The sequence below is a fragment of the Actinophytocola sp. genome (assembly GCF_035762905.1).
Lineage (GTDB): Bacteria > Actinomycetota > Actinomycetes > Mycobacteriales > Pseudonocardiaceae > DASYTH01.
In genome coordinates this window covers 1-113337 of the sequence record NZ_DASUCC010000094.1, presented here as the reverse complement: position 1 = coordinate 113337, position 113337 = coordinate 1, and the positions used below count along the sequence as shown (strand labels likewise).

Annotated in this window: 99 protein-coding genes and 2 pseudogenes (1 of these 101 only partly in view); 53 read left to right on the top strand and 48 right to left on the bottom strand. The window is 71.4% G+C overall.

Translation table 11 applies throughout. The annotated features are described in order from the left end of the window. The 3 genes from VFV67_RS18720 to VFV67_RS18710 all read right to left on the bottom strand — a co-directional run. A protein-coding gene (locus VFV67_RS18720; protein ID WP_326471657.1) for a cellulose binding domain-containing protein crosses the window boundary here: on the bottom strand, positions 1-964 show its beginning. It extends 1103 nt beyond the left edge of the window; 964 of the gene's 2067 nt are visible here — the first part of the coding sequence; it begins with the start codon at positions 962-964; the stop codon falls past the left edge of the window. Positions 965-1055: 91 nt separating this feature from the next. Further along, positions 1056-2342 carry a sigma-70 family RNA polymerase sigma factor gene (locus VFV67_RS18715; protein WP_326471655.1) on the bottom strand — a complete coding sequence of 429 codons (1287 nt, stop codon included), beginning with the start codon at positions 2340-2342 and terminating at the stop codon, positions 1056-1058. A gap of 180 nt (positions 2343-2522) precedes the next feature. Continuing rightward, complete coding sequence (locus tag VFV67_RS18710; RefSeq protein ID WP_326471653.1) at positions 2523-4130, bottom strand: methyl-accepting chemotaxis protein; 1608 nt, start codon at positions 4128-4130, stop codon at positions 2523-2525. Positions 4131-4265: 135 nt separating this feature from the next. On the opposite strand from VFV67_RS18710, the gene VFV67_RS18705 reads away from it, so the two are divergent. The 5 genes from VFV67_RS18705 (at position 4266) to VFV67_RS18685 (ending at position 9590) form a co-directional block, all read left to right on the top strand. Then, positions 4266-5753 (top strand): rhamnogalacturonidase, encoded by a 1488-nt coding sequence (locus VFV67_RS18705; protein ID WP_326471651.1) that lies wholly within the window; start codon positions 4266-4268, stop codon positions 5751-5753. 108 nt (positions 5754-5861) lie between these two features. Continuing rightward, entirely contained in the window at positions 5862-7169 is a 1308-nt protein-coding gene (locus VFV67_RS18700) for an ABC transporter substrate-binding protein (RefSeq protein ID WP_326471650.1), read from the top strand. After that, entirely contained in the window at positions 7169-8140 is a 972-nt protein-coding gene (locus VFV67_RS18695; protein ID WP_326471649.1) for a sugar ABC transporter permease, read from the top strand. The genes VFV67_RS18700 and VFV67_RS18695 overlap by 1 nt, the downstream gene beginning before the upstream one ends. Then, a complete protein-coding gene (locus tag VFV67_RS18690; protein ID WP_326471648.1) occupies positions 8137-8970 on the top strand; it encodes a carbohydrate ABC transporter permease in 834 nt (277 codons plus the stop codon). The genes VFV67_RS18695 and VFV67_RS18690 overlap by 4 nt, the downstream gene beginning before the upstream one ends. After that, on the top strand, positions 8967-9590 hold the full coding sequence (locus VFV67_RS18685) for a hypothetical protein (RefSeq protein WP_326471647.1): 624 nt from the start codon (positions 8967-8969) through the stop codon (positions 9588-9590). Before VFV67_RS18690 ends, VFV67_RS18685 begins: the two co-directional genes overlap by 4 nt. On the opposite strand, the gene VFV67_RS18680 is transcribed toward VFV67_RS18685, so the two are convergent. Then, positions 9502-12021: a rhamnogalacturonan lyase gene (locus VFV67_RS18680; RefSeq protein WP_326471645.1), complete on the bottom strand. Its 2520-nt coding sequence runs from the start codon at positions 12019-12021 to the stop codon at positions 9502-9504. The two genes, VFV67_RS18685 and VFV67_RS18680, sit on opposite strands and share 89 nt — an antisense overlap. Positions 12022-12140: 119 nt before the next feature. Between VFV67_RS18680 and VFV67_RS18675 the strand changes: the two genes are divergently transcribed. The 3 genes from VFV67_RS18675 to VFV67_RS18665 all read left to right on the top strand — a co-directional run bounded on the left by VFV67_RS18675 (position 12141) and on the right by VFV67_RS18665 (position 14445). Further along, on the top strand, positions 12141-12638 hold the full coding sequence (locus tag VFV67_RS18675; protein ID WP_326471643.1) for a mycothiol transferase: 498 nt from the start codon (positions 12141-12143) through the stop codon (positions 12636-12638). Positions 12639-12741: 103 nt separating this feature from the next. Continuing rightward, a complete protein-coding gene (locus VFV67_RS18670; protein WP_326471641.1) occupies positions 12742-13917 on the top strand; it encodes a histidinol-phosphate transaminase in 1176 nt (391 codons plus the stop codon). A gap of 60 nt (positions 13918-13977) precedes the next feature. Continuing rightward, on the top strand, positions 13978-14445 hold the full coding sequence (locus VFV67_RS18665) for a PH domain-containing protein (protein WP_326471639.1): 468 nt from the start codon (positions 13978-13980) through the stop codon (positions 14443-14445). Positions 14446-14452: 7 nt separating this feature from the next. On the opposite strand, the gene VFV67_RS18660 is transcribed toward VFV67_RS18665, so the two are convergent. After that, positions 14453-15607, bottom strand: a complete 1155-nt coding sequence (locus tag VFV67_RS18660) for a hypothetical protein (protein WP_326471637.1) — start codon at positions 15605-15607, stop codon at positions 14453-14455. 132 nt (positions 15608-15739) lie between these two features. On the opposite strand from VFV67_RS18660, the gene VFV67_RS18655 reads away from it, so the two are divergent. From VFV67_RS18655 to VFV67_RS18645, 3 genes are all read left to right on the top strand, one after another. Next, positions 15740-16753: a hypothetical protein gene (locus tag VFV67_RS18655; protein WP_326471636.1), complete on the top strand. Its 1014-nt coding sequence runs from the start codon at positions 15740-15742 to the stop codon at positions 16751-16753. A gap of 101 nt (positions 16754-16854) precedes the next feature. Then, complete coding sequence (locus VFV67_RS18650) at positions 16855-17805, top strand: ATP-binding cassette domain-containing protein (RefSeq protein ID WP_326471634.1); 951 nt, start codon at positions 16855-16857, stop codon at positions 17803-17805. Then, complete coding sequence (locus tag VFV67_RS18645; RefSeq protein ID WP_326471632.1) at positions 17802-18575, top strand: ABC transporter permease; 774 nt, start codon at positions 17802-17804, stop codon at positions 18573-18575. The genes VFV67_RS18650 and VFV67_RS18645 overlap by 4 nt, the downstream gene beginning before the upstream one ends. On the opposite strand, the gene VFV67_RS18640 is transcribed toward VFV67_RS18645, so the two are convergent. Together VFV67_RS18640 and VFV67_RS18635 are read right to left on the bottom strand one after the other, a co-directional pair. Then, positions 18556-21741 carry a BTAD domain-containing putative transcriptional regulator gene (locus VFV67_RS18640; protein ID WP_326471631.1) on the bottom strand — a complete coding sequence of 1062 codons (3186 nt, stop codon included), beginning with the start codon at positions 21739-21741 and terminating at the stop codon, positions 18556-18558. The genes VFV67_RS18645 and VFV67_RS18640 overlap by 20 nt on opposite strands. 25 nt (positions 21742-21766) lie before the next feature. After that, positions 21767-22603, bottom strand: coding sequence for a class I SAM-dependent methyltransferase (locus tag VFV67_RS18635; RefSeq protein WP_326471629.1), 837 nt, complete (start codon positions 22601-22603; stop codon positions 21767-21769). A gap of 93 nt (positions 22604-22696) precedes the next feature. Here VFV67_RS18635 and VFV67_RS18630 point away from each other — a divergent pair, with 93 nt between their 5' ends. Genes VFV67_RS18630 through VFV67_RS18615 form a run of 4 tightly spaced genes read left to right on the top strand, consistent with a single transcriptional unit; the run spans position 22697 to position 25301 of the window. Then, positions 22697-23665, top strand: a complete 969-nt coding sequence (locus tag VFV67_RS18630; RefSeq protein WP_326471627.1) for a WXG100 family type VII secretion target — start codon at positions 22697-22699, stop codon at positions 23663-23665. Next, positions 23658-24305: a hypothetical protein gene (locus VFV67_RS18625; RefSeq protein ID WP_326471626.1), complete on the top strand. Its 648-nt coding sequence runs from the start codon at positions 23658-23660 to the stop codon at positions 24303-24305. The genes VFV67_RS18630 and VFV67_RS18625 overlap by 8 nt, the downstream gene beginning before the upstream one ends. Next, the gene (locus VFV67_RS18620; RefSeq protein ID WP_326471625.1) at positions 24289-24648 is read left to right on the top strand and encodes a hypothetical protein; all 360 of its coding nucleotides are present in this window, start codon (positions 24289-24291) and stop codon (positions 24646-24648) included. The genes VFV67_RS18625 and VFV67_RS18620 overlap by 17 nt, the downstream gene beginning before the upstream one ends. A 50-nt stretch (positions 24649-24698) precedes the next feature. Next, a complete protein-coding gene (locus VFV67_RS18615; protein ID WP_326471623.1) occupies positions 24699-25301 on the top strand; it encodes a TetR/AcrR family transcriptional regulator in 603 nt (200 codons plus the stop codon). Here VFV67_RS18615 and VFV67_RS18610 read toward each other — a convergent pair whose 3' ends face one another. Continuing rightward, positions 25302-26864 (bottom strand): carboxylesterase/lipase family protein, encoded by a 1563-nt coding sequence (locus tag VFV67_RS18610; protein ID WP_326471622.1) that lies wholly within the window; start codon positions 26862-26864, stop codon positions 25302-25304. A 132-nt stretch (positions 26865-26996) separates the two neighbouring features. Between VFV67_RS18610 and VFV67_RS18605 the strand changes: the two genes are divergently transcribed. Beyond that, positions 26997-27821 (top strand): SDR family NAD(P)-dependent oxidoreductase, encoded by an 825-nt coding sequence (locus tag VFV67_RS18605; RefSeq protein ID WP_326471620.1) that lies wholly within the window; start codon positions 26997-26999, stop codon positions 27819-27821. Here VFV67_RS18605 and VFV67_RS18600 read toward each other — a convergent pair. Then, positions 27766-29274, bottom strand: coding sequence for an NAD(P)/FAD-dependent oxidoreductase (locus VFV67_RS18600; protein WP_326471619.1), 1509 nt, complete (start codon positions 29272-29274; stop codon positions 27766-27768). The genes VFV67_RS18605 and VFV67_RS18600 overlap by 56 nt on opposite strands. Before the next feature lie 157 nt (positions 29275-29431). On the opposite strand from VFV67_RS18600, the gene VFV67_RS18595 reads away from it, so the two are divergent. Then, the gene (locus tag VFV67_RS18595; protein ID WP_326471617.1) at positions 29432-29866 is read left to right on the top strand and encodes a DUF4383 domain-containing protein; all 435 of its coding nucleotides are present in this window, start codon (positions 29432-29434) and stop codon (positions 29864-29866) included. Between the two features lie 7 nt (positions 29867-29873). On the opposite strand, the gene VFV67_RS18590 is transcribed toward VFV67_RS18595, so the two are convergent. Next, positions 29874-30692, bottom strand: coding sequence for a DUF6292 family protein (locus VFV67_RS18590; RefSeq protein ID WP_326471615.1), 819 nt, complete (start codon positions 30690-30692; stop codon positions 29874-29876). 190 nt (positions 30693-30882) lie between these two features. Here VFV67_RS18590 and VFV67_RS18585 point away from each other — a divergent pair, with 190 nt between their 5' ends. The 5 genes from VFV67_RS18585 (at position 30883) to gndA (ending at position 36910) form a co-directional block, all read left to right on the top strand. After that, entirely contained in the window at positions 30883-31359 is a 477-nt protein-coding gene (locus VFV67_RS18585) for an NUDIX domain-containing protein (protein WP_326471614.1), read from the top strand. Between the two features lie 177 nt (positions 31360-31536). Next, complete coding sequence (locus tag VFV67_RS18580) at positions 31537-33681, top strand: hypothetical protein (protein WP_326471613.1); 2145 nt, start codon at positions 31537-31539, stop codon at positions 33679-33681. Between the two features lie 137 nt (positions 33682-33818). Continuing rightward, positions 33819-35141: a methyl-accepting chemotaxis protein gene (locus VFV67_RS18575; protein ID WP_326471611.1), complete on the top strand. Its 1323-nt coding sequence runs from the start codon at positions 33819-33821 to the stop codon at positions 35139-35141. 63 nt (positions 35142-35204) lie between these two features. Further along, positions 35205-35399: a hypothetical protein gene (locus VFV67_RS18570; protein ID WP_326471609.1), complete on the top strand. Its 195-nt coding sequence runs from the start codon at positions 35205-35207 to the stop codon at positions 35397-35399. Positions 35400-35473: 74 nt separating this feature from the next. After that, positions 35474-36910 (top strand): NADP-dependent phosphogluconate dehydrogenase, encoded by a 1437-nt coding sequence (gene gndA / locus VFV67_RS18565; RefSeq protein ID WP_326471608.1) that lies wholly within the window; start codon positions 35474-35476, stop codon positions 36908-36910. Between the two features lie 3 nt (positions 36911-36913). Here gndA and VFV67_RS18560 read toward each other — a convergent pair whose 3' ends face one another. Continuing rightward, positions 36914-37669: an SDR family NAD(P)-dependent oxidoreductase gene (locus VFV67_RS18560; protein ID WP_326471606.1), complete on the bottom strand. Its 756-nt coding sequence runs from the start codon at positions 37667-37669 to the stop codon at positions 36914-36916. A 103-nt stretch (positions 37670-37772) separates the two neighbouring features. On the opposite strand from VFV67_RS18560, the gene VFV67_RS18555 reads away from it, so the two are divergent. Continuing rightward, on the top strand, positions 37773-38612 hold the full coding sequence (locus tag VFV67_RS18555; RefSeq protein ID WP_326471605.1) for a helix-turn-helix transcriptional regulator: 840 nt from the start codon (positions 37773-37775) through the stop codon (positions 38610-38612). A gap of 3 nt (positions 38613-38615) precedes the next feature. On the opposite strand, the gene VFV67_RS18550 is transcribed toward VFV67_RS18555, so the two are convergent. Then, positions 38616-41198 (bottom strand): LuxR C-terminal-related transcriptional regulator, encoded by a 2583-nt coding sequence (locus VFV67_RS18550; protein ID WP_326471604.1) that lies wholly within the window; start codon positions 41196-41198, stop codon positions 38616-38618. Continuing rightward, complete coding sequence (locus VFV67_RS18545; protein ID WP_326471602.1) at positions 41189-43663, bottom strand: LuxR C-terminal-related transcriptional regulator; 2475 nt, start codon at positions 43661-43663, stop codon at positions 41189-41191. Before VFV67_RS18545 ends, VFV67_RS18550 begins: the two co-directional genes overlap by 10 nt. Positions 43664-43999: 336 nt before the next feature. Between VFV67_RS18545 and VFV67_RS18540 the strand changes: the two genes are divergently transcribed. From VFV67_RS18540 to VFV67_RS18520, 5 genes are all read left to right on the top strand, one after another. Beyond that, a complete protein-coding gene (locus VFV67_RS18540) occupies positions 44000-44248 on the top strand; it encodes a hypothetical protein (RefSeq protein ID WP_326471600.1) in 249 nt (82 codons plus the stop codon). A 7-nt stretch (positions 44249-44255) separates the two neighbouring features. After that, complete coding sequence (locus VFV67_RS18535; protein ID WP_326471598.1) at positions 44256-44771, top strand: RDD family protein; 516 nt, start codon at positions 44256-44258, stop codon at positions 44769-44771. A gap of 102 nt (positions 44772-44873) precedes the next feature. Further along, positions 44874-45983, top strand: coding sequence for an AI-2E family transporter (locus tag VFV67_RS18530; RefSeq protein WP_326471597.1), 1110 nt, complete (start codon positions 44874-44876; stop codon positions 45981-45983). Continuing rightward, positions 45980-46426, top strand: a complete 447-nt coding sequence (locus VFV67_RS18525) for a potassium channel family protein (protein WP_326471595.1) — start codon at positions 45980-45982, stop codon at positions 46424-46426. The genes VFV67_RS18530 and VFV67_RS18525 overlap by 4 nt, the downstream gene beginning before the upstream one ends. A gap of 56 nt (positions 46427-46482) precedes the next feature. Beyond that, entirely contained in the window at positions 46483-47466 is a 984-nt protein-coding gene (locus tag VFV67_RS18520) for a pectate lyase (protein ID WP_326471594.1), read from the top strand. Positions 47467-47468: 2 nt separating this feature from the next. Here VFV67_RS18520 and VFV67_RS18515 read toward each other — a convergent pair whose 3' ends face one another. From VFV67_RS18515 to VFV67_RS18505, 3 genes are all read right to left on the bottom strand, one after another. Beyond that, positions 47469-48560, bottom strand: a complete 1092-nt coding sequence (locus tag VFV67_RS18515) for an XRE family transcriptional regulator (protein ID WP_326471593.1) — start codon at positions 48558-48560, stop codon at positions 47469-47471. Further along, on the bottom strand, positions 48550-49173 hold the full coding sequence (locus tag VFV67_RS18510; RefSeq protein WP_326471592.1) for a hypothetical protein: 624 nt from the start codon (positions 49171-49173) through the stop codon (positions 48550-48552). Before VFV67_RS18510 ends, VFV67_RS18515 begins: the two co-directional genes overlap by 11 nt. A 104-nt stretch (positions 49174-49277) precedes the next feature. Next, the gene (locus VFV67_RS18505) at positions 49278-50825 is read right to left on the bottom strand and encodes a M4 family metallopeptidase (protein WP_326471591.1); all 1548 of its coding nucleotides are present in this window, start codon (positions 50823-50825) and stop codon (positions 49278-49280) included. 221 nt (positions 50826-51046) lie between these two features. Between VFV67_RS18505 and VFV67_RS18500 the strand changes: the two genes are divergently transcribed. The 3 genes and pseudogenes from VFV67_RS18500 to VFV67_RS18490 form a co-directional block, all read left to right on the top strand. Next, positions 51047-51490, top strand: coding sequence for an SRPBCC family protein (locus VFV67_RS18500; protein WP_326471589.1), 444 nt, complete (start codon positions 51047-51049; stop codon positions 51488-51490). Continuing rightward, positions 51487-52380, top strand: coding sequence for an NAD(P)-dependent oxidoreductase (locus VFV67_RS18495; RefSeq protein WP_326471688.1), 894 nt, complete (start codon positions 51487-51489; stop codon positions 52378-52380). The genes VFV67_RS18500 and VFV67_RS18495 overlap by 4 nt, the downstream gene beginning before the upstream one ends. Continuing rightward, positions 52380-52925, top strand: a pseudogene (locus VFV67_RS18490) (SDR family NAD(P)-dependent oxidoreductase); the annotation flags it as partial. The gene VFV67_RS18495 and the pseudogene VFV67_RS18490, both read left to right, overlap by 1 nt. A 109-nt stretch (positions 52926-53034) precedes the next feature. On the opposite strand, the gene VFV67_RS18485 reads toward VFV67_RS18490, so the two are convergent. Beyond that, a complete protein-coding gene (locus tag VFV67_RS18485; protein ID WP_326471587.1) occupies positions 53035-53805 on the bottom strand; it encodes a hypothetical protein in 771 nt (256 codons plus the stop codon). 119 nt (positions 53806-53924) lie between these two features. On the opposite strand from VFV67_RS18485, the gene VFV67_RS18480 reads away from it, so the two are divergent. Together VFV67_RS18480 and VFV67_RS18475 are read left to right on the top strand one after the other, a co-directional pair. Continuing rightward, positions 53925-56045: a M14 family zinc carboxypeptidase gene (locus VFV67_RS18480; RefSeq protein ID WP_326471585.1), complete on the top strand. Its 2121-nt coding sequence runs from the start codon at positions 53925-53927 to the stop codon at positions 56043-56045. 68 nt (positions 56046-56113) lie between these two features. Further along, the gene (locus tag VFV67_RS18475; RefSeq protein ID WP_326471583.1) at positions 56114-57109 is read left to right on the top strand and encodes a glutathione S-transferase family protein; all 996 of its coding nucleotides are present in this window, start codon (positions 56114-56116) and stop codon (positions 57107-57109) included. A gap of 4 nt (positions 57110-57113) precedes the next feature. Here the strand turns inward: VFV67_RS18475 and VFV67_RS18470 are convergent, their stop codons facing one another. Further along, positions 57114-57416 carry a protealysin inhibitor emfourin gene (locus VFV67_RS18470; RefSeq protein ID WP_326471581.1) on the bottom strand — a complete coding sequence of 101 codons (303 nt, stop codon included), beginning with the start codon at positions 57414-57416 and terminating at the stop codon, positions 57114-57116. Between the two features lie 8 nt (positions 57417-57424). Further along, entirely contained in the window at positions 57425-58483 is a 1059-nt protein-coding gene (locus VFV67_RS18465; protein WP_326471579.1) for a M4 family metallopeptidase, read from the bottom strand. A gap of 142 nt (positions 58484-58625) precedes the next feature. Between VFV67_RS18465 and VFV67_RS18460 the strand changes: the two genes are divergently transcribed. After that, a complete protein-coding gene (locus VFV67_RS18460; RefSeq protein WP_326471577.1) occupies positions 58626-59033 on the top strand; it encodes a hypothetical protein in 408 nt (135 codons plus the stop codon). 69 nt (positions 59034-59102) lie between these two features. Here VFV67_RS18460 and VFV67_RS18455 read toward each other — a convergent pair whose 3' ends face one another. The 3 genes from VFV67_RS18455 to VFV67_RS18445 all read right to left on the bottom strand — a co-directional run bounded on the left by VFV67_RS18455 (position 59103) and on the right by VFV67_RS18445 (position 62990). Beyond that, positions 59103-60716, bottom strand: coding sequence for a peroxidase family protein (locus VFV67_RS18455; protein WP_326471575.1), 1614 nt, complete (start codon positions 60714-60716; stop codon positions 59103-59105). A gap of 393 nt (positions 60717-61109) precedes the next feature. After that, on the bottom strand, positions 61110-62342 hold the full coding sequence (locus VFV67_RS18450; protein ID WP_326471573.1) for an acetyl-CoA hydrolase/transferase family protein: 1233 nt from the start codon (positions 62340-62342) through the stop codon (positions 61110-61112). A gap of 45 nt (positions 62343-62387) precedes the next feature. Continuing rightward, positions 62388-62990, bottom strand: coding sequence for a DoxX family membrane protein (locus VFV67_RS18445; protein WP_414636287.1), 603 nt, complete (start codon positions 62988-62990; stop codon positions 62388-62390). Positions 62991-63260: 270 nt separating this feature from the next. Here VFV67_RS18445 and VFV67_RS18440 point away from each other — a divergent pair, with 270 nt between their 5' ends. The 5 genes from VFV67_RS18440 (at position 63261) to VFV67_RS18420 (ending at position 68658) form a co-directional block, all read left to right on the top strand. After that, complete coding sequence (locus VFV67_RS18440) at positions 63261-63950, top strand: response regulator transcription factor (protein WP_326471569.1); 690 nt, start codon at positions 63261-63263, stop codon at positions 63948-63950. Further along, positions 63947-64999, top strand: a complete 1053-nt coding sequence (locus VFV67_RS18435; protein WP_326471567.1) for a HAMP domain-containing sensor histidine kinase — start codon at positions 63947-63949, stop codon at positions 64997-64999. The genes VFV67_RS18440 and VFV67_RS18435 overlap by 4 nt, the downstream gene beginning before the upstream one ends. 99 nt (positions 65000-65098) lie before the next feature. Further along, positions 65099-66610 carry a DUF4173 domain-containing protein gene (locus tag VFV67_RS18430; protein ID WP_326471565.1) on the top strand — a complete coding sequence of 504 codons (1512 nt, stop codon included), beginning with the start codon at positions 65099-65101 and terminating at the stop codon, positions 66608-66610. Between the two features lie 216 nt (positions 66611-66826). After that, positions 66827-67408 carry an RNA polymerase sigma factor gene (locus tag VFV67_RS18425; protein WP_326471563.1) on the top strand — a complete coding sequence of 194 codons (582 nt, stop codon included), beginning with the start codon at positions 66827-66829 and terminating at the stop codon, positions 67406-67408. Further along, positions 67405-68658, top strand: coding sequence for a hypothetical protein (locus VFV67_RS18420; RefSeq protein ID WP_326471561.1), 1254 nt, complete (start codon positions 67405-67407; stop codon positions 68656-68658). The genes VFV67_RS18425 and VFV67_RS18420 overlap by 4 nt, the downstream gene beginning before the upstream one ends. Here the strand turns inward: VFV67_RS18420 and VFV67_RS18415 are convergent. Continuing rightward, positions 68589-69071, bottom strand: a complete 483-nt coding sequence (locus tag VFV67_RS18415) for a helix-turn-helix transcriptional regulator (protein WP_326471559.1) — start codon at positions 69069-69071, stop codon at positions 68589-68591. The genes VFV67_RS18420 and VFV67_RS18415 overlap by 70 nt on opposite strands. A 165-nt stretch (positions 69072-69236) precedes the next feature. Here VFV67_RS18415 and VFV67_RS18410 point away from each other — a divergent pair, with 165 nt between their 5' ends. Then, positions 69237-72299 carry an SdrD B-like domain-containing protein gene (locus tag VFV67_RS18410; protein WP_326471557.1) on the top strand — a complete coding sequence of 1021 codons (3063 nt, stop codon included), beginning with the start codon at positions 69237-69239 and terminating at the stop codon, positions 72297-72299. On the opposite strand, the gene VFV67_RS18405 is transcribed toward VFV67_RS18410, so the two are convergent. The 5 genes from VFV67_RS18405 to VFV67_RS18385 all read right to left on the bottom strand — a co-directional run bounded on the left by VFV67_RS18405 (position 72256) and on the right by VFV67_RS18385 (position 77081). Next, positions 72256-72618, bottom strand: a complete 363-nt coding sequence (locus tag VFV67_RS18405) for a group 1 truncated hemoglobin (protein ID WP_326471555.1) — start codon at positions 72616-72618, stop codon at positions 72256-72258. The genes VFV67_RS18410 and VFV67_RS18405 overlap by 44 nt on opposite strands. 162 nt (positions 72619-72780) lie before the next feature. After that, positions 72781-73857, bottom strand: a complete 1077-nt coding sequence (locus VFV67_RS18400; protein WP_326471553.1) for a fasciclin domain-containing protein — start codon at positions 73855-73857, stop codon at positions 72781-72783. 32 nt (positions 73858-73889) lie between these two features. Continuing rightward, entirely contained in the window at positions 73890-75431 is a 1542-nt protein-coding gene (locus tag VFV67_RS18395) for a molybdopterin-dependent oxidoreductase (RefSeq protein ID WP_326471552.1), read from the bottom strand. Positions 75432-75471: 40 nt separating this feature from the next. After that, positions 75472-76464, bottom strand: coding sequence for an inorganic phosphate transporter (locus tag VFV67_RS18390; RefSeq protein WP_414636286.1), 993 nt, complete (start codon positions 76462-76464; stop codon positions 75472-75474). Then, entirely contained in the window at positions 76461-77081 is a 621-nt protein-coding gene (locus VFV67_RS18385; RefSeq protein WP_326471548.1) for a DUF47 domain-containing protein, read from the bottom strand. Before VFV67_RS18385 ends, VFV67_RS18390 begins: the two co-directional genes overlap by 4 nt. A gap of 137 nt (positions 77082-77218) precedes the next feature. Between VFV67_RS18385 and VFV67_RS18380 the strand changes: the two genes are divergently transcribed. After that, positions 77219-78874 (top strand): RICIN domain-containing protein, encoded by a 1656-nt coding sequence (locus tag VFV67_RS18380; protein ID WP_326471546.1) that lies wholly within the window; start codon positions 77219-77221, stop codon positions 78872-78874. Positions 78875-78919: 45 nt separating this feature from the next. Here VFV67_RS18380 and VFV67_RS18375 read toward each other — a convergent pair whose 3' ends face one another. Continuing rightward, on the bottom strand, positions 78920-79330 hold the full coding sequence (locus tag VFV67_RS18375) for a VOC family protein (RefSeq protein ID WP_326471544.1): 411 nt from the start codon (positions 79328-79330) through the stop codon (positions 78920-78922). 142 nt (positions 79331-79472) lie between these two features. On the opposite strand from VFV67_RS18375, the gene VFV67_RS18370 reads away from it, so the two are divergent. Beyond that, positions 79473-79961 (top strand): hypothetical protein, encoded by a 489-nt coding sequence (locus VFV67_RS18370; protein WP_326471542.1) that lies wholly within the window; start codon positions 79473-79475, stop codon positions 79959-79961. 507 nt (positions 79962-80468) lie between these two features. Here VFV67_RS18370 and VFV67_RS18365 read toward each other — a convergent pair. Beyond that, the gene (locus VFV67_RS18365; RefSeq protein ID WP_326471540.1) at positions 80469-81350 is read right to left on the bottom strand and encodes a sigma-70 family RNA polymerase sigma factor; all 882 of its coding nucleotides are present in this window, start codon (positions 81348-81350) and stop codon (positions 80469-80471) included. Positions 81351-81424: 74 nt separating this feature from the next. Between VFV67_RS18365 and VFV67_RS18360 the strand changes: the two genes are divergently transcribed. After that, entirely contained in the window at positions 81425-81880 is a 456-nt protein-coding gene (locus VFV67_RS18360; RefSeq protein ID WP_326471538.1) for a carboxymuconolactone decarboxylase family protein, read from the top strand. Positions 81881-81895: 15 nt separating this feature from the next. On the opposite strand, the gene VFV67_RS18355 is transcribed toward VFV67_RS18360, so the two are convergent. The 8 genes and pseudogenes from VFV67_RS18355 to VFV67_RS18325 form a co-directional block, all read right to left on the bottom strand. Then, a complete protein-coding gene (locus VFV67_RS18355; RefSeq protein ID WP_326471536.1) occupies positions 81896-82387 on the bottom strand; it encodes a cupin domain-containing protein in 492 nt (163 codons plus the stop codon). A gap of 7 nt (positions 82388-82394) precedes the next feature. Beyond that, positions 82395-83354, bottom strand: a complete 960-nt coding sequence (locus tag VFV67_RS18350) for a cysteine synthase family protein (protein WP_326471534.1) — start codon at positions 83352-83354, stop codon at positions 82395-82397. Positions 83355-83390: 36 nt separating this feature from the next. Beyond that, on the bottom strand, positions 83391-84035 hold the full coding sequence (gene epsC, locus VFV67_RS18345) for a serine O-acetyltransferase EpsC (protein WP_326471532.1): 645 nt from the start codon (positions 84033-84035) through the stop codon (positions 83391-83393). Continuing rightward, positions 84032-84973 carry a DMT family transporter gene (locus VFV67_RS18340; RefSeq protein ID WP_326471530.1) on the bottom strand — a complete coding sequence of 314 codons (942 nt, stop codon included), beginning with the start codon at positions 84971-84973 and terminating at the stop codon, positions 84032-84034. Before VFV67_RS18340 ends, epsC begins: the two co-directional genes overlap by 4 nt. A gap of 56 nt (positions 84974-85029) precedes the next feature. Continuing rightward, complete coding sequence (locus VFV67_RS36820; RefSeq protein ID WP_414636285.1) at positions 85030-85224, bottom strand: hypothetical protein; 195 nt, start codon at positions 85222-85224, stop codon at positions 85030-85032. Positions 85225-85714: 490 nt separating this feature from the next. Further along, positions 85715-89014, bottom strand: a pseudogene (locus tag VFV67_RS18335) (amino acid adenylation domain-containing protein); the annotation flags it as partial. 238 nt (positions 89015-89252) lie between these two features. Then, on the bottom strand, positions 89253-90773 hold the full coding sequence (gene glpK, locus VFV67_RS18330; RefSeq protein WP_326471526.1) for a glycerol kinase GlpK: 1521 nt from the start codon (positions 90771-90773) through the stop codon (positions 89253-89255). Positions 90774-90784: 11 nt separating this feature from the next. Beyond that, a complete protein-coding gene (locus tag VFV67_RS18325; RefSeq protein WP_326471524.1) occupies positions 90785-91549 on the bottom strand; it encodes an IclR family transcriptional regulator in 765 nt (254 codons plus the stop codon). Positions 91550-91763: 214 nt separating this feature from the next. On the opposite strand from VFV67_RS18325, the gene VFV67_RS18320 reads away from it, so the two are divergent. From VFV67_RS18320 to VFV67_RS18310, 3 genes are read left to right on the top strand one after another with little or no spacing between them, the layout of a single operon-like run. Continuing rightward, positions 91764-92564: an MIP/aquaporin family protein gene (locus VFV67_RS18320; RefSeq protein ID WP_326471522.1), complete on the top strand. Its 801-nt coding sequence runs from the start codon at positions 91764-91766 to the stop codon at positions 92562-92564. A 15-nt stretch (positions 92565-92579) separates the two neighbouring features. Next, positions 92580-94097 carry a glycerol kinase GlpK gene (gene glpK / locus VFV67_RS18315; protein ID WP_326471520.1) on the top strand — a complete coding sequence of 506 codons (1518 nt, stop codon included), beginning with the start codon at positions 92580-92582 and terminating at the stop codon, positions 94095-94097. Positions 94098-94116: 19 nt separating this feature from the next. Then, positions 94117-95769: a glycerol-3-phosphate dehydrogenase/oxidase gene (locus VFV67_RS18310; protein WP_326471518.1), complete on the top strand. Its 1653-nt coding sequence runs from the start codon at positions 94117-94119 to the stop codon at positions 95767-95769. 89 nt (positions 95770-95858) lie between these two features. Here VFV67_RS18310 and VFV67_RS18305 read toward each other — a convergent pair whose 3' ends face one another. Beyond that, positions 95859-96941, bottom strand: a complete 1083-nt coding sequence (locus tag VFV67_RS18305; protein ID WP_326471516.1) for a DUF692 domain-containing protein — start codon at positions 96939-96941, stop codon at positions 95859-95861. Further along, a complete protein-coding gene (locus VFV67_RS18300; RefSeq protein ID WP_326471515.1) occupies positions 96938-97804 on the bottom strand; it encodes a TIGR04222 domain-containing membrane protein in 867 nt (288 codons plus the stop codon). The genes VFV67_RS18305 and VFV67_RS18300 overlap by 4 nt, the downstream gene beginning before the upstream one ends. A 303-nt stretch (positions 97805-98107) precedes the next feature. Between VFV67_RS18300 and VFV67_RS18295 the strand changes: the two genes are divergently transcribed. Then, positions 98108-99757 carry a substrate-binding and VWA domain-containing protein gene (locus tag VFV67_RS18295; RefSeq protein ID WP_326471514.1) on the top strand — a complete coding sequence of 550 codons (1650 nt, stop codon included), beginning with the start codon at positions 98108-98110 and terminating at the stop codon, positions 99755-99757. Here the strand turns inward: VFV67_RS18295 and VFV67_RS18290 are convergent, their stop codons facing one another. After that, positions 99758-100645, bottom strand: a complete 888-nt coding sequence (locus VFV67_RS18290) for a serine hydrolase (RefSeq protein ID WP_326471513.1) — start codon at positions 100643-100645, stop codon at positions 99758-99760. Positions 100646-100860: 215 nt separating this feature from the next. On the opposite strand from VFV67_RS18290, the gene VFV67_RS18285 reads away from it, so the two are divergent. Next, positions 100861-102042: a thioester domain-containing protein gene (locus VFV67_RS18285; RefSeq protein ID WP_414636284.1), complete on the top strand. Its 1182-nt coding sequence runs from the start codon at positions 100861-100863 to the stop codon at positions 102040-102042. A 49-nt stretch (positions 102043-102091) separates the two neighbouring features. On the opposite strand, the gene VFV67_RS18280 is transcribed toward VFV67_RS18285, so the two are convergent. From VFV67_RS18280 to VFV67_RS18270, 3 genes are read right to left on the bottom strand one after another with little or no spacing between them, the layout of a single operon-like run. Then, positions 102092-103231, bottom strand: a complete 1140-nt coding sequence (locus VFV67_RS18280) for a S8 family serine peptidase (protein ID WP_326471509.1) — start codon at positions 103229-103231, stop codon at positions 102092-102094. Then, positions 103228-103806, bottom strand: coding sequence for a sensor histidine kinase (locus VFV67_RS18275; protein WP_326471508.1), 579 nt, complete (start codon positions 103804-103806; stop codon positions 103228-103230). The genes VFV67_RS18280 and VFV67_RS18275 overlap by 4 nt, the downstream gene beginning before the upstream one ends. A 10-nt stretch (positions 103807-103816) precedes the next feature. Then, a complete protein-coding gene (locus tag VFV67_RS18270; protein WP_326471506.1) occupies positions 103817-104416 on the bottom strand; it encodes a response regulator transcription factor in 600 nt (199 codons plus the stop codon). Between the two features lie 206 nt (positions 104417-104622). On the opposite strand from VFV67_RS18270, the gene VFV67_RS18265 reads away from it, so the two are divergent. Continuing rightward, positions 104623-104982: an RNA-binding S4 domain-containing protein gene (locus tag VFV67_RS18265; protein ID WP_326471504.1), complete on the top strand. Its 360-nt coding sequence runs from the start codon at positions 104623-104625 to the stop codon at positions 104980-104982. Positions 104983-104988: 6 nt separating this feature from the next. On the opposite strand, the gene VFV67_RS18260 is transcribed toward VFV67_RS18265, so the two are convergent. Genes VFV67_RS18260 through VFV67_RS18250 form a run of 3 tightly spaced genes read right to left on the bottom strand, consistent with a single transcriptional unit; the run spans position 104989 to position 108748 of the window. Then, positions 104989-105567: a polysaccharide deacetylase family protein gene (locus VFV67_RS18260; RefSeq protein WP_326471502.1), complete on the bottom strand. Its 579-nt coding sequence runs from the start codon at positions 105565-105567 to the stop codon at positions 104989-104991. After that, on the bottom strand, positions 105564-107438 hold the full coding sequence (locus VFV67_RS18255) for a PHB depolymerase family esterase (RefSeq protein ID WP_326471500.1): 1875 nt from the start codon (positions 107436-107438) through the stop codon (positions 105564-105566). Before VFV67_RS18255 ends, VFV67_RS18260 begins: the two co-directional genes overlap by 4 nt. A 14-nt stretch (positions 107439-107452) precedes the next feature. Then, a complete protein-coding gene (locus tag VFV67_RS18250) occupies positions 107453-108748 on the bottom strand; it encodes a PHB depolymerase family esterase (RefSeq protein ID WP_326471499.1) in 1296 nt (431 codons plus the stop codon). A 152-nt stretch (positions 108749-108900) separates the two neighbouring features. Between VFV67_RS18250 and VFV67_RS18245 the strand changes: the two genes are divergently transcribed. Beyond that, a complete protein-coding gene (locus VFV67_RS18245) occupies positions 108901-110196 on the top strand; it encodes an SGNH/GDSL hydrolase family protein (RefSeq protein ID WP_326471498.1) in 1296 nt (431 codons plus the stop codon). A 4-nt stretch (positions 110197-110200) separates the two neighbouring features. Here VFV67_RS18245 and VFV67_RS18240 read toward each other — a convergent pair whose 3' ends face one another. Next, entirely contained in the window at positions 110201-111157 is a 957-nt protein-coding gene (locus tag VFV67_RS18240; protein WP_326471497.1) for a YafY family protein, read from the bottom strand. 62 nt (positions 111158-111219) lie between these two features. Between VFV67_RS18240 and VFV67_RS18235 the strand changes: the two genes are divergently transcribed. The 3 genes from VFV67_RS18235 to VFV67_RS18225 all read left to right on the top strand — a co-directional run. Further along, positions 111220-112344: an epoxide hydrolase gene (locus VFV67_RS18235; protein ID WP_326471496.1), complete on the top strand. Its 1125-nt coding sequence runs from the start codon at positions 111220-111222 to the stop codon at positions 112342-112344. 101 nt (positions 112345-112445) lie between these two features. Next, positions 112446-113033, top strand: coding sequence for an ATP-dependent Clp protease proteolytic subunit (locus tag VFV67_RS18230; protein WP_326471495.1), 588 nt, complete (start codon positions 112446-112448; stop codon positions 113031-113033). A gap of 58 nt (positions 113034-113091) precedes the next feature. Continuing rightward, positions 113092-113337 (top strand): phosphodiester glycosidase family protein (locus VFV67_RS18225; RefSeq protein ID WP_326471493.1); only part of this gene is annotated, 246 nt, incomplete at its 3' end.

Here is a 113337-nt window from a genome sequence, read left to right as displayed (position 1 = left end):
AGACCCCGTTCTCCAGCAGGCCGGCGTAGGACTCGGCGGCGAACAGCGCGCCGGGCTGGGTGTTGCGGCCGACCGAGGTGTTCATCTCGGTCAGCGCGATGCCGAGCCGGCCGGCGTTCGGGCCGGCGAACCGGGCGATCTGCTCGCGCACGAGGTAGATGATGTCGTCGATCTGGTCCGGTTTGGACAGTGTCTCGGGCGCGGTGGCGCCGCCCGGGTACCAGTGCAGGATCACGAAGTCGACGTGCGGCCCGGCGATGGACAGCACGGTCTGGTTCCAGGTGGCCGGGTCACCCTCGGCGACCACGCCGTCCGGCCAGTTGGCCGGGGTGGTCAGCACGGCGCCGATCTTGATGGTCGGGTCGACCGCCTTCATCGCCGTGGCGAACCGCACGACCTCGGTGGCGTAGCCGGTCGGGCTCTTGTCCGGGTGGTTGTCGGCCTCCCACTCGGCGCCGTAATGGCCGTTGCCGTACAGCTCGTTGCCGATCTCCCAGTAGCGCACGCCGTAGCCGCGCTCGATGTTGGCGTGCCGCACCCAGCCGGCGGCCTCCTCGGGGCTTCCGGTGCCGTAGTTGGCGATCACCATGGCCTGTCCGCCTGCCCGGCGCACCCCGCCCATGAACGTGTCGAAGTCGGTGTTCGGGGCCACGAACCCGCCGGGCGCGGTGTGCGTCTCCCAGTGGTAGATGTCGCCGTAGGAGCCGCCCGGGTAGCGCATCATCCGCAGTCCGGCGCTGCCGAGCAGGTCGGCAACCTCCGGCGTGCCGAGCTGGCTGTCCCACACCGCGTGGTTGATGCCCAGCGCGGTGTCCGGCACGGTGGCCAGCCCCGCCCGCGTGTTCACCGTGACCCGTACCGGATCTTCCTGTTGTGCGGCACCGGCATCGGTGGCCACCGCCAGGCCGCAGCCCAGCACAAGTGTTGTGGCGAAAGCGATTCGGCGAAGTCGTGCTGCTGCCATGGCACACCCCGTTGTCACCTGGCCGGCCCCCTTCTGGGAGCGCTCCCAGAATCCGAGCCAACCATCCGGGGGGCCCGCCGTCAACGCCCGGTCAGCCGAAGAACGGCAGCTTGATCAGCGTCAACCCGCCGAGCAGGTCGTTGCCGCCCTTGCGGTTCTTCTTCTCCGCCGTGCGTTCTTTCTTCTCCGCCTTGCGATCCCGCTGCTCCGCCGCGTCGTCCTTCGCGGCCTTGCGGTCCGTCCTGGCCTGCTGCTTGGCCGTCTTGGTCGGCTGCTTGGCGGCCTTGCGCTCCGCCTTCGCGGTCTTCTTCTCCGCCTTGCCGGCACCCCGTTCGTTCAGCCCGCTCGGTTCCGGCTGCGTCAACTGCTCGAGCGACGGTGCCCGCGACGGCGGCGCCGCGGGCGGCCCGGTGCGCACCGGGGTGGGGGTGGTGTGCTGCCAGACCGGTTGCGGGACCGCGGCGCCGGGGCCACGGACTTCGGGCGGCGACGGCGGATGCACGGTGACGCCGGTGGCGACCACCACGGCGGCGCCGGCCACCGCCGCCTTCACCGCGGTCAGCCAGGACGCGGTGGCGGCGCCCAGCTGACCCGACCCGCTCAGGTAGGCGACGGCCATCGGGGTACCGAGCACCACCGGGGCCACCGCGGCGCGCAGCTCCTCGTTGACCTTCACCAGGCCGCCGGCCAGCTTGCGGCAGTCCGGGCACCGGTCCAGATGCCGGGTGATCCGTCGCATGGTGTGCCGTGGGCAGCCGCGCCGGACCCAGATGGACAGCTGCGCGGCGATGCCGCGGCAGCCCGGCCGGGTCACGGTCGGCAGGTGCTGGCGCAGGTACGCCTGGCGCAGACCCTCCCGCGCCCGGTAGGCCAGCGCCGACACGCTGTTCGGCGCGAGTCCGAGCAGCGGTGCGATCTCGGCCGGCGACTCCCCCTCGATCTCGGTGTGCCAGAGCACCGTGCGCCACCGTTCCGGCAGCGTGGCGAACGCGTCGGCGGCCACGCCCGCCTCCACCCGGCTGATCACCGGGTCGCTGGCCGCCCTGGCCTCCGGCACGTCGGCGCACAGCGCCACGTCGACCCCGCGGCGGATGTCGGTGATCAGCGCGTTGCGCATGGTGGCCACCAGGTACGCGCGGAACGACTCGTCCGGGCCCTGTCCGGCGCGCAGCACCCGGAGCACCCGGGTGAACGCCTCGGCGACCAGGTCCTCCCGCTCGGCGGTGGTCGTGACGAGCGCGGCCGCGGTGCGCCGGGCGGCGCCCAGATGTCTCTCGTAGAGCAGGCCGTAAGCGGTGGTGTCACCCGACCGAACCGCGCTGATCAGAGCCGCGTCGCTGGGCGCGCCCGTCGCCGCCTCGTCGACCGCCTCGGCCACCGCCAGACCTCCCGATCGAACGTGCAGATGCACATGTAGGCGTGCTGACGTTCGTTCAACGAGCGACCCGGCGGAAGGTTGTGGCAGATGTCACAAATGCACAAAACTCCTGTGCGATGAGCACAAAACTGGCAAATTCCGGCCGGTTCGCCCCGCTCCGGGCGAACCGACCGGCAATTCCTACAGCTTGAAATTGGCCACCGTGGCGTGCAGCTCGGCACTGACCCTGGCCAGCTCCCGAGCCGCCATCTGGGACTCGTTGGCCCCGTCGGCGGTGGACACCGCGGCCTCGGCGACCCCGGCGATGTTCTGCGCGATGTGCCGGCTGGACTGGGCGGCGCCGGCCACGTTGCGGCTCATGTCGCTGGTCGTCTCGGTCTGCTCCTCCACCGCCGCGGCGATGGTGACCTGGTAGTCGTTCACCCGGGCGACGATCTCGCCGATCCGGTCGATGGCCGCGACCGCCTCGGTGGTGTCCGCCTGGATCGCCGCGACCCGCTGCGCGATGTCCTCGGTGGCCTTGGCGGTCTCCTGGGCCAGGTCCTTGACCTCGCCGGCGACCACGGCGAAGCCCTTGCCGGCGTCGCCGGCCCTGGCCGCCTCGATGGTGGCGTTGAGGGCCAGCAGGTTGGTCTGCTCGGCGATCGAGGTGATGGTCTTGACCACCTCACCGATCTCCTGCGACGAGGCACCCAGCCGGTTGACCACCTCGGTGGTGACCTTGGCCGCGGTGACCGCCTCGCCGGCGACGTGCGCGGCACCGTTGGTGTTCTCGGTGATCCGGTGGATGGAGGCGGCCATCTGGTCGCTGCCGACGGCCACGGTGTCCACCGCGGCGGAGACCTGCTCGGCGCCGGCGGCCACCTGCGCGGCCTGGTGGCTGGTCTGCTCCGCGGTCGCGGCGATCTCGGTCGCGGTCGCCTCCACCTGCGACGAGGCGCTGGACATGGCGTCGGCGTGCCCGTTGAGCGTGCCGATCGTGGTGCGCAGCGAGTCGATCGTGTCGTCGAGCGCGGCACCGAGCCGGCTGATCTGGTCCCGGCCGTTGAGGTCGGTGCGCACGGTCAGGTCGCCGTGGGCCAGGGCGCGCACGGTCCGCAACGTGGCGGCCAGTGGGCGGACCACCGCGCGGGTGGCCCGGATGCCCAGCACGATCGCCATGGCGATGGCCAGCGCGAGCGCCACGGCGATCACCGTGTTGCTGGTGGCGCGAGCGGACGTGGCGTCCGCCTTGGCCTCGTCGACCCGCTTGTTGACCGACTCGTCCAGCGCGTCGGCGATGTCCAGGGCCTTGCCGTAGCCCTCGGCCGCCTCGCCGCCGTTGATGCTGTCCATCGCCGCGACCCGGACCGCCGGGTCCTCGGCGCCCTTCAGCGAGTCCATGATCTTCGTGTCGTAGTCGAAGAACGCGTTCCAGGCCGGGGTCAGCTCGTTCCACTTGGCCCGCTCGTCGTCGGTCATGTACTGCGTGTGCGCGTTCTTGAGCAGGTCGAACAGGGCCGCCTTGCTCTCCAGCTCACCGCCGCGGTTGTAGGCGTCGTCGGCCGCGGCCTTGGCGTTGCCGTAGGCGCCGGCGTCGGCCATGACCAGCGCCTGCCAGCCGGTCACGTCGGCCACCGCGTAGCGCAGCTTCTGCACGTCCTGCTGGACCTGGACCAACTCGGCCAGCCGCTGCTGGGCGTCGTGCTGCTGCGTGGTGCCCCACCAGCCGGCACCGGCGGCGACGGCGATGAGCGCCGTGATCGCGCCGAAGGAACGGCCGAGCCGCCCACCGACTGTGGCTTTCATGATCGGCATGGAAAACTCCATCTCCGGGGATCCTGGGTGTCTCGGGCTTGATCGGCGGTCGGCCGGTACGCCTGAGAAAAAAATGTGAACATGATTCGGATCACCCCGGATTAAACGTTTCAGTAAGGTGGCTCGATGGTCCGCTTCGACGTCACCCGGTACGGCGCCCGCGGCGACGGGGTGACCATCGACTCGCCCGCGATCAACCGGGCCATCGAGGCCGCGGCCGCGGCCGGCGGCGGCACCGTGCGACTGCCGGCCGGAACCTTCGCCAGCTACTCGGTTCGGTTGCGCAGCAACGTGATCCTGCAGCTCGACCGGGGCGCGACGCTATTGGCCGCCGCGCCGCGCGACGGCGCCGGGTTCGACCACCCCGGCCGCGGCGCCGGCAACGCCTACCAGGACTTCGGCCACAGCCACTGGCGGGCCGCGCTGATCTGGGGCGAGGACCTGGACCACATCGGCATCGCCGGGCCGGGCCGGATCGACGGCGCCGCGCTGGTCCGGGAGATGGGCCCGGACTCGCCGCCGGGAACCGGCGACAAGGCCATCGCGCTGCGGCTGTGCCGGGACGTGGACATCCGGGACGTCACCATCGTGCGCGGCGGCCACCTCGCGATCCTGCCCACCGGGGTGGACCGGCTGACCATCCACAACGTCACGATCGACACCGTCCGGGACGGCATCAACGTCGACTGCTGTCGGGATGTGCGGATCTCCGGCTGCACGGTGAACACGCACGGCGACGACGCGATCGTGCTGAAGAGCTCCTACGCCCTGGGCCGGGCCCGGACGACCGAGCGGGTCACGATCACCGGCACCACGGTCAGCGGCTACGACCCGGGCACCCGGCTGGACGGCACCCGACAGCGCGCGCTGCCGGCCGCGCCGGACGGCGACGGGCCGACCGGCCGGATCAAGCTCGGCACCGAGTCCACCGGCGGGTTCCGGGACATCATGGTCTCCGGTGTGGTCTTCGAGCGCTGCCGCGGCCTGGCGCTGGAGACCGTCGACGGCGGCGTGCTCGAGGACGTGACCGTGCAGGGCGTGACCATGCGAGAGGTCAGCAACGCGCCGATCTTCCTGCGGCTCGGCGCCCGGTTGCGCGGCCCGGCGCCGCGCCGGCCCGGGCGGCTGCGCCGGATCACGATCAGCGACGTCACCGTGGACGGGGCCGATCCGCGCTACCCGTCCACGATCGCCGGGCTGCCCGGGCATCCGGTCGAGGACGTGCGGCTCAGCGGGTTACGGGTGCGGATGCGCGGCGGGCTGTCCATGACGCACGCCGCCGGCCAGCCGGCCGAACTGGTCAACCCGTTCTTCTTCGCCGAGCCGGCCCCGCGCCGGCCCTACGCCGTCCCGGAGCGGGCCCGGGCCTACCCCGAGCCGTCCATGTTCGGCGTGCTGCCGGCGTGGGCGTTCTATGTCCGGCACGCCACCGGGTTGCGGTGCGACGACGTGGAGATCCGGTTCAGCGAGCCGGACACCCGGCCGGCGATCGTGCTTGACGACGTCCATTGCGCCCAGTTCCGCCGGCTGCGGCTGAGCACCGCGGGCGCGCCGGCGTTCGCGCTGCGCGGCGTCACCGGGTTCGCGCTCCGTGACCTTGACACCACTCGCTGACCGGCCTAGCTTCCGTCCCCAGGTGGGCTCGAATCGTTTCAATCCGGCGCATGAGGTGGCGGGTCCGCCAGGAAAGCGCTTGCCCATACGAGACGGTGGAGGGACGGCATGCGACGACGCACCCGCTCTGGCGGCGCCACCCGGATCTGGTTAGCGGTACCGGCGGCTCTGCTCGCCGCCACCACGGCGTGCGGCGGCTCGGAAGGAGGAGACACCGGCCAACCCAGCGGCCCGGTCACCATCCGGTTCGACTGGTGGGGCAACCCCGACCGGGCGGCGGTGACCGAGAAGGCGATCGACGAGTTCGAGCGCCGCAACGGCAACATCACGGTGGAGACCTCGTACGCGGAGTTCAACGCCTACTTCCAGAAGCTGGCCACGCAGATCGCCGGCGGCAACGCGCCGGACGTGCTGCAGATGGACTACCGGTACGTGCGCGAGTACGCCGACCGCGGCGTGCTTGCCGACCTCGGTGACGGTCCGGCCAAGGTGGACACCGGCGGGGTCACCCAGCAACTGCTCTCCGGTGGGTCGGTGAACGGCAAGCTGTGGGCCATCCCGCCCACGCAGAACACCCAGATGTTCACCTACGACCCGGCGCAGTGGCAGCAGGCCGGCGCCACCGCGCCGAAGGACGGCTGGACCTGGGGGGATCTGCGCACCGCGGCACAGAAGGTCACCGACGCCACCGGCGGCAGGGTGCGCGGCCTGTCCGACTTCGGCGGCATCGAGGACTGGTTCGAGGTGTGGCTGCGCCAGCAGGGCAAGACCCTCTACACCGACGACGGCAAGCTCGGCTACGGCGCCGAGGACGTGGCCAAGTGGTGGGAGCTCGCCAACGGCCTGCGCCGCTCCGGCGCCTCGACCCCGGCCGAGGTGACCGCCAAGCTGGACGGCTCGCTGGCCAACGACCCGGTGGCACAGAAGGCGGCCTCCAGCGGGTTCGGCTACAGCAGCGGGTTCACCGCGCAGACCTTCGAGCTGTTCGGCCGGGAGATGAAGGTCGGGCCGTTCCCATCGGACGGCGGAAAGCTCGGCCAGTACGCCAAGCCGGCCATGATGTTCAGCATCGCCCAGCGCTCCGAGCACAAGGAGGCGGCGGCCAAGCTGATCAACTTCCTGATCAACGACGTGGAGGCCGGCAAGATCCTGGGCATGTCTCGCGGCCTGCCGGCCAACCAGCAGGTGCGCGACCAGGTCGGCGGCACCCTGCAGGGCCCGCCGACGGTCACCTTCGAGTACGAGAAGGCCGTCGGGCCCAAGCTCGAGCAGGCGCCGCCACCCCCGCCGAAGGGTGCCAGCGAGGTGAAGTCCGCGTTCCAGCGCGTGTACGACGATGTGATCTTCGAACGCGCCTCGATCCAGGACAGCGCCAACAAGCTCATCGAACAGGCGAAGGCGGCGATCTCCTCATAGTGTCCACTGTAGACACTTTGGTGCCGGGGCTGGCCGGTCCGCGCGACCGGCCGGCCCCGGGCCCGTCCCGGGGCCGGCGACCGCACGGGGAGCGGCCCGGGATCGCCTACCTTTTCCTGTCCCCGTGGGTGCTCGGCGCGCTGCTGCTGACCATCGGCCCGATGCTGGCCTCGCTGTACCTTTCGTTCACCGACTACGACCTGTTCACCGCGCCGAACTGGGTGGGTTTCGACAACTACCGCCGGCTGTTCGCCGACGACCCGCGGTTCCTCACCGCGATCTGGGTGACGCTGAAGTACGTGCTGATCTCCACCCCGCTCAAGCTGGTCGCCGCGCTGGCCGTCGCCCTGCTACTCAACCGGGCCAGCCAGGCCTCCGGGCTGTACCGGTCGGCCTTCTACGCCCCGTCGCTGCTCGGCGCCAGCGTGGCGGTCGCCCTGGTCTGGCGGGTGATCTTCGACAACGACGGCGTCGTGGACCGGGCGTTGTCCGTGCTCGGCGTGGAAACCAACGGGTTCGTCTCGTCGCCGCAGTACGCGCTGCTGGTGATCGCCGGGCTGTCGGTGTGGCAGTTCGGCGCGCCGATGGTCATCTTTCTGGCCGGGCTCAAGCAGATTCCGCGCGAGCTGTACGACGCGGCCGCGGTGGACGGTGCCGGCTGGTGGCGCACGTTCTTCTCGGTGACCCTGCCGATGCTCTCCCCGGTGATCTTCTTCAACCTGGTGCTGGAGACCATCCACTCGTTCCAGGCGTTCACCCCGGCGTTCGTGGTCAGCAGCGGCCGCGGCGGGCCGAGCGACTCCACCCTGTTCTACACGCTCTACCTGTACCAGAAGGGGTTCGTGGAGTTCCGGATGGGCTACGCGTCGGCCATGGCCTGGATTCTGGTGCTGGTCATCGCGCTGGTGACCGCGGTGCTGTTCCGCACGGCCCGGTCCTGGGTGTTCTACGCCGGGGAGGGTGGGCGATGACCGCCACCCGCCGGGTGTTCTGGCACCTGACCTGCATCGCACTGTTGGTGGTGCTGCTCTACCCGGTCGCCTGGCTGGTGCTGTCCTCGTTCAAGCCGGCCGAGGAGATCCTGTCCAGCCTGGCCCTGCTGCCCGAGCGGTTCTTCCTCGGCAACTACACCGAGGTGTTCGCCGGCCAGGCCGGGGTGACCGTCTGGCGGTTCCTGGCCAACTCGCTGATCGTGTCCACCGGCGCGGTGCTCGGCACCGTGGTGTCCTGCGCGCTGGCCGCGTACGCGTTCTCCTGGCTGCGGTTCCGGATGCGCACACCGCTGTTCGCGTTCATGATCGCCACGATCATGCTGCCGATCCACGTGCTGCTCATCCCGCAGTACACGATCTTCCATCAGCTGGACCTGATCGACACGTTCTGGCCGCTGATCCTGCCCAAGATGCTGGCCACCGACGCGTTCTTCGTCTTCCTCATGGTGCAGTTCATGCGCGGGCTGCCCACCGAGCTCGGCGACGCGGCCCGGATCGACGGCTGCGGGCCGATCCGCACGTTCGGCCACATCGTGCTGCCGCTGGCCAAACCGGCCCTGGTCACCGCGGCGATCTTCACCTTCATCTGGTCCTGGAACGACTTCTTCAGCCAGCTGATCTACCTCAACACGCCGGAGAACTACACGCTCCCGCTGGCCCTGCGGCTGTTCATCGACCAGACCAGCGAGACCTCCTACGGGGCGATGATGGCCATGTCGGTGCTGTCCCTGCTGCCGATCGCGCTGTTCTTCTTCGCCTTCCAACGCCTGCTGGTGCAGGGCGTGGCGACCACGGGACTGAACGGATGAACCGGTTCGCGCTGTTCGCCGACTGCCTGCTGGTCGGCTGCTGCACGGCGGTGGCCGCGGTGCCCGTGGTGACCGCGTATCCGGCGCTGGTGGCCGGCTGCGCCGTGCTGCGCGAGCGGGTGCTCGACGACCGCTCGGTCGGCCCTCGGCACTACCTCCGGCGGCTGGGCGAGGTGGTCCGAAGTGGACCGGCCGGGCTGGTCCTGCCGCCGCTTGCCGGGCTGCTGCTCGGTCTGGACGCGCTGGCGGTCGCGGCCGGCGTGCCGGGCCGCGGACCGCTGGCCGCCGGGCTGGTCCTGGCCGCGGCCATGGCCGCCGTGCTCGGACTGCGGATCGCCGCGGGCTGGCGGCCCGGCGCGCGGTGGCCGGAACTGCTTCGGGCCGCGGTGTCCCGGCCGGATCCGGCCGGCGCCGTCCTCCTGCTGCTGGCGGCCGGGACGGCGGCCGCGGTCGCGATCGCCGTCCCGGTCACCCTGCTGCTGGTCGCCGGACCGCTCGCGCTGGCCGCGGTCGCGGTGGACCTGCGCTCCGTCACAGCATCGCGCGCAGGCTCCGGGCCTGGTACTCCAGCACCGTCCGGGCCGCCGGGGTCACCCCGCCCCGTCCCAGGTCCCGGATGAACCGGTCCAACCCGGCCGCGGGCCGCCGCTCGGCCGTGCCGAGCGCGGACCGCAGCCGGTGCCCGGCGGACCGGGACACCGCTCGTTCGTCCACATAGGACTCGACCAGCGCGCCCAGCGCGCCGATGGCGCCCGGCGCGAAGAACCGCGGCACCGGAACCCGGGACCAGACGATGTCCGATGCGAGGTAGAAGCTGGTGTAGGAGGGCTGGTTGTAGGTGGTCTGCTGGCGGGCCACCTCGGCGCGGTACTGCGGGTCGTGCATCAGCGTGTACAGCTTGCGGTCGGTCACCTCGGTGCTGAGGTAGATCCGGATCGCGGAGCTGTCCGTGGTGCGCATCAGCAACTCTTCCCGCCAGTCGCCGAAGATGTCGGCCACCAGGCCCGGGTTTCCCTTGGTGCCGTTGTTGCTCCGGGTTCCCTCGGCGAGCAGCACCCGGCCGCGCAACCAGTCGTTGAGCGATGGAGTGACCTCCAGCGCGCCGTCCACGATCTGGGTGGTCATGTCGGCCGCCCACCGGATGCTCTGGTTCGTGCCCGGGGTGAGCGGGCCGAGGCGCCGGCCGTCCGCCGACCACAGGCCGGAATCCGAACTGGTCTGGGGCAGCGACGCCCAGGTCTCCATTCCCGGCACGTCGGGCTCGATGTCACCGACCATGCCGCGGCCGGTGTCCCGGCCGGAGTAGCTGCCGTAGATCACCTCGCCGGTCCTGGCGTCGCGCAGCGCGAAACCGTACGGCGCGAACGTGGCGCCCTCGTGCACCATGAACACCTCGAGGCCGGGCCGGTTCGGGTCGATGTCGGTGACGTGCATGGCGTCGCCGTGCCCGAGCCGGGCCAGCGCGCCGGGATCGGCGCTGGACGGCGGGAGGATGCCGAACGAGCTGTTCAGCAGGCCGCCGTCGTCGTCGATCGTGGCCGCGCCGTAGACGATCTCCTGCTTGCCGTCACCGTCCACATCGGACACGGATAGTGAGTGCGCGCCCTGCGTGGTGATCGTGCGGAACTCCGGGTCGGTCCCGTCCCGGCCGTGCGGGGTGTCGTTGAACGGGTTGGTCATCGGGACGTGGCCGCTGTCGACGAACCACTCCTCGCGCAGCCTGCGGCCGTCCCAGTGGTAGGCCACCAGCGTGGTGCGGGTGTAGTAGCCACGGGCGAACACCGCCGACGGGTGCTTGCCGTCGAGATAGGCGACGGTGGCAAGGAACCGGTCCACCCGGTTGCCCGGCTCGATCCGGGCGAGCGCGTAGTCGCCCCAGAGCAGGCCGTCGTCGTCCCGGCCGGGCTTGTACCGAATCGTCTGCAGCTCCCGGCCGGAGGCGCCGTCGAACACGGTCAGGTACTCGGGCCCGTCGATGATGAACCCGGCGAAGTTGCGCAACTGGTTGCGGGCGCTGCGACTCGGCGCGTACACGTCGATGAAGTGGTCGGCAAGGGCCGCGGCGTCCGCGCGGGACAGCGGGTAGGCGTAGCGCGGCTCGATGCCGAACGCCGCCTCCAACGTGGCCGGCCAGTGCCCGGCCACCACCTCCGGATGCCGGTGCCAACTCTGGAACAGGTCCACGACGTGCTCGTAGTAGCCGGCGGCGCTGCGCCGGTAGTCGTCGGTGTGCGCGAACCCGGCGCGCACGTCCTCCTTGGGCATCGTGATGAACCGTTGCGAGGCAACGGTTCCGTCCGGGTGGTAGCGGATGATCCTGGTGCCGGGCGCGGTCTTGAACATCATCTCCGAGCGGCCGTCGCCGTCGAAGTCGTAGACCAGGAACTGGGTGTAGTGCGCGCCGGCCCGGACGTTGACGCCGAGGTCGATCCGGTACAGCGGGGTGCCGTCCAGCTCGTAGGCGTCGATGAACACCGTGCCGGTGTAGCCGACCTGGGAGACGTCCTTGGAGTTCGACGGGTCCCACTTGACGATGTACTCGTAGGCCCCGTCGCCGTCCACGTCGCCGACGCTCATGTCGTTGGCGGAGTAGGTGAACGCCTCGCCGGCCGGGGTGACGCCGTCCGGCGGCCTGCGCAGCGGCAGGTCGCGGAAGCCGCCCGCCCACGGCGAAACCGTTGCCCCGCGGTCGACCTCGCGGCCGGCGACGGCGGCGGTGACCCGGTAGGTGTCGGCGGTGCCGCCTTCGCGGTCCAGGTAGTTGGTGCTGTCGGTGACCGTGGCGATCCGCTGCCCGTTGCGGTAGACGTTGAAGTCCGCGCCGGCCATGCCGGTGGCCGTGCGCCCGGTGACCTCGTGGCCGAGCAGCCGCCAGCTCAGGAACACCCCCTCCGGGGTGGTGGCGGCCACCAGCCCGCGGTCAAGGCGTTCGAGCTGGACGGCGTCCGGCCGGTGACCGTGGTCCCCCGCGGCGTCGGCCACCGCGGTGATCGGGGCGGAGGCCGTGACCAGCACCGACAATGCGGCGATGAATGTGCGACGCGATCTCATGTCGATCTCCTCGACGGTGGCGCACGCGCAATTCGACAGTTATTCGACTGAAACGTTTAAACGATGCCGGCATCGTAGCGCGACGATCACGCACAGCCAAGGACGCTAACGTTGCGATCATGACGAGTGCGCAGCTGCTGACCGACGCGTTCGAGCGGATCCGGGAAGAGGTGCACCACGCGGTGGACGGCCTCACCCCGGAACAACTCGCCTACCGGATCGACGGCCGGTCGAACTCCATCGCCTGGCTGGTCTGGCACCTCACCCGGGTCCAGGACGACCACATGGCCGATCTGGCCGGCGCCGAACAGGTGTGGCCGGCGTGGGCCGGCCGGTTCGCGCTGCCGCTGGACGAGGCGGACACCGGGTACGGGCACGGCCCCGAGCAGGTCGGCCTGGTCCGGGTCGATTCCGCCGAACTGCTCACCGGGTACCACGACGCGGTGCACGAGACGTCGCTGCGGTTCCTCAGCACGATCACCGACGACGACCTGCCCCGGATCGTGGACCGGGCCTGGGATCCGCCGGTCACCATGGCGGTCCGGCTGATCAGCGTGATCTCCGATGATCTCCAGCATGCGGGCCAGGCGGCCTTCGTCCGCGGGCTGCTGCCGTGACCTGGCCGAGACTTCGCTGAAACCTTTTCGTGAACCCACTCCTCCGTTCGTACGTATCCGCTAATGACACGGAAGATCCGTGCGGCCTGGAGGGAGTGATCGCGTGCGGCACCGGGTGGACGGGCTGTTCCAGCAGACCGCGCACAGCCCGTCCTTCTTCGAGCTGTCCCGGCGCATGGGTGACCACGGCGGGCAGCTTGTCGACTTCTGCATCCCGTGCAACCCGTACTTCCCGACCCCGGACATGTTCGACATGCTGGCCCGCAACCTGGAGGCGGTACTCAAGTTCTACCCGAGCGACGCCGACACCATCGCCGGCCAGCTGGCCCGGGTGCTCGGCATCAACCCGGCCACGATCGCCATGTCCAACGGCTCGACCGAGCTGATCACCTGGATGGATCACCTGTGGGTGCGGGAGAGCATCGCCATCCCGATCCCCACCTTCGGCCGGTGGACCGACCAGCCGATGGAGACCGGCAAGCGGGTGGACATGTTCCCGCTGCAGGAGGAGAACGGCTTCGCCCTTGACATCGACGCCTACCTGCGGTTCATCCACGCCCGCGGCTCGCGCGTCGCCGTGCTGTGCAACCCCAACAACCCCGACGGCGGCTACCTGCCGCGCCGGGAGATCCTGCGGTTCATGGACGAACTGTCCCACCTGGACCTGGTCGTCATCGACGAGTCCTTCATCGACTTCGTCGAGGTGGAACGCAACCCGTCGGTCGGCGCCGAGGCCGCCATCCGCCCCAACGTGGTCGTCCTGAAGAGCCTGGGCAAGAACTTCGGCCTGCACGGCATCCGGTTCGGCTACCTGGTCGCCAACCCCGGCCTGGCCGGCAAGATGCGCCGCACCCTGCCCAAGTGGAACCTCAACTCGCTGGCCGAGACCGTCGTGTTCATGCTCGCCGAACACGGCGAGGCCTACCGGGAAAGCCTGCGCCTGCTGGCCCGCGACCGCTACACCATGGGCATGGAGCTGGCCCTGCTCCCCGAACTCACCGTCTACGCCTCACAGGCCAACTTCCTCCTGGTCAAGCTCGCGCCCGGCCTCAACGGCACGGAGCTGCGCGACCACCTCATCTCCCGGCACCGCGTCTTCATCCGCGAATGCGGCAACAAGCTCGGCATGAGCAACCAGTTCCTGCGCCTCGTGGTCCGCCCCGAACAGGACGTGGCCCGCCTGGTCGAAGGCATCCGCGAGTACACCCACCCGCAGTGGCACCAACAGCAACAACAGGAGGCCTCGATCCGCTCGCTGCCGGTGCGCAACATCTCCTGACCCCGCCCCCCGATTCGGGTGCCGGCCGGCACCATCGAACTGTGCCATGCTGGCCCGGTCATGGCCGCGATGACAGAGGGCGGTGCGCAGCGGTTCCGGAGCCCATGGCGGTGGCTCACCGTTCCGTGTGGAGCCTTCCTGGCCCTGATCGGGGTCGGCATGTTCACCACCCTGGACGGCGATGCGGTCACGATCGCCTTCACCGTGTTCACCGGCCTGATCTGCATCGCCGGCGGCGGGTGGCTCGTGGCGTACCTGCTCCAGCCGGTTGTCGTGCGCCGGGACTGCGTCACCGTCCGATCCGGATTCGGCCGGCGGCGTATTCCGGTTGGCCGGATCCGGTCGGTCCAGTTCGGCGCGGAAACGCACCATCTTTCCGGTCTCACGACTCGGTTCCCGGTCCTGCACCTCGACGATGACGAGACCGTCGCGCTGACGGATCTGGCCTGGTACTCGTTTCGCCGGGACCGGCTGCCCCGCCGGATCGTCCGGTTCGAGAAGGCGGTGCGGCGGCGGATCGCGGAGTGAGGCGGCGTTACTGGATGGTCGACCCGGTGACCGTGGGGTTGGCGGCGCCGAGGAAGAAGATGCCGCGCAGGCCCTTGGTTTCGAAGCCGGCGCTGGGATTGCGGCGCAGGGTCGAGGCCTCGATGGACATGGTGCCGGTGCGGTCGTTGCTGACGAAGAAGATGGCGCCGCCGCCCTCGTTGGCCTTGTTGTTCTCCACGATGGTGCCGGCCAGGCGCACGGTGAACGTGTTGCCGTCGGTGTAGATCGCGCCGCCACTGCCGCCGCCGGGGGTGCCCGGCCGGGCCGGGTTGGCGCCGCGGCCGATCGCGGAGTTGTTGGCCAGCACGCTGTTCAGCACCACCCAGGACACGCCGATGCTGCTCAGCGCGCCGCCGTTGGCGCACACGCCGCCGTCGAAGGTGCTGCCGACGACGTAGACCGGCAGGCCCTTCGACTGGCTGAGCACCCGCAGCCCGGCGCCGCCGAGGTCGGGGCCGGTCGGGTCGCAGCGGTTGCCGACGAACCGGGAGTTGACCACCTTCACCCGGCCACCGCGCACGAACACCGCGCCACCGCCACCGCCCTCGGTCTCCTCGCCGGTGGAGTTGCCGTCGGCGAAGGTCAGGTTCTGCAGCGTCAGCCGCGGATGATCCTGGTCCTGGCAGTGCGACGTGGTGTGCCCCTGGGCCTTGTCGCAGGTGTTCAGGTACAGAATCCGTCGCTTGCCGCCGCCGCTGAGCGTGACCTTCCCGCCGCCGTCCAGCACGATCCGCGGCCCGGCCGCGTTCCGGATCTTCGCGGTCGCCGTCATCGTGATCGTCACCGGATCCGGCCCACAGGCGAACGTGATCACCCCACCGGCCGCCACCGCCGCGACCACCGCCTGCGACGTGCAACTCGGCGCCGTCCCATCCCCCACCGTCCGGTCCGGCCGGCTGGTGTCCTCGGCGCGCGCCTCCTCCGGCACCACCGCCCGGCCCTGGGGATTACCCGCCGGCGCGACCGGTGCCGGAGTGGCGGCCGGCGCGCTGGTCGGAGCCGGGCCGCTGGACGGGGGCGGCGGTGCCGAGGAGACCAGCGGGGCCGGGCTCGGCGGCACCGTCCCGGCGTGCAGCCGCGCGCTGCCGCACCCGGCGAGCAGCAGGACCAGCGCCCCCATCGCGGCTAATCGACCTCGCATGTCGCCAGACCCTAGCTTCCGCCCCGAAAGTGTACGAAGCGACGCCCGGCGGTATCGGCCCTGTTCAGGGCGCGCTCTTTTCTGCCGAGGTCAAATCCGTGACCTTGCTGGTAGATGAGAGGAAACGACGCGATGCGTCTGAAGAGAACGGTTCTGACGTCGATCGGTGTGGCGGCGGTGGCGGTCGCGCTGGGCGCGGCGCCGGCGCAGGCGGACAAGGGTGACAAGCCGGACGGTGCGGTCCGGCTGGCCGGGCAGGACGCGACGGCTGCGGACGCGCGTGCCAGCCGGGCGGCGGCGGTGGCGGTAGCCGACAACGTGGCCCGGGCGTCGACGGACGTGCAGGCCAGAATCGTCGAGTTCGTCCGGACACACGGGACGAAGTACACCTTCGGCGCCTTCACCGACCCGGCCAGCGGCAAGGTCGTCGTGCAGTCCGACGCCCCGGCCGAGGTGCTGGCCGCGCTGACCGGCACGGCGACCGCGGCCGCTCCGGTGGAGGTGCGCAAGGAGGGCGTGACCGAGCAGTTCAGCCGCCGGGACGACGTGCCCTCGTTCTGGGGCGGCGCCGGCATCACCACGGTGCCGGGCAGCCCGCACTGTTCGGCCGGCTACACCGTGCGCAACTCCGCCGGCACCCGGTACATGGTCACCGCCGGCCACTGCTTCAGCAACGGCCAGACCGCGTTCACCGAGATCGGCGGGCGCACCTACGGGGTGGCCAGCGGCAACGGCCTGCCGACCCAGGACATGGTGCTGCTCGGCGGGCAGTCCTACTCGCCGTTCATCTACATCGGCGGCGTGAACAGCTCCTCGGGCGCGCACGTCGCCTCGGCCGCCGACCCGATCGTCGGCTTCAACAACTACTGCCACAGCGGCCGGACCACCGGTGAGCACTGCGGCCACACCGTGACCGACGTCAACGCCCTGGTCTGCACCTCCAGCGGGTGCAAGCAACCGGTCATCGCCTACACCGGCGGCACCCTGCCGCAGGGCGGCGACTCCGGCGCTCCGTTCTACGCCAACAGCGTGAGCGCGCCGGACAAGCACATCCGCGGGCACCACATCGCCGGCGGCGGCGGCGTCTCCTACGCCGAGAAGTACAGCCGGGTCACCGCCCGGTTCGGCGTGACCATCGTGACCTGACAGCCGGCCACCCCGGCTGTCAGCGCGCTGTCAGCGCGCGCTGCACGGAGTATCAGCACCTCCGGCGATGGTCGTGGCATCCGATCCCACGGGAGCCACAGATGACGACCATCCCCCCGTCCCCACCGGCCATCAGCACCACCGGGCTGCGCAAGTCCTACGGCGACAAGGTCGTGCTGGATGGCATCGACCTGACCGTGCCGGCCGGCACGGTCTTCGCCTTGTTGGGCCCGAACGGGGCCGGCAAGACCACCACGGTGCAGATCCTGTCCACGCTGATCGGCGCCGACGGTGGCGACCTGCGGGTCGGCGGCCACGACCCGGCCCGAGATCCCGACGCGGTACGGGCCGCGATCGGGGTCACCGGGCAGTTCTCCGCGGTGGACTACTGGCTCACCGGCCGGGAGAACCTGATCCTGATGGCCGATCTGTACCACCTCGGGAAGACCGAGGGCCGGCGGCGGGCCGACGAGCTGCTCACCCGGATCGATCTCACCGAGGCCGCCGACAAGCTGGCCATGACCTACTCCGGCGGGATGCAGCGCCGGCTCGACCTGGCCATGACCCTGATCGGCGACCCGCGGATCATCTTCCTGGACGAGCCGACTTCCGGACTGGACCCACGCAGCCGGCGCGGCGTGTGGCAGATCATCCGCGAGTTGGTGGCCGGCGGCGTGACGATCTTCCTCACCACCCAGTACCTGGACGAGGCCGACGAGCTGGCCGACCGGATCGCCGTGCTCGACCACGGCCGGCTGGTCGCCGAGGGCACCGCGGACGAGCTCAAGCGACTCATCCCGGGCGGCCACATCCGCCTGCGGTTCACCGACGGCACCCGGCTCGACCGGGCCGCACGCACCCTCGGCGCCGGCACCGAGGCCGACCCGGACGCGCTCACCCTGCGGGTGCCCGGCGACGGCGGCGTGGCCGCGCTGCGCGCGCTGCTCGAGCGGCTGGACCGGGCCGGCATCGAGGTGGACGAGCTGTCCGTGCACACCCCCGACCTGGACGACGTCTTCCTCGCCATGACCGAACAGGAGCAGGTCCGATGACCACGATTTCCCATGCCCTGACCGACTCGGCCACGATGCTGCGCCGCAACCTGCGGCACGCGATGCGTTATCCCGCGCTGAGCCTGAGCGGCGTCGCGGTGCCGGTGATCTTCCTGCTGGTGTTCGTCTACGTGCTCGGCGGCACGCTGGGCGCCGGGATCCCCGGCGGGAGCTACATCGACTACCTGGCGCCCGGCATCATCCTGATGACCGTGACCAGCGCGACCGTGGCCGCGGCGGTGGCCATCAGCGTCGACCTGACCGGGGGGATCATCGCCCGGTTCCGGACGATGGCGATCTTCCGGCCGGCGGTGCTCGCCGGGCACGTGGCCGGCTACGTGATCCAGACCATGCTCAGCGTGGTGATCGTCATCGGGGTCGCGCTGCTGGTCGGGTTCCGGCCCACCGCGACCCCGGTCGAGTGGCTGGCGGTGATCGGCCTGCTCGCGGTGCTCGGCTTCGCGCTGACCTGGCTGTCCACCGCGCTCGGCATGCTGGCCAAGAACCCCGAGACGGCAAGCAACATCGTGCTGCCGCTGACCCTGCTTCCGTTGATCGGCAGCACCTTCGTGCCGACCGCGTCGATGTCCGCGCCGGTGGCCGCGTTCGCCGAGAACCAGCCGTTCACCCCGGTCACCGAGACCATCCGGGGGCTGCTGATGGGCACCCAGATCGGCACCAGCGGGATCCTGGCGCTGGGCTGGTGCGTGCTGTTCACCGTGGTCGGCTACCTGTGGTCGAAGCGGCTGTTCAACCGTCGCCAGCGCTGAGCACCGGCTCGGCCAGCGCCGGTGCGGTGGCCGGGGTGGCCGCCCGGCCGTCCCGGACCGCCGCGGCGAGCTCGGACTCGCCGAGCGCGGCCCGGACGGCGGCGTCCAGCCGGAGGGCATCCGGCATGGACCGGTCCGGCCCGCCGCGGATCGCCTCGCTGGCCGCCAGCAGCCGGGCGGCCGTGGCCGGCTCGCCCTGGCGCAGGGCCTGATCGGCCACGCCGACCAGGATCAGCGCCAAGGTCGGGGCGTGCGCCGAGTCCTTCGCCAGGTCGAACGCCTCGGCCCGGTACCCGCGGGCCGCGGCCAGGTCGCCCTCCAGCGCCGCGAGGTACCCGAGCGAGTCGCGGAGGTAGGCGAGAAACACCGGATGGGCCTGGATTCGCTGCAGCGCCTCCCCGGCCCGGCCCAGCTCGGCCCGGGCGGTGTGCAGGTCGCCGGTGTGGCGGGCCGCTTCGGCCTTGGCCAGCGCCAGCACCGCGTGCGCGTCCGGCCAGCCGACCAGCGCCGCCACCCGGCCCGCCTCGGCCAGCGCCGCCGCGCCGCCCGCCGGGTCGCCGAGCAGCCAGCGCAGCTGCGCCTGCCGGGCCAGCATGAGCATCACGTCCTCGCTGAGCCCGATCTCGTTGAGCACCACGATGGCCTCGTCGTAATGACCGAGCGCGGTCGCCAGGTCGCCGGCCTGGGCGGCCAGGTCGGCAAGCACGGTCAGCGCGAACGAGATGCCCCACCGCTCGCCGACGGCGCGAAACGCCACCAGCGCCGCCTCGGCATCGGTCCGCGCCTCGGCCGGGCGGCCCAGGTTGACCAGCATGCGGGCCCGGTTGACCAGGGCCTGGGCGGCCACCCACGGATCCTCGTCGGCGATCAGCGAATCCATCATGTGCACCAGGTCCGTCGACCCCGACCGGACGGCCGTCACCAGATCCCGCATCGGCCTGACGAACCGCAGCAGCGGGTGCCGGGCGTTCGGTCCGGTCAGCCGATCGATCTGGTCGATCAGGCCCTCGGCCGCGCGCTCGTCGCCGAGCCCGGTGGTGATGAACAGCACCATCAGCGCGCTGGCCAGGGCCAGCGTCTCGGAGTTCACCTTGCCGGGCACGGCCAGTGCCGCCCGGACCAGTTCGGCTCCCTCGGCCTTGTGCCCGGCCAGCCACCAGTACCAGCCGGCGGCCGCCGCCAGCCGCACGGCGGTCGGGGCGTCGCCCGCGGCGAGCGCGGCCCGCAGCGCGGCGGTGATGTTGTCGTGCTCGGCGACCAGCCGGTCCAGCCAGACCAGCTGCTCGGCCCGGCGCAGGTGCGGGTCGGCGGTCTCGGCCAGTTCGGCGAAGTAGTCGGCGTGCGCCCGGCGGACCCGGTCCCGCTCGCCGGCCTCGTCCAGCCGCTCGACGCCGTACGCCTTGATCGTCTCCAGCATCCGGTACCTCGGGGTGTCGTCCCCGGTCACCACCAGCAGCGACTTCTCGGTCAGCGCGGTGAGCAGGTCGAGCACGTCCTCGGCGCGCACCGGCCCGCCGGCGCAGACCCGCTCGGCGGCGGCCACGGTCGCCCCGCCGGAGAACACCGCGAGCCGGCGCAGCACGGCGCGCTCGTCCTCGGCGAGCAGGTCCCAACTCCAGTCGACCACCGCGCGCAGCGTCCGGTGCCGGGGCAGCGCGGTCCGCGGGCCGAGCGTGAGCAGCCGGAACCGGTCGTCCAGCCGGGCGGCCAGCTGGCCGGGGGTCATCGTGCGCAGCCGGGCCGCGGCCAGCTCGACGGCCAGCGGCACCCCGTCCAGCGCCCGGCAGATCCGCACCACGTCGGCCACGGTCTGCTCGGTCAGCGCGAAGTCCGGCCGGACCGCGGCCGCCCGGTCGGTGAGCAGCCGGACCGCGGCGGCGGAACCGGCGGTGTCCACCCCGGCGTCCGGGGCGGGCAGGGCGAGCGGCCGAACCGGCCACAGCGCCTCGCCGGTGATGCCGAGCGGCTCCCGGCTGGTGGCCAGGATGCGCAGTCGTGGACAGGCGCCGAGCAGCCGGTCGGTCAGTGCCGCGACCCCACCGATCAGGTGCTCGCAGTTGTCCAGCACCAGCACGGTGTCCCGGCCGCGCAGCGCGGCGGTCAGCCGGTCCGCCGGCTCGCCGGTCGCCAGCAGGCCGAGGGATGCCTGGTCGCGCAGGCCCAGCGCGGACAGCACGGCCTGCGGCAGGTCGGCGGCGTCGGTCAACGGCGCCAGCTCGACCAGCCAGACCCCGTCCGGCGCGGTGGCCAGCAGGGTGCGGGCGGCCTCGGTGGCCAGCCGGGTCTTGCCCGAGCCGCCCGGCCCGGTCAGCGTGGTGAGCCGGTACTCGCCGACCAGCTTGGCCACCCCGGCCAGGTCCTCGTCCCGGCCGACGAAGCTGGTCAGCCCGGCGCGCAGGTTGGTCCGCGCCGGTTCGTCCACATCGGACACCCGGGTGGGACCGTGCTCGCCGCGCAGCACCGCGGTGTGCAGGGCGGACAGCTCCGGGCCGGGATCGGCGCCCAGTTGCTCGGCCAGCGCCGCCCTGGCCCGCTCGTAGACGGTCAGCGCCTCGGCCGGCCGCCCGGCCGCGGTCAGTGCCCGCATCAGCGCGCCGACCAGCCGCTCGCGCAGCGGGTGCTCGGCCACCAGCGCGGTCAGCTCGGTGACCAGACCGGCGCCGCGGCCCAACCGCAGCTCGGCGGCCACCCGGTCCTCCACCGCGGCCAGCCACAGCTCGGCGAGCCGGGCGGCCGGCGCCTGGAAGAAGTCCACCTCGGCCACGTCCAGCAGCGCCGGACCGCGCCACGCCGCCAGCGCCTCGCGCAGGATCCGGACCGCCGCTTCGGGATCCGGCGCGGCCCGGCCGGCCGCGACCAGCCGCTCGAACCGGACGACGTCCACCGCGTCCGGGTCGATCACCAGCCGGTAGCCGGCCGGGTGCGACTCGATCACCGCCTGCGGCACCGCCCGGCGCAGCCGGTACACCAGCGCCTGCAACGCGTTGGCCGCGCCCACCGGTGGCGCCGCGCCCCAGATCCCGTCCACCAGCCGCCCGGTGGGCACCACCCGACCGGGGTCGAGCGCGAGCACGATCAGCAGCGTGCGCAGCCGCGCGCCGGCCACCTCGACCGGGCCGCCGGCATCGTCGGAGACCTCGAGCGGGCCGAGCATCGCAATCCGCACGCCGTCGATTCTGCCGGTCGCCGCCTCAGCCACCGAGCCGCCAGATCAGCAGGTAGGGCATGCCGAGGAAGGCCTGCCGGGAGGCCTCCGGGAAGACGCCGTAACCGGGGGTCGCGGCCAGCACGCTCTCGTCCACCGGCGGCTCGAGGCAGTCCCGCACCGACAGGCCGACGGCGCGGATCGCGGTCAGGTAGGCACCGACCTGGTGCACCAGGCTGCGCACGTACGGCACGCCGCCGGCCAGATCCGGGCCGGGGAAGGCGGCGATCGCTCCGGTCATGGTGGCCATCGGGTGCACGTCGGAGATCACCACGGTGCCACCGGGCCGCAGCACCCGGGCGAACTCGCGCAGCACCGGCCCCAGGTCCGGCACGTGGGTCAGCGCCAGCGCGCAGGTGATCAGATCGACGCTGGCGTCCTGGACCGGCAGCCGCTCCAGTTGGCCGCGCCGGAAGTCCACCCCGGGCACCTTCTGCCTGGCCAGCGCGAGCATCGCCGGGGTGGCGTCCACGCCGACCACCTGATGGCCGAGCTCGACCAGCTTCGCGGCGTGCCGGCCGGTGCCGCAGGCGGCGTCCAGCGCCCGGCCGGCCGGCAGTTCCGCCAGCATCGCGTGCACGATCGGCTGCTCGCGGGCGATCGCCGGGTTGGGACCGTCGTAGCGCCGCGCCCAGCGGCTGTAGCCCTCCGGCACGTCGTACTCGGTCAGCGGGATCTCCACCGAGCCGGGTAGCTCGTCGAGGATCCGCCGGATCTCCTCGACCCGGGGCCGGACCGCGGCCGGCTCGGTCAGACAGTGCCGGATCATCGCCAGCCCCTCGATCGCGAGCAGGTACTCCCCCAGTCGCAGCGTCTGATCCATGACCGCGATCATGCAGCAAGACCGCGGTCGCGTTATGCGCATACCCGGGAAACCACCGGAAGCGCACGCACCGCGCTCCTAGCATCAACGGCGATGAAGCTTGCCGACATCCGGGCCGCACAGCCGGAACGCCTTGCGGCCGCGGCCGAGCACCTCGGCCGGATCCGGGACGGGATCGCCGACGCAGGCGACCGGCTCGACACCGGCGTGGCCGCCCCGCTGACCGGTGCCTGGCAGGGCGCCGCCGGCACCGCTGCGCTCGGGCACATCGCCGACGTGCGCAAGGAGCTGGCCGCCGACCTGGATCCGGTCGCCGAGGCCGGCAAGGCGGTGCTGCAGTTCGGCGACGCGCTCACCGAGGCCAAGCGGCTGGTGGCCGACGCCGACAGCGTGGCCGCCGGCGCGGCGCTGCGGATCGGCGAGGACGGGTCGATCCACTTCCCCGACTTCTGGGCCCAGCTGACCGCGGCCGACCAGGAGACCGTGCAGTCCGCCGCGCGCACCGCGGCCGACCTGCTCACCAAGGCGCTCAGCGTGGCCGACGGGGCCGACGCGGTGTGCGCCGGGGTGCTCGCGGCGGGCGCGATCCCGCAGCAGGCGGCCAAACCCCCGCCGCAGGGCGCCGGGAAGGTGCCCGGCGAGGACGGCGGCGGCGGGCTGTGGGGCAGCGTCACCGGCGCGGTCGGAGACTTCCTCACCTTCGAGGGCACCGACTTCGACAACAGCATGATGGGCGACGTGTGGGGCGGCTGGACCGACAGCGACCGGTCGATCATGGAGCGGATCTGGCTGGACGACGACGGTGCCATGGACCCGTTCGACCTGGAGCCCTGGGAGGAGGAGGCGTTCGGCGAGACGCCGCTCGAGGCCAGCCCGACCGAGCTGTTCGGCGAGGACGCCGTGCAGGCCGCGCACGAGGACGGCATCGCCGCCGGGGTCGACGAGTGGTGGGACGACAGCTGGGAGGACATCGGCAACGTGCCCGACCGGATCTCCGACGGTGTCGGCGACTTCGTGGACGACCCGCTCGGCACGGTGGGCGGGTGGATGTCCGGTGACTGAGCTGGACGCGGCCCGGGGCCGGCTCCGGCTGACCACGGCGGAGTTGGCCGACCCCGGCGCGGTGGCGGTGTCCCCGCGGTGGGCACGGGAACTGCTGGACGTGGTGGCCAGGCCGGGCCTGCGGATGACGGTGCGGATCGTGCGACCCGGCCCGCCGCTGTGGCACGGCGTCTGGGCCACCCGCCGGGACGCCGTGCTCGGCTCCCCGGTCGGGGCCGGACGCTACGAGCTGAGCCCGCTGGAGCCGGTGCTGATCCCGTTTGCCGTGGCCACGATCGTCGGCCTGCGCCGCCGGCCGGTCGATCCCGCCCGGACCGCGACGAGGATCCCGACCTCGCGGTACCTGGCGCTGGGCGACGAGCCGCCCGGCGGGGAGTACGCCGGGCTGGCGGCGGTCCTGCGCGGCCGCCGGACCGCGTGGCGGGCGAGTTCGACCTGGCGGGATTCCGGCGGCGAACCGCACGCCGCCCGGGTACACGTGATCGACGGCGGGGACGCCGGGCTGTGGCTGGTCGCGCCGAAGGACCAGGACGGGCCGGACCCGGTGCTGGTGGTCGAGCCGACCGACGTCCGGCAGGTGTGGTCGGCGCTGACCGGGCTGCTGGGCAGGAGGGTGCGGCCGGATGCCGAACGGGTATGAGGTGGACGTGGCCACCGTGCGGGCCGCGGCCGAGCAGGCGGCCGAGGTCGCCGGCCTGGTCCGGCCGCTGGCCGGGCAGCTCGGCAAGGCCGTCGGCGAGGTCGCCGCCGGCGCGCCCGGGTCGCGGTCGGCGGCGATGGCCGAGGCGGCCGGCCAGCGGTGGCCGAAGGCGCTGGACGCCACGGCCGACCGGATCGTCGAGCTGGGTAACGGACTCGCCGAGTCCGCGAAGTCCTATCTGGCGGTCGATCAGGCGGCGGCACGACTGCTCGAGGCGGCCGGTCTGTCCGCCGCTGCGGCGGGTGGTCCGGGCGGCCGCATCGGTTCGGTTCTGGACGGATGATCCCCTGAGGGGACAGCAGAACAGCGTTCGGTTCGGGCACACTATGCCTCGTGACGGTGACCAGGAAGACCCGGGCCAAGGGGGCGCGTGAGCTGCTGCTGGCCGCCGCCCGGGACGTGTTCGTCACCGCGGGGTACGCGGAGGCCAACGTGGCCGACATCGTCGACGGCGCCGGGTCGAGCGTCGGCGCGCTGTACCACCATTTCGGCGGCAAGTCCGATTTGTACATCGCGCTCTACGACGACTACCAGTCCCGTCAGGCGCACCGCGCGGCCCGGGCGTTCCGCACGGCGCTCGCGGCCGGTGAGGACGACTCGCTGACTCTGTTCCTCGCCGCCATGCGGGCCTACCTGAACGGCTGCTGGGAGGAGCGGGAACTGGCCCGGCTGTTCCTGTCCGGCGGCGGCCCGCCCGGGTTCGAGCTGCTCACCCGGCGCCGGTTCCGGCACTGGATCAGCACCAACTCGGCCATGCTCTCCGAGCACGCCCGCCCGCTGTCCGACACCCTGGTGCTGGTGCTGACCACCCTGGCCACCGAGGCCGGCCGGGAGGTCGCGGTGCAACCCTCCCGGGCCGGCGCCGCCCGCTTCATCGACGAGATCCTGGAGATCGCCGCCCGGCTCTACCCGCCGGACGCCGCCGAGACCCCGTGATCACTGCGTCGCGGCCGCCCAGAACGCGCACTTGTGCGCGGTGGCGAAACCGGTCGCGGTCCGCGGGTGCGGCGGTACCAGCGACTGCACCCGCTCACCGGACGCGGTGAACCGCGGCCAGAACGGGGTGCGGTGCGTGTTCGGGGTGCCCAGCCGGGCGAACCCGGCCCAGTAGCCGCGCATCGCCTCGGACAGCCGGTGCTGCGCCGGGGTGAACGGGACCGTCTCGGGCGGGAACAGGTAGGCGATCTCGGCGGCGTGGAACGCGCCGTACGGGAAGCTCACCGGCGGCAGCAGCGGCGGCGCGTCGCGGTCGTTGAACTCGTACTGGTACGTGGGCACGAACCGGGACACCGAGCGGCTCACGGTCAGCCCGGGGCAGGCGAAGATCGCGTCGGTGCCCACCGCGCCGAGCGCCTCGGCCGGGCTGGGGTAGGCGGACAGCGGGTACCGCGCCGCGATGACCGCGGCGACCGGCGCCGGCACGCCGAGCGTCGCCGAGATCTGGGCCTGGTAGTTCGCCGCGGTGACCGGCTGGCCGGCCAACTCGTTCAGTCCCACGAACAGCCGCCACTCGTCGCCGGTGCTGCCGTTGATCACCGGCACCCGGGCGAAGTCCCCGGCGGCCAGCGCGGTGCCGATCGAGCCGGGCAGCACCCGACCGTCCACATTGGGCTCATAGCCACGGCTCTGGCCGGCGAGCAGTGCCGGCACCGGCAGCGCGCGCAGGCAGGCCGCGCTCTGGTCCGGGCAGCCGACCGCGGCGGCGTAGGTCCGGCCGGCAACCTCGGCGCGCGCCTGGTCGGCCAGGTCCAGCGCGTAGGCCCCGCTCTGCACCACGGCCCGGTCGAACGTGCCGCGGGCCCCCGGCGAGACCAGTTGGGACAGCACGCTCAGCCCGCCGGCCGACTCGCCGAAAATCGTGACGTCATGCGGATTTCCGCCGAACCGGGCGATGTTGCGCTGCACCCAGCGCAGCGCCGCCTGCTGGTCCATCAGCCCGTAGTTGCCGGTCGGGCCGCCGGTCGCCGCGGCCAGCGCGGGATGGGCGAGGAAGCCGAGCGCGCCGAGCCGGTAGTTGATCGTGACCACGACCACGTCGTCGCCGGCCACCAGCCGGGTCGGGTCATAGGTGTCGCTCATCCCGGTGACCAGGGCACCGCCGTGGATCCACACCAGCACCGGGTTGCGGTGCCTGGCGTTCGACTCGCCGGAGGGGGTGAACACGTTGAGGTACAAGCAGTCCTCGGACGTGCTGGCCGCACCGAACGGGCCGGCCGGCTGCGCGCAGTGCGGCGCGAACTCGGCCGCGTCCCGGATGCCGGACCAGCGGGCGGCCGGTTGCGGCGGCTGCCAGCGGACCGGCGGGGCGGCGTAGGGCAGGCCGAGGAACGTGTCGGTGGTCGCGGTGGCCACGCCCCGGACCAGCCCGCCGGTGGTCGCCACCACCGGGGCCCGGTCGTGGTCGGGGGCCGCACCGGCCGGCCCGGCGCCGGTGAGGACCGCCGCGAGGGCGATGGCCGGGACACCGAGCCGGGTGCGCAGGGTTGTTGCCGGAGACATCCGTGGCTCCTTCCGCCGAGCAGGTGCCCCACCACTCTGGCAGCCCGGCGCCGTCGTGAGAAGTGTGAACCGAATGACATTCGGTGATGTTTCCCAATAATGGGAGTATCCTTAGCTTTGATCATGGTGTGGATGGTGAACGACGTTCTGTTCAACGGCGCGGGTCGTCTGATCCCTCACCGGATGGCGGAGGAGCTTCCGATGCCCGGGTCGCCACCCCGGTCTGCCCGCTTCGACGGCCGGGTCGTCGTGGTCTCCGGGGCCGGCTCCCGGGACGAGCGGATCGGCAACGGACGCGCCGCGGCGATTCTCCTGGCCAGCGCCGGCGCCCGGGTCGCCTTGCTGGACCGCGACCGGGACCGGGCGCAGAGCACCGCGCGGATGGTCGCAGGCGGCGGCGGGACCTCGATCGTGCTCGAGGCGGACGTGTCCGAACCGGACTGCTGCGAGGCCGCGGTGAAGGAGGTCGTCGCCCAGTTCGGCAGCGTCTACGGTTTGGTTAACAACGTCGGGATCAGCAGCCCGCCGGGCACCGCCGTCGACGTCGACCCGGACGAGTGGGACCTCGGTATGCGGGTCAACGTGAAGTCCATGATGCTGCTGAGCAAGTACTGCCTGCCGCACATGATCGCGGCGGGCGGCGGCTCGATCGTCAACGTCTCGTCCGGCGCCGGGCCGCCCGGCGGGCCACCCAGCCTGCTCCACCCCACCGCGAAGGCGGCCGTGATCGGCCTGACCCAGGCCATGGCCAGGCAGCACGGCCGGTCCGGCGTCCGGGTCAACTGCGTGGCCCCGGCCGGCGAGCGCGGCGGCTGGGACACCGGGCACGCCGTGCGCTTCCTGCTCAGCGACGAGGCGCGGTGGATCACCGGCGTGGTGTTCCCGGTCGGCGCCGGCGGGCTCAGCCCGCCACCCGGTGCGCCGCAGGACGGGCCGGTCCAGCCGGACGGGGCCTGACCCTTTCGAACCGCATCCCGTCGCGGGTCAGCGATCCGTGCCGCAGCATCAGCACGTCCCGCAGGTAGTTCTGGTAGAGCCGCCACGGCGTGGCCGGACCCTGCCTCGGCAGCACGTCCGGGCTGCGCAGCACGTAACCCGAGGTGAGGTCGATCAGCGGCCGGGCCGGCCAGTTCGCCGCGCCGGGCGGCAGTTCCGGGACCGCGACCTGGTAGCCGTGCCGGTCCATGTGGTCGAGCAGCCGGCAGACGTACTGCGCGACCAGGTCGGCCTTGAGCGTCCAGGACGCGTTGGTGTACCCGATGGTCATCGCGAAGTTGGGCACGCCGGAGAGCATCATTCCCTTGTAGGTCACCAGTTCCGGCAACACCAGGTCGCGGCCGTCGACCGCGACGGTCATGCCGCCGAGGGCCAGCAGGTTCAGCCCGGTGGCCGTGACGATGACGTCCGCGTCCAGTTCGGTGCCCGAGGTGAGCCGGATTCCCGTCTCGGTCACGGTGTCGATGGTGTCGGTGACCACCGACGCGCGGCCGGTCCGGATCGCCGCGAACAGGTCGCCGTCCGGCACCACGCACATCCGCTGGTCCCACGGCTGGTAGCGCGGGGCGAAGTGCGTGTCCACGTCGTAGCCGGCCGGCAGCTGCCGAACGACTCCCTTGCGCAGCAACGATTTCACCAGGTCCGGCCGGCGCCGGCTCAGCTTGAACGAGGCCATCATGAACAGCACGTTCTTCCAGCGCACCAAGCCGTAGCGCAGCCGCTCCGGCAGCCGGCGCAACCACCGCACCACCGGGTCGCGCGCGGGCAGCGGCACGACGTAGGTCGGCGACCGCTGCAGCATCGTCACGTGCGCGGCGTCGGCGGCCATCGCCGGCACCAGCGTGACCGCGGTGGCGCCGCTGCCGATCACCACCACCCGCTTGCCCGCGTAGTCCAGATCCTCCGGCCAGTGCTGCGGATGCACCACCGGCCCGGCGAAGTTCCCGATCCCGGGCAGCTGCGGGGTGTAGCCCTCGTCGTAGCGGTAGTAGCCGGCGCACACGTACAGGAAGCCGCAGGTGATCTCCACGTCCGCGCCGGTGTCCGTGCGCCGCGCGTGCACCGTCCAGCGCGCCCGCCCGGCGGACCACTCGGCCCGCAGCACCCGGTGGTGGAACCGGATCTCGGTGTCCACCCCCCGCTCCCGCGCGGTCTGCCGGACGTAGGCGCGGATCGAGTCGCCGTCGGCCAGCGTCGCGCCGCTCCACGGCTTGAACCGGTAGCCCATGGTGAACATGTCCGAGTCCGAGCGGACGCCGGGATAGCGGAACAGGTCCCAGGTACCGCCGATCGCACCGCGCGCCTCGAGGATGGCGAAGCTGGTGCCGGGCCGCTTGGCCCGCAGCTGGCAGGCCGCGCCGATTCCGGACAGTCCGGCCCCCACGATCAGCACGTCGACATGCTCGTTGCCCATGCGCTCGACGATATGGGCCGCACCCGCCCCGGGTCCACAGCGGCGCCGCCCGATCAGGATTTCGACGTGACCGCTTTCGGGGCGGGTCGGCGGCCGGCACCGGCACTAAAATGGCGAGGTTTCGCGTCGATTTCGGTTCGAGTGAAGGGAGTTTGTCATGGCGAACATGTCCGCGAGCCCGGCCCGGCAGGTGGCCACCGTCGTCGCCGCGGTTTTTCTGCTGGTCGGCATACTCGGTTTCATTCCGGGGGTCACCACCGACTATGACGGGATGACCTTCGCCGGGCCCGAGTCGACCGCCATGCTGCTGGGCATCTTCCACGTGTCGGTGCTGCACAACATCGTGCACCTGCTGTTCGGCATCGTGGGTCTGGCGCTGGCCCGCACCGCGTCCGGCTCGACCTCGTTCCTGATCGGCGGCGGCGTGGTGTACCTGCTGGTGTGGGTGTACGGCCTGGTCGTGAACCTGGACAGCGGCGCCAACTTCGTGCCGGTGAACACCGCCGACAACTGGCTGCACCTGATCCTCGGGGTGGCCATGGTCGGCGTCGGCGTGGCGTTGCGTCGCGCCCCGACCCGCTCGGCCGCGTAGCGCCGATCTACCCGGCAGCCGTGGCGGTCCGCTCGTCGCCCCTGGCGACCAGCGCGGCGGACACCGACGGGAACACCGTGATCGCCGCGGCCAGGCCGGTCATCTCCATCGGCCGGCGCACCGACGGATCGCCGGCCACCACGCGCAGCTCGGTCTGCTCGCCGGCCAGCTGGTCGGCCCGGATCAGCGCGGAAAGCCCGGCGGAACCGAGAAACCGCACCTCGGTCAGGTCGACGACCAGGATCTCCGGCAACGCCCGCAGCACCAGCGCGATCCACTCGTCCAGCTGCGGCACGGTCATCATGTCGATCTCACCGGACAGCCGCAGCACGGTGACGTCCGCGCGCGGGTACTCGACCCGGATGCTCAGCAACTCCTTGCCGAGCTGGATCGGAACCGAACGGTCGCCGTGCACCGACGCGGCGTAGCCGGACAACCGGCGGCGCAGGCTGTCCTCCGCGCCGGCGCTGCGCAGCCGGGGCGGTTTCGGCCGGCCGCAGTCCCAGCCCGCCATGACGCCGGTGGCGAACTGCGCCACCACCCGCGGCCCGGGCAGCACATCGAGGCCGAGATAGCCGAGCACGATCAGGTCCTCGCTGCTGTGCGACTCGACCGCGACCGACCAGCCGTTCTCCTCGTCCCACAGCAGCGCGACATCCCGGTCGGGAAAGCGGTCCAGCCGGGCCTGCAACGGCAGATAGACCGTGGTGCTCGCCGGTTCCAACTGGACGTACCACCCCTCACCGCCCAGACCGAGCGCATCTGCGACAAGCCGGACATACCGGTGCAGGCCGCGCGCGGGTATGGCATCGAACTCGATGTCCATTCCGCCTCAAATCCCTTCCACACGTCCGGATATGCGGAACACCGAACTACTTGACGCCTCACCGATCCTAGAACGTGGGACGGACGTTACCCGTTGCCGCGGTGGCGGCAGCTCCACGATCGGGCGAACTTCACGCATTTGCCACCCGCTGTGCACTGCGTCGCGGTAGCGCACCCGGCAGGCTGGTTTCGTGCCTCGCGAGGCCGAGTACTACCACGATCCCACGGCCCCCCGGGCGAACTCGGTGCGACCGACCGCGTTCGCCGCCGTTCGCGACCAGAGCGCGCGAATCCTGCTCGCCCAGCGCGCGGACACGTTCAACTGGGAGCTGCCGGGCGGCAACGTGGAACCGGGCGAGTCGGCGGTGGCCGCGGTGATCCGCGAGGTGGCCGAGGAGACCGGGGTGATGATCTCGGTGACCGGCCTGTCCGGCGTCTACACCGACCCGGCGCACGTGATGGTCTATCCCAGCGGCGAGGTGCGCCAGCAGTTCGCCCTGTGCCTGCACGCGATCCCGGTGTCCGGGGTGCCGCGCCCGGACCACGACGAGATGATCGACGTCGGCTGGATCGACGTCACCGAGGTCCCACGGCTGCCGATCCACCCCAGCATGTTGCTGCGCATCGAGCACGCGATCAGCCGCCCTGGCCGGGTCCGGCTCACCTGAGCCGTGGCGTTGCACCGCCCGGTTCCCTGTTAATAACGGTCGGTCAGGTCGCGATAGCCAGGCGCCATTTTGTGGTTTACGGTCACCTCGCCACCACGGACTCCGAAAGGGATCACCATGCGTCGCAGCCGGTTAATCGGCGCTGCCGCCACCTTCCTCCTACTTCCCATTGTCCAAGTGCTTCCCGCGGCTCCGGCCGGCGCCGGACCCGCCGCGGCGACGCCGAAGAGCGACGTCCGGGAGCTGACCCGCAAGGACTTCACCCTCGACGGCCAGCAGGTCGCCACCCCGACCCGGTATTCGCCGGACAGCCGCGAGGCGCGGTTCGCGGCGACCACCCCGCCGGTCGGCACGGTCCGGCAGTGGCTCGGCCTCGACGACCAGCTGGGTCGGCTGTACCGCAAGGACTACACACTGCGCGGAGTGGGCACCAACATCGAGGTCTGGGTGGCCAACGACACCGCCTTCCCGGCCGGTGACTGCCGGACCCAGATCCCGAACTCGACCACGGTCACCGACGCCCAGGTGGCCGACCTGGTCACCGAGTTCGACGGCAACATGTACCCCAAGGAGACCACCACGTTCAGCCGTCCGCCGGACCGGGACGGCACCAATTCGTTGCTGCCACCGGACGCCAACGGAAACGGCGGCGTCTACACCGGGGACGGCAACAAGACCGTCGCCTTGATCGACAACGTCCGGGACGACAACTTCTACACCTTCCCGGCGGCGCCGACCTACATCGCCGGGTTCTTCTCGGCACAGTTCAACGAGCTGTTCGACCGCAACGTGATGACGATCGACGCGTTCGACTGGGCGCACCGCACCGGGGCCGACCCGGCCAACGAGCCGACCGCCGACCTGTGCACCAGCCGGCCGGCCCGGCCGCGCCTGTACGAGGGCACCTTCGCGCACGAGTGGCAGCACCTGCTGATGTACTACACCGATCCGTTCGAGGGGAACTGGATCAACGAGGGGCTGTCCGACTTCGCCCAGACCCTGACCGGCTACGTGGACGGCCGGGCCACCGTGTTCGAGCGGGGCACGGACAGCCACCTGTACTGCTTCCAGGGCTTCGGCATCGTGCAGACCCCGTTCAACACCAACCCGAGGGACTGCGGCGGACCGCAGAACTCGCTCAACATGTGGGGCGAGGGCACCCCGAACGAGGTGCTGGCCGACTACGGCCACGCCTACTCGCTGATGCTGTTCCTGTTCGACCGGTACGGCGCCGACTTCATGTCCCGGCTGCACCAGGACGGCGAGTTGCAGGGGCTGGCCAGCCTGGACGCGGCGCTGGAGGCCGAGGGCGTTGCGGACATGTACAAGGTCCTGCACGACTTCCAGTCCATGGTGCTGCTGGACAAGCCGATCGGCGACGCCCGGCCCGGCATCGTGCTCGGCGTGCCGAAGGCAAGGGTGACCACCCCGAGCCTGCGCTCCACGATCAACCAGGCCAACCCGAAGATCAACAACACCCCGGGGGCCGGCCCGAACGGCGCGGACTTCGTGCCGCTGCAGGCCGCCAACGGAACCGTGCTGAACGGCCGGGACCTGCGCTCGCTGTCCTTCCAGGGCTCGCGCACGCTGCCGCCGAAGCCGCTGGCCTGGACGGTCGTGCCCGATGACCCGGACCGGCCGAACAACCCGGTGCTGTGGTCGGGCAACGAAAACAACCTCAACGCCACCGCGGTGACCTCGGTGACCGTGCCGACCGCCGACCCGACGCTGCGCTTCCTGGCCAAGTACGGCGCCGAGTTCGGGTTCGACTACGGCTACGTGGTGGTGTCCACCGACGGCGGCGCCACCTACACCGCCGTCGCGGGCGACAAGACCATCGCCGCGCCGTTCGGACCGGGCCTCAACGGCACCACCGAGGGCTTCGAGCCGCACACGTTCAGCCTGGCCGCCTACGCCGGGCAGACGATCCTGCTCGGGCTGCGCTACGTCAGCGACGGCGGCATCAACGAGGGCGGCCTGCTGGTGGACGACGTCACGATCGGCGCGACGCCGGTCAGCGACGGCGCCAGCCTGGACAACTTCGACTCGCCGACCGAGATCCGCCCGATCGAGGTGGACAACTGGAACGTCCGCCTGATCGGGCTGGACGAGCAGCACGGGGTCGCCCTGCAACTGGAGGCCGACGGCCGCGACTCGATCCGGCTGAACCGGCTCCAGTTGCTGCTCTTCGCCCTGTTCCCGAGGGTCATCGCCGTGGTCGCCTACGACGAGCCGACCGAGCAGGTGGACCAGTACGCGCCGTACACGCTCACGGTGAACGGCGTGGTCCAGCCGGGCGGCGGTGCCGCCGGCACCTCCTGACCCGCACATCCGCACCTGAGTGCCCCCGACGCCCGGCGCGTCGGGGGCACTCCCGTGTTCCGGGTCACGAAATCCCTCAGGCCGGCTCCCGGGCCGCCGATGTTCCGGCCCAGATCGAATAAGCGAAGGGGCCGACGATGAACTTCCTCGACCGTCTGGTGCCGCAGGTCCGGCTGTCCGACGCCGCGTTCGCCGCCCGGCACCGGGTGCTGCGCGTGATCCTCTGGCTGCACATTCCGCTCACCGTCGGGGTCGCGGTGTATGCCGGCAACGCCGGGTTCGGCGGCGGCGCCGGGCACGCCGGCCACTCCGGGCCGCCGGCCGGGCACGTGCTGATGGTGTGGCTGTTCATCGGTGGCGCCCTGCTCTGCGCGGTGCTGTCCGGGATGGGCTCGCGGCGCACCAGGGCGATCCTGGTCTCCTCCGGGCTGCTGCTCGCCGCGAGCGCCCTCGTGCACGGCGGCGGCGGCATGACCGACCTGCACTTCCACTACTTCGTGGTGCTGGCGCTGATCAGCCTCTACCAGGACTGGGTGGCCTTCGCCCTGGCCATCGCGATGGTGGCGGTGCACCATCTTGTGCTCGGCATCGTGGTGCCGGACATGGTGTTCTCCTCCCCCGAGGCGCGGGCCAACCCGTTCGGCTACGCGCTGCTGCACGCGGTGTTCGTGCTGGGCATGTGCGCGGCCCAGGTGGCTTACTGGCGCTACTCGGTGACCAGCCAGCGGGAGGCCGACACCGCCCGTGAGCAGGCGCAGGCGCAGTCCCGGGCGGCGCTGGAGCAGGCCGCGGCCGAGGCCACGGAACGCGAGGAGGCCGCGGCGACCGAGGCCGCCGCGCAGCTCGCCCAGCGCGAGGAGCTGTCCGGCCAACTGGAAGACGTGCTCAACACCGTTGCCGGCACCGGGGTCCGGCTGGCCGGCGACGCGGGCGAGGCGATGGAGACCTTCCAGGCCGCGCTGGAACAGGCCAAGGAAGTGGTCGGCTCGGCCACCCTGGAGACCGCCACCGCCATGCAGGACGCCACACACGCCGGCGAGGTGATGGCGACGTTGCGGGCCGGGGTGAACGAGATCGTCGCGATTTCCACCATGATCAAGTCCGTGGCACACCAGACGAACCTGCTGGCCCTCAACGCCACCATCGAGGCGGCCAGGGCCGGTGCGGCCGGGCGCGGCTTCGGGGTGGTTGCCGAGGAGGTCAAGGAGCTTGCCGCGCAGACCGGCCGGGCCACCGACCGGATCGAGGCGACCATCGCCCAGGTCACCGCCGGCACGGAGGCGATCGCCAGCGCGATGGCCACGGTGTCCACCCGGCTCGACACGGTGGCCGGGATGCAACGCGACGTCACCCGGGTGATCGCCGAGCAGACCGGCATCGCGGCGACGACGCGGACCTCCGTGGTGGACGCCGCCGGCCAGGTGAGCGCGGCGGTGCACGGCTTCCAGGCGCAGCGGTAGGCCCGGTCTGCAAGTTCCCGGCCGGATGATGAACCACCGGCCGGCCGGGATCGTGTGTCCGCCATGGACACCGCCCTGTGGATCGGCGGCGCGGCGCTGGCCGGGCTGCTCGTGCTCCTGGTGGCCTGGCGATTACGTCGGGCCGCGCGGACGATGCGCCGGATCCTGGACGAGGAACGCGAGCGCACCCTGACCGAGGGGGACGACGAGCGGATCGAGGATCCACAGCGGTCCTCGCGCGGCCAGCACGAGGGTTGAGCAAGCCCGCGCACACCCGGCCGGGGCGGCACCCCATACGGTGGCGGGGAGCAGCTTCCATGGGAGGACCCCTGATGGCAACCCAGGCACAGATCGGCGTCACCGGGCTGGCGGTCATGGGCCGCAACCTGGCCCGCAACCTCGCGCGGCACGGGTACGCGGTGGCCCTGCACAACCGCACCGCCGCCCGGACCAGGTCGCTGGTCGCCGAGCACGGCGACGAGGGCACGTTCGTGCCGACCGAGTCGCTCGCCGACTTCGTCGCGGCGCTGGAACGGCCCCGCCGGGTGGTGATCATGGTGCAGGCGGGTGGCCCGACCGACGCGGTGATCGAGGAGCTGACCCCGCTGCTCGACCCGGGCGACATCGTGATCGACTGCGGCAACGCGCACTTCGCCGACACCCGGCGCCGCGAGGCCGTCCTGCGCGAGCGCGACCTGCACTTCGTCGGGGCCGGCGTGTCCGGCGGCGAGGAGGGCGCGCTGCTCGGCCCGAGCATCATGCCGGGCGGCTCGGCCGAGTCCTACGCCACGCTCGGCCCGATGTTCGAAGAGATCGCCGCGCGGGTGGACGGAACGCCGTGCTGCACCCACATCGGGCCGGACGGCGCCGGGCATTTCGTCAAGATGGTGCACAACGGCATCGAGTACGCCGACATGCAGCTGATCGCCGAGGCGTACCACCTGCTCCGGGACGGCCTGAAGGCCGAGCCGGCCGAACTGGCCGCGATCTTCGCCGAATGGAACAGCGGCGACCTGGAGTCGTTCCTGATCGAGATCACCGCCGAGGTGCTCGGCCACGTCGACGCCGCGACCGGCTCGCCGTTCGTCGACGTGATACTGGACCAGGCCGAGCAGAAGGGCACCGGCCGGTGGACCGTGCAGACCGCGCTGGACCTCGGCGCGCCGGTCACCGGGATCGCCGAGGCCACCTTCGCCCGGGCGCTGTCCGCGCACCCGGAGCAGCGCGCCGCCGCCCAGGCGGCGCTGCCCGGACCCAGCTCGGCGGTGCCGCTCGGCGACCGGGACACCTTCGTCGACGACGTGCGCAAGGCGCTGTACGCCTCGAAGGTGGTGGCCTACGCGCAGGGCTACGACCAGATGGCGGCGGCAAGCGTCGAGTACGGCTGGAACATCGACCTTGGCGCCACCGCCACCATCTGGCGCGGCGGCTGCATCATCCGGGCCCGGTTCCTGGACCGGATCCGGGAGGCCTACGCGAGCGACCCGGAGCTGCCCAGCCTGCTGGTCGACCCGTACTTCCGGGACGCGGTGGCGGCCGGCCAGGACGCCTGGCGCCGGGTGGTGGCGCACGCCGCCCAGGCCGGCATCCCGACCCCGGCGTTCTCCTCGTCGCTGGCCTACTACGACGGCCTGCGCGCGATCCGGCTGCCGGCCGCGCTGATCCAGGGCCAGCGCGACTTCTTCGGCGCGCACACCTACCGCCGGGTGGACCGGGAGGGCAGCTTCCACACCCGCTGGTCGGAGGACCGCCGCGAGGTCGGCGTCTGATGATCAGGTTCCGCCGCTGACCTCGATCACCTGGCCGGTGATGCCGGTGTTGGCGGCCGAGCCGAGGTAGACGACCGGGCCGGCGACCTCGGCGGCGGTCAGCAGCCGGCCGAGCGCGGCCAGCGAGCTGTACTGCTCCGCGGCCGCGCCGGTGATCTCGGCGTTGGTGTCGGTGCGGGTCAGGCCGGGCTGCACCACGTTGGACAGGATGTCGCCGTGCCGGCCGAGGCTGAAGGCGACCGACCGGCTGAACCCGTGCAGCGCGGCCTTGGCGGCGCCGTAGTACTCCCCGCCGGCCATGCCGTCGGTGGCGATGCTGGACGAGATGTGCACCAGCCGGCCCCAGCGGCGCTCCCGCAGGACCGGCGCGACCGCCCGGGACAGCCGCAGCGCGCCCTCGATGTTGGCCCGCAGCATGGCCGTCCACTGCTCGTCCGGAACCTGGTCGAAGGAGAGCTCCTGGCCGGGATCCGTGCTGCCCCACACCACCGCGTTGTTCACCAGCACGTCCACCCGTCCGGTCCAGTCCAGCGCCGCCCGCAGCACCGCGTCCGCCGCACCCGGGTCGGCCAGGTCGTGCGGCACCACGATGGCGCGCTCGCCGATCTCCTTGGCGATCCGCTCGGCGTCGGGCCGGGCCCGGTGATAGGTCAGCACCACGTCGGCCCCCTCGGCGCCGAACCCGCGCGCGATGTCGCGGCCCAGCCCCCCGGAGGCACCGGTCACGATCACGGTGCGGCCGTCGATTCCCATGTCCATGCCCGGCACGCTGCCGGGCCGGGCGCCGGTGCGGAAGGCCGGGCCGAGGCTCGCCCTGCCAGGGCCACCCTCGCGACCGGCGCCAGCCGGTAGGTTCGGTCGCATGGCGGACAACGAGCTGGGCGCGTTCCTGCGCGCCCGCCGGGACGCGACCACCCCCACCGACGTCGGCCTCACCGCGGGTCCCCGGCGGCGCGCGCCCGGCCTGCGCCGGGCCGAACTGGCCACGCTCGCCGGGATCAGCGTGGAGTACCTGGCCCGGCTGGAACAGGGCCGCGACCGGCACCCCTCGGTGCAGGTGCTCGGCGCGCTCGCGGACGCGCTGCGGATGTCCGCGGACGAGCGCAACCACCTGCGGCTGCTGGCCAAGGTGGCGGGTGGCGGCCTGATGGTGTGCCCGAACGCCACTCCCCCGGTCCGCACCGTCCGGCCCACCGTGCGGGCGCTGCTCGACCGGCTCGAACCCACCCCGGCCGTGCTGCTCAACCGGATCGGCGACGTGCTGGCGCACACCGCCGGCTACACCCGGCTGTTCGGCCCGCTCGGCGTGCTGGAATCCGAGCACCCGAACCTGCTGCGGTTCGTGTTCACCGACCCGCGGGCCCGCGCCGCGTATCCGGATTGGGACCGGCTGGCCGACGACCTGGTGAACCAGCTCAAGGTCGACACCACCGGCCCCGACCCGCACGCCGTCGCGCTGGCCGACGAGCTGACCGTCACCGCAGGGGTCGCGTTCGCGCGGCGCTGGTCCGCGGTCACCACGCAACCCGCCCGGGCCGGCGACGGTCGGCTCACCCACCCCACCCTCGGCCCGCTCCGGCTGGCCTTCGAATCCCTCGACCTGCCGGACGGCCAGCGCATGATCGCCTACCTGCCGGCCGACGAGCCCAGCACCGCCGCGCTGGACCGGCTGACCGCCCCGCTGCGCGTGGTGACCGGCTGAGGTTCAGGTCAGGCCGTGCTCGCGGGCGGCGACCACCGCGTCGCGGCGGTTGTTCACGCCGAGCTTGACGTAGATCGCGCGGACGTGGGTCTTGACCGTGTTGACCGAGACGGACAGCTCCTCGGCGATCTCGGTGAGCGAGCGGGACGAGGACAGTCGCATGAGGACGATCCGCTGCTGGCTGGTGAGCGTGCCGTGGATCGGCTTGGCCTGCAACGGGGCGAGCACCGCGCGGACCTGATCGGCGAACTCGCCGGCCGGGCCGAACCCGCCGGCCTGCTCGACCAGCAGTCGCCAGACCGACGTCTCGGTCGCGGCGAACGGGCGGATCAGCACGTGCGGCTCGGCCAGGGTGAGCGCGGCCCCGAGCGCCCGGCGGGCGGTGGTGCGCTGGTTGGACCGCAGCGCCAAGGCGGTGCGCAGGAGCTGGGCGTACACCGGGGTGGTGGCCAGCAGCGCCGGCCCGGCGTCGATCGCGGCGAGGTCGCCGCCGTGGCCCCAGGCCTGCATCAGGGCCAGCTCCGCGCACGGCGGCAGGCGTTCGCGCGCCCAGGACAGCGTCTCCCGCGCCTCGGTGTCCAGCCCGACCAGGATCTCCGCCTCGTACTCGAAGGTGGCCAGGACGGCGGTCAGCTCGGCGACCAGCGCGACCTCGGCAAGCGCCCGGCGGGACTGGCGCATCGCGGCCAGCCCGGCCTGCCGGTGGCCGGCGTCGAACTGGGCGGCCCCCTCGGCGAACTGGGCCAGCGAGCGCAGCGTCGGCCGGCTGGCCGTGGACAGCGCGTAGGCCGCGTGCCGGGCGCCGCCCGCGGTGTCCACGTGCAGCAGGCAGCCGAACGCGATCAGCAGCTGGCACTCGGCCAGCCACGGCGACCGCTGCCAGCCGTGCTGCTCGGCGATCGTGACCGCCTCGGCGCACGCGGACCGCATGCCCGAGTAGTCCCCGTCCCGCGCCCGGAGCATGCCGAGCGTGGCCAGCGCCTGCATGACCAGGTACCGCAGCCCGTCGTTGCGGGCCAGGCGCAACGCCTCGGCCAGCTCCTGCGCGGCGGCGTCGCGCTCGCCGGCCCGCAGCATCGCCCAGCCGGAATCCAGCCGGGCCCAGGCCACCAGCTCGGTCGCCGCCGGGGTGGGATGCACATGGGCCACCGGCCAGGCCCCGGAGGCGACCGTGAGCTGCGCCTCGACCAGCCGGGACAGCAGCGCCAGGTCCGGGTCGTCGACCGCCGGCCAGTCCTGCCGGCACCGGTCCAGTTCGGCCACCACCGCCGCAAGCTCACCCACCTGCAGGTGTTGCAGCGCCGAGACCAGGGCCAGCCAGGGGTCCACGCCGTCCCGGTCGAGCCCGTCATAGGCGGCCCGGAACGCCAGGTGCTGGCCGGTGAGCACCATGGCCAGCCCGTGCCGGCGGAGCAGCCCGTGCGTGGTGACCTCGCCGCCGGACCGGACCGCGTGCTCGAGCGCCTGCGGGATCCGCTGGTGCGCGGCGAACCACCGGGTGGCCATGCCGTGCAGCTCGTGCGCGTGTTCGGGCTGGCGCCGGTACAGGTCGGCGCGCAGGTACGAGCGCAGCAGGATCTGCATCCGGTAGGCCGGCTCGCTGCCGCCGACCCGGGCCATCAGCGAGGTCTCCCGCTCCAGCTCGTCCAATAACGCCGCCGCGTCGTCCCGGCCGGCCAGCTCGGCGGCCAGCGCCGCCGGCACCTCGTCGCAGATGCTGACCAGCCGGAGCAACTCGGCCTTGTCCTCGGGCAGCCGACCGAGCACCTCGTCGATCAGGTAGTCGGCCACCGACCGGTCGTCGCCGGCGAACCCGGCCAGAAACCGGTCCGGGTCATCCGCCTCGCGCAGTGACAGCGCCGCCCAGCGCAGCGCCGCCGGCCAGCCGTCGGTGTGCGTGACCAGCGCCTGGGTGCGTTGCTCGTCCAGCTCGACGCCGGCCGCCTGGAGCAGCCGACCGGCGTCGGCGGCCGAGAACCGCAAATCGTCGGCGCGGATGTCGGTCAGCCCGCCCTGCAGGCGCACCCGGGCCAGCGGCAGCGCCGGGTTGAGCCGGGTGGACAGCACCAGCCGCAGCCCGCTGGGGTGGTGCCGGATCAGCGTGGCCAGCCCGTGCATGAGCCCGTCGTTGACCAGATCCTGGGCGTTGTCCAGCACCAGCCGGACCGGCACCGGCAGCGTGTCCAACACGTCGACCAGTTCGGCCAGGAACCCCGGCGCGTCCGGCGTCGCGGGCGGGACGAGCGTCCGCAGCGGGCTGTCCGGCGGCACCGCCTCGCAGCCGGCGAGCGCCAGCAGCACGGCCGACCAGAACCGGACCGGGTCGTTGTCGTCGGCGTCCACCGACACCCAGGCGGTGTCCGGGCCGGCGGCGTCGGCCAGCACCGCGGTCTTGCCGTAGCCGGCCGGCGCGTTGACCACGGTCAACGGTCCCTCGGTCGCCCGCACGATCAGCTCGCGGACGGCCGGGCGCGGCACGAAGCCCGGGGGGACCGCCGGGACGGCGAGCTTGGCGTGCGGGATGCGGGAGGCCTGCAGGTGCCCCCGGGCCGGGTTGTCCCGACCCGGGGCACGTGCTACGGACATGACTCCAGACCCGGGCTGGTGGCTTCGAGCAGCCCGCCACGCCGCGCCGCGTCCACGGCGTCGCGGCGGGTGCCGACGCCGAGCTTGCCGTAGAGCGTGCGGATGTGGGTCTTGACGGTGTTGGTGGACAGGGTGAGGTCGTCGGCGATCTCATCGAGAGACCGCACCGTCGGAAGGAGTTGCAGCACCGTGCGCTCCCGGTCGGTCAGGGCCACCGGAGCGGGCCGCGTGTGCAGCGCGGCGCGGGTCGCGGTGACGCTGGACGTGAACCGGCCCCGTGGCAACCGGGAGAGCACCTCGGGTGGGGCGAACACCAGCGGGTAGAGCACATCCAGCGACTCGGCAACGGCCACCGCCCGGCCGATCGCCCGGCGCACCTGGGTCTCCTCGTCGTCGCCGGCCAGCGCGATCTGGGCCTCCAGCAGCCACGCCTCGATCAGCGACCAGGCCAGCACGGTCGGCGTCGAGCCGTCCAGCACCGGCCGGAGCAGCTCCCGGGCCAGCCTGCGGCGGCCGAACAGCAACCGGGCCCGGGCGCGCATGATCAGCAGCTCGCCGGAGGCCGGCACGGTCTGCTGGGACCAGGCCAGCACCTCGCGACTCGCGTCGCCGTAGCCGAGCAGGCTCGCCGCGCGGTGCTCGAGCATGGCGGCCAGCGCCGCGTGCTGACCGGACAGCCGATCCGGGTCGGCGCACAGCCGGGCCTCGCGCAGGTGCCGCAGCCCGGCCGCGCGGGCCCCGGTGTCGAACAGCGCCGCCCCGGTCAGCCCGCCGACCAGCAGCGGCACTCCGGCGTCGGCCGGCTGCAGCCCGCCGTCGATCAGGTAGGACGCCCGGGTGGTCTGCCGCAGGCACTCGGCCGGCTCGGCGCGCAGCAGCGCGCCGTAGGCCAGCAGGGTGGCCGCGGTGGTCGCGGTCTGCTTCCACCGCCGGACCCCGACCAGCGCCTCGGCCTCCCGGGCCAGCGCGGTCATGCCCGGGTAGTCGCCCACTGCCGCGGCCATGCCGCTCAGCATGATCAGGCACCGGGCGGCCAGGTACTCGTACCCGCTCTCCCGCGCGGTGGCCAGCATCGCCCGCACGGCCTGCTCCCCGGGCTCCGCGCCGGACCAGCGCATCAACCGGCGCAGGGTGACCAGTTCCGGCGCGGCGTTGGAAGGCCAGGCGGCCTCGGCGTTGACCAGCAGCACCTCGGCCGGGCCCGGCCGGCCGGACTCGAGAAAGAGCTCGGCGGCCAGCAGCGCCAGTCCCGGGTCGTCGACCAGGACCGGCTCGCCGAGGGCGGTGATGGCCCGCTGGACCATGCCGTGTTGGCCGGACAGGACCAGCGCGGGGCCGTGCCGGCGGACCATGGGGATGAGATGGTCCGGGTCCCCGGCCGCGATCGCATGCTCGAGCGCGGTCGCCGGCCGGCCGTGCACGTCCAGCCAGTCGGCGGCCCTGCGGTGCAACACCGGCACCAGGTCCGGGCCGCGCCGGCCAAGGTCGGCCAGCAGGTGGGCGCGGAGCAGGGCATGCACCTTGTACCAGCGCCGCCCGGCGGCCACGCTGATCACGAGTGAGGTCTGGTGCTCGAGGGCGTCGAGCAGCTCACCGGCGTCGTCCCGGCCGGACAGCACGCCGGCCAGCGTCGCGGACACCTGGTCGCACACGCTGATCGTGCGCAGGAAATCCTGGGTTTCTGCCGGGATCCGGGACAGGATCTCGTCGATGAGGAAGTCGGCGACGGCCCGGTCGTTGCCGGCGAACCCGGCGACGAACGAGTCCAGGTCGTCCACCTGGGCCAGGGACAGCGCGGCCAGCCGGACCCCGGCGGCCCAGCCGTCGGTCTGCTCGACCAGCGCCCGCACCTGGTCGGGCTCGATCGCCACCCCGGCGTCGCGCAGCAGCTCACCCGCCTCGTCGGCGGAGAACCTGAGGTCGGCCGCGCGCAGCTCGCGCAGTTCGCCGGACATCCGCAGCCGGGCCAGCGGCAGCGGCGGGTCCCGGCGGGTCGAGATCACCAGTCGCAGCCCGGCCGGCCGGTGCCGGAGCAGGGTCGCGATGCCGCGCAGCGGATCGGAGTCGACCAGCTCGTGCAGGTCGTCGAGGACCAGCCGGATCGGCTCCGGGAGCGCCTCGAGCCCGTCGATGACCTCGGCCAGGAAGTCCGGATCGCGGCTGGGCCGCGCCGGGACCTTCATCGTGCGCAAGCGGTTGGTGGCGGGCACGGAGGCACAGCCGCCGATCGCCTCGAGCACGCCCGACCAGAACCGGTGATCGTTGTTGTCGTCCGCGTCCAGCGAGACCCAGGCGGTGCCGATGCCGCCGGTCCGGTGCACCCATTCGGTGAGCAGCAGCGTCTTGCCCGACCCGGCCGGGGCGCTGACCAACGTCGCCACGGTGCGTCCGGGGGCCTCAAGCGCCTCGAGCAGCCGTGGCCGGGACACCAGCCGGTCGGGCAGCGCGGGTACGACCACCTTCACCCGGGCGACCCGCGAACTTCGCTGCTCAGGTACCGCCGTCTCGAGGCCGCCACGTTGCCGCGGCACACCGGGCCCGCCCACGAACTTCACACGTGGGACGCGCGTCGGTGCCACCCGCGGACTCGGCACGCGATTGGACGGAGTTTTCGCCATCGCACCTGCCTCGCTCGCTCTGGTTTGGATCACCCATAGTTGCATCATCGGGCGGGTCCGTCACTTCGCCCGTTACGGTGTAGTTCGCCTGCAACGGGGGAAGCCCGTGGGCCATTTGGGCGCCATCGTGGTCGCTGTCCGATGCTCGACCGAGGGACATCCCCGGCAGCGAGGAGTGAGCAGGTGAGACGTGCCCGCTACGAGTTGCGAGTGTCCGGCCGGCTGTCCGAGAGGGCCCAGCACGCCGTGGGTGCTTTTGCAGGACTCACCGTCGTTTCCCGGCCTTCCGAGACCAGCATTTACGCCGATGTCTCCGACGATTCCGAGTTGCACCAGCTGCTCGCGCTAATCCAGTCGAACGGTCTGCACATCGCGTTCATGCACCAGCTACCTCGGGTGCCCGTGCGGAAGGTCTCCTACGGCGAACGGTGAGCTGGCTGTGCGACGCGCGGCACCATCCACGGCACCGGCGCCGGACCGGACGGCGGGCATCGTCACCCGGCTGCTCGCCGCGGTGATCGACGCGGCCGTGATCGGCGCCGTCTCCGGGCTGCTCTACCTGGGGGTTTCCGGGTTGGTCTTCATGCTGCGGCCGGGGTCGTTCAGCTGGCCGCAACCCGACCTGATCGTCTCGCTGCCGCTGTTGATCGTGTTGACCACCGTGTATCTCACCTCGGGGTGGGCCACCACCGGCCGGAGCTACGGGGCCGGTCTGATCGGCGTGCGGGTGCTTTCCGAGCGGCGCCAGTTGCTCGGCTGGACCCGCGCCGGGATCCGCGCCGTATTCTGCGTGATCTTCCCGATCGGTCTGCTGTGGGCCGCGGTGAGCCCGACGCGCCGCTCGATTCAGGACATCCTGCTGGGCTCCATGGTGATCTACGACTGGCGCAAGGACGGCGGCATGGCCGTGATCGTGCCCATTACGGATGTGCGCGATCCGGGTTCACTTCTGTGACCAACGTCACATCAAATGTTGATCTTAGGGTGGGCGTTCGAAGTTGATCTCACCCTGGACGGGTGAGGGTCGGGGTTAGGCGGGTAGCTATCGTCACCCGCCATGAACAGCGGGCCCGCCACCGGCGAGATGTCCCCTGCGGCCAACGGATCCCCGCTCACCCTGGTCCCCCGGGGCCTGATCATCCTGCTCGGCATCTCTTCCGCCGTGGTTACCGCGGCCGGCGCCGCACTGCTGTCCTGGCTGATCGGACCGGTGTTTCTGGCGCTGATCATCGTGCTGTGCGTGATGCCGGTGCAGACCTGGCTGCGCGGCCGCGGGGTGCCGCGCTGGGTGGCCACCTCGGCGCTCGTGATCGGGGTCTACGCCGTGCTGGTGGCCCTGGTTCTGGTGATGATCGTGTCGCTGGCGCAGCTGGGGTCGCTGCTGCCGGAGTACGCCGACAAGGCGCGCGGCATGGTCGAGGAGATCACCGCCGCGCTGACCCGGCTCGGGGTGGCGCCCGATCAGCTGGCCACGCTGTCCGGCGCGTTCGACATCGACACGTTGACCGCGCTGATCGGCTCGATCCTGGCCGCGGTTGGCGGGCTGGTGTCGAGCATCATCTTCATCCTGTCGCTGCTGCTGTTCCTCAGCCTGGAGACCCGGTACACCGGCGCGCGGCTGGCGATGATCGCCGCGGACCGCCCGCACATCGCCCGCGCGATGGGCGACTTCGTCCGGAGCACCCGCCGCTACATGATCGTCACCACGGTCATCGGCGTGCTCACCGGCGTGCTGGACGCGACGGTGCTCGGGCTGCTCGGGGTGCCGCTGCCCGTGCTGTGGGGCCTGTTGGCGTTCCTCACCAACTACATCCCCTACGTCGGGTTCCTCATCGGGCTGGTTCCGCCTGCGCTGCTTGCCCTGTTGGAGGGCGGCTGGCCGCTCATGCTGTCGGTCGTCGCGACCTACGTCGCGATCAGCTTCGTACTGGTGTCCCTGATCCAGCCGCGGTTCACCGGCAACAGGGTCGGCCTGTCCGCCACGGTGACGTTCGTGGCCATGCTGTTCTGGGCGTGGATCCTCGGCCCGCTCGGCGCGATCCTGTCCATCCCGCTCACCCTGCTGGTCAAGACGCTGCTGATCGACATCGATCCACGGGCCCGCTGGGCCGACGTGCTCATCGGCTCCCGGTCTGCCACGCTCGGCCCGGAGGCCGAAGCTCGATGAACCGCATCCAACGCCCCCGGCTGGTGCGGCGGCGGGTCGACCGGTTCCTCGACGAGCCGGCGACCATCCGCAACGCGATGGCCGTGCTCAGCGCGGTGATGACCGTGACCGTGGTGCTCGGCGGTCTCGCGGTCTGGATCTTCGCCCCGAAGGACTTCCCGAACTTCGGCCTCGGCATGTGGTGGACGCTGCAGACGGTGACCACCGTGGGCTACGGCGACGTCACGCCGACCACCTGGGTCGGTCGCACCGTCGGTGCGGTGATCATGCTCGAGTCGGTGGCGTTCCTGTCGATTCTCACGGCCCTGATCGCGTCCAGCTTCGTCAACCGGTTCCCCCGCCGGCACGCCACCGACCCGGTGCTGAAGCGGCTTGACGAGATCGCCGAGCGCCTGTCCGCCATCGAAGCCGCCCTGCGCGCCGAGGCCGACCCCGACAGGTAGCCGGAATCCACGGATCCGCCGTAATTGTGCACGGCCGGGCCCGCACAGTGATGACCATGCGATGGCCACGTTTGCGCCCAGGTTTCGTCGCGGCGGCAGCGGTGCTGCTGGTGATCCCGCCGCTCGGCTCCCCCGCGGTGGCTCCCGCCGCCGAAGTCCTCGATGTGCCGATCGGCTTCGCGAGCGTCAACGCGCTCGGCCAGAACGGCACCACCGGCGGCGCCGCCGGCCCCACGGTCACCGTCACGAACGGCACCGACCTGGCCTTCTACGCCGGCCGCAACACCCCGTACACGATCCTGGTGTCCGGCCGCATCACCTTCGACGACATGATCACCGTGGTGGCCAACAAGACCATTCAGGGCATCGGCACCACCGCGGAGATTTCCGGCGGCGGTCTCCAGATGGGCTCCACCACCCGGCCCGGCAACAACGTGATCATCCGCAACCTCCGGTTCACCAACGCCTCCGACGACTCGATCAGCGTCACCAACTCCGCCCACCACGTGTGGATCGACCACAACGACTTCTCCAACGGCTTCGACGGCCTGCTCGACATCAAACGGTCGTCCGACTTCGTCACCGTCTCCTGGAACCACTTCCACAACCACAGCAAATCGGCCCTGCTCGGGCACTCGGACACCTACACCCAGGACATCGGCCACCTGCGCGTCACGTACCACCACAATTTCTTCGACGGCACCGACCAACGCCACCCGCGCGTCCGCTTCGGTGACCCCGTCCACGTCTTCAACAATTACTACCGAAACAACTCCCTCTACGGCATCGCCTCGACCATGAACGCCGGCGTACTCGTCGAAGCCAACTACTTCGAAAACGTCGCCCACCCGTCCCACATCGGCTACGAAAAGAGCGGCCCCGGCCGGCTGGTGGCCCGCAACAACGTCTTCGTATCGTCCGGCACTCCGGAAACCGCCGGCACGGTCACCGAGCCCAGCACCTTCTACCCCTACCAACCCGACAACCCCGCCGACGTCCCCACCCGCGTCCGCGCCGGCGCAGGCGTAGGACGAATCTGAGGTCAGATGTCCAGGTGCACCAAGGGTCTTGGGTCGGTTGAGCCGACGATGGTGCGCACGTCGTCGAGCGGGAGGCAGGATTGCGCGGCGATGTGCGCGAGGGTGATGCCGGAGCGGGCGGCGACCTCGGCGGCGGTGGCCAGCAGGGTGGGGCGTTCCTCGGTGGGCAGCGGGTAGGGCTCGGTGCGGCGGCCGTAGGTTCGGTTCATGATCATGACGGCGCGGCGGTAGGCGGATTCGCTGATGACCTCGAGGGTTCGGGCGCGGTAGAGCAGGGCGGCGATGGAGACGCCCCATTCCTGTTTGAGCCGGGCGTAGGCGCCAAGGTCGAAGCGGCGCGGCAGGACGCGGAGCATGTGGGCGCGGGGCATCAGGAGCTCCGCGGCGAAGGCGTGCGCCTGGTGCTCCTGTTCGCCGCCGGGGTCGGCGTCGGGATGGCAGACCAGATGGCCGAGCTCGTGGGCGGCGTCGAAGCGGCTGCGGGCGGCGTCGGCCTTGTCGGTACCGAGAACCACGACCGGGCGGCGGCCCTGCGCGTGGCTGAACGCGTCGATACCCTTGTCCGCCACGGGAAGGCGGGCGACCAGGATGCCGTGCGCTTCGAGCTGGCGGACCAGGTGGCCGACCGGACCGTCCGGAAGGGACCATGCCGCACGGAGTTCGGCGGCGGCGCAGGCCAGCTCGTCGCGGGCGGCGTCCGGAGCAAGGGACCGGACGGGGACGACCGGATCGGGCAGGCGGACGTGCCGTTCGAGGACCTCGGCGATGTCGAGCACGATCTCCGACCACGCCCACGCCGACGCGCGGCCCTGGCGGGTGGTGGACCGCAGGCTGCGGAAGTGGGTGCCGTCCAGGCCGCCGGGGGAGATCGGGCGGCGGTGGAAGGCGAAGAACCCGGCGGAGACTCCGGTCGCGATCGCCAGCCGGGCCAACACGGCCGGCGTGGGACGGGTGCGGCCGATCTCGTACTGCGAGATCGCCGCGTGGCTCACCTCGACCCGGTCGGCCACCTCCCGGACGGTCAGGCCGGCGCGGAACCGCGCCAACCGCAACCGTTCCCCGGAGAATGCCGCCGCGGCCTCCTCAGCCCTCATCGGCCCGGGCACCCGGAACGACCGGGTGAGCCAGCAGTTCGAAGTCGGGCAGTGGCTGCTCGGCGTACCCGCGGACCGGCGGAACCGGCGACGCCGGAACGGAACGGTCGACCACGCCGTCGTCGATGCGCAGCAGCACCGACCAGACCAGGCGGTCGCCGCCGCCGAGCGCCAGCCGGCCGATGTGCACGGCGGTCTGGCCGGACTCCGGCGTGCCGCTCCACACCAGGTGCAGCACTGGCGACTCGGGCATCCCGTCGAAGGTGAGCTGCCCGCCGTTGCCGGCCGCCGCCCGGCGCCGCGCGGGCGAGGAGTCGGCGTCGAAGGCGCCCGGGTCGGACAGGTCGGTGCCGCGCGCCACCGCGAAGTGCAGCTCGATGCCGTCCCGCACGCCGACCAGCCCGGCCCCGCGGCGGAACACCCGGAACTTGTGCTCGGCAAGGACTTCGGCGGCCAGTTCGGTGCCGCGGTGGTAGCGGTCGGTGCCGAAGGTGAACCCGTTCGATCCGGGGTCGTTGTGGTGGGCCCGCGCCACCCGGTGGGCCTCGCGCCCACAGCCGACCAGCTTGCCGATCAGCTCGTCCTCGAGATCAACATCCTGCCCGATCCGCACGTCCCAACGTTAGCGCAACGTCGCGTCCGAAGTCGGTTTGTCAAGCGGCGTGTCGTGGAACGAGGCGGGCCGCCCGAGGGACGGCCCGCCTCGCCGGACCGGATCTAGCAGGTGGGCTCGCCTGCCTGGGCCGGAACGCTCACCGCGCTCCAGGCCGCCCGGACGGTGTTGAACTCGGTGCAGCCGTTGGGGAACAGCGCCCGCGCCGCCTGCAGGGTGGCCACCCGGGCCCGGGCGTGGGTCCACGCCGAGACCTTGCGCAGCAACCCGTTGTAGAAGATCTGCGCGGCCGCCTGGACACCGATGCCGGTGACCGTGGTGCCGTTGCAGGTCGGGCTGGCCGGGCCACCGGCCGGGTTGCTGCCCCTGGCGACCAGGTAGAACCAGTGGTTCTGCGGGCCGGCCGCGGCGTGCACCTCGGTGTTCGGGATCGCCGAGCTGAAGCAGTTCGGGTGCCCGCTGCGCAGCGACGGCTGGTACATGAACCGGATCGGACCGTTGCCGACCAGGTTGACCTCCTCGCCGACCTGGAAGTCCGCCGGGTCGTTGGGGTTGTTGGCGAAGGCCTCGGTGATCGCGCCGAAGATGTCACCGGTGGACTCGTTGAGCCCGCCCTTCTCGTTGCCGCCGCCACCGGAACCGCCCGGGGTGAACTGGAAGACGCCGTGCCCGAACTCGTGCGCGACGACGTCCATCGGGGTGACCTGGCGCTGGCCGTCGGAGGACCGGCCGAACGTGGCCGAACTGCCGTTCCAGAACGCGTTGGCCTGGGTAAGGCCCACGCGGGCCGGGAAGCCGGTGCCGCTGGTGCTGACCCCGGTGCGGCCCAACCAGGTCCGCATCATGTCCCACATGCGCTGGGCGGCGTAGAGCGCGTCCACGCATCCGGTTTCCAGGCTGGTACCCGATCCGTTGCCCCAGTTGTCATCGGGGCCGGTGAAGGTGGTCCCGCTGGTGTTGGTGCACCGGACGCCGGGCCGGGTGGGGTCGATCATCGAGAAGGACGTGGCGCTGTTCCGCTGGGTGGTGATGGTGACCGGGTTGCCGTTGTAGAAGCTGTTCCCGGTGCCGGCCTTGACATCGTCCCAACTGTCCAGCACCGCGCCGGTGTTGGCGTCCACGAACACGTGCAGGTTGCTCTCGTGCTCCGCGGTCGCGCCGGCGAGCACCACCTCGTAGGCGAGCGCGGGGGTGGCCCCGGCCAGGACCACGAGCCGCTGGTTCACCGAGTTCACCGTGGGAAGTTGCTTGCTGGCGATGGCCGCCGCGGCTTCCGGGCTCAGCTTCGCGGTGGTGTCCAACGCGATCGGCGTGGTGTCCGCGGTCACGGTGTCGCGCAGGTTGCCCAGCCCGTCGGTGACCACGACGGCGTCTCCGCCGACGACAACGAGATCGTGGTAGGACCGCTCGTACGCCGAGTAGAACAGGCCGCCGCCACCGGGGTAGAAGCCGACCCGGTCGAATGCCTGGTCGGGTCCCTTGGCCAGCCCGGTGCCCACGGCCGCCACCGCGTCGGCCGCCGCCGCGGCCACCGCGGCCGGTGCCGGCTGGGCCGCGGGAGCCGCCACGGCGGTGTTCGCCGGCAGCACCATTGCCACGGCGAGGCTGGCCGACGCGACCAGGCTCACCCCAATCCCTCGCTTGCGATTCATTGACATTTTCCTTCCGAAGGCGCACGCCAGTGCCCCGGCAGGGCAGGGAAAGGGCACTGACCGCCACGAATAGGCGCATTTCGAGTCAACGGGCAACAGGACTAAACGTCAATGCCTCGTTCGGCCCAGCCGAATAACTGTGAACCGAAATTCGGGCAAATCGCCGTGGAATTACCTAGGCGATTCCCCTAGGTGTTTCGGCGGGTTCTATCCTCGCCGGCATGGAGTGGAGCGCGTCGGTACCGATCTCGGCACCGCCGGAGGTGGTGTGGGCGGTCATGGCCGAGGTGGAGGCCTGGCCGGAGTGGACCGCGTCGGTCCGGTCGATCGTGCGGGTGGACCCGGGGCCGCTGCACGTGGGGCAGCGACTGCGGATCAGCCAGCCGCGGTTTCCCACCACGGTGTGGACGCTGACCGAGCTGGTCGAGCGGTCGGTGTTCGTCTGGGTGGCCGGCGGGCCGGGCGCACGGACCACCGCCCGGCACGAGCTCGAGCCGTCCGGCGCGGGCACCCTGGTCACGCTCCGGCTGACCCAGCAGGGTCCGCTCGGCCTGCTGGTCGGCGCGCTGAGCAGCAAGGTGACCAAGCGCTACCTGGAGCTGGAGTCCACCGGGCTGAAGCGGCGCAGCGAGGAGCGGGCCGCGGGCGTCGGGGAGCGCGGCTGAGAATCCTGCTGACCGGCTCGACCGGCAACGTCGGCTCGCACGTGCTGCCCGCGCTGCGGCAGCGCGGCCATGCCGTGCGCACGTTCGCCTTGCCCCGGCAGGACGTGACCGACCCGCACGCCGTCGCGGCCGCGGTCGCGGGCGTGGACGCGGTCGTCCACCTGGCCGCGATGATCCCGCCGGCCGCGCTGGAGCGGCCGGACCGGGCCCGGGCGGTCAACGTGGACGGCACCGCGAACGTCATCGCGGCCTGCCGGTCCCAGCCGCGCCCGCCCCGGCTGCTGTTCACCTCCACGTTCGACGTGCACGGCCGGACGATGAGCCGGCCGCCGCCGCGGCGGGTGGACGACCCGCTGGTGGCCACCGACCCGTACACCGCGCACAAGATCGAGTGCGAGCGGCTGGTCCGCGAGTCCGAACTGGACTGGGCCATCTTCCGGCTCACCGACGTGCCGGTGCTCGGCGCCCGCGCTCCGCACCCGATCATGTTCGAGATCGGCCTGGACAACCGGATCGAGGCGGTGCACGCCGCCGACGCCGCGCTGGCCGTGGCCGCGGCGCTGGAGACCCCGGCCGTGTGGGGTCGGGTGCTGTTCGTCGGCGGCGGGCCGTCCTGCCAGCTCAGCTACCGCGAGTACCTGGCCCGGCTGCTGGCCGCGATGGGCCTGGATCCGTTGCCGGACAGCGCGTTTCGCGACGCCGAGTACGTCACCGACTGGGTGGACAGCACCGAGAGCGAGGCGCTGCTGCACTACCAGCGGCACACGTTCGACGACATCGCGGCGGCCGTCGCGCGCGGCGCCGGCTGGCGCCGGCCGCTGGCGCGAGCGGTGCGCCCACTGGCCCGCCGGGCGCTGCTGCGGCTCTCGCCGTACCACGGGAGGCGCTGATGTGGGCGGTGGTGGTCGGCGCGTCCGACGGGATCGGCGCGGCCTTCGCCGCCGAACTGGCCGCCGGCGGGCGCGACCTGGTACTGGTGGCCCGGCGGGCGGGGCCGCTTGCGGCGCTGGCCGGCGAACTGCGCACCGCGCACGGCGGGCAGGTCCGGACGCTGTGCCTGGACGCGGCCACGCCGGCCGGGATCGCCGCGATCGCCGCGCTGCCCGAGGACGTTGACCTGCTGGTGTGCAACGCGGCGCTGGCCCCGGTCGCGCCGTTCCTCGAGCTGACCCCGGCACAACTGGACGCCATGGTGGACCTCAACTGCCGCTCGGCCGCGCACCTGGCGCACGCCTTCTGCGCCCGGTTCGTGGCCCGCGGTGGCGGTGGCATCGTGCTGCTCGGCTCGATGGCCGGCGAGCAGGGTGCGGCCCTGGTCGCGCACTACGCGGCGACCAAGGCCTACCTGCGGGTGCTGGCCGAGGGGCTGTGGGCGGAACTGCGCCCGCACCGGGTCGACGTGCTGGCCTGTTGCCCCGGTCTGGTGCGCACGCCGACCTACGAGCGAAGCGGCGCCGCCCCGGCCGGGTGGCTGCTGCCCGGCCCGATGGCGCCGAGGGCGGTGGCCCGCGCGGCGCTGCGCGCCCTCGGCCGGCGGCCGGTGGTCATCCCTGGCCGGCGGAACCGGCTGCTGGCGTGGGCGGCGCGACTGCCGTCCCGGCGGCGGGTGGTGACACTGGCTTCGGCGCGGACCGCCAGGATGTACCGTCCGGAATCTCGTCCCACGGCTCCGGCGGACGAATCGCCCGGGTGACCGAGTTGCCGACCCTGGCCAGCGTGGCACCGATCCGCTCGCGCAGCGGCGTCGGGGCCGATCCGTCGGGGCGCGGCAGCCGCAGGTGGTGGCCGATCAGCGAGCCGTAGATGCTCAGCGTTTGGCCGACCGTGGCGAAGTCCAGCGTGCTGACCATCGAGTCGAGCAGCCCGAACGGCACGGACAGCGGCAGCACGCCGCGGGCGTACTCCACCGCATACACCCCGGTGGTGAAGTTCATTCCCCGGGACTGGTTCGGACCGACGTAGACCCGGTCGCCCGGCCGGTACTCGCGGCGCTCGAACTGGCCCTCGCCGTAGTACCACATCTCGCCGTCGAGCACGGTGTCCCAGAACCCGACCGCGTGCCGCCCGGAGTGCCCCTCGGACCCGATCGGCGTCCCCCAGATCATCACGTACTCGAACGCGGAGGCGTAGTACACCTTCATCTGGATCATCGCCCCGCCGGCGTTGCTGAAGATCCACGGCTGGTCGTTGTCCAGCCGTCCCGGATACCGCTGCGCCATCGCGTCGACGAACGCGTCGAACATGGCCGGCTTGGGCAGGCCGAGCCCGGTCATCGCGCACTCGTGGATCACACCGGGATCGAAGACGTACCTCATCCGCCGCTCCTTCGAATCGGGTACCAGTCCCCGCATTATTCGCCGACGATCGGCCCTTGACTGCTCCCCTGGCCGGAGCAGGGTTGGCAATTACCAACCCCTGCGAGCTGGGAGATGCCATGACGCAGCGACGATGGTGGGCCGCGGCCACCGCGGCGGTCCTGCTGACCACGGTGACGGCCGGCGTGAACATGCCGGCCGGAGCCGAGACCGCACCGGAGGTGCTGGCCGCCGGCGAGACCGGCCTGGTCCGGATGCGGCTGCCGGACGAGACGATGCTCCACAACCTGATCGCCGGCGGCGCGGACCTCGCGGCCCGGCCGAGACTCGGCTCCGAGGTGCTGGTGGATCTCGTGGTCTCGGACCGGGAGTTACGCGAGCTGACCGCGCTCGGCGCCGAGACCGTGCAGCTCATCGCCAGGGAACGGGACGGATCGGCGCGGTTCGCGGAGAGCGTGGCCGCCGCGGAGGCCAAGCGGCGCACCGGGGTCGAGGTGCTCGGCCGCGGCGCGGACGGGACCGCGATCGCCGCGGACACCCTGCACTTCCTGTCCGCCTACTGGTGGACCACCGGCGGGCAGACGTTCGTGCAGACCCAGGTGGCCACCACCGCGATCAGCGACCCGGCCGTGGAGATCACGGTGACCTGGCGGACCGCCGACGGAACCACCGGTTCCTATCCGCTGCAACGGTTCTCCGACGCCGGCGAGTACCAGTACCACGTCGCGCTGCCCCGGCCGCTGCCCGCGCGCCCGGTGCAGCTGACCGCGACCTCCAGCCTCGGCGGCAGCCGGACCACCACCCCGTTCGCCTGGCCCGGAGCCACTCCCCCGGCCCCGCCCGCCGGGTACCAGAAGGACTTCATCGACGCGTACCTGACCCCGACCGACATCCGGGCCCGGATCGCCCGGCTGGCCCGGCAGTACCCGGACCTGGCCGAGGTGATCAACCTGCCGAACCCCACCCAGGGCTACCGGCGCACCGCCTCGGGTTACCTGGGTAACCCGGCCACCGCGGCGATCGTGGTGGAGACGGTCCGGTTCGGCGACCAGGGCGAGAACGGCCTGCAGGTCCGCACGGTCGATCCCGGCGCGGCCAACCGGCCGCTGTCCGCCCAGCTGCGCGACCGGGTGCTGACCGTGTCGCTGGCCACCGATGCCTCCGGCGCGGTGATCAGCACCACCGACCAGGTGGCGGCCTACATCTCGGCCCGGTGGCCGCAGCGGTTCCGGGCCTTCGCGGAGAACGGCTCGGCCGGGCTGCCGATGCCGGTGGCCGGTCCGGTCCGGCTCACCGACGGGCTGGACGCGCCGGCCGGCGTGCCGCACCGGCCGTGGACCGTGCAGGCGCTGCGCATCGGCGTGCACCGGGACGGCTCCCGGATCGGCGTGCTCACCTACTCCCAGGAGCACGCCCGGGAGTGGGCCACCCCGCTGGTGACCATGGAGTTCGCCGAGCGGCTGCTGGCCAACTACGCCACCCACGCCGAGACCCGCGCGCTGCTGGAGCAGGTGGACGTGTTCGTGCTGCCCATGGTCAACCCGGACGGCGCGAACTACTCGTTCTACGACTTCAACTTCCAGCGCAAGAACCTGGTCAACCACTGCACCGGAACGACCCGCGACCCGGCGAACGCCAACTCGTGGGGCGTCGACATCAACCGCAACTACGCGGTCGGCTCGATGTTCGACGGCTTCTTCGGGGCCAGCGCCAACTGCCTGTCCGGCACCTACGCCGGCCTGGCCGAGGAGTCGGAGACGGAGAGCCGCAACCTGGTCGCGCTGGCCAGGGCGCACCCGAACATCAAGTTCGGGATGAACGTGCACAGCTACGGCGGGTACTTCATGTGGCCGCCCGGCGCGTACGTGGTGCCCGGCCGGATCCCCCTGCCGCGGCCGTCGATCGAGGAGTCCGCGCTGTTCCAGGCCAGCGCCAAGCGGATCGTCGGCGCCATCTCGGCAAGCCGGGGCACGGTGACCTGGCCGTCGCAGACCGGCCCGGTGGCCGACGTGCTGTACTCGGCGGCCGGCAACTCCGCCGACCAGCTGTACTACGAGAACGGCATCTTCGCCTGGGACTTCGAGGTCGGCAACGACCGGTGGAACCCGGCCACCCAGGAGTGGGAGGCGGTCGGCTTCCAGCCGCCGTTCACGGAGGCGCACGCGGAGTCGCAGGAGTACGCCGACGGGCTGTTCGAGCTGCTCCGGGTGGCGCGCGACTACGCGCAGGCCACCGGCTGACCGGCGGCGACCCGGCGTCCACACCGGACACCCGTCCGGGTGGGCGCCGGGTGCGCGATGATGGACGCATGGCTGACAGCGGCGAGTTCACCAGGGACATGCGCTACATCGCGACCCGGATCACCGCCGACGGGCGGGACGGGTACCCGGTCGAGCCGGGGCGGTACCGGCTGGTGGTCAGCCGGGCCTGCCCGTGGGCGAACCGGGCGGTGATCGCGCGCCGGCTGCTCGGCCTCGAGCCGGCGCTGTCCATGGGCATCGCCGGGCCAACGCACGACAAGCGGAGCTGGACGTTCGACCTGGACCCGGGCGGGCGGGATCCGGTGCTCGGCATCGAACGGCTGCAGGACGCCTTCTTCGCGCGCTTCCCCGGCTACGAGCGGGGAATCACCGTGCCGGCCATCGTGGACGTTCCGACCGGACAGGTGGTGACCAACGACTTCGCGCGGATCACGCTGGACCTGTCCACCGAGTGGACCGCCCTGCACCGGTCCGGTGCCCCCGAGCTGTATCCCGACGCGCTGCGGGCCGAGATCGACGAGGTGAACGAGGTGGTGTTCGCCGATGTCAACAACGGCGTGTACCAGGCCGGGTTCGCCAGCGGCCAGGAGGCCTACGAGCGCGCGTACCACCGGCTGTTCGACCGCCTGGACTGGCTGTCCGAGCGGCTGGCCGGACAGCGCTACCTGGTCGGCGACACGATCACCGAGGCCGACCTGCGGCTGTTCCCCACGCTGGTTCGGTTCGACGCCGTGTACCACGGGCATTTCAAGTGCAACCGGAACAAGCTGACCGAGCTGCCGGTGCTCTGGGCCTATGCCCGGGATCTGTTCCAGACACCGGGTTTCGGCGACACCATCGACTTCGACCACATCAAGCGGCACTACTACGAGGTGCACCGGACCATCAACCCGACCGGCATCGTGCCGGCCGGCCCGGACCTGTCCGGTTGGCTCACCCCACACGGCCGCGAGTCGCTCGGCGGCCGCCCGTTCGGCGACGGCACCCCGCCGCCACCCCCGAGCCCGGCGGAGACCGTGCCGCCGGAACACACGGTGGCGTAGCGGGTCAGCCCGGCGGGCCGATCGACTCCGTGCGGCCGGGCACGGTGTCCAGCCAGGTGAGCAGGGCGCGGACGTCGTCGGGGAGGTCCGGGTCGGCGACCAGCACGGTGTGCGTGGCGCCGTTCTCCTCCACGGCGATCTCGATGATCTCGGCGTCCGGACGCGGGGCGTGCTCCGGGGGGCACAGGGTGCGCAGGCCCGACCCGGCCACGGTGGACCGCAGGGTGGCGGCGTCGGCCGGGGACAGCGCCGCCTCGTCCACCGTGGTGGTCCGGACGAGTCCGGCGAACCCGCCGCCGCGGGTCACAGAGATTCTCAGAGAACCCCGACCTCCTCCCAGGCGCGGCGGACCGCGGTCTCGGTCTCGTGGCCCTTACCGTACAGCGCCACGGCGGAGTCGATGGTGGCGTTGGCGGCGTCGACGAACTGGGAGTCCGGGCCGAGGCCGTTCACCAAGGCGTGGTACCAGATCGGACCGGCGTGCTCCCAGCTGTGCCCGCCGAGCTTGGTGGCCGCCAGGTAGAACGCCTTGTTCGGGATGCCCGAGTTGATGTGCACGCCGCCGTGGTCGTTGCGCGGGTTGCCGTCGTCGGGCAGGTCCTTGAAGTCGTTCATGTGCGCCGGCTGCGAGTCGTGCTCGAACGCGGTGCCGGGGGCCTTCATCGAGCGCAGCGCCTCGCCGCGGATCTCCGACCCGAGGATGCCCTCGCCGATCAGCCAGTCGGCCTGATCGGCGGTCTCGCCCGCGACGAACTGCTTCACCACGGCGCCGAGCACGTCGGCGAACGACTCGTTGAGCGCACCGGACTGCTTGCGGTAGCGCAGCCCGGCGGTGAACTGCACCACGCCGTGCGTGATCTCGTGCGCGACCACGGCGATGTCCTTGGTCAGGCTGCCGACCGCAAGGAAGCGGCCACTTCCGTCCCCGTACACCATTTGTGAGCCGTTCCAGAACGCGTTGTCGAACGCGGTTCCGAAATGGACCGAGGACACCAACTCCATGCCGATCCCGTCGACGCTTTCCCGGCGCAGCACGTCGCGGTAGAAGTCGTGGGTCCGGTCGGCGTGGTCGAACGCCTGGTTCACCGCGACGTCGGCCACCGGGTCGTCGCCCTCGCCGCGCGCCCGGGTGCCCGGCAGATCCTCGCTGCCGGCCAGGTCGTACACGGTCTTGCGTTCCTCGGCCGTCGGGTTGAGCCCGCGCAGGCCGGCGACATCCACGCCGAGCAGGCGGACGACATCGGTCAGCGCGGTACGCCGGGACCGCAGCCCGGCGGACATCTCGATGGTGTTCATCGCGGTGCGGCGCGCCTCGGCGTCGCCCCGCTCGGCGGCTTCCAGCAGGACCACCTGCGGGAGAATGAAGCAAATCATCGGGTCCACCCCTCTGCGAACGTCATGCAAAGTGGTGTCGCCGGAGCGCCGAATTTCGTTAGCGCCGGGGCGGGTGCGAAAACGGAACTTTCCACCCCGAACGCGCTTGTCGGCCGGGCCGGCCGAACGTCACCGTGAGCGCATGAACGAACTCGCACCCCAGAAAACGTCCATCCCGGGCCGACTCGTCGGCATCATGATCATTGCCGTGTTCCAGGCGCTGGCCAACGGTTTCCTCGGCTTCGTCATCCTGGACGCGGTGAGCAGCCGGGCCAGTCACGGCGCGTCGGTGGACGGCGCCGGCCTGGTGTACTTCATCGGCTATCTGTCCATTGTCGTCGCGGTGACATTGTTGGTGTGCGCCGCGCTGACCCCGGCCCGGTTCACCTGGGTCCGGCCGACCATCATCACGGTCGAGTCGCTCGGCCTGATCGGCGGCGTGATCAACCTGTTCAGCGGTCAGATCCTCGCGGTGGCCGGGATCGCGCTGGCGATCGGCGTGATCGTCTCGCTGAACCGCGACGAGGCCCGGGAGTGGTTCACCCGGTGAGACCCGCTCTGGGGTGGGTTCGGCCGTGCGGGCGCAGGGTTACCCGCACGGCCGGAGCGGGGTAGCACCCTACGGCTGCTCGTTACGGGTAGCCGGATCGACCCGGGCCCACCGCAGCATGTCAGTGATCTTGAAGTTGCCCGGGGTGGTGCTGGGCAACGTCGGACGGAAGTTGTTGTTCAGGTAGGAGAACTCGTCGAGCTGGAGCAGCCCGATGATCGTCTCGGCGACGATCCGGCCGCCCACCGGTCCCAGCCGCACGCCCTGGTTGACCACCTGCGCCTCGCGCAGGATGTAGTACCAGAGCGGGGTGCTGGAATCCAGGCCGAGGTTGTAGGTGCGCAACTCGGGGAAGTTGCTCGAGGCCAGGATCGGGGAACCGGTGGCCTGGGCGATCCGCTGACCGGACGGCATGGACCAGGTCATGTGCCGGAGCAGGTTGCGCTGCGGCAACGAGATCGGTGGGGTCCGGCTGGAGATGGTGGCCAGCGGCAGCCGGAACAGCGGCGTGGAGATGTTCGTGTCGATCAGCTTGTTCGGCCGGGTGTGCTGGGTGAACTGGCCGCCGAAGTCGAAGAACGTCTCCCAGCCGATGAACCGCCGGGTGGCCCGCGCGCCGCCGCGCAGGTCGACCGGGTTGGACTGGCCCTCGCCGGCCGGGTCGAAGATGAACCCGAAGAAGGCCGGTGCGCCGGTCGCCGCACTTCCACTCGGGTCGCCGGACCGGTTCGCCCGGTAGGACGGACGGACCATGCTGTGGCCGAACCGGTAGGCCCCGGTCTGGAACTCCACCGGCATGGACGGCTGGTTGAACCGGTACCAGCGCCTGCCGTTGCGCAGGATGTCGTTGACCAGCGACGAGCCGACGACCTGCGGCAGGAACTCGTTGACCACGAGCCACTGCCAGTGGTGGATGATCATGCGCCGGGCGAAGAACCAGACGTCGTTGGGCTGACCCTGCTGCCGCAGGAGATCCACGGCCCGGTTGTGCGCCAACTGGAACGCGACCTGCAGGCCGGAGATCATCATGTTCTCGTCGTTGCGCGGGTCGGCGATGACCGCGGAGCGGTCGCTGGTGTTGCGGATCAGGTCCTCGAACCGCCCGCCGGAGCTGATCCGGAACTTGGCCCGGTCGTTGGGGTCGTACAGGTTCGGGCTGACCGACGGGCCGCCGCCGAACACCGAGTCCAGGTCCAGCCGGGCGTCCCGGACGTTGGTCGTGGCCGCCGGCTCGGCCGGGGTGCCGAGCGGGGAACTGGCGTCGAACGTGATGTCGTGGTCGAGGAACTGGCCGACGAACGTGGTGCCGGCGGTCATGTTCGCGATGTTCTGGTCGACGTTGCGCGGGCTGAGCCCGGGTTCGGTGATCAGGCGGACCGGTCCCACCTCGAGCGGGTCCCGGGCGTCCATGACCCCGCCCAGCTTGCCGATGTCGTTCATGGCGTTGCGAACGGCGGTCGAGCGCGGGTCGGCGAACGAGGGCAGGTTGAACATCCGGCTGAACCGCGGGTCGGGGGCGGCGGCGACCGCGGGGCCCTCGGTCTGCGCGGCGGCCGGGTCGATGTCGTTGATGAACATCGCACCGGCGGCGGCCCCCGCCACCCCGGCGCCGACTCCGCCGAGGAATCGCCGGCGCCCAATACCGGATTCAGGGTTGCTGGATACGTCTTCGTTGACGGACATTTAGGTTTCCCTCTCGGCAGTGTTGAGGAAGAGGGGTAGGCCACTCCTCACCCCGCCAAGACTGGTGATCGCGATGCACTCTCCGCAATATTGAATCGATTCTGTTTTATCCCCTTGGGGGGCGGTGCATAAATAGTTGTGATGGCCGTCGTGAATATATTGACGGCTCAACTGATTACCCACAGATAAGCCCCCGGGGGTTTATACAAGATCGATGACAACGTTGTCAGCGGCCGCCGAATCCCCGCAAACCAGTCATCGCGGCACCAACATCCGCCGCGTGAAACTACCGACAAAGATCCGGAAGTTCCGCTGCCGCGGGTGACCCGCAGCAAATTTAGGGTATTCTTTGCCGGCCGGCGCGGCTTTTTCCTGTCCGGAATGGAACATCGGTCAGGGCAGCCGCAATCCAAATTGCCGGGCGGCGTCGATCAGCTCGGACCGGGCGGTCGGATGGGCGACGTACTCAATGATTTGGCGGGCCTGCTCGCCGCTGTCGTTTCCCCAGATCGTGGCCGTGCCCTGCTCGGTGACGATGAAGCTGTGCTGGAACGAGGTGACCGGGCCGGCCAGCCGGGGAACCACGGTGGACACGTCGGCCCGGGGATGCCAGGACGGCAGCGCGATCACCGCCCGCCCGCCGGGCGAGTGCAGGGCGCCGACCACGAAATCGGTCTGCCCCCCGAATCCGGAGTAGATCACGCCGTGCACCCGGCTGGCGTTGGCCTGCCCGTACAGATCGACCTGCAGCGCGCTGTTCACCGAGACCAGCCCGCGCTGCCGGGCGATCAGGCCGGGATCATTGGTCTTCTCGGTGCGCAGCAACCGAATCCGGGGGTTGCGGTCCACCCATGCGTAGAGTTCGGCGGTGCCGAACACGAACGATGCGGTGATCGGGGTCTCCGGATCGAGCGCACCGGCCCGCTCCAGCCCGAGCACCCCGTCGCTGAACATCTCCGACCACACCGCGAGCCCGCGCCGGGTGGTCAGCGCGGCCAGCACCGCGTCCGGCACCGCGCCGATGCCCAGTTGCAGGGTCGCGCCGTGGTCGACCAGGCCGGCCACCCGCTCACCGATCGTGTGCGAGACCTCGCTCGGCGGGCGCGGCACCGGCGAGGCGAGCGGCTCGTCCACCTCGATCGCGTAGTCGATCTCGTCGACCGGCAGCACCGCGTCGCCGTAGGTGTAGGGCATGTTCCGGTTGACCGAGGCCACCACCAGCCCGCCCCGGGCCCGGACCGCCTCGATGGCCGCCGGCAGCACGTTGACCTCGGTGCCCAGCGAGACCGTGCCGTCCACCGGGGTCGTGGTGTGCACCAGCACGATGTCCGGCCGCAGCGATCCGGCGAGCAGGTGCGGCACCAGGGACAGCCGGGACGGGAAGTAGCGCAGCCCGGGCCGGCGGCGCATGCCCGGGCCGACGAACGGGGTCTCCAGGATCACGCCGTCCCGATCCGGCATCCCCGGCTGGGCGTTGAGCGCGAACAGCCGGTACTCGGGCAGCGTCTTGTCCAGCACCTCCAGCGCCAGCCGGGGGGTCGCGAAGTTCCCGCTGACCACCACCCGGGGCCGGGCGGCCACACCGGACAGCACGGTCGCGAGCCGCGACTCGGACACCACCCGCATCAGACCCCCCGCCCCGGCGACGCGCCGTCGATGATCGGCGAGGGTTCAGAGTAGCCAGCGGTTGCGCTGCACGATCCCCAGCTCCGCCCAGCGCCGGCCCAGGCCCCACCGGTGGCCGGCAAGGGTCATCGCCATAGTGATCATGACAAGGGCGTAGATGACGTGGTAGTCGATGAACGGGTTGGTGGAACCGGTCGGCTCACCGGCGTTGTTGATCTTGGCTGGCGGCCACTCGGCCAGCCACATCATCGCCATCAGTATCGTGCCGCCGACCGCGGCGACGCGCAGCCCGATGCCGAGCACCAGCGCCGCGCCGAGGCCGAGCAGCCCGAGCATGAACAGCCAGTCGGCCCACCAGGTGCCCGCCATGCCCCGGAACATCGACGCGAACGGGCCCTGGTCGATCGAGCCGAGGAACCCGCGCGTCGGCGAGCCGCCGTTGATCCAGGCACGGGCCCCGGGCGTCGAGTAGCCGAGGCCGAACAGCTTGTCCAGGAAGGCCCAGGCGAACACCAGGCCGAGGGCGATCCGCAGGGTGGCCAGCATCCGGTCCGCGCCGGCCGCCCAGCCGGAGGGCGGGGTCTGCGCGGTGGCTTCCGGGGGGCGCTCCGGCGTGGGTGTCACGGTGGCCTGCACCGTCGGGTCCATGGCATCAGGGCCAGCGTCCGCGGCGCGTGGGCCGGGCATGCTCTTGCCGGTCTGGGGGGCTTCCTTGCTCGGGGTCGACATCATGGCCTCCGTCCGTCGACACGCGTGTCAGTTCGACCTAACTCCCGCGCCAGTCAACGGGAAACCGGTGCTCCCCAACCTCACCCGTTCGAGGCGACGGTGGACACCGGGTGTCCCCCGAACGTGTGCGCACGGAACCTTCACAGGACGTGCCCCCCGCCCGCACAGCCGCTCCCTAGAGTCTGGGCCATGCGGGAGAGCCAACGGCGGGTGCTGATCGTCGAGGACGAGCCGACGATCGCCGAATCGGTCGCGGTGCGGCTGCGGGCCGAGGGGTACGAGGTGGACATCGCCCGGGACGGGCCGGCGGCGGTGGCCGCGGTCGAGGCGGACCGGCCGGACCTGGTGGTGCTGGACGTGATGCTGCCCGGGTTCGACGGGCTCGAGGTGTGCCGGCGGATCCAGGCCGAGCGGCCGGTGCCGGTGCTGATGCTGACCGCGCGGGACGACGAGACCGACGTGCTGGTCGGGCTCGCCGTCGGCGCCGACGACTACCTCACCAAGCCGTTCTCCATCCGCGAGCTGGCCGCGCGGGTGCACGCCCTGCTGCGCCGGATCGACCGGGCGCGCTCGGACGATGACGCGGCCCCGATCGTGCTGGGCGACCTGGAGATCAACCTGGCCGAGCGGCGGGTCCGGCGGGCCGGGGCCGAGGTCCACCTCACGCCCACCGAGTTCGACCTGCTGGTGCACCTGGCGAATCGCCCCCGGGTGGTGCAGCCGCGCGAGCGGCTGCTCGCCGAGATCTGGGGGTGGGGCGATGCGGCGGCCGGCACCAGGACCGTGGACAGCCACGTGAAGGCGTTGCGGCGCAAGCTCGGCGCCGAGCTGATCCGCACCGTGCACGGCGTCGGCTACGCCTTGGAGGTGCACCGATGAGGTGGCCCCGGCCGCTCGACCCGGTCCGGTCGATCAAGCTCAAGCTGAGCATCGTGGTGGCCGCCCCCGGCGGGCTGGCGCTCGGCTTCTTCTGGATCCGGATGGGCTGGCTGCCGCCGAAGACCACGCTCATCGCGATCGGCCTCGCGGTGCTGACCTCGCAGGTGCTCGCGCACGGGATGACCCGGCCGCTGCGCGAGATGACCGCGGCCACCCGGGCCATGGCCCGCGGCGACTACAGCAGGCGGGTGCGGGCCACGTCCCGGGACGAGGTCGGCCAACTCGCCGTGGCGTTCAACCAGATGAGCGCCGACCTGGCCGCCGCCGACCTGCACCGGCGCGAGCTGATCGCCAACGTCTCGCACGAGCTGCGCACGCCGATCTCCGCACTGCGGGCGGTGCTGGAGAACCTGGTCGACGGGGTCACCCCGGCCGACCCGGCCACCCTGCGCACCGCGCTCGCCCAGAGCGAGCGACTGTCCAACCTGGTCACCGACCTGCTCGACCTGTCCCGGATCGACGCCGGCGCCATCTCGCTCAACCGCGAGGAGCTGGCCGTGGCGACGCTGCTGGCGGAGGTGGTCGCCGAGGCCGAGGTGAACGCGGCCGCCGCCGGGCGGTCGGTCACGATGTCGGTCACCGTCGAGCCGGCCGGGGCCACCGTGTTCGCCGACCGGGACCGGCTGCACCAGGTGATGGTCAGCCTGCTGGACAACGCCGCCACCCACGGCCCGCCGGACGGCCGGGTGCAGGTCGTGGCCAGCGCCCTGCCCGGGCACCTGCTGATCGAGGTGCGCGACGAGGGGCCCGGAATCCCGCCGGGGGAACGGCATCTGGTCTTCCAGCGGTTCGCCAGGGGCGAACGGGCCAGCGACGGCGGCACCGGGCTGGGGCTCGCCATCGCGCGCTGGGTGGTCGACCTGCACGGCGGCACGATCGCCGTGGTCGACCCGGTTTCGCCGGCCGCCGGACAACCTGAACCGGGCTGCCGCGTCGAACAAACAGGGCCGGGCTGTCGCATCCGGCTCACCCTGCCGGCCGCCGGCTGACAACGATCCGCGGAACCGTTCCAGGCAACCGGAACGGCACTGCCGCATGCCCGAAGGAGTTCGCATGACACCCCTTGATTCCGTGGAGGCGGGCCAGTCATGACCGACACCGCCGCACCCGCTGGGCCGAAACTCACCGCGTCGAAACCCGTCGGGGCCGCGCCGATCCCGCCGCGCGGCTCCGGCCGGACGGCCTGGCCGGGGCCGTCCGGGGCGGCGAGCTCCACGGTGCTGATCGGCGCCGGGGCCGCCGGGCTGGCCGCGGCCGTCGCGGCGCCGGACGCCCGGCCGGGCATCGGCGCGCTGCTGATCGGGCTGGCGATCGTGGCCGCCGTGCTGCCGGCCGGGTTGCGCCGCGGCGGCCCGCCGTCGGTCGAGCGGTTCCTGTGGACCGCGGCGACGCTGGCGCTGCTCGGGGTCGGCGTGCTGCGCGCGGCCGAGTGGCTGTTCGCCGTGTGCCTGCTGGCCGCCCTGGTCACCACCGCGCTCGCGCTGACCCGGGCCCGGACGGTGGCCGGCATCCAGGCGGCGCTGGTCTGCCTGCCGCTGGCCTGCCTGCGCGCGGTGCCGTGGGCCGGGCGCGGGCTGGCCGCGGTGCGCGCCCGGCTGGGCAGCGCGCCGGGCCGGCTGGCCCGGTCGGTGGCGGTCACCGCGCTGCTGGTCGTGGTGTTCGGAGCGCTGTTCGCCGGGGCGGACGCCGCGTTCGCCAACCTGGTGGGCACGGTCGTCCCGACCGTGGACGGCGGGTCGGTGATCCGGCGGGCGGTGCTGTTCGCGGTGGTCGCGGTGGCCACCTCCGGCGCCGCGTTCCTGCTCACCGCTCCCCCGGCGCTGGACCGCCCGGCAGCCGCGCGGACCCCGGTACGGCGGTTCGAGTGGACGCTGCCGCTCGGCGTGCTGCTGATCATGTTCGGCGCGTTCGTGCTGGTGCAGCTGACCGTGCTGTTCGGCGGGCGGGAGTACATGGTGCGCACCTCCGGCCTGACCGCGGCCGCGTACGCCCGGCAGGGCTTCTGGCAGCTCTGCGCGGTGACCGTGCTCGCGCTGGTGGTGATCGGGGTGGCCGCGCGCCGGGCGCCGCGGGCCACCCGGGCGGACCGGATCTGGCTGCGGGCGCTGCTCGGCGGGCTCGCCGGGCTGACCCTGGTGATCGTGGCGTCCGCGCTGACCCGGCTGTGGGCCTACCAGGAATCGTTCGGGTACAGCGTGCTGCGGCTGCTGGTCGGCGCCGGCGAGCTGTGGCTCGGCGCGGTGTACCTGATGGTGATCGCGGCCGGCGTGCGGCTGCGGGCCGGCTGGCTGCCGCGCGCGGTGCTCGGCAGCGCGGTCGGCGCGCTGCTGCTGCTGGCCGTCGTCAACCCGGAGGGCTACGTGGCCGAGCGCAACATCGCCCGGTACGAGCACACCGGCAAGATCGACCTGGACTACCTGGCCACGCTGTCCGCGGACGCCACCCCGGAGCTGGCCCGGCTGCCCGACCCGGCGCGCTCGTGCGTGCTGGTCCGGGTCCGGGCCCGGCTGACCGCCCAGGATCCCTGGCACACCTGGAACCTGGCCCGCGCCACGGCGCGCGACCTGATCACCGACGCCTATCTGCGGCCCTGCCGGTAGCGCCGGCCGGTCGTTGCCCGGAGACGTGGTTCCGGGCAACGACCGACACCCCCGGAGGTGAACGGCCCCTGCTGCCCTCCCTGAGCCCAGTTCTACCGGCCGGCCGGGGCGCGGACCACGCAGAGCACCGGCAGTTTCGCCACCGGCGGAACACCTGTGAGGTTCGCACCGCTCGCGCGTTTATTCCCAGTGGACACCTGTGCACGCGAGGGGAGGGTGGTCATACTGGTCGCGGCCGAACTGGGGAGGACCGTGCCCGACGACGCGCAGCGAGGCGATCTGGCCGAGGTCGCGCCGCCGTCCTTCGAGCAGGTGTACCGCGACCACGCCCACCGGGTGTACCGGTACTGCCTGTCGCAGGTGGGCAACGTCAGCGATGCGGAGGACCTGGCCGCCGAGGTGTTCGCCGCCGCGTTCGCCGGCTACCTCACCGCCCGGCTGGACGGCGGCGTGGTGCTGCCCTGGCTGCTGCGCATCGCGCACAACGAGGTGATCGACCACCGGCGCAAGCGCACCCGCCGGTCCGCCCTGCTCACCCGGTTCTTCGGCGGGGCCACCGATGTCGACCGGTCCGCCGACGTGGAGGGCGCGGTCGTGCTGCGCGACGAGCTGCACCGGGCGCTCGGCGCGCTGCAGGAGCTGTCCGAACGGGACCGCAAGCTGATCGGCCTGCGGATCGCCGCCGATCTGCCGTACGCCGAGATCGGTGCGGTGCTCGGGTTGTCCGAGCACGCGGCCACGGTGGCCACCAGACGGGCCCTGGAACGGCTGCGCCGCCGGCTGGAGGTGCGGTCATGACCAGCCAGCCGTTCGACGAGGGCGCGCTGAAGGTGCTGTTCGACGAGATCGAGGCGCCGGAGTCGCTGGAAGCCAACTGGCGGGCCAAGGTCGCGCTCGCGGACACGCTGCGGGACCCGGCGGCGGGCGAGATCGCGGACCCGGTGCCGGAGGTACCGCCCGAACCGGAGCCCGGACCGGGCCGGCGCACGGGGCGCAGGCCCGGGCCGCCATGGCTGCGGGCGCTGGCCGCGGCGGTCGCCGCCACCGCGGTCGGCGGCGGCATCGTCGGCGTGGTCGCGGTCAGCCGGCCGCCCGACCGGGACCCCGATCCGGACCAGATCATCGAGACGGTCACCGCCGCCCCCAGCCCGAGCACGCTGCCACCGACCAGCTTCAGCGCCACCGGCACCGTCCCGACCGGAGCACCCGGATCGGCACCGCCCGGCAGCGGACCCGGCGACACCGGACCCGGACCGGGCGGCGGCGCACCGGGTGGCGCCGCACCGGGTGGCCCGGCCGCACCACCGGCGCCGCCGGCACCGGCGCGCGGTCCGCTCACCGAATGGCCGGACGCCGCGAACACCGGGCTGCCGGCCGGATCCTCGCTGCGCACGCACCCCGGCGGCGACCTGCACGTGACCCAGCCCGGCCAGATCGTCGCCGACCTCCGGGTGAACGGCACCGTCTACATCGAGGCTCCGGACGTGACGCTGCGCCGGGTGATGGTCGCGCCGCTTGGCGCCGCCACCGCGGGCATCCGGCAGCTGCCGCAGGCGCCTCGGCTGCGGATCGAGGACAGCCACGTGACCAACACGAACTACCGGCTCGACTACGGCATCCTGCAGGAGGCGCCCGGACTGGTGGTGCAGCGCAGTGACATCAACGCCAACACCGTGGCGGTACTGGCCGCCGGCGACACGTCCATCGTCGACAGCTACCTGAGCAAGGTGCAGACCAGAGGCAACGCCGCCCGGATCACCTTGCGACACAACACGATCCTCGTCGGAGTCGCCCTGCTCGGCCAGACCGGGCCGGTGACCGACGTGGCCATCGACAACAACCTGCTCGGCGAACGTGCGGCCGGGGCGGTGATCTCGGTGCCGTCCGGATCCGGCTCGAACGGAATCCGGGTCACCGCCAACCGGTTCCACCGCTACCACCCGGCGGCCAGCCCGGTTCCGAGCAGCGGGTGGAACCCTCAGGCCCCGGGCAACATCTGGACCGGCAACGTGTGGTCCGACACCGGCGACCCGGTGAACCCGTCGTAGCCGTCCGCCGGGTCGATGCCGGCCGCGCGCAGCAGCCGGTCCAGCACCGTCGCCGCGTCCGCGCAGTGTCCCAGCCCGCGCAGATCGACCCGCAGGTCCGTTCTTCGCAGCCGCCGGGTCAGGCAACCGGCCGCGGCGGCCAGGGTCGGGCACGGGTCCGCGGCACAGTCGCAGCCGGGTTCTCGGTCCGCGCCACGCCGGGCGGCCGCCTCGAACCCCACCCGGGCCGAACCGTGCAGATCGAGCGCCTTCGCCAGCAGCCGCACCGACTCCCGGTGCGGCCGGCTGACCTGACCGCGTTCGATGGCCTGGATCGTGCGCGGGCTCAGGCCCGATCGCTCGGCCAACTCCTCCTGCGTCATCCACGCGGCCTGCCGCGCCCGCCTGACCTGTTCGGCGAAGACTGTGCCCACGTTCCCCTCCAGACCCCGGTACCGCCCACCGCGGCTCTCACAGCAACAAGACGTGCGAACCGCGGAAACCTCACAGCCCGAAACTGCGGTCGATCGTTCCTGTCGCCCGGCCCGGAACGCTGCCATGATGAGCGCCGGGTCCGGACCTGAGCATGGGGAGACTGGGTGGCTCGACCGACGACGCGCGCGGCCGGGGTTCGGCTGGGTGTGCTGGCACTGACCGTCGCGCTGTGCACCGGGCTGCCGCTCGCCTCGGCCACCGCCGACGACGAACCCACCGCGACCGGCACCCCGGCGCCGAGCACCCAGCCCGCCCCGAGCACCGAGCCGCCCCCGAGCACCGAGCCGGTCGGTCCCACCGCGCCGCCACCCACTCCGGACAGCCCGCCACCGTCGCCACCATCGCCGCCGGCCGCACCGCAACCCGTTGGCAGCGCGGCGGATGCGCTGCCCGACCTGAAGATCACGGCCGAGTTCGACCGGACCGGCTACATCGGCAGCGACCAGGTGACCGTGACGCTGACGATCACCAACACCGGCCAGGCGGACGCCACCGGCGTGACCGGCTGGGCCGGCGGCGACGTCAACCTGGACGGCGGCGCGTCGCTCGACTTCGGCCCGGACGCGACGATCCGGGCCGGAGCCAACCGGGTTCTGGTGCTGTCCGGCTATATCTGGAAGTTCACCGCCCCGTCGATCAGCGTCGGTGCCAACGTCTACAGCGCCGCAGGCGACGCCAACCCGGACGACAACTGGACCTCCGTGACCACGCCGCTGACCGCGGCCACGGGTGGCTACGCCGGCCTGATCTACGCCGACCGGGACAACGACGGCGCGCAGGACCCCGACGAGTCGGGTCTGCCCAACTCGGTGATCACCTTGTCCGACTACACCTCCGGCGCCGAGGCGCAGGCGACCACCGATGACGAGGGCCGGTTCTCGATCACCGGACTGCCGGCCGGCTGGTACTACGTGAACTACCAGGCGGGCAACTTCGTGGTCGGCGTGCCGGAAGGCGGGCCGATGCCCGGCCGGGTCGCGGTGTCCCCGCGGGGCGCGGAAGTTCGCCTGCGGGCCGTGCCGTCGCTGCAGTACTTCGGCCGGGTCGACATGTTCTTCGACCGCCCGTCCTACCAGCCGGGTGAGACGGCCCGGCTGACCATCGTGTTCAAGAACCAGACCTTCCTGAGCCCCATCGACTTCAAGGGAATCAAACCGACCTACTGCGCGCGGTTCGCCGACTCGGCCAACCTGACGATCGGCCCGGAATGGGGCCCGCTCGGTCCGGACGGGCCGGGCGTGGACCTCCCGGCCGGACAGGGCGCGGTCGTCACGATCACCGCACCCGTGCCGGCGGACGCCCCCGACTTCGGCGTTGTCCGGGCGGAGTGCACCTTCACGCCGGCCGGCTATCCGGGGCACGGCGACGGTGGGGCCTGGGCCGCCACCTCGGCGCGGGTCCACGGCAACCCCGGCTCCGGGCGGATCCGGCTGGTCGACGCCGGCCGCGGGGTCGCCGACGTGCCCACCGTGATCACCGACCGGCGCACCGGCGCCGAGGTGGCCAGGGCCAGCACGGACGCGGACGGCTACCTCGCCGTCCACGGCCTCCCCGCGGGGGTGTACGACGTGCGCGTCGAAGGCAGTTGGGTGGACCGGTCCCTGGCCGGCATCCGGATCCCGGTGTCGGCCACGCAGATTCCATGGGAGCAGTCCTGGGAGATCGAGCCGGGTGACCCGGACGCGAACCGGCGGCCCAACGTGGTGGCCTCGGTCGAGTTCGACAAGCAGTCGTACGAGTCGGACGAGAAGGTGCGAATTCGGCTCACGGTCACCAACATCGGTCTGGCGGCGGCCGAGGGCGTGGTGTTCGAGGGGTTCGGCGCGGAGGACCTCGGCTTCGCGAGCTACCCGCCCCTCGGCGAGCTCGACTCGTACGGCCCCGGGATCCGGCTCGAACCCGGCGCGACCCGCGTGTTCGAGGTCGAGGGGAGTATCCGGGATCCGCGGGGGGCGATCGTGTTCACCGGATCACTGGGTCCGAAGGACCGCGCCTACTACTGGGACGGTGCCCGGGTCGGCACCTTCGCCGCGGTCGTGGCGACCCGCGGCGACTACACCGGTGTGCTGTACGGCGACCAGAACGACAACGGCGTCATGGACCCCGGTGAGGCACTGCAGGGTGTTCCCGTCGAGCTGACCGGCGGCATCCCGCGCACGGAGGTCCGCCAGGTGACCGACGCCGAGGGCGGGTTCGCCTTCCGCGACATTCCCACCGGGCCGTACCTGCGCATCTTCGTCCTGCCGGACGGCTGGTTCGTGCCGTTCGAGCCGAGCACCGCCGTCCGGTCCGGTGCGTCGGCACCGGTGGAGGTCCGGGCGATCCGGTTGACCGAGGATCTGCTGGCGGCGGTCGCGTTCGACAAGGACAGCTATGCGGTCGGCGAGATCGCGCACCTGACGTTCACCCTGACCAACCGCTCGGCGAAGGACATGACCGCGGTGACGGCCCTGTGCTCGGGTCCCGGCGACGCGCACGAGATCCACTCGGGGGGACCCGGCTGGGGCGACTTCGCCGACGGCGGCGCCGGGGTCACCGTGCCGGCGCACACGACCACGACGGTCGTGGTGTGGACGGAGATCCCCGAGGGCGGATTCACCTACGGCTACGTGCGGGCGTCCTGCGTCATCGGTCCCTCGCCGATCCAGCTGGCCCACGCGTACGACGAGGCGAAGGTGCCCGGTGGTACCGGCAGCGCGGGCGGGATCCTGATGCTGGACAACGCCGAACCGGAGCCGGAAGGCGTGCCGGACACGAAGATCGTCTTCACCGACCCGGTCAGCGGAGCGCCGGTGGCAAGGGGTACGACCGACGCGACCGGCCACTTCCTGATCGACGACGTGCCGGCCGGCCGGTACGACGTCGTGGTCGTCGGCCCGTGGAAGATCACCAGTTGCTCGTGTCCCGGCGTCCTCGACGGGCTGACCGAGCCCCGCTACGAGATCCGGGTCGTCCCCGGCCCGGTGCAGCCCGACCCGGACGCGCAGCCCGAAGAGCCGGAACCGGAACCGACGCCGCAGGACGAGGCGGTGGCGTCGGCGGTGCGGTTGGCGTCCACCGGGGTGGGGGTGGCCGGGCTGCTGGCCGGCGGTGTGCTGCTGGTGCTGGTCGGGTTGGTACTGCTCAGGCGTTCGGCGAGACGATCTCGCGGGACAGCGGCGCGATGATCTCGATGATCCGGCCGGAGGTGCCGGCCGGCACGCCGGCTTCGCCGAGCGCGTCGCTGAGGTGCTTGGCAACCAGGTCGAACTCGGTCTGACCGATGCCGCGGCCGCGGTGCACCTCCCGCATGCTCGCCCCGGTGTACTCCTCCGGACCGCCGAGCGCCGCGGCGAAGAACTCGACCTGCTTTCCCTTGAGCCGGGCCATGTTCACGCCGGTGAAGTAGGGGGCGAGCGCGGGGTCGGCGAGCACCCTGCGGTAGAAGTCCTCGACAACGGCGATCAACGCCTCCTGCCCGCCGATCTCCTCGTAGATGCTCGTCATATCCCCTCCAGCTCGGTTGGGCGGCAGTCATCACCCAGAGAACAGTGCGCCGGCTTGGCCAACAAGACACCAAACGTCGCAACGCACTGCCAGAAACCGGCCGAACGTGGAACGGCCGCCGCCCCGCGGGCGGCGTGGGGCGGCGGCCGGGTCGGGCCGGGCTCACATCGGAGGCATGAGCACCGAGTCGATCAGGTACACGGTGGCGTTGGCGGTCTGCACGTTGCCGCACACCACCTTGGCGTCGGTGCCGACGGTGAAGTCCTGGCCGCTGCCGGAGGTGGTCAGCATGCCCTTCTGCACGGTCTGGAAGTTGCCGGCGGCGAGGTCGGCCGGGGTGAGGGCCTTGGGCACCACGTGGTAGGTCAGGATCTTGGTCAGCATGGCCTTGTTCGCCAGGACCTTGTCCAGGTCGGCCTTCGGGATCTTGGCGAACGCGTCGTTGGTCGGCGCGAACACGGTCGCCTCCTTCAGCCCGTTGAGCGTGTCGACCAGGCCGGCCTTCTTCACCGCGGCGACCAAAGTGGACAGTTGCGGGTTGTTCGACGCCGCTGTGGCCACCGGATCCTGGGCCATGCCGGCGAAGCTGCCCGGGCCGTCCATCGGCACCGAGGCGCACGCCGGGCCGAACTGCTGGGCCGGCATCAGCACGGTGTCGATCAGGTAGACCGTGGCGTTGGCGGTCTTGACGTTGCCGCACACCACGTTGGCGTCGTTGACCATGAACTCCTGGCCGCTGCCGGACGTGGTGACCGTGGCCTTGGCCAGGGTCTCGAAGCTGCCGGTGGCGAGGTCGTCCGGGGTGATCGGCTGGCCGACCACGTGATAGGTCAGGATCTCGGTGAGCTTCGCCTTGTCGGCGAGGACCTTGTCCAGGTCGGCCTTGGGAATCTTGGCGAACGCGTCGTTGGTCGGCGCGAACACGGTGATGCCCTTGGCACTGTTGAGGGTGTCCACCAGGCCGGCCTGCTTGACCGCGGCGACCAAAGTGGACAGCACCGGGTTGTTCGACGCGGCGGTGGCCACCGGATCCTGGGCCATGCCGGCGAAGCTGCCGGCGCCGTCCTTGGGCACCGCGCCGCAGGCCGGGCCGAACTGCTGCGCGGCCGCATCGTCGCCGTCGGCGCTGGCCGGGGGCGCGGTCGGGGTGGTCGGCGACCCGGCCTGGCTGCCGCAGGCCGCGGTGATCGTCAGGGCGAAGCCGCCAACGACCAGCGCGAGAGTACGTGACAGACGCATGTTCTTCGCTTCTCCTTGTTTTTTCGGGGTTTCTAGGCTTCGACGGTGAACTGGGTGGAGTGCCAGCCGGTGGCCCCGTCGGGGATCGGCGGGACCCGCGCCTCGGTCTGCGTGGCGCCGGATCGGTCGATGGCCCGGCACTCCACGGTGTGCTGGCCGGGACGCAGGTCGAGCTGGACCTGCCACATCCGCCAGGTGTCCTTGTCGACCTCGGTGGACAGCTCCGCGGCGACCCACGGACCGCCGTCGGCGCGCACCTCGACCGCGGCGATCCCGCGCTGCTGCGCGTAGGCGATCCCCGCGACGGTCACCCGGCCGCCCCGGACCGCGGCGAACGGGGCCGGGGTGTCGATCCGGGACTGGGTCTTGATCGGTGCCCGCTCACCCCAGCCGCGGCGCAGCCAGTACGCCTGCTTGTCGGCGAACCGGTTGAGTTCGAGGTCCACCACCCACTTGGTGGCCGAGACGAACCCGTACAGGCCGGGAACCACCAGCCGGGCCGGGAAACCGTGCTCGACCGGCAGCGGCTCGCCGTTCATGCCGATCGCCAGCAGACCGCGGTCCAGCACGTCGGCCACCGGAGTGCCGCAGGTCCAGCCGTCCACGCTGGTGGAGAACACCTGCTCCGCACCGGGCTGCACGCCGGCCCGGTCCAGCAGCTCGCGCAGCGGGACGCCGATGAAGTTCGATGTGGACACATAGGGCCCGCCGACCTCGTTGGAGACACAGGTGATCGTCACCGTGCGCTCGACCAGCGGCAGGCCGCGGATGTCGGCGTAGCGCAGGGTGAGGTCGCGGTCGACCGCGCCGTGGATGCGCAGCGCCCAGTCCTCGGCCCGCACCCGGGGCACCGAGAGCGCGGTGTCCACCCGATAGAACTCCCGGTTCTCGGTGAGGAACCGGGGGGTTCCGGACCCGGCGAAGTCCGCGCCGGCCGGGATCGGCGGCGCCGGGCTGGCCGGGACGAGCGGTCCGACGGCACCGCGCGAGCCCTCGACGTCGACCCGGCCGGCCAGCAGCTGACCGCCGGCCCCGGCGACGCCTGCCCCGGCGGCGACCCCGGCCGACATGGCCAGGAACCGGCGCCGGGCGGTGTCGGTGCCCTCCCAGGTCTCGGCCACCCGGCCGGTCGCCAGCCGGTGCAGCAGGCGGAACACCGCGACGCCCACCAGCAGGCTGACCACCGGCGCGGCCACGTCGAGCGGTTCGAGGTCGGGCCGGGCGAGCACCGCGGCGATCCCCAGCCCACCGAGCACGACCGCGAACCCGGTGCCCGGCAAGGGGGTGCGCCGGGACAGCAGCCCGGCGATCACCGCGAGGCCGAGCAGCACCACGCCCATCCCGCCGATCAGCACCAGCTTGTCGTAGGTGCCGAAGGTGCGGACCGCGAAGTCCTTGAGCCATGCGGGGGTCAGGTCGATCGCGGTGTTGCCGACGGCCAGGAACGGCGAGGCGTTCGGCCCGAGCAGCCCGGCGAGCAGGTGCCCGGCCGCCAGCGCCGCGCCCACCGCGAGCACCCCGACCACGGCCGCCAGCCGGCGCGGCACCGGGAACGAGTCGACTGTCCGAGTCACACCGGGTCTTCGGAGCCGCTCCGCGCCCGGATCGGCCCATTCACCCGAACAGCAGAGCGATCACCCAGTAGACCAGCGCGGCGACGGTCGCCGCCGCGGGCAGCGTCAGCACCCAGGCCGTCACGATGTTGCCGGCGACCGACCAGCGCACCGCCCGGTACCGCCTGGTCGCGCCGACGCCCATCACCGCCGAGGTGATCACGTGCGTGGTCGAGATCGGCGCGGCGAACACGAACGCGGTCAGGTACAGCACCGACGCCGCGGAGATCTCGGCGGAGAAGCCGTACGGCGGGGTGAGCGGGAAGATGCGCCGGCCGAGGGTGCGCATGATGCGCAGGCCGCCGGCGTAGGTGCCCAGGCCGAGCGCGAGAGCGCAGGACAGGATCACCCAGTACGGCACCGTGTAGTCATCCTGCTTGCCGGCGATGACCAGGCCGAGCACGATCACGCCCATGCTCTTCTGGGCGTCCTGCAGGCCGTGCCCGAACGCCAGGGCGGCCGCGGAGAGGATCTGGGCCCGGCGGAGCCCGCGGTTCGCCCGGCGCTGGTCGGCCCGGCGCAGCAGCCACTGCATGGTGGTCATCACCAGGTAGCCGAGCAGGAACCCGACCACCGGCGAGATCACCATCGGGATCAGGACCTTCTTCGTCACGCCGTCCCAGAACACCGTGGTGGCCGAGGCCAGCGCGGCCCCGACCATGCCGCCGATCAGCGCGTGCGAGGAGGACGACGGCAGGCCGAAGTACCAGGTGATCAGGTTCCAGGTGATCGCGCCGAGCACGGCGGCGATCACCACGGACAGCGAGTGCGGGGTGTCGATCACCCCGGACGCCACGGTGACCGCGACGCCGGTGCCGGCCAGCGCGCCGATCAGGTTCATCCCCCCGGCCAGCAGCAGGGCGCCGCGCAGCGACAGCGCCTTGGTCGACACCGCGGAGGCGATCGCGTTGGCCGCGTCGTGGAAGCCGTTGGTGAAGTCGAAGCCAAGGGCGAGCACAATCAAGACGATCAACGCCGCCCACTCCACGGTCAGGACTCCTTGACCGCAATCGTGTGCACGGCGTTGGCCACGTGCTCGAACGCGTCGGCCGCCGACTCGAGCTCGTCGACGATCTCCTTGAGCTTCATCACCTCGAGTGGCTCGAGGTCACCGCCGAACATCCAGGACAACAGCTTGCGGTTCACCTGGTCGGCCTGGTTCTCCAACTCGTTCACCTTGACCCAGTAGGCGTCCAGGCTGGCGGGCTTGGCCAGCTCCCGCATGGCATCGGTGGTCAGCCGGGCCATCTGGCAGAGCAGGTCGACCTGCTCGTGCACCCCGCTGGGCAGCTCACCGAGCCGGTACAGGTTCGCCAGGTCCACCGCGCCGTCGATGAAGTCGATGACGTCGTCGAGCCGCTCGGCCAGCCGGTAGATGTCCTCCCGGTCGAACGGGGTGATGAACGCCCGGTTGAGCAGCTCCAGGATCTCGTGGGTGGTCTGGTCGCCCGCGTGCTCGACCTGGTGCATCCGGTCGGCCAGTTCCGGGCGCCGCTCGGTCGGCGCGGCGACGAACTCGCGCAGCACCTCGCAACACTCGCTGACGTGGGTTCCGGCGTTCGCGAACAGGACGAAGAACCTGGTATCCCGGGGCTGCAGCCGCAGACCCATGACATCTCCCCCTTCCGAGCGTGTCGCGAACCGGTGTCACGGTAGTCGGGTTCGGACAGTGCTGCCGCTCGGCAGTGTGTATCACAATCCAGCCGGACCCCTCTGACTGGTCGGACAACCCGAATGAGGAGGGGAACATGCCAGCCGTCAAGACGCCGGATCCGGTGATCGCCAAGGTATCGGACGCCAGGATGGACGAGGCGCCGGAGGGGTTCGACCTGGTACAGGAGTTCCTGCACCGGTTCGGCTACCTGACCGACGACTCGACCGTGCAGGGCGCCGCGAGCCTGGGCGCCAAGACCGCCGAGGCGAAGATATCGGGCGTTCTGGACGCCGACACCTCCACCGCGCTGTCCCGGTACCAGGACTTCCACAGCCTGCCGGCGACCGGGATCTTCGACGCGGCCACCAGGGACATGATGAGCCGGTCCCGGTGCCTGCTGCCCGATCCGCAGACCACCGCGCCGCTGGCGTTCGCCACCACCTGCGCGTGGGACCGGACCGCGCTGACCTTCGCCTTCGACGCCGGCACCGACGAGGTGGCCGGTGACGACGAGCGACAGGCCGTGCGCAACGCGTTCATCACCTGGTCCGCCGCGGCCCCGCTGGCCTTCCGCGAGGTGGCGCCGCACGAGAACCCGGATGTTCTGATCCGGTGGGGCAACGCGGCGTGCGGCGACACCGACATGACCGGCACGCCGCTCGCACACGCCGACTTCCCGCCGGGCTGCGGCATCCTCGGCAACGCGCTGCCCCGGCCGGTGCACTTCGACGACCAGGAGCACGCCTGGGTGATCGGCCCGGTCAGCGGCTGCTTCGACGTGGAGACGATCGCGCTGCACGAGATCGGGCACATCCTCGGGTTGCGGCACTCCAACGTCGCCGGCGCCGTGATGTTCCCCACCGTGTCGGCCAACTCGACGCTGCGCGTACTGACCGCCGACGACCTGGAGGCGATCCGGAAGCTGTACCCGCCGACCGGACCGCTGTTCGTCAAGCACAGCGGCAAATGCCTGGACATCGAGGCCATCTCGATGGACGGCGGGGCCGACGCGATCCAGTGGGACTACTGGGGCGGCGGCAACCAGCTGTTCCGGGTGGAATGGGTGGAGGCCGCGCACTACCGGCTGATTGCCCTGCACAGCAACAAGGTGCTCGACATCGAGGCGATCTCACCGGACAACGGCGCGCAGGTGATCCAGTGGGACTGGTGGGGCGGGGACAACCAGCGGTTCCGGCTGGACCCGGTTGGGCACGGCTACTACCGGATCGTGGCCAAGCACAGCGGGCGGGTGCTGGACGTGTCCGGCATCTCGCACAACGGTGGCGCCAAGGTGATCCAATGGGACTGGTGGGGCGGTGACAACCAGCGCTGGCGGCTCGGCCCGGCGCCGATCACCTCGCTGCACAGCGGAAAGGTGGTCGACGTGTCCGGGATCTCGCTGGCCGCCGGGGCGCCGGTGATCCAGTGGGAGTACTGGGGCGGCGGGAACCAGCGGCTGCGGCTCGACCCGGTCGGCGACGGCTACTACCGGATCATGGTGGAGCACAGCGGAATGTGCCTGGACGTCGAGGCGATCTCCACCACGGAGGGCGCGCGGGTGATCCAGTGGCCGTACTGGGGCGGGGACAACCAGAAATGGCGGCCGGAGAACGTCGGTGACGGTTACCTGAAGCTGGTCGCGAAACACAGCGGGCTGTGCCTGGACGTGTCCGGGATCTCCGCGGACAACGGCGCCCAGCTGATCCAGTGGGGATACTGGGGCGGAAACAACCAGAAATGGCGGCTGTAGACGGCGTTCGGTCCGCCGGGCGGTGCCCGGCGGACCGAAGTCCACTCAGGCCGGCTGCGCGATGTTGACCATCCAACTGACCCCGAACCGGTCGATGCACATGCCGAACTCGTCGCCCCACATCTGCTTCTCCAGCGGGACATCCACGGTGCCGCCGGCGCTGAGCTCCTTCCAGTAACCACGCAGCGCCTCGCCGTCGTCACCGCTCAGGCTGACGGCGATGGTGGTGCCCGGGTTGAACTCCATCCCGGTCGGAGTGTCCGCTCCCATCAGGGTGAACCCGGCCGGCGTCTCCAACTGCCCGTGCATGATCTTGTCCGCATCGGGTGAGTCCGCGCCACCCATTTCGCCGAACGTGCTCAGCGTCAGGTCACCCCCGAAAACTCCCTGATAGAACTCCAAAGCGGCGCGTGCGTCACCGTTGTAGCTAATGTACGGATTGAGCCGATTGCCCATCTGAGACTCCATTCTCCGATCATGACGAAGGGCATCTTGGCAGACCCCGATCCGCCGCGCAGCGCGACCCGGCGCGGAAAACCGGTAGTGCGGGTGTGCACGGGATCGCCATCGAGGGCACCGACGACCACGACGAGATGGGGTGTTCGTCGAGCCGCCCGCGCGGGTGATCGGTCTGGGTCCGCCGCTCGACCACTACGTCTACCGAACCCAGCCGGCGATACTGTCCCGGATGGCCGTGCGGAGGTTCGTCGGCTACATGAACTCCCAGCGCGAACGCATGCTCGGTACCCGCGGCGGTGCGCCCAGCCGGCCCGAGTTGGTTGCGCGGTACGGCTATGACGTCAAGTACGCCTCGCACGCGCTGCGACTGGTCTACCAGGGTCTGGAGATCCTGCGGGACGGGCACCTCACCCTGCCCATGCCCGAGGCGCAGCGGCAGCGGGTGCTGCGGGTGAAGCGCGGCGAAGTGCCGGCCATCGTGGACGTGCTGGCCGAGATCGCCGACGTCCAGGCCGAGATCGAGCGCCGCCTGGCCGCCGGCGACACCCCCCTGCCACCCCAACCCGACCTGGCCCGCATCTCCACCTGGTCCACCACCGCCCACCGCCGCTTCTGGGACTGGACCTGAAAGTGTCCAACCGCTCGGCATAAAAATGTGCGACTACACCACCGCGCTCACGCCATTCTTCGGGGTATGGTAATCGTGTGCCGCTTCGTTTTGCACATCAGAAACTAACGCGATCGCTAAAGCGGATAAAGCGCCGATAACTGCAGCAAAAGCAGTCGTTGCTGCCAAGCGGATAAGCCTTGGGGCCTCCACTATGGTCCTTTCTCTGGGCGGCATCGGACAGAGGTCGATTGATTTATCCGACGACTGTTTGTCCTGCTGGGTAAGGAGTTACTGCTGAGGGTCAGCCGAGCGGCAAACCGATTCCGGCTGAGCACAACGGCCTGGGGGGCGTGTTGGAGTCGTGGAAAACACAGTGTCTACAGGGTCTCCGTGAGCCGGGACGCCGGGGCGCTGCACTCGATCACAGTGCCCCCGTGACCGTGATTTGTCAAGAACATCCGGCGCCGACTTTGGTTGGGATCACGAGCCGAAAACGAAACTAGTTCTCTTTTTCGGCTCGTGGGTTCAACCGGTGATCTGGATGTCCAGGTCGTGGAGGGTGTCGGGATCGGAGAGCATGTTGATCGCGGTGATGCGGTTGGCGGTGAGGGTGAAGAGGAAGGCGACGCGGGGGGTGCCGTCGGGGGCCCAGACGGCGCCGGGGAGGCCGTCGATGAGGGCCGGGCGGGCGTTTCGGGCGCGGCCGGCGAAGGCGTCGGCGACCGGGGCGGCGCCGCGGATCTCGGGGGCGAGTTGCGGGGCGCCCGCGGCCTGGCGGGCCGCGGCGGCGGCCACCGTTGGCGGGTCGGCGCGCAGCAGCACGTCCGGGTCGAGCAGGGCGAGCAGGGCGTCGAAGTCGCCGCCGCGGGAGGCGGCCAGGAACGCGTCCACGATGCGGCGGCGGCGGGCGAGGTCGGTGGCGGGCGCGGACGCCCCGCGGACTCGCCGGCGGGCGCGGCTGGCCAGTTGGCGGGCCGCGGCCGGGGTGCGCTCCACGATCGGAGCGATCTCGTCGAACGGCACGGCGAACAGGTCGTGCAGCACGAACGCCAGCCGCTCGGCCGGGGGCAGCGTGTCGAGCACGACCAGCAGGGCCATGCCGACCGAGTCGGCCAGCACCGCCTCACCCTCGGGGTCGGCGGCGTCCGGTGGCTCGTGCGAACCGAGCGGTTCCTCGCGGCGGGTGCGCCGGGACTGCAGCATGTTCAGACATATCCGGGCCACGACCGTGGTCAGCCAGCCGCCGAGGTTGTTCACCTCGCTGGTGTCCGACCGGCGCAACCGCAGCCACGCGTCCTGCACCGCGTCCTCGGCCTCCGCCGCGGAGCCGAGCATCCGGTAGGCCACCGCCCGCAGGTGCGCCCGGTTCTCCTCGAACCGGTCGGCCAACCACTGACTCTCATCCATCGGTCACATTCCTTCGTCCCGGTCGGTCATAGCGGTGACCGGCGAAACCGAACGGATGTGACGAGGAGAAGAACGTGCAGTCGAGGATGAAGAACCCGGCCATGGTCATTCCGGACGCCATGCAGGCCATTCTGGCCCTGGACAAGGCGGCCAAACAGGGCCAGGTGCCGGCAAGCACCCTGGAGTTGGTGCACCTGCGGGTGTCCCAGATCAACGGGTGCGGCCCGTGTGTCGACATGGGCGCGCGGGCGGCCAAGAAGGCCGGCGAGACCGACAAGCGGCTGTTCGCCGTGGCCGCCTGGCGGGAGACCCCGTACTTCACCGACGCCGAGCGCGCGGCGCTGGCCCTTGCCGAGGCCGCCACCAGGCTGGCCGACCGGTCCGACCCGGTGCCGGACGAAGTGTGGCAGCTGGCCGCCAAACACTACGAAGAGGAGGCGCTCGCCGCGCTGGTCCTCTCGATCGCCACGACCAACCTGTTCAACCGGCTCAACGTCACCACCCGGCAGCAGGCCGGTTCCTGGGGCTGAGCCACCGGGACGCGCTCAGTGCCGGCCCCAGCCCGGCACCGAGCCGTCCACGCTCAACTCGAACTGGTCGTACTGGGCCATCAGGTCGAGCAGCTCGTCCTCGGTCGCCTTGCGCCCGTTGGCGTACAGCTTGGCCAGGCCGCGGAAGTACTCCTCCCGGTTGATCGCCGGAGTGAAGATGATCAGCATCTTCGCCGGGTCCTCGTAGGGGTTGCGGAAGCCGTGCGACATGTTCTCCGGGACGTTGACGAAGGTGCCCTTGGGCGCGGCGAAGCTGCGCCCGTCCAGGTGCAGCTCCACCACGCCGTCCAGCACGTAGAACGCCTCGAGCTGCTCGCGGTGCACGTGCGGGGACGCGCCCGGCGCACCCGGGTCCATGTGGTGCTCGAACAGTCCGAGCCGGTCGTCGGTCTCGCCGCCGACGGCCTTGAACGTCGTGTGCGTCGTCGTGCCGATCTGGACCGACTCGCCCTCACCGGGCAGCAGGATTCGGGGCAGCTGGGTCATTGTGGCTTCACTCCTCGATGTTGTCGGCGGAATCGGCGGCCGCCTGGAACCAGGACAGGTAGCGCTCACCGGTGTCCGGGAACACGGTCACGATCGTCTTGCCGGCGTACTCCGGCCGGGCGGCGAGCACCTTGCAGCCGTGCGCGGCCGCCCCGGACGAGACGCCGACCAGCAGCCCGGCGGTGCGGGCCAGGGCGCGCGCGGTGCCGAACGCGTCCTGGTCGGACACGGTCAGCACCTCGTCGATGACGGCGAGATCCGTTGTCTTGGCGACGAACCCGCCGTTGAGGCCGGGAATGCGGTGCAGCCCGCCCCAGCCCTCGCTGATCACCGGGGAGCGCTCCGGCTCGACCGCTACGACGCGCAGCGCCGGGTTCTGCTCTCTGAGGTAGCGCGCGGTTCCGGTGAGCGTGCCGCCGGTGCCCACCCCGCAGACCAGCACGTCCACCCTGCCCTCGGTGTCGGCCCAGATCTCCGGCCCGGTGGTGGCGTAGTGCGCGGCCACGTTGTCCGGATTCTCGTGCTGGCAAGCGAACCAGGAGCCGGGCAGCTGCGCGTGGATCTCCTCGGCCTTCTCGATCGCCGCCACGTAGCCGAGTTCGTGCGGGGTCTGCACGATCTCCGCGCCGAACGCCCGAAGCAGCTGCACCCGCTCCGGCGTTGCGTTGTCCGGCAACACGATCACGCACTTGTAGCCGCGGGCCGCACAGAGCGCGGCCAGCGAGATGCCGGTGTTGCCGGACGACGCCTCGACCACCGTGCCCTCACCCCGGCGCAGCTCGCCGCGCCGCTCGGCGGCCTCGATCATGTACAGCCCGGTCCGGTCCTTCACACTGGACAGCGGGTTGGCCATCTCCAGTTTGGCGTAGACGGTGGCGCCGGTGTCCGCAACGCCGAGATCCACCCGGACCATCGGCGTGCTGCCGATCAGCCCCTCGAGCGAGGCGGCCAGCGGCCGCTTGACCATTGTCGACACGATGTCAGCTCTCCGGTTCGGTCGGGGTCACCAGGTCGGGAAACCGGCCGGCACGGCGTCCCGGTCCCGGCTGGCCGTCATGTACCGCTGCCGCACCGGCTCCGGGCGGGGCACCGGCTTCGGCTTGATCCGGTGCGGGTCGGCGATCGGGGCCAGCACCCGGGATCCGGGAGGCACGTCCCGGATCACCAGCGCCTGCGCGCCGATCACCGAGTCGGGGCCGACGGTGACCGGGCCGAGCACGGTGGCGTTGGCGCCGATCACCACCCGGTCGCCCACCTTCGGGTGCCGGCGGGTGCCCTCCGGCCGGCGCGCGTCGTGCCACCAACCGACCGAGCCGAGCGTGACCTGGTGGAAGATCGTGACGTCGGCGCCGATCACCGCGGTCTCCCCGATCACCACGCCGGCGCCGTGGTCGATGAAGAAGCCGCGGCCGATCCGGGCACCCGGGTGGATCTCGATGCCGCCGGTGAGCAGCCGGGCCAGCACGCTCAGCAGCCGGGCGGTCAGCCGCATTCCCTTGGTGTGCAACCGGTGCGCGATCCGGTAGGCCCAGATCGCCAGCAGGCCGGGGTGCAGCAGCGCCTCCCGGCGCGAGGTGATCGAGGGGTCGCGCTCGCGGATCATGTCCAGATCGGCGGCGGCGGCGCGGTAGAGCCGCAGGATACTCATCGAACCTCCTTGACCGGGTGCGCAGGCGTTCGCACGGGAAGTGCCGTGCCACCGGGCTCCCGGCGGATCTGCTTGATGCGGTTCTCCGCGTAGGCCACGCCGAACAGGACCACCAGCCCGCCGGCGATCAGGTTCCAGGTGACCGGCTCGCCGAGCAGGACGACGCCGATCAGCACGGCGAACACCGGGACGACGTAGTTGACCGCGGACGCGGTGGTCGCGCCGACGTCGCCGATGAGCCGGAAGTAGAGCACGTAGGCCAGGCCGGTGCTGAACAGCCCGAGGATCACGATGCTGCCGACCACCCGGCCGGTGAGCTCGGGGGTCTGCCAGGCCAGGAACGGGGTCACCGCGGCCTGCAACGCGGCGGCGGCGAGGAGTTGCGCGGCGGCCAGCGACAACGGGGCGAGCCCGCGCGGCGAAAGGAACTTGCGCACGTAGACGAAGCCGGCCGCGTAGCTGGCCGCGGCGCCGAAGCAGGCCAGCCGGCCACCGAACGAGCCGAGCGCCGAGGTCCACGGGCCGATCACCAGCACCACACCGAGGAAGCCGATCAGCAGGCCGGTCACCTTGCGGGTGGTGGCCCGCTCGGTGGGCAGGGCCGCGGCCGCCAGCGTGAGGGTGAGCAGAGGGGTGCTGCCGACCAGGACGCCGGCGATGCCGGCGCCGGTGGTCTGCTCGCCGTAGGACAGCAGCAAGAACGGAATCACGTTGCCGAACAGCGCCGCGCCGGCCACGTGGCCCCAGAGCCCGGCGCCGCGGGGCAGCCCGACCCGGCGCAGCCCGACTATCGCCAGCAGCACGGCGGCGCCGAGCACCAGCCGGGTGAGCACCAGTTGGCTCGGGGTCAGGCCCTCGAGCGAAACCTTGATAAAGGTGAAGCTGCTCCCCCACAACAGGGCCAACAACAGGAACCGGGCAACCGATGCGTTATTCACCTGTTCCTCCGGTGGTCGCACTCGTTGTGATCATGATCTCACATCCCGCTCAATTCTCAGTAATTTGGCGTCTTACACAGCAGATGGTTGCGATTCACGATTTCCGGGATGTAGACCCGCTCGTTCCACACCTCCCCGGCCACCGGTTCGAGTGCGATCGAGATCAGTCCCGCGTCGCATCCGAATGCGTTCGCCACGGCGGTGGTTATCGCGGCGGACAGTTCCGACCGCTGCTCGTCGCTGAGCTCCATCGGGAAATACTTGATGTTCACGTGCGGCACGGTGCCCCTCCTTGCTGGTCCGGAGACGGTGGCGGATCCTGGTCACCAACTCGGCCACGTCCGGGTCCCTGAGCAGGCCGTAGTGGTCGGCGGCGAGCGTGACGACGACCGGCGCGGCGGCCGAGAAACCGTTACTTTCCTCGATGAACGAATAGTCGTCGCCGTGCGCCTTGAAAATGGTGATCGGCGCGTTCACGGTACGGTCGGTCAGCTCGTGGAACGTGTACTTGAAATGGTAGGTCCGGTGCACGATCCGAACGATTCTGCGGACCAGTTCCGCGTCCAGGTGCTCGAGCCGCGCGGTCATGAACTCGACGAAGGTGTCCTCGTCGGCGGTGACCCGGAGGCACTCGTCCAGGTCCGGCCCGGAAATGGTTCCGGCGAACACCGAGAAAAGGATGGTGACGAATGCCCTGTTGGCGTAGGTGAGCGCACCCCCGGCCCGGGTGTCCGCGCGGACCTTGGGTGAGCCGGGCGCGATCAGGAACAGGTTCGCCACCACGTCACCGGCCTGCTCGAGCTGGTGCGCGGTCTCGAACGCGACCCGGGCGCCGAACGAGTAGCCCCACAGCGTGTACGGGCCTTCCGGCTGGATCCGCTTGATCTCCTCGATGTCCCGGGCGGCCATCTCCCGGATGGTGGCGTAGGGCACTTCGCCGGCGTTGATCCCGTAGGCCTGCACACCGTAGAACGGGCGGTCGATGTCGATCCGCTCGGCCAGCGTCCGCAGGTTCATCGGGTAACCGCCGAGGCCCGGCCAGCAGAACACCGGAGCGTTGGACCCCTTGGAGCGCAAGGGAATGAACCGGGACGACGGCGCGGCGCCACCGTCCACCTCGCGGGCCAGCCGCTCGACGGTCGGTGCGGCGAACAGGACCTGGAGCGGCAGGGCGGTGCCGAACTCCCGGTTGGTCTTGTTGATCAGGGCCACCGCGGTCAGCGAGTTGCCGCCGCACTCGAAGAAGTCGTCGAGCACGGAGACCTCGTCCTGCTTGAGGGTTCGGCCCCACAGCGCGGCGATCCGGCGCTCGGTCGCGGTGCGCGGCGCGACGAAGGTGCGCTCGGCCAGGTTCAGGTTCGCCTGCTCGGAGGCCTCGAGCGCCTTGAGGTCGATCTTCCCGTTCACCGTCTGCGGCAACCGGTCCAGCACGACGACCCGGTTGGGCATCATGTAGTTGGGCAGGAAGTTGACCAGGTCGTCGCGGATCATCTCGGTCGGACCCCGCATGTGTACGGTGTCCTCCTTCATGCCGGTGCTGCTCCGCTGCTCGTCGCTGATCCGGCCGCCGACGAAGAAGTACGACGGGCCGTTCGGCTCGCCCCGGTCGGCGAGGATGCCGGCCAGCCGGCGCGCGGACGGCAGGTCGTTGCCGGACTTGGAGCTGTAGCCGGAAGACATCAAGCCCAGGTTGAGATCGTTGGCCTGCAGGTGATGCAGGGTGCGGCCGAGCTCGACGTAGCGCAGCCAGTCGGCCGGCTCCCGGCTGACCAGGGAGATGCCGAAGCTCGCCCGGTCGTAGACGCCCTGGTTGATCGCGATGACATGCTTGCGCTGCACCAGCTCGTCGGAGATCCGGACCAGCTCGCCGCCGGTGTACCGGTACTGGCCGCCGGGCAGACCCGCCACCTTGCCGGGGTGCGCCTGCACGTAGACGTCGACCGCGCCGGCGGGTTTCGGGCCGGCGAACGGAACCAGCTCGAAGGCGCCGAGGTAGTAGTCCTCGGCCGCGCACTCCAGATTGTCCATTTCGGACGGTGCGAAGCCGGACGGCCGGATGTCCAGTCCGTAGCCGGGCAGCACCTGCTCGAACATGCCGACCAGGTGGCCGGTCTCGATCTCCAGGACCTCCCGGATGTTGTTCTGGTAGACCGGCTCGATGGCCCGCTTCTTACCGACGAGGTGCACCCGGGCCCGCGTGGTCGCCGACGGCGCCTGCGCACGGATCAGCACCAACTGGTGGTGCACCGGGTGGTAGTAGTAGTAACCCGGTGCCAGGCCGGCGATCCCGGCCAGCTCGAGGTACAGTTGGGTGGCGTAGAGCGAACCCGGTGAGGCGTAGCCGTACTTCGGCAGCAACCGCTCCGCGCTGTGGAACTGGCCGAACCAGCGCAGCATCTCGCCGAGCGTGGCCAGGTCCACCGTGTCCAGGGCGCGTGGCGCGGCGCCGGAACCCCGGGTGTCCAGCAGCGCCAGGATGTCGGCCCGGCTGACCGGCCCGCCCTCGAAGAACCGGTAGGTCTTGCGGGCGAACACGTCGCGGGTGGTCGTGGCGGTCGGCGTGCGACCGGGCAGGTCCAGGATCTCCTTGCCGTGCAGTTCCTCGGCGTCCCGGCAGCCGTTGTTGGACAGTTGCGCCTTGAGCTGGAGCCTGCTGGCCTTGGACTGGTGGTGCGCGCCGGCGTTGCCCTGGTCCATCAGGGCGGCTTCCTTGGGGTTGAGCTCGATGAAGGCGAGCAGGTTCTGGAACCGGGTGCGCGGGTCGGTCCGCACGATGACCGCGGCGTTCTTGACCCAGTCGTGCGTCTCGATCGCCAGCCGGATCTCGTCCAGCTCGATCCGGAAGCCGCGCAGCTTGATCTGGTTGTCGCTGCGGCCGGCGAACTGCACGGTGCCGTCGGGGTTGCGGCTGGCCAGGTCGCCGGTGCGGTAGAGCCGCGCAAGCCCGTCCTCGGCGGCGAACGGGTTGTCGATGAACCGGTCCGCGGTCAGATCGGGGCGGTGCAGGTAGCCGCGGGCGAGTTGGACGCCACCGATGTAGAGCTCGCCGATCTCGCCGACGCCGACCGGTGCGCGCTGTCCGTCCAGGATGTAGTAGCGGGTGTCGTGCACCGGCGCGCCGATCGAGATGGTCTTGGGACCCTCCAGCAGCGCACCGGGATCGACGGTGTGCGCGGAGGAGTTGATGGTGCACTCGGTGGGTCCGTACAGGTTGATCAGCTCGCAGTCCGGCAGCACGTCGAAGAATTGCAGCGCAAGCGTTTTCGTCAGGGCCTCCCCGCCACAGAAAACCTGGGTCAGCGATTTGCATTCGCCGAACTCTTCGGTGTCCAGCAACGCCTGCAGCAATGTCGGAACGCACTGCAGCGTGGTGACCCCGTGCGTGGCGATGATGTCGACCAGCCGCTCCGGGTCGCGATACGCGCCGGGGCTTCCCATCACGACCGTAGCGCCACAGGTGGGCGCGAGGATCTCCCATTGTGCTGCATCGAAGCTCATCGGGGTCTTCTGCAGCACGATTCGGTTGCGGTCGAGTTGGTAGGCGTCGGCGAGCCAGCGCATCTGGTTGACGATGCCGCGGTGCTCGATCATCACGCCCTTCGGCTTACCGGTGCTGCCCGAGGTGTAGATGACGTAGGCCAGGTGCTCCGGCCGCAGGTCGATCGCCGGAGCGGCGGCCGCGGGGCCGGCGTCGCTCAGCGCGACGATGGTCGTGCCGGCCGGCGCCAGCTCGGCCAGCCGGTCGGCGAGCGCGTCCTGCGCGACGATCACCTTCGTCCGGGAGTCCTCGATCATGTAGCGCAGCCGGTCCTCCGGATACTCCGGGGACAGCGGCAGATAGGCCCCGCCGGCGAGCAGGATCCCCCAGGTGGCCACCATCAGGTCGATCGACGGCTCGACGAACACCCCCACGCGGTCGTCCACCGCGACCCCGAGCCCGTGCAGGTGCGCGGCGAGCCCCGAGGCGTGCCGCGCCAACTCGGCGTAGCTGAGCCGCTCGACACCGCACACCACCGCCGTGTGCTCCGGCTCGGCCAACACCTGCGCCCGAAAGAGGTCGCAAAGGGACAGTTCCCGCGTTCCGCTGAACTCGACCAATGTCGTCTCATTCCCACTCAAGGTTTTATGAAGCTACCATCAGAGTAGGGCGGATAGTTTTATCACACAACCAATTCGGATCTCTGAGAATGCCAAAGCGCAATCGCACAATCCGAGCCTTTTCCGCACCGAAACGCAGTACTGCCCGGAATCGCTCGAGCGCCGCTGGAGAATTGGCCGGTCACTGCACCGTGGCCCGCCGGGGGCGGGCCCAGCCGAACGTCAGCTCCACGGCGCGTTTCCAGTTGGCGTACTCGGATTCGCGAACCTGAGGGTCCAGCTGCGGGGTCCAGCGCGCGGCCAGGTGCCAGTTCCGGCGCAGGCCCTCGAGATCCGGCCAGTAACCCACCGCAAGACCCGCCGCGTACGCCGCGCCCAGCGACACGGTCTCGGCGACCATCGGGCGCATCACCGGGATGTCCAGGACATCGGCGATGAACTGCATCAGCAGGTGATCGGCGGTCATTCCACCGTCCACCTTCAACACCCGGGACGGTACGCAGAGATCGGCGTTCATCGCGTCCACCACCTCGCGGGTCTGCCACGCCGTGGCCTCCAGTACGGCGCGGGCCAGGTGGCCCTTGGTGATGTACGAGGTCAGGCCGACGATGATGCCCCGGGCCTCGCTGTGCCAGTGCGGTGCGAACAGACCGGAGAACGCCGGGACGATGTAGCAGCCGCCGTTGTCGGTCACGGTGCGGGCCAGGGTCTCGATCTCCGGCGCGCTGTGGATCAGGCCGAGGTTGTCCCGGAACCACTGGACCAGCGAGCCGGTGACGGCGATCGATCCCTCCAGCGCGTAGGTGACCGGCTCGCCGCCGATCTGGTAGCCGATCGTGGTGAGCAGTCCGTTGTCCGAGCGGACCAGGGTGGTGCCGGTGTTCATCAGCAGGAAGCTGCCGGTGCCGTAGGTGCACTTGGTTTCCCCGCGGGCGAAACAGGTCTGGCCGAACAGCGCGGCGTGCTGGTCGCCGAGCGCGGCGCCGATCCGGATGCCCGGCACCACCCGGCTGGTCCGGCCGTGGATCTCGGTGGACGGTCGGATCTCCGGCAGCAGCTGCCGCGGAATCCCGAAGAACGCCAACAACTCCGCGTCCCACTCCTGCGTCCGCAGGTTCATCAGCATCGTCCGCGACGCGTTGGTCACGTCGGTGACGTGCAGGCCGCCGTTGACCCCGCCGGTGAGGTTCCAGATCAGCCAGGTGTCCATCGTCCCGAACAGCACGTCGCCGCGCTCGGCGCGGTCCCGCAGACCGGCCGTGTTGTCCAACATCCACCGCAGACTCGGCGCCGAGAAGTAGGTCGCCAGCGGCAGCCCGCAACGCTCCCGGACCTCGTCGATGCCGGGCCGGGTCTCCAGGTCGGCGATCAGCTCCTCGGTCCGGATGTCCTCCCAGACGATCGCGCGGCCGACCGGTACCCCGGTGTGCCGGTCCCAGACCACCGCGGTCTCCCGCTGGTTGGTGATGCCGAGCGCGACCACCGCCTCGGCGGTGATCCCGGCCTCGCGCAGCGCCTGCGGCACGATCCGGTCGACGTTGCGCCAGATCTCCACCGCGTCCTGCTCGACCCAGCCGGGCCGCGGGTAGTACTGCCGGTGCTCGCGCTGGGCGACCGAGACCAACCGGGCGTTGTGGTCGAACAGGATGCACCGGGTGGAGGTGGTCCCCTGATCGATGGCCATCACGAACCGTTGCACCATGTTGCCCCGCCTCAACTTCCGGCGGCCAGCGAGCGGGACACCGCTTCGGCCGCGAACGTGACCTGCTCGACCAGCTCGGGCTTCGGGCGACTGGCCGAATCGCAGATCCGGTCCACCGCACCGGAAATCCCGATCGCCCCGACCACGAGGCCGCCCGGAACCCGGATCGGCGCGGCGATGCTGGCCTCGCCGGGCATGCATTCCTCCGCCTCGCTCGCCCAGCCCGCGGCCCGCACCTGGGCCAGCACCCGCTCCAGCGCCGCGGCCGTGACGATGGTGCGCCGGGTCAGCGAGGTCAGCTCGCGCCGCCGGACCATGCCGGACAGGTCCGCGTCGTAGGCCAGCAGCACCTTGCCGAGCGCGGTCGCGTGCAACGGGAGCATCGCCCCGATGCCCAGCGTTTGCATGGTGTCGTCGGGCCGGAACACGTGGTGCACGACCAGCACCGCGCCGTCGAGGTGCATGCCGATCCGGACCTCCTGCCCGCTGCGCGCGGCCAGGGTGTCCGACCAGTTGATCGACCGGGAGCGCAACTCGTTGGCATCCAGGTAGCTGGTGCCAAGGTGCAACAGCGCGGCGCCGAGCCGGTACCGCCCGGTCGCCTGGTCCTGCTCGACGAACTCGACCCGTTGCAGGGTGCGCAGGATGCCGTGCGCGGTACCCTTCGGCAGGCCGAGCGAGGCGGAGATCTCCGCCAGCCCGTGATGCCCGGAACCGCGAGCCAGCAGCCGCAGCACCGCCGCCGCCCGCTCGATCGACTGGATCGGCCCAGGCACCAGGGCAAGCTATCCGAAATCGGGCGTCGTCGGCAATGTCGAACATCATCCCGCCCCCGGTAAGCCCGCTCACCGGCACCGACCGCTTCACCCCCGGCCACCGGACCGGTGGTCGTTCGACAATGCCGACCGCTTGCCATTGAGGCCGGCGGCTCCCCTAAGTACCGTCCGCGTCACTCGCGAGCACGACCGTTCAAGGACGAATGGAGGAAGAGTGGCTCTCGGAGAGGTGTTCGTCAGCGAGCTACTCGGTACCGGCATCCTGTTGCTGCTCGGTGCCGGTGTCGTGGCGAACGTGCTGCTGGCAAAGTCCAAGGGATACGACGGGGGCTGGCTACTGATCAACATCGGCTGGGGATTCGGGGTCCTGGCCGGCGTTTTCGTCGCGTACAAGTCGGGCGCGCACCTCAACCCGGCGGTCACGCTCGGCATCATCGCCAGCGGGGCCGACCAGTTCGCCCCGAACGTCGACATCACACCGGCATCGACGCTGGTGTACTTCGCCGGTCAGATGGCCGGTGCCTTCCTCGGCGCGGTGCTGTGCTTCCTGGCCTACCGCAAGCATTTCGAGGCCGAGGAGGACGAGGGGAAGAAGCTGGCGGTGTTCTCGACCGGACCGGAGATCCGCAGCCCGGTGTGGAACTTCACCACCGAGGTGGTCGGCACGTTCGTGCTGGTGTTCGTGGTGCTCTCGTTCGGCAACACCCCGCATCAGCTCGGCCCGCTGGCGGTGGCCCTGCTGGTGGTCGGCATCGGTGCGTCGCTCGGCGGACCGACCGGCTACGCGATCAACCCGGCCCGCGACCTCGGGCCGCGGATCGCACACGCGGTGCTGCCGCTGCAGCACCGGGCGCAGGTCTCGGTCGCGGCCGGCGGCGGCCCGGGTGCGGCGCGGGTCGACACCACCGAACCGGCCGGACGCAAGGACTCCGACTGGGGTTACGCCTGGATACCGGTGGCCGGCCCGCTGGTCGGCGGTGCCATCGCCGGCCTGCTCTCCCAGGTCGTGTTCTAAGCGAAAGGACGCTTGATGACTCAGTACGTACTCGCCATCGACCAGGGCACGACCAGCACCAGGGCGATCGTGTTCGACCACGCCGGGACGATCGTCTCGGTGGGACAGAAGGAACACGAGCAGATCTTCCCGAGGGCCGGCTGGGTCGAGCACGACCCGGTGGAGATCAGCGACAACACCCGGGAGGTGGTCGGCCAGGCGTTGGCGAAGGCCGACCTGACCGCCGGTGACCTGGCCGCGGTGGGCATCACGAACCAGCGGGAGACCGCCGTGGTGTGGGACCGGAACACCGGGGAGCCGGTGTACAACGCGATCGTCTGGCAGGACACCAGGACCCAGGCGATCGTCGAGCAACTGGGTGCGCTCGGCGGCGGGGCCGAGCGGTACAAGGCGAAGGTGGGACTGCCGCTGGCGACCTACTTCTCCGCGCCGAAGGTACGCTGGATCCTGGACAACGTCGACGGGGCCCGGCAGCGCGCGGAGAACGGGGACCTGCTGTTCGGCAACACCGACACGTGGACCCTGTGGAACCTGACCGGCGGGCCGAGCGGCGGGGTGCACGTGACCGACGTGACCAATGCGTCCCGGACCATGCTGATGGACCTGGACACGCTGTCCTGGGACGCCGACATCGCCGCGGAGATGGGCATTCCACTGGCCATGCTGCCGGAGATCCGTTCCTCGTCGGAGAAGTACGGCGCGGGCGGACCCCGGGGCGCGCTCAACGGCGTGCCGATCGCCGGCATCCTCGGCGATCAGCAGGCGGCCACGTTCGGCCAGGCGTGCTTCGACGTGGGTACGGCGAAGAACACCTACGGCACCGGCAACTTCATGCTGCTCAACACCGGCGAGGAGAAGGTGCCGAGCGAGAACGGCCTGCTGACCACCGTGTGCTACAAGGTCGGCGACGAGAACGCGGTGTACGCGCTCGAAGGCTCGATCGCGATCACCGGCGCGCTGGTGCAGTGGTTGCGGGACAACCTCGGGATCATCGGATCGGCCGCCGAGATCGAGACCCTGGCCCGCGGGGTCGAGGACAACGGCGGCGCCTACTTCGTCCCGGCGTTCTCCGGGCTGTTCGCACCGTACTGGCGGGCCGACGCGCGCGGCGCGCTGGTCGGACTCACCCGCTATGTCAACAAGAACCACCTGGCCCGCGCGGTGCTCGAGGCGACGGCGTTCCAGACCCGCGAGGTGCTCGACGCGATGAACGCCGACTCCGGGGTCGCGCTCACCGAGCTGAAGGTGGACGGCGGCATGGTGGCCAACGAACTGCTGATGCAGTTCCAGGCCGACATCCTCAACGTTCCGGTGGTGCGGCCGAAGGTGGCGGAGACGACCGCGCTCGGCGCCGCCTACGCCGCGGGTCTCGCGGTGGGCTACTGGAACGGCCAGGACGACCTGCGGGCGAACTGGGCCGAGGACAAGCGCTGGACACCGGAACTCGACGACGCCGAGCGGGAACGGGTCTACCGGAACTGGAAGAAGGCCGTCACCAAGTCCTTCGACTGGGTCGACGCCGACGTCGACTGAACCGGATGGGAGACCGGCGATGTCCGCACGGCTGAGCCCTTCGTACCGATCGGCGGCGGTGTCCGCACTGGCCGGCGAGTTCGACGTGCTCGTGGTCGGCGGCGGCGTGGTCGGCGCCGGCGCCGCCCTGGACGCGGCGGCGCGCGGCCTTTCGGTGGCGCTGGTCGAGGCGGAGGACTGGGCGGCGGGCACGTCGAGCCGGTCGAGCAAGCTCATCCACGGCGGGCTGCGCTACCTGGAGCAGCGTGACTTCGCGCTGGTGCGCGAGGCGCTCCGGGAGCGCAGCCTGCTGCTGCACCGGCTGGCACCGCACCTGGTGCGGCCGGTGCCGTTCCTGTTTCCGTTGCGGCACGGCGGGTGGGAGCGCGCCTACGTGGGCGCGGGGGTGGCACTCTACGACAGCATCGGCGGCGCCCGGGCGCTGCCGATGCACCGGCATCTGTCCCGCCGCAAGGCTCTCACCCTGGCTCCGGCGCTGCGGCCGGACGCGCTCACCGGCGCGGTGCGGTACTACGACGCGCAGGTGGACGACGCCCGGCTGACCATGATGATCGCCAGAACGGCCGCGCAGCACGGCGCCACCGTGCTCACCAGGGCCCGGGTGACCGGGCTGCTGACCGCCGGACGGGACGTGATCGGGGCGCGGGTAGTGGATCTGCTGTCCGGCACCGAGCACTCGGTGCGGGCCCGCCGGGTGATCGGCGCGGCCGGGGTGTGGACCGGCGAGCTGTGCGCGCTGGCCCCGGCGCCGGCGCCGTTCGAGATCCGGATGTCCAAGGGGGTGCACTTCCTGGTGCCGCGCGAGAAGATCCGGCTGGACATCGGGCTGATCACGCGCACCGAGAAGAGCGTGCTGTTCGTCATCCCGTGGAGCCGCTACTGGATCGTCGGCACCACCGACACCCCGTGGGAGTCCGACCGGTCCCGTCCGGCGGCGACCACGGCGGACATCGACTACCTGCTCAAGCACGTCAACGCCGAGCTGCGCACGCCGCTGTCGGCCGGCGACATCGTCGGGGTGTACGCCGGGTTGCGGCCGCTGCTGGCCGGCCGGTCCAGCGAGACCACGAAGCTGTCCCGGGAGCACACCGTCGCCGAGCCGACACCGGGCTTTTTCGTTGTGGCGGGCGGAAAGTACACCACCTACCGGGTCATGGCGGCGGACGTGGTCGACGCCGCGACGCGCGGGCTCGGCCGGGCCGTGGCGCCGAGCCTGACCCGGCACCTGCCGATCCACGGTGCGGTCGGCTACCGCGAGCTGTGCGCCACCCGGTTCGCCGTTGCGGCGCGGGCGGGATTGCCGCCGGCCACGGTCGAGCGGCTGCTCGGCCGGTACGGCTCGGCCGTGACCGAGCTGCTGACCATGATCGAGACGGATCGGTCGCTGGCCGACCCGCTGCCCGGCGCGCCGAATTACCTTGCGGCCGAGGCGGTCTACGCGGTCACCCACGAGGGCGCGCTGGACCTGGAAGACATCCTGGCCCGCCGCACCCGGATCGCCATCGAATATCCGGACCGCGGCATGGCGGCGGCACACCCAGTCGCCGGCCTGATCGCCCCCCACCTCGACTGGGACGCCGGCGAAACTCAAGCCGCCGTGGCCGGCTACCGCGCGACGGCCCGCGCCGACCTGGCCGCCCACTCCCCCACCACCGCACTCACCCCGAGCTAGCGCTGTCCCGTGGTTCATTGAGAGAAAGTCTCGACCCAACCAACGCAACCTCAGGGGCACCGTGACGCAACCCAGCCACAATCAACCCGCTAACCGCACCACCGCCTGGAACGCAACCACCGCATAGAATTCCGGAGAGGCGGACTAGGGGCGTGCCGGGCCACGGCGCCGGCCCGTTTGCTGGTGAGCACCGCGCGAGCCACCCCGACCCGCTCGGCGTCGAACCCCGGCGGCGGTTCGGTGAGCCCGACGAGCGCCTCGGCCAGCCGGTGCTGCGCGGCCGCAAGCGTGTCCCGAGTCTCCTGCGGCACAACGGGTTCGCTGATCCCGGGGGACGCAGGCGGCAGGTCGATCGGGCCGGGCGAGGTGGCCGGGTCGCGGCCGGCGGCGGCCCGGATCGCGGCCAGTTCCCCGGCCAGCTCGGCGGCCGGCGGGTAGTGCCCGTCGCGTTCGAGCAGGACCGCCGGCAGTTCGACCCGGCGCGCCACCTCGGCCAGCAGCCCGAACACCGGCTCGCCGACCGGGTGAGTGTGCGTGTCGTGCCACACCCCGTCGCGCAGCGTGCCGCCGGCCACATGCACGTAGGCGATCCGGTCCAGCGGCAGGGAATCCAGCGCCGCCATCGGGTCCGCGCCGAAGTTGACCGCCGAGCTGTACAGGTTCGCCACGTCCAGCAACAGCAGCGCGCCGGTGCGCTCGATCACCTCGGCCACGAACCGCGCCTCGGTCAGCTCGTCCTCCGGCCAGGACAGCACCGAGGCGATGTGCTCGAGGGCAAGTGGAACCCCGAGCGCGTCCTGGGCGATCCGCACGTTCGCCACCACCACGTCGAGGCTGGCCCTGGTGCGCGGCACCGGAAGCAGGTGTCCGACGTCGCGGCCGTGCGAGCGGACGAACGCGATGTGCTCGCTGACCAGCGGCGCGTCCAGCGCCCGCGCGCACGCGGCGAGCCGGGCCAGCCGGTCCGGCTCGGGTGCTTGCGCCCCGCCGAGGGACAGCGAGACCCCGTGCGGCACAACGGGAATGCCGCGTGCCCGGAGTACCCGCAGCGACTCCGGCAACCGGTCCGGCCGGATCTGCTCGGCGATCACCTCGACGAACTCCACGCCGGGCAGCCGCTCGACGGCCAGGTCGATCTCCGGCCGCCAGCCGATCCCGATCCGGGTGGTCATCCGCCGCACCCGCAGCCGCCACAGCCGCCGCCACAACCTCCGCCGCCGCCGTCGCCACCACCACCGCCGCCGGCCGCCGCCGCCGGCGTACTGTTCAGCGCCGAGCGCAGGGTGGGGTCGTTGATCGCCGCGAAGCCGAGCACCGCGACCCCGGCCACCTGCCACTGCGGTGCCGGCTCGGACTCGGCGGCGGTGCGGGACCGGGCCTTGTGCTCGCGCCGCAATCGGCGCAGCGCCGCCCACCCGACCGGCGTGCGCCGGGTCGCCGCGGGGACCCGGCGGACCACGATCCAGATCAGCGCGCCGCCGGTGACGATCAGCAACAGCAGCAGGGTGCCGGTCGGGCGGTCCAGCCGCACGCCGTTGACCATCCGGGCCACCCCGACCAGGAACAGCGCGATCGGCGGCAGCAATACCAGCCGCCACAGGAACAGCCGGTTCCCGTCCAGCAGCAGCCCGCGCGAGCGCAACTGCCGGTACACCGAGCGGGTCGCCGGGTGCTGCCGCATCCGTTGGTACACAGTGGATCGCTTGTTGGCGCCGGCGTGGATCGCGGCGCACACGGCGATCTCCACCGGTCCGTCCCCCGGCACGTCGTTGGCCGCGGTCAGCCGGCCGCCGCGGGAGACGAACGCCTGGCCGTTCAGGGCCAGCGCGGCGATCGCGGTGTCCACCAGCCGGCGGTGGCCGCCGGCCAGATAGGCCGCCTGGTAGTTGTCCAGCCGGATGTCGTCGGCACCGCGCTGGGACCCGATCCGGGTCAGCGCGGCCTGGACGACGAACATCAGCACCAGCGCGGCCGGGAAGCCCAGCCCGTACAGCAACAGGAACTCCGGCCCGGACAGGCCCCAGGGCTCTTCCATGTCCGTCACCCCTCCCGAGCATTCCGCCAGCTTTATCGTGGGACGACCGCCGAACGTCAGCGGGTTCCGGCCGACCGGCGGTCGCGGAATGTTCCGTCTGGTTAACGGTGGTTTACCGATGGGCGCCGGTCACCGGACGTTGCCGTGGTGTTGCTCAGCGTGGCTTTTCTGTCCCGGACACCCCGGTTCCCGGTATGTTCTGGCCCAGCGGTCTTGACGCCTTGAACACCCAGGGTGGATGGAGGCGGCGAAGTGGGGCGGCACTCGGCGAGTTCCCGGTCCGGACTTCGGACCCCGGTCGTCGTGCTCAGCGTTCTCCTGGTCACCGCGCTTGGCGGCTGGGTCGGGTACGACGCGCTGCGCGACGTGTTCGGCGGTTCCGGCTGCACCGCGCCGACCACTGTCAACGTGGTTGCGGCACCGGACATCGCGCCGGCGATCACGCAGATCGGCCGGGCGGCGGCCGCGGAGGACACCGCCGGCTGCTACCGGATCAACGTGGCGAGCCGGGACTCGGTGACCGTGACCGAGTCCATCACCGGTGCCAACGACGTCGACCGTCCCGACGTATGGATTCCCGAGTCCACCTTGTGGTTGCGCCGCGCGCACGAGAAGGGGGCGTGGAACACGCCGGTGACCGGGACCTCGGTGGCCAGTTCACCGGTGGTGCTCGCGCTGACCGAAGCCGCGGCCGCCGACCTCGGCTGGCCGGACCAGAACCCGTCCTGGGCGGAGCTGATCGGCCAGGCGGCCGGCGGCCTGAACCTCGGTTTCCCCGACCCGGCCCGGGATCCGATCGGGGTGGCGACCCTGGCCGGGCTGCGCGAACTGGTCAAGGTCGAGGCGGATCCCGGTGCGGCGAGCACCACCGTGCTGCGCCGGCTGTCCGCGAACACCCTGCCCGGACAGGCGGACCTGTTCGCCCGGCTGCCCAGCGTCACCGGGCCGGCCGAACCGCTCTCGGCGTTTCCCACCTCGGAGAACGCGTTGCTGCGCTACAACGTCCGGGATACCGGCGGCAAGCTGATCGCGGTGTACGCCGACCCGGCGGTGCCGGCGCTGGACTACCCGTTCGTGGTGCTGCCGGAGGCGGCCGAAGCCGCCCGCGCCGCCGCCGGGCGGTTCCTCGACCGGCTGATGAACCAGCGCAGCTCCGACACGTTCGCCGACGCCGGGTTCCGCACCCCGGACGGCAAGGCGCTGCGGGACCGGTCGCAGGATCGCCGCACCTCGGCCGCGCCGGCCACGCCGATCGAGCTGCCAAGCGCCGAGGACGTGGAACAGTTGCTCAACGCGTGGGCGGCGGTCAACCTCAGCGGCCGGTTGCTGGTCCTGCTGGACGTGTCCGGCTCGATGGGCGAGCGGGTGGCGGGGACCGACACGACCAGGCTGGGGCTGACCATCCAGGCCACGGCGACCGGCCTCGGGCTGCTCAAGCCGACCACCAAGGTCGGGATGTGGCTGTACTCCAGGAAACTCGACGGTGACAACGACTACTCGGTGCTGCTGCCGATGCGTCCGGTCGGCGAGCACCTGACCGGCCGGGCGGTGGAAACGCTGCGGGACGTGAAGGTCGTGCCGAACGGCAGCACCGCGCTCTACGACACGGTGCTGGCCGCGTACCAGGACGGCCGGCAGAACTGGGAGCCGGGCCGGATCAACACCGTCGTGGTGCTGACCGACGGCAAGGACGACAACGCCAGTGACATCAGTCGGGATGCGCTGCTCGCCGAGTTGACCAGGCTGCGCGACCCGCAGCGGCCGCTGACCCTGATCGGGATCGGTATCGGACCCGACGTCGACGCGGCCGAGCTGACCACGATCGCCGAGGCGACCGGCGGAAAGGCCTTCACCACACCGAATCCCGCCCAGATCGAGGGCGTGCTGAACGCCGCGCTGTCCCGGATGCTCTGCCAGCCGCCCAACTGCCAGCCGGCCCGCGCCGGCGGGTAGTCACGACACAACCAGACCGCCGGTCACCGCCGCGGCCACCGTGGACAGTCGCTCCCGGGCGGCCGCCGACCCGGTGGCCTGGATGGACAACAGCGCGACGGCATAGTCCGCCCCGCGCGCGGCGTCGTGCACCACACCGGCGCTGTGCAGGTGGAACCTGCCTCCGCGGTAGGAGACCCAGCCCTGCTTGGCGTAGACCGCAGGCGAGGCGCCCTGCCGGAGCAGACCGAAGTACTGGTCGAATCCGTCGGTCGCGCGCTGCTGGGCGCCGGCGAGCGTCGCGACGATCAGGTCCCGCTGGGAGGGCGCCATGTGGCGCAGGATGTGTTGGTAGATCCGAACGAAGTCGGCGGCGGTGACCAGGGTTTCGCCCCACTCGCTCGGATTGCCCGGCGACGCGGTCATGGTGAGGCCGATCCGGTCGGCCAATCGCCGCACGGCGCCGCGGCCGTCGAACTTTCCCCACAGCACGTTCATGGCGCCGTCGTCGCTGCTGCGCAGCGCCCGGTCGACCAGCCTGAGGTCGGACTCGGAAATGACGAGCCCCTCCGCGGCGGCGCGGTCGAACATGTCGACCGCCACGATCAGCTTGACCAGCGAGGCCGAGTAGAACTGCCGCCGCGCGCCCGGACCCTCGACCAACTCGCCGGTGCCGACGTTGAGCACGGCGAGGCCGAGCATCATGCCGGACGGGATCGCGTTCTCGGCCGCGTCGACCGCGGCCCGGATCGACACCGGGGGCGGTGCCGGCGCAGCGCTGGTGGTGGTCGTGGTCGGAACCGGCTCGGGGACGGCCGCCGTCGTCGGAGTGTCCACTGTGGACGGCTGGTCCGGCGGGGACTCGGGGGTGCCGCCGCAGCCGGCCACCAGGACGACCGCGGTGAGCACCGCGAGGGGCCAGGCAGATCTTCGGCCATTGTCACTCTGGGTATCCACGCCGCCTCCCAACGGTGCGCTACCGGGTGACTACTAGCTTGCACCTGTTTTGCAACATTTCCGACCCCGCCCGTTTGACCTGCGCGAATTGGCTGTTATGGTCCACGGCCACGGGCGCCTGCATCCCTCAAATGGGTGAACACGCTCAGCTAGATAGAGGAGTGAGATTGGCAACACGGTTCAGGATGGGTGCGGCGGTCGCCGGCATTTCCATCGCGGCGATGACGCTGGCGGCGGCGCCGGCCGGTGCGGACGATGTGACCGCCTCGGTGCTGGTGCCGAGCACCTGGGGTTACCGCGCGAACGTCAACGGGGTCGAGGGCGACCCCCAGACGAAGCTGTTCGACCTCAAGCTGTCCAACGGGGCCGTGCTCAAGGTCTACTGCGTGCAGATCTGGGAGAACCTCAACCACGACGAGAACGCCATGGTCGAGGTGCCCTGGGGCGACTACCCGAACCCCTCCTCGCCGTTCGTGGCGAACAGCGCCAAGATCAACTGGCTGCTGCACCACGGCTACCCGGCCCGGTCGCTGACCGACCTCGCCGCCACGCTCACCGCGGGCGGCGCCACCCTGTACGACGGGCTCAGCGAGCAGGAAGCGATCACCGCCACCCAGGCCGCGGCCTGGCACTTCAGCGACGACACCCAGCTGAACCGGGACAACACGCTGCTGGACAGTGACGACGAGGGCACCGAGAGCGATGTCCTGGCGTTCTACGACTACCTGACCGGACCGGCTAACACCGGCCAGGCGCAGGGCATCGCGCCGACGCTCGAGCTGACCCCGGGCGAGAAGACCGGCGCCAGCGGTGACCGGATCGGTCCGTTCACCGTGTCCACCACCGGAAAGGTCACCGAGCTGCTGGCGAACGTGCCGGCCGGCGTGCGGATCACCGACAAGGACGGCACCGAGCTGACCGCCGCCACCATCAAGGACGGCACCGAGATCTACTTCGACATCCCGGCGGACGCGGCCGCCGGTGCCGGCACCGTCAAGCTCACCGCCTCGGCCCTGGTACCGACCGGCCGGCTGTTCGTCGGCAAGGACGGGCGCAGGGCGCAGTCGCTGATCGTCGCGCAGTCCAACACGGCGACGCTGACCGCGGACGCCAAGGCCGGCTGGAAGCTCGCGCCGGTCACCACCACGACCACGCCGCCGAGCACGACGACCACGGTCCCGCCGGCCACCACGACGACCACCACGGCGGCTCCGGTGCCGCAGGCGTCGGCCGGCGACGAGGAACTGGCGAACACCGGCGTGTCGATCCTGGTCCCGATCGGCATCGGCACGGCCCTGCTGGCCGCCGGCATCGCGGCCATGCGCTTCCAGCGCCGCCGCAGCGCCTGACCGACGAAGACCCCTGGCTCCCGCCCACCCCGACTGGGCGGGAGCCAGGTCATCCCTGGTGCCAGCCGCGGGCCCGGCCCCGCCGGATGACCGACACGAGCAGAACGGACAGCGCGGCCAGGCCCACCGCGAGCGCGGCGACCAGACCGGGCAACCGATCGCGGGACGGGGGATCCGCGGGAGCGGCGGCCGGCGCCACCGTGCCGGATGCCGGCCGGCTGGTGGCCGGCGGCGGTTCGGACCGGCCGGGCAGCTCCGCGGTGACCGCCGCCTGAACGTCCAGCGTTCCCCAGCCCAGCCGGGGATCACGGCCACCCGCCGGGGACCGGTTGGCGGTGCGGACCAGCCGCTCGCTCACCCGCGCCGGGTCGAGGCCCGGACGGTACGCGCGAACCAGTGCGACCGCGCCGGCGACGTAGGCCGCGGCGAATGCCGGACCCTGGACGCCCCAACGGTGGCCGAGCTCTCCCTTGGCACCTGCCGAGGTGCTCACCAGGTCGCTGCCGGGTGCGGCGATCAGCGTCCCGGTCTCGGCCTGCACCGCCGTCCCCGCCTGGTCGTGCGCGCCGACGCCGATCACCCCGGGCAGCGCGGTCGGGTAGCTGTGCGCTTCCGGCCGGTCGCCCACCGCCGGTGAGACGATGACCACCTTGCGCGCCAAGGCGTTACGCACGGCGGCGGCCAACGCCGGGCTGCTGCGGGTGGCCGGGGCCACGACCAGGACGACGGACGCACCGGCGCCGACGGCCCGGTCGATCCGGCCGGCCAGCGCGTCCGGATCGGCTCCCTCCGCGCCGGCGCCGCTGCCGGTCGACTGGGTGTAGCGCAGGCCGAGGATCCGCGCCCCCGGCGCCATCCCGGCGAACGTGGTGGCCGGGTTCGGCCGCGCCGCAACGATTCCGGCGGCGAACGTGCCCCGGCCGTCGCAGTCGGCGGCGTCCGAGCCGGAAACCACCTGGCCCGGCCCGAACTGGGCGTTGGCCTGGTCCACCCCGGTCCCCAGCACCGCGACCAGCTGCCCGGATCCGTCGGTGAGCGGCCAGATCCGCGCCGGGTCGCTGATCCGCTGCGCCCAACCGACCCCGTCCCGGAACACCCCGGCCGGCGTGGCGCACTGGGCCGCGGCCGACGTCACACCGCCCGCCGGCAGCAGGGCGAGCATCAGGCCGAGCATGGCCGCGATCCTCACCGGGGTACCCACAGCCGCACCCGGGTGCCGTGGCCGGGCCGGGAGGTGACCTCGGTCCGACCGCCCACCTCGGCCAGCCGGGCCACGATCGACTCGGTGATGCCGAACCCCGGGTGGCACCGGGCCGGGTCGAAGCCGGTGCCGCGATCCGTTGCGGTGACGGCGATCCCGGCGCCGGACCGCTCGACCCGAACCTCCGCCCGGTTCGTGCCGGCATGCCGCAGGGTGTTGCGCAGCGCCTCACCGGTCGCCTCGCGCAGCGCGGCGCGGCGGCGGGGGGACAATCCGAACCCCGGATCGGCCAGCACCAGCCGAGCCCGCAGCCCGGCGCCGGCCAGGTCGTCCAGCACGGCGGTGAGCTCCTCGCCGAGCGTGCGCGGCGGTCTCGGCTCGGCCAGCCGGCGGCGCAACTCGGTTCCGCGCGCCCGCGCGGCCTCCGGCGGCGCACCGAGGGCGAGCGCATCCAGGGTCGGCAGCACGGTGTCGTGCAGCATCCGGTCGAGCGCGGCCCGTTCGGCGGCCCGGCCCCGGTTCCGGCCGATCCGGTAGCCGAACAGCGCTCCGGCAATGATCATCATCCACATGTCAGGCCGTCATCAGACCGTGCTCGATGGCGTACCGGGTCAGCTCGGGACGCCGCCGCAGCCCGGTCTTGTCCCGGACCCGGTCCAAATAGGACCGTACGGTCCGTACCTGGATCCGCAGCGCCACCGCGATATCCTGATCCCGCTCCCCCGCCGCCAGCCGGGCCAGGACCTCGATCTCCCGCTCGGACAGTTCCAGGCGCACGGGAACCTGCTCCGCCACCACCGGAAACCGGAGCCGGGTACCCGCCGCGATCTGGCGAACCGCCCGCAGAATCTCCTCGGCCCGCGCACTCTTGCACAGGTAGCCCCACGCTCCCGCGGCCCTTGCCCGGTGCACGTCGGCGGCGTCCGCCCGCGCCGAGACCACCAGCACCCGGTGCCCCAACCGGGCAAGCTCCAACACCGCGGCCGCGCCACTCACCCCGGGCAGTCCCAGATCCAGCACCACGACGCAGCCCGGCCGCCGGCACCGGGCGATGAACTGGGTGACCGACCCGGCCATCGCCTCCAGCCGCAGGTCTGCGGCCTCGGTGAACAGCCGGGCCAACGCGGCGCGGTACAGCGGGTGGTCCTCAACCACACCGACCGCAATCTCCATCGCATCCTCCTGATAGCCCTCGCTGGCCCGACCATAGCCAGGAGATGATTCCCAAGAGGCACAACGGAAACGGAAGTTTCCGGGGAACCGCGAGGCCCTGCCGCACGTCCCGACGCTTGATCACCGCAACGGGCCGCGCATTGGTCACGGCCACCTTCGAGCGTGCGGGAGATGGATGTCCACAGTGGAGTGGCTATGATGGCGGCGTGGAATCCACGCGGGTGGATCGGTGGTTGTGGGCGGTTCGGCTGACGAAGAGTCGGACGGATGCGGCGGGGGCATGCCGGGGTGGGCATGTGCGGGTCAACGATCGGCCGGCCAAGGCGGCGACCGGCGTGTCGGTGGGGGACGAGGTGCGGGTGCGGGTGGGGGACACCGTGCGGATCGTCGAGGTGGTCCGGGTGATTCAGAAGCGGGTGGGAGCGGCGGAGGCGGTGACCTGCTTCATCGACCGGACGCCGGTGCGGGCGCCGGAGGTTCCGGTGGCGCGGCGGGATCGAGGGGCGGGGCGGCCGACAAAGCGGGACCGGCGGGTGCTGGATCGATTTCGTACGAGTCGGCAGTAGCAGCGGTCAGGGGGCGACGGCGACGGGGTGTGGAGTGCGGGCGATGCGGCCGGGGCGCAGGCCGCGGGCTGCCAGCGCGGTAAGGATGTGCGGCACGGCCGCCACGGTAGTCTGGTAGCCGCCGTCGTGCATGAGGATGATGTCGCCGGAGCGGAGGCTGGCGGCGGCGCGGACGATGTCGGACGTGCTCACCCCGGCCCAGTCGCGGGTGTCGACGGTCCAGAGGACTTCGGTGAGGGCGAGCCGGGACGCGGTGGCGCGGACGCGGTCGTCGGTGTCGCCGTACGGGGGGCGGAAGAGCGTGGGGGTCTGGCCGGTGATCCGGCGGATGGTGCGTTGGGTCTGGTCGATCTCCTCGAACACCGAACCGGGGTCGTCGAGTTCGGTGAGGTGCGGATGGGTGAAGGTGTGGTTGCCGAGGTCCTTGCCCGCCGAATGGCACGCCCGAAGGAGATCGGGGTGCCGTTCGGCGTGCTCGCCCCAGATGAAGAACGTGGCGGGAGCGTCGTCAAGGGCGGCGAGCAGGGCAAGGGTCGAGTCGGGGTGGGGGCCGTCGTCGAAAGTGAGGCCGACGTAACCGGTCACCACGGGTGGGCGGCCCGTTCGAACGCCCGGGCGATGGCGGCATAGGCGGGTTTGGGCAGATAGCTCTGGTCGAACGGGAGAGCGGCGCCCTCGCCGGGGAAGAACGGCGGGATCCAGGAGTCGCGGTCGCCGACGCCCCACTGGGTCACGCCGACGCAGCGGCGGACGGCGAGACAGGCGGAAACCACGGCGCCGTAGTCGTCGGCCTGCTGGGCCAGTTTCGCGTCGGTGACCGGGAGGTTCATCCGGATGTCCAGCTCGGTGATCGCGACGTCCAGACCGAGTGCGGCGAAGCGGGCGATGTTCTCGCGCATGGACGAAGGCACCTGGCCCAGAATCAGGTGACCCTGGATGCCGATTCCGTCCAGCGGAACATGTTGCCGCTTCAGGGATCTCGCCAGGGCGTACATGGCGTCGCTCTTGGCGTTGATGCCCTCGATGTTGAAGTCGTTGAGGTACAGCTTGGCTTTCCGGTCCGCGGCGCGGGCGGCGCGCAGGGCGTCGGCGATGTAGCTCGTGCCCATCGCGTTGTAGAACGGGGTCTGCCGGAACGTGCCGTCCTCGTTGAACGGCTCGTTGACCACGTCCCAGGCGTCGAGCTGACCGGCGTAGTGCGACGCCTCGGCGCGGATGTGCCGAAGCATCGCGGGACGCACCTGGGCGGCCGGCAACGCGCCGACCCAGGCCGGCAGTTGGCTGTGCCAGACCAGAGTGTGGCCGCGCACCCGGTCCCGGTTCTCCCGGGCGAACGCCACTACCTGGTCACCGGGCGCGAAGTTGAACACGCCCGGCTCGGGCTCGGTGGTCTCCCACTTCATCGCGTTGCCCGGGGTGACCATGTTGAACTGGGTCTCGGCCACCTCGGTGTACGGGCGGTTGCTGCCCAGTTCCTCCAGCACGATCGCGGTGCCGTAGAACCGGCCGGTGCGCTCGGCCAGCCGGTGCAGCGCAACGCCGTCGGACAGGCCGAAGAACTGGATCGCATACGCGGCAAGGTTGTTCGGGATGAACAGCGGCAGGTTGTGCGGCGCACCCTCGAGGCTGATCGCCTCCACCGCGACCCGGCCGGACCGGTCGGCGTAGCGGGTACGGGTCCAGGTCGGCTCCGGCGAGTCGGTGGCCGTCGGCGTCTGGCTCAACCCGTGGACGTTGGTCCACTGCTTGATCTCCTCGCCGAAGTTGGGGTAATGCAGGATGTCGTCCTCGGTGCCGTGCCACAACTGCATGCGCGGCCGCGGACCGCGGTAGCCGGGTGCGGCCCCCCGCACCAGATCGCCCCACTCCTTCGGGGTCTTGCTGACCAATCCGTTGGCGCACTCGGAGTTCCACTCCGAACCGTTGGTGGTGGCGAAGCAGCCGAACGGCACGCCGGCGAACGCCGCACCGGCCCGGAAGATGTCCGGGTAGTCGCCGAGCAGGACGTTGGTCATCATCGCGCCGGAGGACAGCCCGGTCGCGAACACCCGGCCCGGATCCGCGTGGTGCCGGCGCTGCACGTACTTCACCATCGACACGATGCCGGCCGGATCACTGTTCCCGTTGTGCCGCAACGCCTCCGGCGACGACACGTCGAAGCAGTGCGACGCCCGGGTGGCCGACGGGTAGATCACGATGAAGCCGAACTGATCGGCCAGCGAGGCGAACGGCGTGCCGGAGTGGAACACCGGGCCGGAGCCGGTGCAGAAGTGCAGCGCCACCACCACCGCGGGTCGGCGCGGCAGGTTGTCCGGAACGTACAGGTGCATCTCCAGGTTGGTCGGGTTGTAGCCGAAGTCGGTCACCTGAACCAGGCCGGCGGCCGAGGCCCGGCCCGGGGTCAGCAACGTCACGGCGAGGAGCAGCGAGATGAGACCCGACAGGAATCTGCGCATTGCGGCTCTCCAGTTCAGCTGACCGTGCAGCTGTTTCCGTTCAACGTGAAGGAGGTCGGTTTACCGGTGTTTCCGGTGTGGCCGGCCTGGAAGCCGATGCTGCCGACCGACGTGCCGGGGTTGATCAGGGCGTTGTGCCCGACGTTGCGCGCGGTGACCTGGCCGGACGACGGGCTGAACGAGGCGTTCCAGCCGCCGCCGATGGTCTGCCCGGCGGGCAGGGTGAACACCAGGGACCAGCCGTTGACCGCCGTGCTGCCGGTGTTGGCGATGGTGATGTCCGTGGTCAGCCCGTTGTTCCAGGCGTTGACGTTGTAGGTGACCCGGCAGGATCCGACCGGCGGCGGCCCGGTGGTGGTCGTGGTGGTGGTGACCGGTGGCGGCACGGTGTTCAGGCCGAAGAAGGCGATGGCCAGCGCGGCCTGGCCGGCCATCGGCAGGCTGTGCCCGACGCCCTCCAGCCTGATCGCCTCGACCGGTGCCATGGTTCCGGTGCCGCCGTAACGGGTGCGGGTCCAGCCGGCCTGCGGGGTGTCGGTCTGGGTCGGGGTCTGGCTCACGCCGTGCACGTTGGTCCACTGCTTGACCTGCTCGCCGAAGTTCGGGAACCGCAGCGTGCTGTCCGCGGTGCCGTGCCAGATCTGCATGCGCGGCCGGGGCCCGGTGTAGCCGGGGAAGGCGCCACGGGCCGCGTCCCCCCACTGTTGCGCGGTCCGGATCACGGTGCCGTTGGCGCATTCGCTGTTCCAGGTGTTCGGCGGGGTGGTGGCGAAGCAGGTGTCCGGCACGCCCATGAACGGCGCGCCCGCCTTGAACACATCCGGATAGTTGGCCACCAGGACATTGGTCATCATCCCGCCGGAGGACGCCCCGGTGACGAAGACCCGGTTGGGATCGCCGTTGAACCGCTGCTCGACGTAGGTGACCATCGACCTGATCCCGACCGGGTCGCTGCCACCGTCCCGGCGCAGCGCCTGCTGCGTGTACACGTCGAAGCAGTTGCCGCTGCGGGTCGCGCTCGGGTAGATCACGATGAAGCCGTGCTGGTCGGCCAACCGGGCGAACTCGGTGCCGCTGAAGAAGGCCGGGCCGGAACCGGTGCAGTAGTGCACGGCCACCAGGATCGGCGGGCGCGGGGCGGCCACCCGATCCGGCACGTACAGGTGCATGCGCAGGTTGCTCGGGTTGTTCCCGAACCCGGTCACCTCGACCAGGGATGCTGCCCTCGCCGGGGGTGCCAGCTGGATGAGCACGGTGACGAGCAGCAGGACCGCCCCCAGGCAGCCCAGGATCGCTCCCCTGATCTTCATTGGAGATCTCCCTCGTTCAACGCTGAAACATTTCGATTCTGTTCCGGAATGTTTGCCAGCACAAGACCCCAGTACGCTTGACCTCCTTGCTATTTGGGCTCTAGGTTCGTAAAAACCAATGGCGGTAGTTCCGAAATTTTCGGAGGCACGCGATGAAGCGCAGCCCGGTCGCCAGCCTGCTCACCGCGGGGATACTCACCGCCGGACTGCTCACGGCCGCCCACGCCGTCGGCGGACCGAGCGGCGAGCCGGCCGGCTCGCCGCAGCACGGCGAGCGCTGGGTCAACACCTGGGTTTCCATGCCGCAGCTGACCGAGCCCGGGAACATGCCGCCGCCCCCGTTCACCCAGGACAACCTGGTGCTGGCGGACGCCACGCTGCGACAGACCATCCGGGTGTCCGTCGGCGGGCAGACGCTGCGGCTGCGCTTCTCCAACGCGTTCGGCGGCACCGACCTGCCGCTCACCGCGGTGTCGCTGGCCCTGCCGGCCGGCGGCCAGGCCGGGGTCAGCGCCATCCAGCCCGGCAGCTCCCGCCCGATCACCTTCAACGGCAAGCGTTCCGTGGTCATCCCGGTCGGCGCCCAGGTGGTCTCCGATCCGGTGCGCATCGACCTGCCGGCCCGCACCAACGTGACCGTCACCGCCTACCTGGCGCAGGGCCAGGCGTCCAACAACATCACCTCGCACCCGGGTTCCCGGACCACCTCGTACCTGATCGCCGGCAACCGCGTCGACGAGGTTGACCTGCCCGGCTCCACGGCGACCAACCACTGGTACTTCCTCAGCGGCGCCGAGACCCGGTCCAGCCGCGCGGCCGGCGCGGTGATGCTCGGCGACTCGCTCACCGACGGCCGCGGCTCCACCACCAACGGGAACAACCGGTGGCCCGACCAGTTGCTCGACCGGTTGCAGTCCCGGCGGGACACATCGGACATCGCGATCCTGAACCAGGCGGCCGGCGGCAACCGGGTGCTGCGCGACGGGCTCGGCCCCAACGCCATGGCCCGGCTGGACCGCGATGTGCTGGCACAGAGCGGAGTCGAGTGGCTGGTCGTGTTCGAAGGGGTCAACGACATCGGCACCGCCGAGGCCACCGAGGCCGCGCAGAAGAAGATCGCCGACGACCTGATCGACGCGTTCGAACAGATCATCGTCCGGGCGCACGCGCACGACATCCGGGTCTACGGCACCACTTTGCTGCCGTTCGGCGGCAACACCGCCTATGACGACCCGACCGGGTTCCGGGAGATGGCGCGGCAGACGGTGAACCGGTGGATCCGCACCAGCCGGGCGTTCGACGCGGTCATCGACTTCGACCAGGTGACCCGCGACCCGGCCAACCCGCGGGCGCTGCTGCCGGCCTACGACGACGGCGACCACCTGCACCTCAACCCGACCGGCTACCGGGCCATGGCCGACGCGGTGCCGGCCCGGCTTTTCCGGTAGGGCTTCAGGAATCTCCGGCGGCCCGGCGGTACCGCTCGGCCAGCACGCGCAGCGCGGCCACCAGCTCCGGCGAGTCGGCGACCTCGAAGTCGGCGTCCAGCATCCCCAGGTACAGCGCCAACATCTGCGGATGGTCGGAACCGGGCCGGAACGCGCACCGGTCCGCACCAAGGGACTCGACGTCCACCGGGATCGGCAACCGGTCCCGCACGTAGGCCGCGGGCGCGTGCACGATCACCCTGGCCCGGTACCGCCAGGTGGCCTCGCCGACCCCGCGGGCGACCCGGGCCGCGATCTCCTCGTCGGACGGCAGCTCGCGCGGCGGAAACCGCGGGCCGGTCGGCGTCCGCGGCTCGATCCGGTCGACCCGGAACGTGCGCCAGTCCGCGCGATCGAGGTCCCAGGCCACCAGGTACCACCGCCGCCGGTCGTTGACCAGACGGTACGGCTCCACCGAACGCCGGCTCGCCGAACCGGAGTGTGCGGTGTAGTCGAACCGCAACCGCTCATGGTCCCGGCAGGCGGCGGCGATCACGGTCAGCACGTCCGGGTTCACCCGCGGACCGCGCCCGGGCATCGGCACGGTGTACTGGAAGGCGCTGACCCGGTGCCGCAGCCGGGACGGCAGCACTTGCTGCAGCTTGGCCAGCGCGCGCACCGACGTCTCCTCGATGCCGGCGACCGAACCGCTCGCCGCGGTGCGCAACCCGACCGCGACCGCCACCGCCTCCTCGTCGTCGAGCAGCAGCGGCGGCAGCGACCCGCCGGCGCCGAGCCGGTACCCGCCGGACACCCCCGGCCGCGCCTCGACCGGATAACCCAGCCCGCGCAACCGATCCATGTCGTTGCGGATCGTCCGGGTGGTGACCGCGAGCCGCTCGGCCAGCTCCGCACTGGTCCAGTCCCGCCGGGTCTGTAACAGGGACAACAGCCGCAGCAGCCGCGCCGAGGTTTCCAACATTCTTCGATCCTGCCCGAGAACGAGGAACGAACCGTTCCGCAATTGCTCATAGCCTGCTCGGTATGAGCGATGACATCAAGCCCTTCCGCATCGAGATCCCCCAGGCCGACCTCGACTACCTGCACGACCGGCTGGCGAACGCCCGCTGGTCCGGCGAGCTGCCCGGCGTCGGCTGGACCCGCGGCGTTCCGCTCGGCCACCTCAGGGAGCTGGCCGAGTACTGGCGCACCGGGTTCGACTGGCGCGCCCAGGAGGCGAAGCTCAACTCCTACCCGCAGTTCACCACCGAGATCGACGGCCAGCGGATCCACTTCCTGCACGTCCGCTCGGACCGCCCGGACGCCAAGCCGCTACTGATGACGCACGGCTTTCCGAGCAGCGTGGCCGAGTTCCTGCGGATGATCGACCCGCTGGTCGACCCGGCCGAAGGCCAGGCGTTCCACCTCGTGGTGCCGTCGCTGCCCGGGTACGCCTTCTCCACGCCGCTCGCCGGCACCGGTTGGACGATGGGCCGCACCGCCCACGCCTGGGTCGAGCTGATGCGCCGGCTCGGCTACCGGCGCTACGGCGTGCACGGCGGCGACGTCGGCGGCGGCGTCTCCGGGATGGTGGCCGGCTTCGACGGTGAGCACGTCACCGGGATGCACGTGGTGACCGACCCGCTGACCGCCGCGAACGTGGCCACCTTCATGCCCGGCGCCGCCGACCGGTTCGACGAGAACGACCCGGTGGACAAGCTGATCCTGCGGCGGATGAACGAGTTCAGCACCGACGGCTCCGGCTACCTGGCGATCCAGAACACCCGGCCGCAGAACATCGGCTACGGCCTGGTCGACTCGCCGCTGCTGCAGTTGGCCTGGATCGTGGAGTGCTTCGAGCGGTGGACGGACCTTCCGGTCGACCGGGACCAACTGCTCACCACGGTCAGCCTGTACTGGTTCACCGCGTCCGGGTCCAGCGCCGCGCACACCCTCTACGAGCAGGCACACTCCACCGACTGGGGCGCGCCGAGCGATCTGCCGCAGGGCTTCGCGGTGTTCGGTGCGGACGAGACCGTGCGCAGGCTCGTCCCGGCGCCACCCGAGGCGCACTGGACCGAGTTCGAGCGCGGACTGCACTTCCCGGCGATGGAGGCCCCGGCGGAGCTCGTCGGAGACCTGCGGGCGTTCTTCGGTTCTCTGGTGTGAAAACCCTTCGGCTGTAAGCGAACCAGCGGTGCACAGCGGGTGAGACCTGAGCCGGCGTGGTTAACATCGAAACCATGTCTCAGGTCTCATCGCACTTGCACATGAGGTCCGTGCCGACCGGGCTCAGCCTGACCGACTCGGTGTACGAACGCCTGCTGCGCGAACGGATCGTGCTGCTCGGCTCCGAGGTCGACGACGAGGTGGCCAACCGGATCACCGCCCAACTGCTGCTGCTCGCCGCCGAGGACCCGGACCGGGACATCACCTTCTACATCAACTCACCGGGCGGCTGGGTCACCGCCGGCATGGCCATCTACGACACCATGCAACTGATCACACCGGACGTCGCCACCTGGGCCATGGGCCTGGCCGCCTCCATGGGCCAGTTCCTGCTCACCGCCGGCGCCCCCGGCAAGCGCTACGCCCTCCCGCACGCCCGGATCATGATGCACCAACCCTCCGCCGGCATCGCCGGCGTCGCCTCCGACGTCGCCATCCAGGCCCAGGTCTTCGCCCGGTTCAAACTCGAGATCGCCCAAATCACCGCCCAGATCACCGGAAAACCCATCGAACAGATCACCACCGACCAAGACCGCGACCGCTGGTTCACCGCCGAAGAAGCCCAAACCTACGGCCTCCTCGACCACGTAGTCGCCCGCACCCCCAACACCGGCAACGGCGACCGGTAAGTCGCCTCCCGCCACCGTCTACCATCCGAGTCGACGGTTCGGACCGGGAGGTGCGGGGTTGATCGCCGGTATGGACCGGGCCGGAAGGATCGTTCTGATCACGGCCGATGGTCGCAGCACGGACAGCCTCGGCCTGTCTCTCGCCGAGTCCGCGCGGGTGGCTGCGGCGCTGGGTCTGCGGGAGGCGGTCAACCTGGACGGCGGCGGCTCGACCACCATGGTGGCCCGCGGGCAGGTGGTCAACCGACCGTCCGACGCCACCGGGGAACGCCCCGTCGGCGACGCGATTCTGGTGCTACCCAAC

What these genes read in the sequence shown, in the direction of transcription:
- VFV67_RS18710 (WP_326471653.1), bottom strand. Translation starts at nt 4,130, where the DNA reads ATGAAAGCCACAGTCGGTGGGCGGCTCGGCCGTTCCTTCGGCGCGATC.
- VFV67_RS18705 (WP_326471651.1), top strand. Translation starts at nt 4,266, where the DNA reads ATGGTCCGCTTCGACGTCACCCGGTACGGCGCCCGCGGCGACGGGGTG.
- VFV67_RS18700 (WP_326471650.1), top strand. Translation starts at nt 5,862, where the DNA reads ATGCGACGACGCACCCGCTCTGGCGGCGCCACCCGGATCTGGTTAGCG.
- VFV67_RS18690 (WP_326471648.1), top strand. Translation starts at nt 8,137, where the DNA reads ATGACCGCCACCCGCCGGGTGTTCTGGCACCTGACCTGCATCGCACTG.
- VFV67_RS18685 (WP_326471647.1), top strand. Translation starts at nt 8,967, where the DNA reads ATGAACCGGTTCGCGCTGTTCGCCGACTGCCTGCTGGTCGGCTGCTGC.
- VFV67_RS18680 (WP_326471645.1), bottom strand. Translation starts at nt 12,021, where the DNA reads ATGAGATCGCGTCGCACATTCATCGCCGCATTGTCGGTGCTGGTCACG.
- VFV67_RS18675 (WP_326471643.1), top strand. Translation starts at nt 12,141, where the DNA reads ATGACGAGTGCGCAGCTGCTGACCGACGCGTTCGAGCGGATCCGGGAA.
- VFV67_RS18665 (WP_326471639.1), top strand. Translation starts at nt 13,978, where the DNA reads ATGGCCGCGATGACAGAGGGCGGTGCGCAGCGGTTCCGGAGCCCATGG.
- VFV67_RS18660 (WP_326471637.1), bottom strand. Translation starts at nt 15,607, where the DNA reads ATGCGAGGTCGATTAGCCGCGATGGGGGCGCTGGTCCTGCTGCTCGCC.
- VFV67_RS18655 (WP_326471636.1), top strand. Translation starts at nt 15,740, where the DNA reads ATGCGTCTGAAGAGAACGGTTCTGACGTCGATCGGTGTGGCGGCGGTG.
- VFV67_RS18650 (WP_326471634.1), top strand. Translation starts at nt 16,855, where the DNA reads ATGACGACCATCCCCCCGTCCCCACCGGCCATCAGCACCACCGGGCTG.
- VFV67_RS18645 (WP_326471632.1), top strand. Translation starts at nt 17,802, where the DNA reads ATGACCACGATTTCCCATGCCCTGACCGACTCGGCCACGATGCTGCGC.
- VFV67_RS18635 (WP_326471629.1), bottom strand. Translation starts at nt 22,603, where the DNA reads ATGGATCAGACGCTGCGACTGGGGGAGTACCTGCTCGCGATCGAGGGG.
- VFV67_RS18630 (WP_326471627.1), top strand. Translation starts at nt 22,697, where the DNA reads ATGAAGCTTGCCGACATCCGGGCCGCACAGCCGGAACGCCTTGCGGCC.
- VFV67_RS18620 (WP_326471625.1), top strand. Translation starts at nt 24,289, where the DNA reads ATGCCGAACGGGTATGAGGTGGACGTGGCCACCGTGCGGGCCGCGGCC.
- VFV67_RS18610 (WP_326471622.1), bottom strand. Translation starts at nt 26,864, where the DNA reads ATGTCTCCGGCAACAACCCTGCGCACCCGGCTCGGTGTCCCGGCCATC.
- VFV67_RS18605 (WP_326471620.1), top strand. Translation starts at nt 26,997, where the DNA reads ATGGTGAACGACGTTCTGTTCAACGGCGCGGGTCGTCTGATCCCTCAC.
- VFV67_RS18600 (WP_326471619.1), bottom strand. Translation starts at nt 29,274, where the DNA reads ATGGGCAACGAGCATGTCGACGTGCTGATCGTGGGGGCCGGACTGTCC.
- VFV67_RS18595 (WP_326471617.1), top strand. Translation starts at nt 29,432, where the DNA reads ATGGCGAACATGTCCGCGAGCCCGGCCCGGCAGGTGGCCACCGTCGTC.
- VFV67_RS18590 (WP_326471615.1), bottom strand. Translation starts at nt 30,692, where the DNA reads ATGGACATCGAGTTCGATGCCATACCCGCGCGCGGCCTGCACCGGTAT.
- VFV67_RS18575 (WP_326471611.1), top strand. Translation starts at nt 33,819, where the DNA reads ATGAACTTCCTCGACCGTCTGGTGCCGCAGGTCCGGCTGTCCGACGCC.
- VFV67_RS18570 (WP_326471609.1), top strand. Translation starts at nt 35,205, where the DNA reads ATGGACACCGCCCTGTGGATCGGCGGCGCGGCGCTGGCCGGGCTGCTC.
- gndA (WP_326471608.1), top strand. Translation starts at nt 35,474, where the DNA reads ATGGCAACCCAGGCACAGATCGGCGTCACCGGGCTGGCGGTCATGGGC.
- VFV67_RS18560 (WP_326471606.1), bottom strand. Translation starts at nt 37,669, where the DNA reads ATGGACATGGGAATCGACGGCCGCACCGTGATCGTGACCGGTGCCTCC.
- VFV67_RS18555 (WP_326471605.1), top strand. Translation starts at nt 37,773, where the DNA reads ATGGCGGACAACGAGCTGGGCGCGTTCCTGCGCGCCCGCCGGGACGCG.
- VFV67_RS18550 (WP_326471604.1), bottom strand. Translation starts at nt 41,198, where the DNA reads ATGTCCGTAGCACGTGCCCCGGGTCGGGACAACCCGGCCCGGGGGCAC.
- VFV67_RS18530 (WP_326471597.1), top strand. Translation starts at nt 44,874, where the DNA reads ATGAACAGCGGGCCCGCCACCGGCGAGATGTCCCCTGCGGCCAACGGA.
- VFV67_RS18525 (WP_326471595.1), top strand. Translation starts at nt 45,980, where the DNA reads ATGAACCGCATCCAACGCCCCCGGCTGGTGCGGCGGCGGGTCGACCGG.
- VFV67_RS18520 (WP_326471594.1), top strand. Translation starts at nt 46,483, where the DNA reads ATGCGATGGCCACGTTTGCGCCCAGGTTTCGTCGCGGCGGCAGCGGTG.
- VFV67_RS18515 (WP_326471593.1), bottom strand. Translation starts at nt 48,560, where the DNA reads ATGAGGGCTGAGGAGGCCGCGGCGGCATTCTCCGGGGAACGGTTGCGG.
- VFV67_RS18505 (WP_326471591.1), bottom strand. Translation starts at nt 50,825, where the DNA reads ATGAATCGCAAGCGAGGGATTGGGGTGAGCCTGGTCGCGTCGGCCAGC.
- VFV67_RS18500 (WP_326471589.1), top strand. Translation starts at nt 51,047, where the DNA reads ATGGAGTGGAGCGCGTCGGTACCGATCTCGGCACCGCCGGAGGTGGTG.
- VFV67_RS18485 (WP_326471587.1), bottom strand. Translation starts at nt 53,805, where the DNA reads ATGAGGTACGTCTTCGATCCCGGTGTGATCCACGAGTGCGCGATGACC.
- VFV67_RS18480 (WP_326471585.1), top strand. Translation starts at nt 53,925, where the DNA reads ATGACGCAGCGACGATGGTGGGCCGCGGCCACCGCGGCGGTCCTGCTG.
- VFV67_RS18475 (WP_326471583.1), top strand. Translation starts at nt 56,114, where the DNA reads ATGGCTGACAGCGGCGAGTTCACCAGGGACATGCGCTACATCGCGACC.
- VFV67_RS18465 (WP_326471579.1), bottom strand. Translation starts at nt 58,483, where the DNA reads ATGATTTGCTTCATTCTCCCGCAGGTGGTCCTGCTGGAAGCCGCCGAG.
- VFV67_RS18460 (WP_326471577.1), top strand. Translation starts at nt 58,626, where the DNA reads ATGAACGAACTCGCACCCCAGAAAACGTCCATCCCGGGCCGACTCGTC.
- VFV67_RS18455 (WP_326471575.1), bottom strand. Translation starts at nt 60,716, where the DNA reads ATGTCCGTCAACGAAGACGTATCCAGCAACCCTGAATCCGGTATTGGG.
- VFV67_RS18450 (WP_326471573.1), bottom strand. Translation starts at nt 62,342, where the DNA reads ATGCGGGTGGTGTCCGAGTCGCGGCTCGCGACCGTGCTGTCCGGTGTG.
- VFV67_RS18445 (WP_414636287.1), bottom strand. Translation starts at nt 62,990, where the DNA reads ATGGACCCGACGGTGCAGGCCACCGTGACACCCACGCCGGAGCGCCCC.
- VFV67_RS18440 (WP_326471569.1), top strand. Translation starts at nt 63,261, where the DNA reads ATGCGGGAGAGCCAACGGCGGGTGCTGATCGTCGAGGACGAGCCGACG.
- VFV67_RS18435 (WP_326471567.1), top strand. Translation starts at nt 63,947, where the DNA reads ATGAGGTGGCCCCGGCCGCTCGACCCGGTCCGGTCGATCAAGCTCAAG.
- VFV67_RS18430 (WP_326471565.1), top strand. Translation starts at nt 65,099, where the DNA reads ATGACCGACACCGCCGCACCCGCTGGGCCGAAACTCACCGCGTCGAAA.
- VFV67_RS18420 (WP_326471561.1), top strand. Translation starts at nt 67,405, where the DNA reads ATGACCAGCCAGCCGTTCGACGAGGGCGCGCTGAAGGTGCTGTTCGAC.
- VFV67_RS18405 (WP_326471555.1), bottom strand. Translation starts at nt 72,618, where the DNA reads ATGACGAGCATCTACGAGGAGATCGGCGGGCAGGAGGCGTTGATCGCC.
- VFV67_RS18400 (WP_326471553.1), bottom strand. Translation starts at nt 73,857, where the DNA reads ATGCGTCTGTCACGTACTCTCGCGCTGGTCGTTGGCGGCTTCGCCCTG.
- VFV67_RS18385 (WP_326471548.1), bottom strand. Translation starts at nt 77,081, where the DNA reads ATGGGTCTGCGGCTGCAGCCCCGGGATACCAGGTTCTTCGTCCTGTTC.
- VFV67_RS18380 (WP_326471546.1), top strand. Translation starts at nt 77,219, where the DNA reads ATGCCAGCCGTCAAGACGCCGGATCCGGTGATCGCCAAGGTATCGGAC.
- VFV67_RS18375 (WP_326471544.1), bottom strand. Translation starts at nt 79,330, where the DNA reads ATGGGCAATCGGCTCAATCCGTACATTAGCTACAACGGTGACGCACGC.
- VFV67_RS18365 (WP_326471540.1), bottom strand. Translation starts at nt 81,350, where the DNA reads ATGGATGAGAGTCAGTGGTTGGCCGACCGGTTCGAGGAGAACCGGGCG.
- VFV67_RS18355 (WP_326471536.1), bottom strand. Translation starts at nt 82,387, where the DNA reads ATGACCCAGCTGCCCCGAATCCTGCTGCCCGGTGAGGGCGAGTCGGTC.
- VFV67_RS18350 (WP_326471534.1), bottom strand. Translation starts at nt 83,354, where the DNA reads ATGGTCAAGCGGCCGCTGGCCGCCTCGCTCGAGGGGCTGATCGGCAGC.
- epsC (WP_326471532.1), bottom strand. Translation starts at nt 84,035, where the DNA reads ATGAGTATCCTGCGGCTCTACCGCGCCGCCGCCGCCGATCTGGACATG.
- VFV67_RS36820 (WP_414636285.1), bottom strand. Translation starts at nt 85,224, where the DNA reads ATGGAGCTCAGCGACGAGCAGCGGTCGGAACTGTCCGCCGCGATAACC.
- glpK (WP_326471526.1), bottom strand. Translation starts at nt 90,773, where the DNA reads ATGGTGCAACGGTTCGTGATGGCCATCGATCAGGGGACCACCTCCACC.
- glpK (WP_326471520.1), top strand. Translation starts at nt 92,580, where the DNA reads ATGACTCAGTACGTACTCGCCATCGACCAGGGCACGACCAGCACCAGG.
- VFV67_RS18310 (WP_326471518.1), top strand. Translation starts at nt 94,117, where the DNA reads ATGTCCGCACGGCTGAGCCCTTCGTACCGATCGGCGGCGGTGTCCGCA.
- VFV67_RS18305 (WP_326471516.1), bottom strand. Translation starts at nt 96,941, where the DNA reads ATGACCACCCGGATCGGGATCGGCTGGCGGCCGGAGATCGACCTGGCC.
- VFV67_RS18300 (WP_326471515.1), bottom strand. Translation starts at nt 97,804, where the DNA reads ATGGAAGAGCCCTGGGGCCTGTCCGGGCCGGAGTTCCTGTTGCTGTAC.
- VFV67_RS18275 (WP_326471508.1), bottom strand. Translation starts at nt 103,806, where the DNA reads ATGATCATTGCCGGAGCGCTGTTCGGCTACCGGATCGGCCGGAACCGG.
- VFV67_RS18270 (WP_326471506.1), bottom strand. Translation starts at nt 104,416, where the DNA reads ATGGAGATTGCGGTCGGTGTGGTTGAGGACCACCCGCTGTACCGCGCC.
- VFV67_RS18255 (WP_326471500.1), bottom strand. Translation starts at nt 107,438, where the DNA reads ATGCGCAGATTCCTGTCGGGTCTCATCTCGCTGCTCCTCGCCGTGACG.
- VFV67_RS18250 (WP_326471499.1), bottom strand. Translation starts at nt 108,748, where the DNA reads ATGAAGATCAGGGGAGCGATCCTGGGCTGCCTGGGGGCGGTCCTGCTG.
- VFV67_RS18245 (WP_326471498.1), top strand. Translation starts at nt 108,901, where the DNA reads ATGAAGCGCAGCCCGGTCGCCAGCCTGCTCACCGCGGGGATACTCACC.
- VFV67_RS18240 (WP_326471497.1), bottom strand. Translation starts at nt 111,157, where the DNA reads ATGTTGGAAACCTCGGCGCGGCTGCTGCGGCTGTTGTCCCTGTTACAG.
- VFV67_RS18235 (WP_326471496.1), top strand. Translation starts at nt 111,220, where the DNA reads ATGAGCGATGACATCAAGCCCTTCCGCATCGAGATCCCCCAGGCCGAC.
- VFV67_RS18230 (WP_326471495.1), top strand. Translation starts at nt 112,446, where the DNA reads ATGAGGTCCGTGCCGACCGGGCTCAGCCTGACCGACTCGGTGTACGAA.